We start from the raw sequence: 108729 nt of genomic DNA on the forward strand, positions 1-108729 counted from the left end.
GGAACGTAGCGTCATTGTCTCAGGTTGCGGCACCGGCGGGAACCGGAGCGGCCGAATTAATCAGCGTCTCCCTAGATGCGCAGCGCCACGCCGGGGAAGTGGCATGGTTAAAGTTTGTGGGCGTAAAGTTGCGGCTGGCAGACAACACGTTCTATACACCCGACTCCGCCGTGATGCTGTGCGATGGCACGCTTGAGATACACGAAGTAAAGGGCTCCCGCCAGGATGACGCAAGAGTGGAGATCAAAATCGCTGCCGACATGTATCCGATGTGCTTTATCGCGGTTCAGGCGAGAACGCGTAGTGAGAGTGGTGGGTGGACGTTAGAAGTCTTTTAGCTTGGAGTTTACCCTGTGAAACGACCTGTGCAGATAATTTAATCCCCGGCTTTAATTCACATGCATAGAAATTGTCGAAGAATTTTTCATTAGCGATCGTTGGCGGTATGTGTAATGCATTAGTTTTTCTTAATAGGTTGATTCCGAAAAGAATTTCTTGCTCTCCCGGCCCCTGGTATGTTTTTTGCTTTAGAAATTTCTGCGCTTACTCTATAAATTTTTAAAGGTACTTACATGAGGAATTATCTGAAGGCGGTTCCCCACTTTATGCTTGCAGCATTTTTGCTAGGTGGGTGCTATGGAAATACGAGTATGCCAGAGGAGGCTGCAATAGCTTCCCTACCTGTTGTTGGGGTGCAGCCTGGGGCTGTAGGGCCTACTGAACTTCCTTCTGTAAGTCCTGCGCATATCGTGAAACTCGATCTTAGTGAACTAGGGTTTCCCGATGGCGTCGATAGCATAAATTTTCAAGGTCCTATAGCTGATTATCTAATCAAGAGTGGAAAGCTCATTTTTGCCACGCCGGTAGATTCAGGCGTTAACGAGAAGATCGCCATCGAGATCAAAAAAGGGGATAAGCAAAAAGCTCTTGTTATGTATATCGATAGTAGGCGGTTAAGGGAGCCGGTACTAAACGAATGGGGAGATGCGGAGGGTAATAAGACGTCAAGTCAGCCTAAGCTTATTACATCAGGATTCGGTCCTGACAACTCTCTAAATGGAGCTCCATTGACGTTTAGGATCGAAGGTGTTCCTGCGTATGAATTTGGCAAAGAAAGTGATGGCCTCATCTATGGGGATAGCGTGGGGAGAGTGGCCGCGCTAAAAAAGTACTGGACTTATGATCATGCAACCAACAGCTTTACCATTTCTCAAGCTAAAATGAATGATCTTATGGCTATCCTGCCCTCTGGATTGCTGACTATTGAAATAAACTTGGTCGCGTCGGACGCTGATTTCGCTGCTAATTTTGATCTTGCTGTTGTTTCTAAAGGAGCAATTTTACATGGAAATGTAATCAACGGAGACGGCACTCGGGCATTAGATTTAGTCGGGCGTAAGATATTGTTGAGCGGAAAAGACTTTGCAACCGATAAAGTTGCGATGATTGACAGCAGCGCAGCATTTGTTTTTGAGAATATCGTTCCTGGGAGCTACGAAATTGAGCTGCAAGATCTAAGCAATCCAAAGCAGATCTCAATGCAATTTGAGATTGGGAAGGGCGCAACACGAGCCGATGTGACATTAGTAAATGAATCGAGTTCCGACGCAGGAAACGACGAAGATAATGATGATTCGTTAACGCAAAAAACAAAGGCAAGGGGCCAGTTCAGTCAGAATGGCAAGATAGCTTACGACTCAAAGCAGGCTCAGGCTGGTTATTTAAATCGTGAGATGCCCGTGACGCCCACAGATTTTTATATTGCAGCTTTTGAGGCGACATCTGCTGGCGCAGGCGCTTTAGTCTCTAAGGACATTGTTTATACTGTTCCACAGTATATGACGTCAGTTCGAGTTGTAACATGGGTCGCAACTAGTGAGTGGCCGTATGATAGCGAGAGCTCCAATGCTAGTTGGTCATACATTGTCAAAGGTCTGCCAGGAGGGGACATACGCGATGAAGGTCTTATTTTTGCAACACATGTAGACGACGGTATATTGCGAACCGAACGCTGCATCGATGTGCGAAGTTTAACTAAAGATGGCGCACTAAAAATTAGTGGGAAGGTTACTGCAATGACCATGGGTGAATTACAAAAAAACCACGGTATCGCGCGTCGAATTATCGGTTCATTGTGAAGAAGATATTTATTCTGCGGGAGGGCGATTCTTTTCGCCTAATAGTAATAAAAATCCAGTATTGCGGCCTATTTCTGGAGGTGGGGGTTCTGGGCCTTATATCTCTATACCTCTCAGGCCGCCTCTTGCAGTTCATACTATTCCTTTTGAATTTAAGTTTAATCCGAGTAACGCCAATATTTCTTCTGTAGAGCTTTTGATTGTGGATGGGCCTTATACCTATCCAAGCGGGGTTAATCTATTAAATCAGCCTCATAAGAGAAATGGAAACAAAATAAAATTTGATGGTTTGGTCATTCCTTCTTTTCCAAATATGTTGTTGGATAAAAAAATTCAGTTCAAAGTTAAACTATTTGGTACGATCAACGGTGTTCCAGCACAGTCGAATCCTACTGCTGATAGTCCTATTACCTTTAAAAAAGAGTCAAAGTTTGTACCCATGTACCTTGCTGGTGAACAAGGGTCTCTAGGAAGTCAGCGTTACGGGAGCCGCGATCAGGGAGGAGACTCATGGGCGACGGCAAGGTTTATAGACTGGTTAAAAGGAACGCGATACCGTTTCGATGACATTAGCGGGCAGCATGTTGTTCAGGAGCCCGGAGGAAGATCTCTTCTTGATCATAATGGACACAATAATGGTCAACAAGTCGACTTGCGGTACGCTGATGGCCAAGGTGGATACAGTGAGAGACTGGGAGGGATGACAAATGGTACATATATAAAAAAATTGTTAAATGACGCAAGGCTTGAAGTTGAAACTGAACAACGAGAGAAGCCTAATCTGTTATTGCTGCAGTCATGGATTCGGGAAAATAGAGCGATAATTTCACAAACTCTCGCGGAATCAGACACAGTAAAAGTACACATTGGGACGGATTTTATCAAAGATGCTTTGCTTAATGCTAAATTCCCTCGTCCTAGCAAGCTGCTAATTCCCGACGTTAAGCCAATGGAGGCGCCTGATGGACTGAGTCCTCAATCGAGTCACCTGCATCACTGGCATGTCAGTAAGAACCGGCAACCATGATTGCGCTACACTTATCTATATTACGAGAATGCGACTAGATAGATATGCTCTCTTAGGTTATATGTCTGAACGTTGTAAATTGGAAAAGTTCTATTGGAGTGGTTTTTGCCGAGTTCGGTGGCATTCTCGGGAGAATATTCCTTGGAGAAACTACTGTGATGCTTGCAGCGGTTCTTAGTACTAGTGCATGATCCGAAAGTAATGGAGTACGCCGGGCGATACCGCCAGTGCCTGCTTTTTACAAGCCCGACCGATACGGACTGCTTATGAACTGCTGTGTTGCGTTCATGCACACGAGCGACCGCGACTTGAGCACACGCGGAATAAAGCTAGCAGGCGAGGGCGCAGCGGAGCGTGACATTCACGAGGCACAGCGCCGGGCCGACATCAAGACGGGCGAGGCCGTGACTGCTACGGTCGACAGCCTGTCGATCCAACACCGCTGGGCCATCTACAAAAGCCGCGGCATCTCGCGCGCCTGGCGCTTCGCCAACGCCAACTAGGAAGAGGTCCTGTCCGACGCGCGCGACGAGCTCGAAAAAAAGCTGCGTAACAATGTTACAACTCGACTGTACTTCTTGTAAGCTACGGACATAGGGCAACTTCGCACACCTTTATAAAAGCTCGAACCGTCAAACGTCCGGGCTTTTTTCGTTGACGGCCCACTTTGCAGATAGCTTTGGGGCTCGTAAAGTTCAGACATGAGCTGGCATCGGCCAGACCAGACGGGCGCAACTTAAGCGCGCAACGTCGCCGGACGCGGTAACCGGCAACCTAACAACGAAAGGACGCGCATGCGCTATCAGGACGCTGGAGCAACAGAGCCTGGAAGACCTTCGACCGCGAACGCTTCGCCGACATCGATATCCGCGGCAGCCAGAAGTTCGCTAAAGAAAAGGTGGCCATCGCGAACGCGGCGCGCCGCTAGTAGGTCGAGCACTGGCACGAGCCAGTGTCCACACAAAGCCTAGGCCTGACGACCACGCTTGATGCGTGCGAGGTAGATGTCCCAGGGTCTTGTGTGGTGTAGCTCAGCGGATAGAGCACGGCTGCAGCTCGGGATTGAACAACAGCCAAGCAGAAAGCCCACGTCGCAGGTTCAAATCCTGCCGCCGCAAAGAGTCTCCTCCAGCTCTCTCGCTGGATTTCGCCGTCGTAGCATTAGCGCTGCTGGCGGCCTTTTTATTCTAGCCAAGGAGCATCTTTGACCAATTCGTAGAGGTCAGCGGCCGTGGCATAAGTCAGATGTATCATCCGCGCCACCGCCTCGACAGCCTGGATGCGCTTCACGTGGCGCCAAATGGTTTTGATGTTGAGGTTCATGAGTTCTTTCGAGGTGTTGATCCTAATGTGGTTCTGATTGTCCAGTTGGTGGATGGCGTTTCCTCTGGTCGGTTTTCCTGCGGCCCTTTCATGATGTGTGACTCTATTGACCTGAGCCTCTGGTGGTTTTTCCAGCGCCGCACAATGTCGCGCAGTTATTCGAGGAGGTGCGCCATGGAGCGACCAATCCCAAGCCTGCGGGTTCAGATCGCAGCGAGATCGTGCCGCGCCTCGCCGAGGTGCATGTGCTTCAGCGCGACCTGACCGGCCGCGCTCCTGTCGTTTACAGGCGGCCGCATCTGTGATCGGGCGAGATCCTGTGCGAACGTGCTGGCGAGATCTCGCTCGTCGTCACCGATTCCGGCTGGCTCTTCCCGACTACGTCGGCAGAGACCATGGACTTCGATGCGCGGATGCGTCATCGCACCGAGCTGGCTCACGCCGTATACATGACCCGCACCGCTCGTCAGCTCTGGTGCGACTGGCGCGGATGCTCACTGGCCGAGAGCACGAGGATCTACGGTATGCCTTCGTCAGAGGTGACGCCGTGACGCCGCTCGCTGAGCACTACCAGGACCACATCATTCGCAGCGCGGTCGCGGACCGGCCAGCGATGTTCTACCTAGTGAATAAACCGGAAGCACTGCGCAACCTGTGCAAACTGCTTGCGGGCGGTGGAGATTGCCCAGCTGCTGCCGTGCTCATCTCATCGCTCGGTTCGCGAGAGGAAGGGCAGACGCTGATGCTGAAACTGCGCATCCTCCAATCGCGGATTCAGCCCGCCAAGGTCACGGGCCTGGCTCCGGCCCCGGCCGCCTCGGTCAAGCGTAAGCGCGGCAGCGCCGGCGTTGCTGACCGCGAGCGAATCCGGCACCGTGACTGGGCTGTGCCAAGGATGCCTGGCCAAAGGCGTCACAGCTCTTGGTGCTCCCGTCGATTACAAGGTTCTTATGTGGGCTGCTGGTGGCGGCGACGACTCAAACGAATGGCTGCTCTGCACGCCCTGCCACGCTGTCGAGACGGCGGAGGAGGCGCGGCAGCGCGTCGCTGGCGGCGTCGTGGCGCGCTAGGGGAGGGGCGGTGTCAATCTCTAGGCCCCTTGACTCTCGGACACCACCCTGTTCCCCGCGCGCAAAAAACAGTCCCTTGGAGGAGAGTGTTAATGGCTTTAACAGACATAAGTCGAGCCTTCGCCGATGCTGTTTTGGGCGGTTCTCGAATAAGGGATTAAAGCTCGCCTCGACCAGACGCGCCAAGTGCACGCTGGGAGTTGCGGCCAGCGGCACCGCCAGCTGGCGAGCCGCCAGTCGACGCGATTGAATCCCTTCGACTACCGGTCCTGTCGAATTCATCACTAAAGTGATGAATGAGCCGGCGGCCGACCTCCGGATTCGAGTCCATACCGCTAAGGCAATGCGGCTGTTCAACCACAAGAAGCTAGGCGAGGGCGGCAGGAAAGAACACGCCGGCAAGAAAGCGGAGGGCGTCGCAAGCCGCTTCGGTAAAGCTACTGCACCGAGCCTCGCCGCTGCCGGCGATAAGAAAATTCGACGATAGGTACAACTTCAGCTCGGACAACTGTCTGCCCCCATTAGGCACAGCGACTGGTCAATGGTGTATCCCTCATCCCCACCTGGATCTCCTCCGACCAGGCCGAATAGGCGCTCCCGGTTTCAAGCAGCTGCAGGTTACCGACCTGCCAATGACGGTATGGGATGAAGGGCTAAGCGAGTATCGAAGCCCAAATTTCGGTGAATGCAGCGAACAGTGGGTGTTCGACTTCGTGGCGGCAATCTTCGGCAGCGATGACGCTGCGACCGGCAACCAGCTGATCCGCAAGTATTACCTTCTGATCAGCAAGACAATGCAGGGTCGACTATCACGGCGGGCATCATGCTCACCGCGGCCATCCTGCGTCAGCGCGGCCTGGCACGATGCGGTCTGCCTGCCGATCAACCGCGACGTGCGCGTCAACGAAATGGCGCCGCTCGACCTGCGCGCCTTGCTGGACGGGACGCCGCCGCCCGGCTGTGGCGGCAGCGGCGACTGGCGCCGCGTGTCGGAATCGTGCCGGCCGTCGACCGCGCCCGCGCCCTGAGTTTGCCGCGGCCTACAGCCGTTCCCAGCGCACGCCTTTCGGGCAGCTCACGTCGCCGGCCGAGCTGCCGCCGCCGGCGCGCCCCGGCCGAACACCACGGCGCCGCTCATGCGGCAGGTCTGCTTGCCGGCGTGCGTGGTGCGGTAGATGACGACGCCGTCCGGCGATTCGTATTTTTCCAGGCGCATGCTGAGCGAATCGTCGATGTGGGCGGCAAGGCCTGCGCGGAAACGCGATCACGGGGGGCGGCCTCCAGCGGCACGCCGCTTTTTCCCTTGCGCTGCTCGCGGTCGAAGGCGGCGGCGCTGCGCTTGCCGGCGGCCAGCAGGTCTTGGCCTTCGAGCGTCAACGGGGCGTCGCTCGCGGGCTGGGCCGGGGCCGGCGGCGCCTGCGCAACGATGGGCTGCCCGGCGGGCGCGGTCTCGACCGGAGCCTGCGCTGGCGGCGGCGCGGCGGGCGCCGCGATGGGCTTGCGTCGCGCAGGAATCGGTGTCGGAGGCGGTGGCGCAGGTGCGGGCCGGGAGGGCGGCGGCGGGCGCACCGGCACCAGTTCGATCAGGCGTTCGGGCAGTGCTGCAATAGGCGTCGCCTGCACTCCCCAGCGCCAGGCCAGCACCAGCACCAGCAGCAGGTGCAGGCCGAACGCCAGCGCAAGCGGCGTCCAGTCCGGGCGGCGCGGGGCATGCGTGGCGCCGAAGTGCATGCCGTCCTCAGAGCCGGTTCCAGCGTACGCCGGTCGGGCAGGGCACGTTGCCGGCGCTCTGGCCATCGGCAGGGCCGATGCCGCCGACGCTGCCGCTGCGGTAGCAGCGCACGCGCAGGCCGACTGTCTTGCGGTAGGTGACGACGCCGTCGCCGGGGGTATGGCTGTCCAGGGTGCCGGCCATGCTGCCGCTCCTGCGTGCCGCGCCAACGGTATCCGCGAAGCGTTCCCATTTGCGCTCGGGTTCGGCGCCGATGGGGCTGCCGCCCTGGTCCGGTTCGGCGCCGATGCGGCGGGCCATGCTTTTTGACGCGGCCAACGAGTCTCCGGGAGTGGCGGCCGGCGCCGGGGCGCTCTGGACGAGTTCGGATTCCACCGGAACGGCGGCGACGGGCTGCTCGGGAGCTGGCTGCGGTACGACCGGCGGCCTTGTCGGCTGCATCAGCGGCCGCGCCGCCTTTGGCACAGATTGGCGGAACACGGGGCGAGGCGGCGCGGGCGTGCGCGGTGCCGGCGGCGCTACCATCACCAGCACGGTTTCGCGCTCAAGCGCCGCCGGCATGACGAACGGCGCGCCGGGCCGCAGCAGCCAGGCCAGCACCAGCAGCAGGTGCAGGCCCAGCGTGAGCGCGAGCGGCGTCCAAGACACAGTTGCGGAACTTGCCGGGACGCCGATCCGCATGACGGCTTACTTCGCCGTCATGGCTTGCCTGATACGCACGCAGCGCTCGTCTTCCTGCAGCGTGTCGAGCAGGGCCCGGCGGGTGCCGGCCGACAGCCCGGTGTACTTGCCGGCTGCCGCTTCCAGGCGCTTGACGCTGGCCGGGGTGCAGGTGGCCGGGATCAGCGTGCCGGCGTACGCGCGCATGTAGACCGGGCCGGCATCCTTGTCGACCTGCGGCAGCCTGGCCAGGCGCGCCGCGGCGGTCTGCTCGGACAGGGCGCCCTGCTCGGCCGGATACAGGCTGCCCATCGCGGTGCGGATCTTCGAGAACGGCTGTTTGGTCTGCAGGTCTTCGACAGTGGCCAGCCACTGCGCCTTGACCTGCGCATCCGGACGCACGACGGTGGCGGCAATCGCGGCGGCCTGGCCGGTGTCCGACTTGTCGCGCGCGGCTTCGCTTTCCACCAGCGCGGCGGCGCCGGCCACGTTGTAGCGGTTCAGGCGGCGGATGATGGACCAGCGCAGGTCCTGGCTCACGTTCAGGCCTTCGACCGTGGTGCTGCCGGCCAGGATGCCTTGCTGGCGATCGAGTGCGGCCGGGCTGGAGGCGAGGTTCAGCCACGTGCCGAACCAGGCGCGCTGGAAGTTCTCGTTGCCCTTGTTCGCCTGCACCCCGTTCCAGGCCATGTCTTCGAGCCCGATGCGGGTCTGCTTGGCCCAGGACGAGTCCAGGTTCATCGCATCCAGGTACTGGCTGGACGCGGCCACCTTGCCCAGCACGTCGTTGAGCAGCGTGTAGTCCTGTTCCAGCGGCGCGTTGGTCAGCGCGGTCTGAATGAAGTCGTTCAGCGGCAGCTGGCCGTCGCGCACGCCGTCCCACAGGCTTTGCCACAGCATCGAGCGCAGCAGGGCGTCGTCGACTTTCGCCAGGTTGCCGCGCGCGGTGTCGAACGAACGCTTGTCCAGCTGGACCTTCACGAAGCCCCAGTCCTGGTAATTCGGGTAGACCAGGTCCGGGCAAGCCGTACCGACCAGGCCGGGCACCTTGGTGGTGGCGCCGGAGTAGGTGACGGCCACGTTTTGGGCCAGGGCCAGCTTGCCGCCCTCGGCCTTGAAGGTCGCGACCTGCACGCGCTGTTCGCGCAGGGTCGGCAGCGCACGGCTGGCGGCGCTCTGCTTCAGCGTGAAGGTGCTGATCTTGCCGGCCTTGCAGCTGAAGTCAGCGGCCACCGTGTTCACGCCCGCTTCGTACAGCCATTGGCGGGTCCAGCCAGACAGGTCGCGGCCGGCGGCCTGGCCCAGGCTGCCGATGAAGTCTTCCAGCTTCGCGTTCTGGTACGAATACTTGGCCAGGTAGTTGTGCACGCCCTTGCGGAAGGTCTCCGCGCCCAGCAGGTGGCGCAGCTGGGCCAGGGTCGAGGCGCCCTTCGAATAGGTGATCGCATCGATGTTGTCGAAGGCGTTTGCGGTCGACGCCACCGGCACCTCGATCGGGTGGGTGGTGACCTTCTGGTCCTGGGCGTACGCCGCCTGCTTGCCGCCGGAGTAGAAGGCCTGCCAGGCATCCTTGAATTCGGTCGCTTCGGCGGTGGCCAGGGTACCCATGAAGGAGGCGAAGCTTTCGTTCAGCCACAGGCCGTTCCACCACTGCATGGTGACCAGGTCGCCGAACCACTGGTGCGCCATTTCGTGCATGATCACCGAGGCCAGCGACTGGCGCTGGGCATCGGTCATCTTCGCCTTGTGCAGGAAGCGGCCTTCGGCAAAGGTGATGGCGCCGGCGTTTTCCATGGCGCCATACAGGAAGTCGGGCACCAGCAGCTGGTCGTATTTCTCGAACTGGTAAGGGATGCCGAAGTACTGGTCGAAGAAGGCCAGGCCATCCTTGGTGTAGCGGAACCAGTCTTCCGGCGTCACCTGGGCGGCGACCGACTGGCGCGCGAACAGGCGCATCGGGTACTTGCCGCTCTTGTCTTCCCAGACTTTATATGGACCCGCATGCAGCGAGAAGTTGTAGGGGCTGAGCTTTTTCGTGGTCGGGAAGGTCCAGCGGCGCAGGGCGCCCAGGTCTTCGATTTTCGTTTCGCGGGTGGTCGAGACCACGTGCCAGTCGGCCGGCGCGGTGGCGGTCACCTGGTAGGTGGCTTTCAGGTCGGGCTGGTCGAACACGGCGAACATCTGGTGCGCGGCGGCCGGCTCGAAGTGGGAATAGGTGTAGACGCGGCCGTCGACCGGGTCGACCATGCGGTGCAGGCCTTCGCCGTTGGTGCTGTGCAGGCGTTCGTAGGCGATGACGACGGTGTTGCGGCCCTTGGCCAGGTCGGCGGCGGCGATGGTGACGAACCAGTTGTTGTACTTCGCGTCGACCTGCTTGCCGTTGACGGTGACCGATTTCACGGTTGCCTTGTCGAGGTCGATCGTCAGCGGCGCGGCGTTGTCAGCCAGGTCGAAGCTGGCGCTGGTGACACCGCTGAAGGTCTCTTTGCCGGTCAACGCGAATTCCAGGGCGTAGGCGACGTTCGACACGCGCGCCGAGCGGGCGGCGGCATCCTGTTGCGAGAGGAAGGCGTTTTCGGCGCGGACCGGCGTGGAAGGTGCCGCGTGGGCGGCGCTGAAGACAAAGGCGGATGCGACGGCAAGCGCGATGGCGCGTGGTGCGAAGATAGTCAATGCGGTTCCTTGAGAACGTGCCATGAGCGGCACGGATGCGAATCGCGCAAGAATATCATGAGTGCAATTAAGGATGCACCCCGAACTTATATATGCATAGCGCCCGTATTGACGGGCGCTATGCGTTTTACTCATGTACTGCAAAAGGCGACGCTGAGCCGCCGGAGGTGCTTACGCCGACAGCGCCGGATAGTCCGTATACCCCTCGCTGCCCTGGCCGTAGATGACTTCCGCGCGCAGCGGATTGAGCTCGGCGCCTTGCTGCAGGCGTTGCGGCAGGTCGGGGTTGGCGATGAACCAGAGGCCGAAAGCGATCGCGTCGGCCTTGCCTTCGGTGAGCAGCTTCTCGGCGGTTTCGACCGACATCTTTTCGTTGGCGATGAAGGGGCCGCCGAATTCCTGCTTCAGCAGCGGGCCGAGACTGTCTTCACCAACGGCTTCGCGCGCGAAGATGAAGGCGATGCCGCGCTTGCCCAGCTCGCGCGCCACGTAGCCAAACGTTTCGGCCGGGGTCGAATCGCCCATGTCGTGCGAGTCGCGGCGCGGCGCCAGGTGCATGCCGACGCGGTCGGCGCCCCAGACGTCGATGCAGGCATCGGCGACTTCCAGCAGCAGGCGGGCGCGGTTCTCGATCGAACCGCCGTATTCGTCGGTGCGTTGATTGGTGCTGTCTTGAAGGAACTGGTCGAGCAGGTAGCCGTTGGCGCCGTGTACTTCCACGCCGTCGAAGCCGGCCAGCTTGGCGTTCTCGGCGCCCTTGCGGTAGGCGGCCACGACCTCGGCGATTTCCGCCGTTTCCAGCGCGCGCGGGGTGGTGTACTCGCGCTTCGGACGCACCAGGCTCACGGTGCCGGCAGGCTTGATGGCGCTCGGCGCGACCGGGGCGGCGCCGTCCAGGAACACCGGATCGGAAATACGGCCGACGTGCCACAGCTGCAGCACGATGCGCCCGCCGGCGGCGTGCACGGCATCGGTGACTTTCTTCCAGCCCGCTACCTGCTCGTCAGACCAGATGCCCGGCGTATCGGCGTAACCGACGCCCATCGGGGTCACCGAGGTGGCTTCGGACAGGATCAGGCCGGCGCTGGCGCGCTGCACATAATATTCGGCCATCAGCTCGTTCGGGACGCGGCCTTCGCCAACGGCGCGGGCGCGGGTCAGCGGCGCCATGATGATGCGGTTCGGCAGCTCCAGGGCGCCAATCTTGATCGGGTCAAACAGGGTCGTCATTCTTGCTCCTTGTGCAATAGGGTGTGCAAATTCAGCTGGCGGCCATCTTAAAGGATGCGCGAAATTCCTGCCGAGACCGGTCCATTTTTACCGGCGCGCTATACTGCGCCGGATTTTTCGACACGCGGACGACCGCGAAAGGGTGAGGGATGAGCTGGTTCTACTTGGTGATCGCGGGACTGCTGGAAGTGGCCTGGGCAGTGGGTTTGAAATACACGGAGGGGTTCACGCGGCCGGTGATCTCCGGCTTCACGCTGCTGGCGATGCTGGGCAGCGTCGGCATGCTGGGCCTGGCGCTGAAGGAGCTGCCGCTGGGAACGGCGTACGCGGTGTGGACGGGGATTGGCACCATCGGCACGGCCGTGTTCGGGATGTGGATGCTGGGCGAGCCGGCGGGGGCGGTGCGGCTCGGATCGATCGGCCTGATCGCGCTGGGGATCATCGGGCTGAAGCTGGTCGCGCATGCTTGATCGGGAACGTGTCGGCGTCATGTAGGGTGGGCATTCGTAGTGCTGGCATTTAGCCAGCCCTACTGCCCACGCGGTGAGGCGCTCGCGTGGTTGCGGCTTCGTTCACACGGCGGCCGATGGGCGTCGAAACGGCAAGAAGAGATCAGTCGAGACAGCGATGCTCTTCAATGCACGTGTTGGATGACGGCGCAGCACGTGGCCGAATGGATGCGTGCGTACCGCGTGGGCACGGAGTGCCCACCGTACGGTCGAGGCCGCGTCATCAGGCACGCACCATGCCATCGAAAACGGACGAAAAAAAGGCGCCTCATGAGGCGCCTCGGTTGTCCACGACAGGATCGATCAGCGGTAAAACGCCTCGACCTTGCCCTTCAGCTTGATCAGCATCGGCTTGCCCTTGCGGTCCAGGGTCTTGCCGGCGGCGACTTTGATCCAGCCTTCGCTCAGGCAGTATTCTTCGACGTCGAAACGGTCCTTGTCGTTGAAGCGGATGCCGATTTCCTGCTGGAAGACGTCGCGGTTATGGAAAGGGCTGCTCGGGTCGATCGAGAGCCGGTCTGGGAGTGGGGGGAGGGTGGCGGTATCGTTCATGGGCCGAATTATCCAACATAACCGCGCGCCGTACAACGGCGCACGCAAGTGGAACCGTCAAACCCGCTGCCCGGCTCCCTCTTACGCCCCCTCAGCCCGCGCACGGCGCGCGCGCGCCAGCAGCAAGGCCTGTTCCAGGTCCGCCAGCCCGGCCGGTTTGGTGAGATGGGTGTCGAAGCCGGCGCTGGCGGAGCGGTTGCGGTCGAGCTCGCCGCCCCAGCCGGTCAGGGCCACCAGCACCATCGCCTCCATGCCCGGCGCGGCGCGGATGCGCTCGGCCACTTCGTAGCCGTTCAGTCCTGGCATGCCGATGTCGAGGATCGCCAGGTCGGGCCGCAGGGCCAGGATGCGCCCCAGGGCCTGTGCGCCGTTGTGCACCGCTTCGGCCGCATGCCCGGATGCCTCCAGCAGGCTGGACAGGAGACTGGCCGCGTCGACATTGTCGTCGGCAACCACGATGCGCAGACCCGCCGGTTGTGGCGATGCCGCCGGCGCCGCGGCGCCGTCCGTGTGCCGTTCTCCGCCGGCGTCCGTCACCGGCAACCGGATCGTGAAGGTCGTGCCCTGGCCAGGCCCCGCGCTGTCGACCGCCACGCTGCCGCCATGCATCTCGACCAGGCTGCGCACCAGCGACAGGCCGATGCCGAGGCCGCCCTGCGCGCGTCCCATGTTGCGCGACACCTGGCTGAACAGCTCGAACACGTGCGCCTGTTCCTCGCGTGGGATGCCCATGCCGGTGTCCGCCACCGCGATCGCCACCATGCCGTCCTCGAGCCGCGCCGACAGACGGATGCTGCCGCCCGGCGGCGTGTACTTCACCGCGTTCGTCAGCAGGTTGCCGAGGATCTGGGCCAGCCGGGTCGGATCGGCGTGCAGGCGCACGGCCTGGTCGGGCAGCGCGACGTCGAAGGCGTGACGGGCCGCCTCGATCGACGGCAGCGCCGCTTCGACCGCATTCGTCACCGCGTCCTGCAGGTCGAGGATCCGGCGCTGCAGGACGATCTTGCCGCTGTTGATGCGCGACACATCCATCAGGTCGTCGATCAGGTGCACCATCTGGCGCAGCTGGCGGTCCATCATCTCGTGCACCCTGGCGCCGGCCTGGGTGCCGGGCGGGGCCAGGCGCATCAGGTCGAGGCCGGTGCGCAGCGGCGCCAGCGGGTTGCGCAGTTCGTGGGCGAGGGTGGCCAGGAACTCGGTCTTGCGCCGGTTCGCTTCCGACAGATCGGCGGCCAGCTGGCGCAGCGCTTCCTCGGCCTGGCGGCGCGCGGTGACGTCGGTGAACAGGATGCCGATGCGCAGCTCTTCCGGCTCGCCGATCGGCATCGCGTACACGTCCCACCAGTAGCCCATGGCGGCGGAGTGTTCGGTGAAGCGGATCGCCTGGCGCGACAGGGCAACCTGGCCGTAGCGCGCTATCCATTTCGGCTCGATGTCCGGCACCATTTCGCGGATGGTCTTGCCGGCGGCATCGACCAGGCCTGACTGCTTCTGCATGGAGGCGTTGACTTCTTCGAAGCGGTAGTCGCACGGCTCGCCCTGTTCGTCCACCAGGACCTGGACAATGCCGAAGGCTTCGTCGATCGACGTGATCAGGGTGCGGTAGCGCTCCTCGGTCACGCGCAGCTGGTCTTGCATTTCCTTTTGCTGGGTGATGTCGATGGTGACCCCGGCCAGCAGGGTCGGTTCGCCATGTTCGTCGAAGTCGACCCGTCCGCGCGCATTGATCCAGCGGTAGCCGTGCACCGAATCGGTCACGCGGTAGGTGGCGCGGTAGGGTTGCTTCGCATCGATGGCCAGCCGGATCTGGCGCGAGACCTCGTCCAGGTCGTCGGGGTGGATCGAGGCGGTGAAGCGTTCCAGCGGCGCGTCGGTCGCCAGGTTGGGCGGCACGCCGAACAGGCTGGCCAGGTTGCGGTCGGCCGTCAGCCGGTCGCGGCGGATGTCCCAGATCCAGCTGGCCACTTCGCCGGCCGACAGCGTGGCTTCGATGCGGATGCGGGCGTCGCGCAAGGCTTCCTCGTCCTGCTTGCGCGCGGTGACGTCGGCCGCGGTGCCGATCATGATGGTGCTGCCGGCGTCGTCGCGTTGCGCGATGCCGCTCAGTTCCAGCCAATGCACGTCGCGCGCCGGCAGGCGGTGGAAGCGGCCGGTGAAATGGAAGCGGGTGCCGTTGCGCACGGCATCGTCGGCCGCCTGGCGGAAGGCGGGCGCATCGTCGGGATGCAGGTAATCGCGCAGCAGTACCTCGGCCGTGACGATCGGGTTGCCGGGCGCGATATTGAAGATGTCGTACATGCGTGCGTTTTCCCAGGTGCCCTGGTCGCGCGTCACGTCCCAGGTCCAGATGCCGAGCTGGGCCGCTTCGGCGGCCAGGTGCAGCTGGGCTTGGGTCTTGCGCACGCGGTCTTCCGACGCTTCGGCCGCGATGCGCTTGCCCTGTTCGCGCGTGGTCTCATCGCGCGCGTCGCTGGCGCTGCGCAGCGCGCTGACGTCGTTCATCGAGATCACGGCGCCGAGGACCTGGCCAACGCCGTCGAGCAGGGCGCGGCCGCTGACCTGGACATCGCGCCGCTCGCCGCCCGGGGTCATGACGACGATCTGGGCGCCTTCGACACGCTCGCCGCGCAGGGCGCGGTACAAAGGAATCTCGTCGACGCCGAGCGGGGTGCGCGCATCGGCATGGTAGAGGTGGTAGTGCTGCGCCCATTGGTCGAAGGGGAGCGGCAGTTCGTCGAGGCCGTGGATGGCGCGCGCCGCCTCGTTGAAGAAGGTCAGCCTGCCCGCGGGGTCGCAGGCGACGATGCCGTTCTCCATGCTTTCCAGCACCGCGGCAAGGAAGGAGCGCCCCTCCGAGCCGGCATGGTGCCGGCCGTTCCGCTTCTCCTTGCGCATGCTGAACGCTTCGCGCATCACCTTGCCGAAACCGATCACCGTGACACCGTCCGCGTCGAGGATGGCGTTCACGATGCCGTCGCAGAACACGGTGCTGCCGTCCTTGCGCAGGTGCCAGCGCACGTCCGAGGAGCGTCCCAGCGCCAGGGCCGTGCCCAGCTCCGTCTTCGGCGCGTCGGTGGCCCGGTCTTCCGGCGTGAAGATCATGCTGGCCGGCTGGCCGATCGCCTCCTGCGCGCTCCAGCCCAGCAGCAGCTCGGCGCCACGCGACCATTCCACGATCTCGCCCGCGGCATCGAGCAGGATCATGGCGTGTTCGACGGCATGGTTGGCGAGGAGACGGTAACGCTGATCGGAAGAAAGCTGGTGCATGGAGAGCTTGGGCGGGGTGCGAGCGGCCTGGTGCTCGCAGTTTATTGGTATCAATACAATTATAGCCCTGTGCGGTGCGCTTTTCCTCGCGCATTTCCCTGCCGGCTTGCAAGAGCTTTCCTACAAGTATGCAGACGCTGCGGGCCTCCGGCCAGCATGCTAGGATGCCGCTTCGACCGCATTTTCGCCAGGACCGTGCAAGCTCCCGTCTCCCTCTCCGTCGATCTCGCCATCCGCAGCTATGGCGCCACCTCGGGCGATCGCCACGATTTCGCCCAGCTGGTATTGCCGCTGGCGGGCGAGGTGCAGATCGACATCGAAGGCCGGGCAGGGCGCCTCGATCCGCTGCACGGCGCGTTCGTCCCGCCCAGCGCATGGCACGCGCAAAGCGGCGCGCACGGCAACCGCTCGCTGATCGTCGACATCGCGCGCGGCGCCCTGGCGCACGACGCCTTCGCGCGCCTGGCGGACCAGCCCTTCACCCCGCTCGGCGCCGGCGCGCGCAAGCTGGTCGAGTACATGGGCGTGATGCATGCATCGGAGACGATGCCGCAGCCGGCCCGCACCACCCTGCTGCAAGGCTGGATTCCGCTCCTGCTCGACACCCTGGCCTTCGAGACGCCGCAGCCGCGTTCGCGCCTGGCGGCCCTGCTGGCTCAGGTCCAGGCCCAGCCCGGCCTGGCCTGGAGTACCGCATCGATGGCGGACGCGGCGCGCATGAGCGTGAGCCGCCTGCACGCGCTGTTCCGCGAGGAACTCGACACCAGCCCACACGCCTGGCTGCTGCAGCAGCGCATCGAAGCGGCCTGCCGCGAGCTCGCCGGCGGCAACCGGCCCATCGCCGAGGTCGCCCTGCGCGCGGGCTTTTCGGACCAGAGCGCCCTGAACCGCGCCTTGCGCCGCCACCGCGACACCACGCCCGCCGCCTGGCGCCGCGGCGCCCGTGCGCACGACTGACACGGCGTGCTTGTCGGGCAGGAAACTAGCCCGTACACTGCGTGCCGGGCCGCGGATTCGTCCATTTCTCTTCCAACCAAAGCTTCGCTGGCTCGCAAGAGATCATGACATTGCCACCATCCTTATTCGAGTCGGTATTCAATAACGCCTTCGACGGCCAGTACCTGCTGTCGCCTACGCCGGAAGCGGTCATCCTGGCCGTCAACGATGCCTTCCTGGCCGCCTCCGGGCGTACCCGCGAAGAGCTGGTCGGCACCAGCCTGTTCGTGGCCTTTCCCGGCAACCCCGACGATCCGCTGGACACCAGCGAAACCGAACTGCGCGCCTCGCTGGCGCGCGCGGTTGCCAGCGGCAAGCGCGACAGCCTGCCCGGCGTGCGCTACCCGATCGCCGTCACCCTGCCGGACGGGACGGTGCGCTACGAAGACCGTTACTGGACCGCGATCAGCACCCCGATCCTCGATGCCGACGGCCGCGTGCTGTGTATCGCGCATTCCACCAGCGACATCACCGCGCAGGTGCAGGGGGCGGCGGCGCTGCGCGAGAGCGAGAAGCGCTTCCGCGCGCTGGTGAACGCGGCGGCCGACGTCATCTACAGCATGACGCCGGACTGGAGCCAGATGCAGCAGCTCGACGGACGCGGCTTCCTGGCCGACACGGTGGATGCCGACGCGTTCTGGCTCGACAAGTACATTCCCGAGTCGGACCGCGCGCGCGTGCATGCGGCCATTTCCACTGCGATCCGCGACAAGGCAGTGTTCGAACTCGAACACCGGGTGCTGCGCGCCGACGGCAGCTGCGGCTGGACCTATTCGCGCGCGGTGCCGATGCTCGACGCCGAGGGCAACATCCACGAGTGGATCGGCGCCGCCACCGACGTCAGCGAGCGCCGCGAAGCCGAGGAAAAGCTGCGCCAGACCGACCGCCACAAGGACGAGTTCCTGGCGATGCTGGCGCACGAGCTGCGCAATCCGCTGGCGCCGCTGGGCGCGGCGGCCGAGCTGCTGCAGATGCCCGGGCTCGACGTGGCGCGTGTGCGCCAGACCAGCCAGGTCATCGGCCGCCAGGTGCTGCACATGACCCACCTGATCGACGACCTGCTGGACGTCTCGCGCGTGACCAACGGCCTGGTGGCCCTCGACAAGGCGCCCGCCGACCTGAACCGCATCGCGATGGAGGCCGTGGAGCAGGTCATGCCGCTGATGCGCGCGCGCCGCCACGACTTCTCGTGCCGCCTGGTTGCGGGCCCGGTGATGGTGGACGGCGATGCCAAGCGCCTGGTCCAGGTGCTGTCGAATATCCTGAGCAACGCAGCGAAGTACACGCCCCCGGGCGGCAGCGTCGCCTTGACGGCCGAGGCCGACGCCCAGTGGGTGCGCATCGCCGTGACCGACAACGGCATCGGCATGGCGCCCGAGCTGGCCGAACGCGCCTTCGACCTGTTCGCCCAGGCCGAACGCAGTCCGGACCGCTCGTCCGGCGGCCTCGGCCTCGGCCTGGCGCTGGTCAAGAGCCTGGTCGAGCTGCACGGCGGCGCGGTGGCCTGCGAGAGCGCCGGGCCCGGCCTGGGCAGCCGCTTCACGGTGATGCTGCCGCGCCTGACCGACACGGCCGCCGGCGCACAGGCCGATACCGGAGCGCAGGGTGCGGCGGCCGGCGAGGCGCCGCTGCATATCCTGGTGGTGGACGACAACGTGGATGCGGCGGCCATGCTGGCCATGCTGCTCGAGGCGGGTGGCCACCGGGTGGCGGTGCAGAACCAGTCGCGTGCGGCGCTGGACAGCGCGCGCCAGGCGCCGCCCGAGGTATGCCTGCTCGACATCGGTCTGCCCGACATGGACGGCAAGGAACTGGCCCGGCGCCTGCGCGCCCAGCCCGAGACCGCCGGCTGCCTGTTGGTGGCCGTCACGGGCTATGGCCAGGATGGCGACCGGGCCGAGGCCATGGCGGCCGGTTTCGACCACTACTTGGTCAAGCCGATCGACATGGCCAGGCTCGGTGCGATCCTGGCGGAAGCGGGCGGGCGCTGATGGCCGGCCGGCGCCAGGATTTGCCAAAAGCGCGGTAGTCCTGGCCAAGATGTCCGTGCGGGTTGCGTGCAGACTCTCCCGGCAAAGGAGAATCGACCATGCATGACAAACCAGCCTGGCCCGGCATCGCGGCCGGCATCGCCGCGGGCGCGCTCTGGGGACTGGTGTTCCTGGCGCCCGAACTCACCCACGGTTTTACATCGATGCAGCTGTCCGCCGGCCGCTACCTCGCCTACGGCCTGGTGGCGGCGCTGCTGATCGCCCCGAGCTGGAGCCGCATCAAGGCGCGCCTGACGCGCCGCGAATGGTGGACCCTGGCCTGGCTCAGCCCGGCCGGCAACGTGGTCTATTACATTTTTCTCGCGAACGCGGTGCGCAGCGGCGGCGTGGCCATGGCCTCGCTGGTGATCGGCCTGTCGCCGCTGGCCGTGACCCTGCTCGGCAGCCGTGATCGGCATGCGGTGCCCTTGCGCGCGCTGCTGCCGTCGCTGCTGCTCGGGCTGGCCGGGCTGCTGTGCATCAGCTGGGAGTCACTGGCGCGGTCCGGGCCGGGATCGGCGTTCGGCCTGCTGTGCGCGCTCGGCGCGCTGGCGGCGTGGACGTTCTACGCGGTGTGCAACAGCCGCGTGCTGGCGCGCCTGACGACCGTGTCCGCGCACGAGTGGAGCCTGCTCACCGGCGTCATGACCGGCGCCCAGGCCCTGCTGCTGGCGGTGCCGGCCTTCCTGTTCGCACCGGCGATGCATGCGCCTGCCGACTGGCTGCGGTTCGCCGGCGTGGTGACCGGCGTTGCCATCCTCTGTTCCGTCATCGGCAATGGGCTATGGAATGTCGCCAGCCGCAGGTTGCCGCTGAGTTTGATGGGCCAGATGATCATTTTCGAGACCGTGTTCGCGGCCTTGTACGGCTGGCTGTACGATGCGCGCTGGCCGAGCGTGCCCGAATGCGCGGCGATGCTGCTGCTGGTCGGCGGCGTGCTGTCGTGCGCTTCGGCGCACCGGAACGCGGCGCGAAAAGAGCGGTCGGCGCCGGCGGAAAATGCGGTATGCTGAGCGGCGCACCAGCCTGTTGATCGACGTATTTCCTCAACCTTGGGAGAGATAAAGTGACCAGCAAAAATACGGTATGCCTGTGGTTCGACGGCACGGCCCTGGAAGCGGCGCAGTTCTATGCCGAGACCTTTCCGGACAGTGCGGTAAGCGAGGTATTTCGTGCGCCCAGCGACTACCCGGCAGGGAAGGCGGGCGATGTCCTGACGGTGTTGTTCACGGTGGCCGGCATTCCCTGCCTGGGCCTGAACGGCGGCCCGATCTTCAAGCACAGCGAGGCGTTTTCCTTCCAGATCGCGACTGACGACCAGGAAGAAACCGACCGCCTGTGGAATGCGATTGTTGGCAATGGCGGGCAGGAAAGCGAGTGCGGCTGGTGCAAGGACAAGTGGGGCCTGTCCTGGCAGATCACGCCGCGCGTGCTGACCGATGCATTGGCCCACCCCGACCCGGAAGTGGGCCGGCGCGCCTTCGAGGCGATGATGACGATGCGCAAGATCGACGTGGCGAAGATCGAGGCAGCAGTGCGCGGCTGAAAAAGCGCGGCGTAGGGTGGTCGGCTACACCCGACGGCGTGCAGGCCCGCAGCGTGTGCGCCGCCCACGCGTTCAGGCGGCAGGCGAGCAGTCGCGCAGGTTCATCGGCCGGTTGAACGCGTGGACGGCGCACACGCTGCAGGCCGGGATACGTACCAGGCGGAGCCGTCCACCCTACGCATGCAGGCAGCGCCGCCACGCATACAAGCTGTCAGTCCAGGTCGGACGCATCGTGGCGTTCCGCCACCTGCTCTTCCGGCTTGCCGCGCACGCGGTTGACCTTGCGGCCGCGGATCACGGCCGGACGCGCCGCCACTTCCTTCGCCCAGCGGTTCACGTGCTGGTACTCGTGCACCGCCAGGAACTCGGCGGCGTCGTAGATCTCGCCCTGCACCAGGCCGCCGTACCAGGGCCAGATCGCCATGTCGGCAATCGTGTATTCGTCGCCGGCGATGAAGCGGTTCGCGGCCAGCTGGCGGTCCAGCACGTCGAGCTGGCGCTTGGCTTCCATCGCGTAGCGGTTGATCGCGTACTCGATCTTTTCCGGCGCATAGGCATAGAAGTGGCCGAAGCCGCCGCCCAGCAGCGGGCCGGCGCCCATCTGCCAGAACAACCAGTTCAGGGTTTCGGTGCGCCTGGCCGGGTCTTGCGGCAGGAAGGCGCCGAATTTCTCGGCCAGGTACAGCAGGATGGAACCGGATTCGAACACGCGCACCGGCGTGTCGCCGCTGCGATCAAACAGGGCCGGGATCTTCGAATTCGGGTTGACGTCGACGAAGCCGCTGCCGAACTGGTCGCCCTCGTTGATCTTGATGAGCCAGGCGTCGTATTCGGCGCCCTTGTGGCCGGCGGCCAGCAGCTCTTCGAGCATGACGGTGACCTTCACGCCGTTCGGCGTGGCCAGCGAATACAGCTGCAGCGGGTGCTTGCCGACCGGGAGTTCCTTCTCGTGGGTCGGCCCGGCGGTCGGGCGGTTGATGCTGGCGAAGGGACCGCCATTGGCGGCGGGAACCCAGACCCTGGGCGGTTGGTACTCTGTTTTTTGATGCGACTGGTCAGTCATCCTGTTCTCCTGTGTGAGGTGGACTTGTATGCCTGACCAGATTCTAGCCGCACTCGCCGGATGGCGCTGGCGGCGGACAAATGTGTACGGATCAGCGGCCGGCTCAGCGGCCGAACTCCGGATTCGGGCGGGTCAGGTAGTACCACTCCGAATTCGCGTTGGCCTTGGCGTCCGGGAACAGGATGCGGCCGCCGAACTCGGCCACCACCGGCGTGCCGTCGGCGCGCGTGCCGATCTGCTCGCCCTCGATCACCGGATCGAAGCTGGCCCAGGAACGGATGAACTGGTCGCCCGCGTCCTGTTTGTCGTGCACCACCACCATCTGCAGTGCTTCCATTTCGTCGAACGGGACCGGTTCCGGTTCCGGCGCGTCGATCAGCTTCAAAAAGGCGAGGGTGTTCATGATGGCGCGGTAGGCCACTTCCGGGGCCTGCGGGTCGACGTGCTGGCCGCATTCCAGGGTCAGCGCATAGCCGCCGGTGGTGCGCATGTATTCGGTGGTGCCGACGCCATAGCGCAGCACGGTTTCGAGCTCGGCCGCATTCCCGCGCGAACGGCGCTTGACGCCGCCGCCATAGGCCGCCATCCAGCCGGTCACGAAACGGCGCACGCCCAGGCGCCGCGCCAGTGCGCGTTCCTTCTCGGCGTGCTGGAAGGGTTCGAGTTCGCCGTCGTTGTTCGGCGGGCCGACCATCACGAATGGCTCGCCATGGGCGGCGTTGAACGAGTGCAGGTCGAGCAGCACGTCATGCTGGGCCAGCAGCGGGCACAGCCAGTTGGCGACCTGGTCTTCGAAATCCTGCGGGTCTTCCTTCGGGAATAGGTTGCGATTCAGGTTGCGGTCGCCGTTGCGCTCGTTCTTCTGGTAGGCGAGGGGATTCACGATCGGGACAAAGGTTACGCTGCCGGCGGCGATGCGCAGGCCGCCGCTGTCGAGCTCCGCCATCACGCGTTTGATCGCCTCGGTGCCGCAGATTTCGTTGCCATGGGTGGCGCCCATGATGATGACGCGCGGACCCTGGCCGAGGCCGGTATAGGTGAGGGATTTGAACTGGAAAGGACGGTCGGAACGCATGCGATGGTGATCCAAAGAAATATCGGTGGCGTCATTTTATCGGTAAATGCTGGCTGCCGTGGGGGAGAGCGTGGCATCATGCGCCACCTTTGCAAGCTTGCCCTGACCGATGAACTTTCCCCGCAGCGCCCGTGTGCACGGGCTCGACACCCTGCGCGCGCTGGCCGTGACGCTGGTGGTCCTGCACCACTACACCCTGTTCGTGTCGAACGACGACCATACCTTCGGCTGGGTCGGGCGTATCGGCTGGACCGGCGTCGATTTGTTCTTCGCCCTGTCGGGCTACCTGATCGGCAACCAGATCTTCAAGGCCCTGCGTAGCGAACATGGCCTGTCGCTGAAGCATTTCTACGCCCGGCGCCTGCTGCGCACATTGCCCAACTTCTGGGTAGTGCTGGCGCTGTACTTCCTGTGGCCGGCCTGGCGCGAGCACGCCGAGCTGCTGCCGCTGTGGCGCTACCTCAGCTTTACCCAGAACCTCGGCCTGCCGCCGGGGACCGGCTTCTCGCACAGCTGGTCGCTCGCCATCGAGGAGCAGTTCTACCTGCTGCTGCCGGCGCTGGCCATGATCGCCGCCGCACTGCGCTGGCGCATCGCCGTGGCCTGGATCGCGATCGCACTGGTGGTCGTGGGCGGGATGCTGTTGCGCGCCGACTTGTGGAGCACCCACGTCGATGGCAACAAGTATGGGACTTACTTCTATTACAAGCTGATTTATTACGCGAGCTTATGCAGGCTCGACGAACTGGTGGCCGGCGTGGCGCTGGCGCTGCTGAAGAACCGCCATGCTCGCGCCTGGTCCGTGCTCACGCGCCACGGAAATGCCGCGCTGGCGGCCGGCATCGCCATCATCGGCGTGACGTTCTGGTGCTTCCTCGACGAGCGCTACGGCTTCGGCGTGACGGTGTTCGGCCTGCCTGCGCTGGGCCTGGGTTTCGGCTTGCTGATCCTGTCCGCGCTGTCGCAGCGTTCGCTGCTGCGCGACCTGCGCGTGCCCGGCGCGGCCAGCCTGGCCCTGTGGTCGTATGCGATCTACCTGACCCACCGCGGCGTCAGCGCGCTCGGCGCCGCATGGCTGGCCGGCCTTGGTTACGGGCCGGAGTCGACGGTGGCCATCGTCGTCTTGCTGGCCTTGTCGGTGCTGGGCGGCTGGCTGCTGTACGTGCTGGTCGAGACGCCCTTCATGCGCCTGCGCGAGCGCTACGTCCCCAGCAACCTGGCCAAGCCCGCTTTCAGTCCTGTGCTTCGATGACGTCGAAGGCGGCCGGCATGGCGCCCAGGAAGGCCAATGTCGCATGCACGCGCTCGCGCATCTCCTGGCCGCGCGTGGCGTCGATGGCGGCGCGCAGGCCGGGGCGCGCTTCCAGCGTGTAAGGGCTGGTGTAGGCTTCGACCAGCAGTGCCACCAGGTCGAGCGGCGCGTTGCAGCTGCGGCGCAGGCGGGTGTCGATCACGGCGAGCAAGGTGCGCTGCATGGCGGGCGTCGGATTGACGATGTGGGCGAAGACCGAGGGCGTGTTGGCGATCGAGTCGCACAGCGCGCGCTCGATGGCGTCGGGCTTCAGGTCGGAGGCGATGTCGAAGTAGGCCCGGTCCCAGCGCGTGCGCGCGTAGGCGTGGTGCTTGGGGAAGCGGTCGATGGTCTCGAAGCCGAGCGCGTGGCTGGCTTTGGAGAGCAGGTCGAGCACGATGGGCATCAGCGGCATGGCTGGAAGGAGTACGGGGTAGACATGCCGTGAGTGTAATCGAAAGCGCAGTGGGCGATCGAACGACCGCCCGCCCACGCACAAACCTTTATGCTGCAAATTTCCCGGAACGGAAGTCCTCGACGGCCTGGTGCAGCTCGGCCTGGGTATTCATGACGAAGGGACCGTACTGCGCGATCGGTTCCTTCAATGGCCGGCCTGCGATCAGCAGCAGGCGCGTCGGTTTCGCCGCCTTGACCACCACGCCATCGGCGCCTTCGGCATTGTCGAAGATCGCCATGCGCGTCTGCGGCACGCCTTTGCCGGCCACCACCGCTTCGCCGCGGAAGACATAGATAAAGGCGTTGTGCCCGGCGGGGATGGCCTGCTCGAAGCTGGCGCCTTCCGGCAGTTCGATGTCGAGGTATAGCGGCTCCGTGCCGTCGCGCTGCACCGCGCCCGCCACGCCGTGGCTGGAACCGGCGATCACCTGCACCGTCGCGCCGGAATCGAGCGTGAAGCGCGGCACCTGCTCGTTCGGGATGTCGCGGTACCACGGCGCCATCATCTTGTCCTTCGCCGGCAGGTTCAGCCACAGCTGGAAGCCTTCCATCAGGCCTTCGTTCTGCTCGGGCATCTCGGAGTGGATCACGCCACGTCCTGCCGTCATCCACTGCACGCCGCCGTCGGTGACCAGGCCCTCGTTGCCGGCGCTGTCGCGGTGGCGCATGCGTCCGGCCAGCATGTAGGTGACCGTCTCGAAGCCGCGGTGCGGATGCTCCGGGAAGCCGGCGATGTAGTCGCCCGCCTTGTCGCTGCCGAAGGCATCGAGCATCAGGAAGGGGTCGAGGCGGCGCTGCAGGGTGTTGGTGAGGACGCGGTTGATCTTCACGCCCGCGCCGTCCATCACGTACTGGCCGGCGATCACGCGCTCGACGCCACGCGCCTTGCTCACGCCCTGGGTTGGTATCGTTGCAGTCATCATCTTCTCCTTGCAAAAGCGCCGCCTGGGCGGCCGGGGTACTACCTGGATCGATTAAGCCAGTGCCGCTGCGACGGTGGCGTCGGCTTCGGCCTGGCCCTTGGCCGCGGCTTCCGGACCCATCGCCTGGCCGGCCGAGTAGACGAAGGTCTGGTCGCTCATGCCCAGGAAGTTCAGCAGCATGCGCACGAACGGCACCTGCGGGTCCGCATCCGCTGGGTAGACGCCGCCGCGGGCGGTGGCGATGAAGACTTTCTTACCCTTCAGCAGGCCTTCCGGGCCGTTCTCGGTGTAGCGGAAGGTCACGCCGGCGCGGGCGATGGCGTCGAACCAGCTTTTGAGCTGCACCGGGATGCCGAAGTTGTACATCGGCGCGCCGATGATGACCACGTCGGCGGCCTGCACCTGGGCGATCAGGGCGTCGTCCAGGGCCACGCGGGCGCTCTGTTCGGCAGTACGCTGCTCAGCCGGGGTGAAGAGGGCGCCCAGGGCCTGCTCGTCGAGCTGCGGGTGCGGCTGGCGTGCCAGGTCGCGGGTGACGACGGTGGCGGCCGGGTTGGCGGCGACCAGTTTGCTCACGATGCTGTTGGCAACGCGGTTCGATTCCGACTGTTCGCCGCGCAGGCTGGAGGTGATTTGCAGGATGTTCACGGTGTCTTCCTTTGTTCTGGGGTTGGTGTGTCGATGGGTCTACTTTAACCATTCCAAAAACAATCCGGAAGCCGCTAGAATGGATAACATTATTCAGTCAGTGGAACAATCCCATGGAAGTCGAACCGAATGACCTGCTGCTCTTCGCCCGCATCGTCGAGGCCGGCAGCTTCAGCCAGGCCGCCGCGCGCGTGAACCTGCCCAAGTCCACCGTCTCGCGCCGCATCTCCCTGCTGGAGGCGCGCCTGGGCGAGCGCCTGTTGCAGCGGACCACGCGCAAGCTCGTCGTCACCGAGTTCGGCGCCAGCCTGCTCGAACATGCGCGCAAGGTGGCCGAGGAAGCGGAAGCCGCCGGCGCCCTGGCCCAGCACCGCCAGGCCGCGCCCAGCGGACGCCTGCGCATCTCGCTGCCGGCCGATTTCGCCAATCTCGGCATGAGCGCCATGATCGGCCGCTTCCTGGAGCGCTACCCGGCCGTCAACGTGGAACTCGACCTGTCGCCGCGCCGGGTCGACCTGGTGGCCGAGAACTTCGACATCGCGATCCGCATGGGCGACCTGCCGGACGATGCCTCGCTCAACGCGCGCCGCGTGACCCTGCAGCGCTTCGGCCTGTACGCCTCGCCCTGCTACACGGCGCTGCGCGGCCTGCCCGAGCATCCGGACGACCTGCTCGGCCATGACCTCTTGTGCCTGCTGAGCCGCAGCGGCGGCGCCCAGCGCTGGACCCTCACGCGCGGCAAGGTGAAGTGGGAACGCGAGCTGCCGGCGCGCCTGACCGCGAACTCTCCCGACCTGCTGGCGCGCATCGCCTGCAGCGGCGCCGGCATTGCCGCCAGCTCGGAACTGTTCGCCCAGCCGCTGGTGCGCAAGGGCGAACTGGTGCGCGTGCTGCCGGAGTGGGACTTGCCGGCCGCCACCGGCTGGGCCGTGTTCCCGGGGCGGCGCTTGATGCCGGCCAAGACCCGCGCCTTTCTCGACATGATGGACGAGATGTTCTGCAGCGAAGCGGGGAAGGGTGACTGAGGGCGGATGAGCCGCGTGCTAGGATGGACGGTCCTTCACTCATCCTCCACGCAACAGTGCGGCACCGACTCTTCCTTTTCGATCTCGACGACACCCTGCTCGACTTCCGGGCATCCGAACAACTCTCCTTCACGCGCACGATGGCCGCGCTCGGCCATGTAGGGCCGCTCGACGCGGTCTTCCAGCACTACCAGGCCATCAACCTGGCGCTGTGGCGCAGTTTCGAGCTTGGCCTGGTCGCCAAGGACTTCCTGAAGGTCGAGCGCTTCCGCCAGACCTTCGCCATGGCCGGCCTCGCGCTCGACCCCGAGGCGGCCAGCCGGCTCTATCTGGAGGCCTTGCCCGAGACCGTGGTCCTGGTCGAAGGCGCGCTGGAAGTCTGCGCGGCCTTGAGCAGGCAGGGCGAAATCGGCATCGTCACCAACGGCGTCGAGCACATCCAGCAGCGCCGCATCGCCAGTTCCGGCCTCGGCCCCTTCATCTCCTTCGTCGCGACCTCGGAAGCCTGCGGCTACGCCAAGCCGGACGTGCGCATCTTCGATTACGCTGCCGGCATGGCCAGCGCCTTCCTGCCGGATGCGACCATCATCGTCGGCGACCGGCTTGATGCCGACATCCTCGGCGCGAATCGTTTCGGCATCGACAGCTGCTGGTTCAATCCCGCTGCGCTGGCGAACGGCTCGGAAGCGCGCCCCACCTTCGAGATCGCGCGCCTGCACGACCTGATTCCTGCACTAACGCAATAAAACCCGCTTGCGCGGACTGGATGCTATGCATATACTCCGTATGCGTTTCGTATATGGAGAAGAACATGGGTATCGTGAACATCGACGACGAGCTGCACGACCAGGTGCGCAAGGCCACGGTCGTGTCCTGCCGCTCGATCAATGCGCAGGCGGCGTTCTGGATCAAGGTCGGCATGCTGTGCGAAATGAATCCTTCGCTCAGCTTCAACGAGATCGTCGCGCGCGAGCTGAAGGCGGCCGGCGTGGTGCCGCAACCGGTGAAGGTGGCGGCGATATGACCAAACGGCCCGAGGAAATCGAACTGATGGCCGAGTCGGGCCGCCTGCTGGCCAGCGTCTTCGCCCATCTCGACAAGCTGGAACTGATCGGCATGTCGACGATGGCGGTGAACGACCTGGTCGAGCGCCTGATCGTCGACGACCTGCAATCGCGCCCGGCCAGCAAGGGCCAGTACGGCTATGCCTATGCGCTGAATTCCTCGCGCAATCAGGTGGTCTGCCACGGTGTGCCGTCGCCGAACGAGCTGCTGCAAAGCGGCGACATCGTGAACTTCGACATCACGCTCGAAAAGAACGGCTACATCGCCGACTCCAGCAAGACCTACCTGGTGGGCGAGGTTGCGCCGCTGGCGAAACGGCTGGTGCAGGTGACCTACGAGGCGATGTGGAAGGGCATCAAGGCGGTGCGCCCGGGTGCGCGCCTGGGCGACGTCGGCCACGCCATCGAACGCCATGCGCGCAGGAACGGCTACACGGTGGTGCGCGAGTACTGCGGCCACGGCATCGGCCGCGAAATGCACGAGCCGCCCCAGGTGCTGCATTTCGGCAAGCCACAGACCGGACTGGTGCTGCAGGAGGGTATGGTGTTCACCATCGAGCCGATGCTGAACCAGGGGCGGCGCTCGGTGGTCACCGAGGACGACGGCTGGACCGTGGTGACGCGCGACGGGCAGCTGTCGGCGCAGTTCGAGCACACGGTGGCCGTCACGCGAAATGGCGTGCGGGTGCTGACCTTGCGGGCCGACGAACGCACCCCGCACTGAGCGGGCCGGGGTGGAACCGACCCATTCGTTGCCATGACGCGCAGGGTGGATTCAGTCGGCTAGACCCTAGCGCGCCGGATCGTTCAGCTTGTCCAGCGTGATCGTGCGTCCATCCTCGATCACCTCGCCGTTGCGCAGCAGGATCTGCGACACGCCGCCGGTCTTCGGCAGTTCCAGCGCGATGGTGTCGCCGCGCTGGCGGTAGCGGCCCTGCGCGGCGCAGGTGCCGAACAAGGGCGTGTTGCTGACGCGGTCGGCGTCGACGAGCAGGAAGAAGAACAGGGTGTCGCAGCTGTTGCCGCGCCCGCCGCTGCTGGCCATCAGGATGGCTTCGCGTCCGTTCGACTGGTTGAAGCTGCGTACCGGGAATTGCCACTGTGCGTCTTCGCCCTTGAACAGCGGTGTGCCGCTGACGGTCATCCGGTAGCTGCCGTCGGCGCCTTTGGTGCGCTTGAGTATGCCGGCACTCGTGTTCAGCGCGGCGGACAGGGAGACGGCATCGCTGTTGAACTTGCCGCCCTCGAGCCGGGTGCCTGGCGTTGCCGGCAGGATGTCGTCGAAATCGTCGTAGGCCGTGCTGTCGGTAGCGGTGCTGCGCTCGTCGGCCATATGGGCGGGAACCAGGATGGCGGACGCGAGCGCGAAAACGAACACGGCCAGCACGATGCCCACGCCCCAGCGCGACCAGTTTTTCTGGACCCGGTTGAAGTGATCGAGATTCTGCCAGCCGCCGGCCCGCCATGCCATCTCGCGGCCCTTGAAGCCAAGCCAGATCGCCACCAGGAAGCCGACGTAGGGAATGATGGCCAGCAGGCCGATCCAGGTACGGTTGCCGATCGCCCAGATCCAGTTGAGCAGGAAGGCGCCCCAGCTCCAGCCCTTCACGCCGTCGGGCATCTCCTCGTCCATCTGGCCCGGGCGCCACATCGGCTGGCTGCCAGCCTTGTCGAGCGATACACCGGGCTGGGCCGCGGCGAGCGGCTTGCCGCACTGGCTGCAAAAGGCGCTGCCTGCGGCCGCCTGGGCGCCGCACGAAGTACAAAACATGTGCATTCCTGATGAGGATAGTGGGCCGGAGCCGGAGCGTCCGATTGTAGGGGATGTTGGCGCGAGGAAAACTATCGAATCCTCACCATGGCGGGATTTTCCATGAGCGGGCGATGCGGATCGCCGCGCCGCGCGGCACTTCATCTATACTGCCGCTCGAGCCCGCACAACGCCGGCAAACCACGGAGACATTACATGCTGAATCACGTCATGATCGGTTCGAACGACATCGAACGCTCGAAACGCTTTTACGATGCGGTGCTGGGCACCCTCGGCGCCGGCGAAGCCATCCGCAACGTCGCATCCTCGGGCCATACCCGGCTGTTCTACCGCCACGAGGGCAACAGCTTCGGCATCAGCGAACCCATCAATGGCGAAGCGGCGACGCCCGCGAACGGCGCCACCATCGGCTTCAAGTGCCACTCGCCGGAGCAGGTGCAGCAGTTCCACGATACCGCGGTCGCCCAGGGCGGCGTCTCGATCGAAGACCCGCCAGGCCTGCGCGAGAGCAACATGGGGTCGCTCTACCTGGCCTATGTGCGCGATCCGGACGGCAACAAGCTGTGCGCGATCTACCGTCCCAAATAAGCGAGGCCTTGTGATGCACGGCGAAGCCCTGTCCCAGCGCATCCGCGCGCTGATCCGATCATTGCCGCGCACCGGCATCACGCTCAGCGAGCTGGTGCACCGCGTCGGCAACGACGGCCTCCTGATCCTGACCGCGCTGCTGACGCTTGTCTTCCTGATTCCGATTTCGATCCCGGGTGTGAGCACGGTGTTCGGCGCGGCGATCCTGCTGATCGGCGTGGCGCGCCTGCTGGGGCGCGAACTGTGGATTCCGCCCCGCATTGCGCACCGGACCATCGGCACGCGCAAGCTGCGCCCGGTGCTGCGCAAGGCGCTGCCGCTGCTGCACAAGCTGGAACGCGTGAGCCGCCCGAACCGCATCGAATGGCTGGTGGCGAATGGCCCGGTGCAGCGCATGAACGATGCGTCGCTGATCCTGGGCGCGGTGCTGTTGATGATGCCGTTCGGGCTGATCCCGTTCAGCAATACCTTCCCGGCGGTGGCGCTGCTGTTCTTTGCCATCGGGCTGCTGCAGCGGGATGGCGTATGCGTGCTGCTGGGTTATGTCAGCAATGTGGCGACGATCGTGTATTTCGCGCTGCTGATTGGCGGCGGCGGGCTGGCGGCGCGTGAGGTGTTTGGGCGCCTGATGGCCTGAGACGGTGGCGCGGCGCGGGGATGGTGGGTTCGAGAACCCACCCAACATTTCCGGTCTGACGTGGGGGGTGGTGGGTTCGAGAACCCACCCGACATTTCCGGTCTGCCGTGGTGGGGGGTGGGTTCGAGAACCCACCCGACATTTCCGGTCTGCCGTGGTGGGGGGTGGGTTCGAGAACCCACCCGACATTTCCGGTCTGCCGTGGTGGGGGGTGGGTTCGAGAACCCACCCTACCGGCATCCCGGAAATGTAGGGTGGGTTCTCGAACCCACCACCCACCACGTCAGACCGGAAATGTAGGGTGGGTTCTCGAACCCACCACACGTCACATCAAACCGGGCGATTACCCATCAATTCGCCCAGGCGCACCGAACGCTCCGGCGCCCAGTCCTTGTTGAAGCTGATCGTCTTTTCCTTGAACAGCATCACCACGGTCGAGCCGAGCAGGAAGCGGCCCATCTCTTCGCCCTTCTTCAGCACCACCGGCTCGCTGTCGTAGGACCAGTCGCAGATGCGCGCCATGCGCGGCGGGTTCACGACGCCGTGCCACGAGGTCGCCATGCTGCCGACGATGGTCGCGCCGACCAGCACCATGACGAAGGTGCCGAATTGCTCCGACTCGAACACGCACACCACGCGCTCGTTGCGCGCGAACAGGCCGGGCACGCCGCGCGCCGTGGTCGGGTTCACCGAGAACAGGGCGCCGGGCACGTAGATCATGCGCGTCAGGCGGCCGTCGCACGGCATGTGGATGCGGTGGTAATCCTTCGGGCTCAGGTACAGGTTGGCGAAGCTGCCGTGCTGGAAGTGCGAGGCCAGCTGGGCATCGCCGCCGACCAGTTCGGTGGTGGTGAAGTTGTGGCCCTTGGCCTGCAGGATGCGGTGGTCGTCGATCGCGCCGAACTGGCTGATCGCGCCGTCCACCGGGCAGACGAAATCGGCTTGCGCCAGCGGACGCACCCCATCCTTCAACGGGCGCGTGAAGAACTCGTTGAAGCTGGCGTAGCTGGCGATGTCGGAATTGGCCGCCTCGGCCATGTTGACGCCGTACTTGCCGACGAACCAGCGGATCAGGCGGGTCGTCATCGCGCCTCCGCGCGCGCCGGCGACACGGCCGGCAAAGGAGGTCAGCGCCTGCTTGGGCAGGACATATTGTGGCAGTACTTTAAAGCGGTCGGACACGGTGGAAAACCCCAAACTGTAAGGATGGCGAATTATAAATAAGCGCCGGGCCGGTGCATATCATTCTTTTCACGGCGGTCCCGCCTGTTCAGTGTAGCGCATCGGCGCAATTCGGCATGCATGAGACGGATTCGCCCGTGCATGCATATCAAAAAAATATTCTCAGCAGCAACACAAGGCGGGGAAACTCATCGACAATACCGGCTCCTTGTCTTGTCTGCCTGATATGTCTTTTCGTCTCACTTCGATCCGCCTGACGCTGCTGGCCGCGGCACTGGCCAGCACCTTCCCGCTGCACGCACAGGAAGCCCCGCAACAGCCCATCGCCAAGGCGGACGACGCCAAGCCCCAGCCCGACCCGGCGATGCAGCGCGTCGAGGTCAAGGGTTCGGCCCAGGCCTACGATCCGCGCCGCGACGACACCGCCACCAAGATCGTCGTCAGCCAGGAAGAGATCGTCAAGTACGGCGACACCAGCGTCACCGACGTGCTCAAGCGCGTTCCCGGCATCACCGTCAACAGCAGCAATGGCCGCGGCGGCGAAATCCGCATGCGCGGCCTGGGCGCCGGCTACACGCAAATCCTGATCAACGGCGAACGCGCCCCGGCCGGCTTCTCGATCGAGTCGCTGGCGCCCGACGTAATCGAGCGCATCGAAGTGCTGCGCGCGGCCAGCGCCGAGTTCTCGACCCAGTCGGTGGCCGGCACCATCAACATCGTGCTGAAGAAAGCCATCCGCAGCGGCCAGCGCGAAGTCAAGGTCGGCATGCGCCGCACCAGCAGCGGCATGCGCGGGCCGAACGTCAACCTGCAACTGTCGGACAAGGCCGGCAAGATGTCGTACTCGATCTCGGGCAGCGGCGCGCAGGAGCGCTTCGAGCGCAGCGGCATCGTGTTCGAGGATGCCTTCGACGGCGCCGGCCTGCAGACGCAGGCGCGCAGCACGGTCGGCGCCGAGGACGGTTCCTTCACCTTCTTCAACCTGGCGCCGCGCCTGAACTGGAACCTCGAGAACGGCGACACGCTCACCTCGCAGAGCTTCCTGAATGCGGGCCGCTTCAAGACGCGCACGAACGAGACAGCCAGTACCGGTATCGGCGCACCGGCCTTTTATCCGGACCTGGCCCTGGCCAACGACATGAAGAACAGCTTCTACCGCACGGAGCTGAACTGGGTGCACAAGATGGACGCCGGCGCCAAGCTCGACATGAAGCTCGGCGTGCAGGGCGGCCGGAACGACAGCACCCAGCGCCGCATCACGCCTGCTGGCGCCGTGCGCCCGCTCGACAACCTGATCGTCTCGGAAGGCGAGGACCGCGGCGTGACCAGCACCGGCAAGTATTCGAAGACCATCTTCGCGGGGCATGCGCTGGGCGTGGGCTGGGATGGCGGCTACAACACGCGCGACGACACGCGTTACGAAACCGAAGCCGGCCTGCCGGTGTTCCCGGGCCTGCCGAACGGCGAAGCATTCGAGGCGCAGGTATCGCGCCTGGCGCTGTACGCCCAGGACGAATGGAGCCTCACGCCGCGCCTGTCGGTGTATCTCGGCGCGCGCTGGGAAGGCATTCGCACCCGCACCTCGGGCAATACCTTCGACACCGGCCGCTCGCGCTCGAGCGTCTGGAGCCCGGTGCTGCAAACGCTGTGGAAGATCCCGGAGACCAAGGGCGACCAGGTGCGCTTTGCCGTCACCCGCACGTATAAGGCGCCGAACGTCTCGAGCCTGATCCCGCGCCGCCAGACTTCGGTCGACAACCGCTCGACCGATCCCGACTACCAGGGCAATCCGAACCTGCAGCCGGAACTGGCGCTCGGCTTCGACGCCTCGTATGAACACTACTGGGCGGAAGGCGCGCTGCTCTCGGCCAGCGCCTCGATGCGCCGCATCGACGGCTACACCCGTTACCTGATCGACTTCGACGGCGCACGCTGGGTGGCGATGCCGATGAACGCCGGCCAGGCCGTTACCAAAAGCCTGGAGCTGGAAGCCAAGTTCCCGCTGAAGGCCGTGTTCGAGGGCGCGCCGGCGATCGACCTGCGCGCCAGCGTGAGCCGCAACTGGTCGGAAGTCGATGGCGTGCCGGGTCCGGACAACCGTCTCGATGGCCAGACACCGCTGTCGGCCAACTTCGGCATCGACTACAAGGTCGGCGCGGTGAGTACCGGGGCCAGCTTCGCCTACAAGCAAGGCGGCACGGTGCGCCTGTCCGAGCGCCAGACCTCGATCATCGAGACGCGGCGCGACCTGGAAGCGTATGTGCTCTATAAATTCTCGCCCAAGCTGCAGTTGCGCGTGGCGGGGCAGAACCTGTTGAACCAGGACTTCCGCTCGCGCAGCAGCTATCTGGAAGAGGGGCGTGGACTGGTGCTGCGCAGCGGGTCGTATCCGGTGGGGGTGACGCTGCGGGCGACGGTGGAGGCGAAGTTCTGATCCCGCGAAGTCTGAACCGGCCTGGCCTCCACAATTACCTTGCGCATCGCAGTGCCGCTATCCCTGGTCATGGCGGTGGCGGCAATCCATCTTCGATGCAAGCATTTACACAACTGCCGCTGTTCAACAGAGAAGCCAGAGGGCGGTCCTTCCTGGCCGTTACACGTCCTTGCTGATATATCAGGAAATCCCCACTCCATTCCTGCACCGCGACGCTGGCTTCGGTGTACATTCTGTGTTGATTGATATACCTGAACAGCTCGCGTTTTCCCCACTCCCCGAGTTTCGTCATGCCGCTTTCGAAATTCGCTACATTTTTCGTTTCTGCGAGCGAGTCGATCAGTCCGAACAATCGGTCGAGGAACCCCATGATGACGCCGGCAGTCTTGCTGCTGGCAGGAATGACGGAGACCGGTTTGTTGAATCCGATATACGTCGCGCCGTATGCTGCTGCGAAAGGGCCGAGGTGGCAGCCGGTCCAGCAAGCCAGCGCAAACATGGTACGACCCTCGAACAGGGCGGGCGGCGTGGTGGAACTGCACACCACTGGCAGTTTGTCCGTTCCTCGCCAGAAACCGGGGCGGCCATGCCCGGTAAAGAAAGCCGGCCGGCCCGGATGCGTTTCCAGGACGGCGAGCACGCGGGAACGCACCGCTTGGTTATCGAAACACTGGATGTTCGACTTGCTGGTTACTTGACGTACGAGCTCGGCGCCGTTCAGGGTGACATCATCGCTGCTGGCTGCGACCACGATCAGGTTACTCATCGATGGCACCCGGCTGTTCGTCATCATCTTCTGCCTGGAAGGCGAGAAAATCCCGCGCTAACCGCAGGATGTTTTCCATATACGCGATCCCTAGTTCGTCGCCGAAGAGAATGGCGTTCTTGATGTCTCCGGCCGTGTGCTTGTGTCCATCAGCCGTCTTGTAGACAATCTTCGTCACCGGCTGGAGCTCCGCCACCAGGTTTGCGAAGATCGCATTCGGCAGGCGCGCAACCATTTCGCGTTGACGGCCGCGTGCCGTAGGCGCTCTCGAGTAAATCTTGACTGTTTCGACAAAGTGCCCGAAAGAGGGCGACAGCGACTCGGCAACGCCGACATTGAAGTGGTCGACAAGACGGCGTTCGAAATCCAGAGGACGGTGCCTGATTTCTTTTTTTGCCCAGTCCCTCATCATGATCGCAACCGCCGATGTCTTGCCGCTCTCGAAAGCGCGCAGGATGTCTTGTGTCGGACAACTCAGCATGCTCGCCGCCCAATTGGGGTCCGCGAGCAACCACGCTTCTAGCGTAGGAATCGCCGGAACGTACACAAATTTTGATGCAGCCGTACGATGCGGCAGCTCATCTGGAATCATGCCTTCCTCAAGGTCGTAGACCACTACGGTGCCTGGCACAAGATTCTCGAGGTACGATGCGGTGCGAGGCAATGCAGGATTCAGGGCATTGCCGGCGACAGAGATAGACGGATCGACGTCAGGCGCTATTTTCTTGATCAGCGATTGGATGAGAAATGCGTCGGTACTTCCCTCCACCGCAATTCTCAATCGTTCCACGGCAGTATCCATCACGTCTCCTCCAGTTGCAAAGTGTGGTCCTGACAAAACATTATTGTATGCCGAAGAACGATGTCTGCAGCAGGAATGTAAGCCGATTTCTGTTGGCAGAAAGCCTCAACTAGTACAGCCGCATCGCCGCCGCCCCGCCGGCGATCAAGGCAGCCCCGAACAGGCGTAACGGACCGACACGCTCATGCAGGATGAGTACCGCAATCGCGGTGGCAAACAAGATCGAGGTCTCGCGCAGCGCTGCCACCGTGGCCACCGGCGCCTGCGTCATCGCCCACAAGGCCACGCCATACGACCCGACGGTCATCGCGCCGCCGCCCAGCAGCACGGGATGGCGGCGCACGAACGGCAGCAATTCGCCACGCCGCCGGCGCGCCAGCAGCAGCACGCCCAGCGCGGTCAGCAGGAAGATCCACAGCGTGTACGCCGCCGGCGCGCCGGACTTGCGCACGCCGATGCCGTCGATCAGCGTGTAGGCCGCGATCACGCAAGCTGTCGCCAGCGCCAGCAGCGTGGTGCGGCGCGCGCTCAAGGCGGTGCCGCGCACGGCCGCAACCATGGTCAGCACCCCGCCGCAAATCAGGCCGATGGCCAGCCACTGCAGCGCCGCCAGTCGCTCGCCGGTGAAGGGCAGGCCGAGCACCGCCACGATCAAGGGCGCGCAGCCGCGCATCAGCGGGTAGGCATGGCTGATGTCGCCCTCGCGGTAGGTTTCCATCAGCAGCGCGTAGTAGAGCACCTGCGTCAGGCTCGAGGCGAGGATGAAGGGCCAGCTGGCCTGTGCCGGCTGCGGCAGGAAGGGCAAGGCCAGTGCGCACAGGATGCCGGCGCTGGCCGCCACGGTGACGGTGGAGAGAAAGGCGTCGCCCCTGGCCTTGACCATGGCGTTCCAGCCGGCGTGCATCAGCGCCGCGCACAACACCGCCGCGAGGACGGCGCCGCTCATGACGTCATGTGACGTTGGCGGAACCAGCGCACCGCCACCAGCACGGCGATCGCCTGCATCGCCGCCGACAGGAAGAAGCTCGAACCGATGCGCCAGTCGTTGGCCGGCAGGTGGCTGACGGCGCCCAGGATCGAGGTGCCGATCAGCGGCGTGACGACCACCGCGAGGCTGCTGATCGACTGCAGGGAACCCATCAGTTCTCCCTGTTCCCCGGGTCCGGCTTCGCGCGAGACGATGCCCTGCAGGGCCGGGCCGGCGGCAAAGGCCAGCAGGTTGCAGCAGATGAAGACGTACATCATCCAGCCTTCGGTGGCGAGACCGTACAGAACGAAGGTGATCGCGCCCGAGGCCAGGCCCATGACCGACAGCCGTACTTCGCCGAAGCGGCGGATCAGGAGCGAGATCAGGCCGCCCTGCACCACGGCCGCCGCCAGGCCGACGCAGAACATGGCGATGCCGTTGTCGCGCGGCGTCCAGCCGAAGCGGAAGGTGGTGTACAGTACCCAGGTGGTCTGGGTCATGATCTGGCCGAAGGTGGTCAGCGCGAACACGATTACCAGGCCGCGGATGGCGCGCCGCGCCAGCAGCTTGCGCAGCGCGTAGAAGGGATTTACCTTCTGCCAGCTGAAGGGCTCGCGCGTCGCCGCGGGCAGCGACTCGGGCACGAAGAAGTAACCGTAGACGAGGTTCACGCCGGCCAGCAGCGCTGCCGCGTAGAAGGGCAGGGCGAGGCTGATTTCGCCGAGCAGGCCGCCCAGCATCGGCCCGCAAATGAAGCCGACCCCGAAGGCAGCGCCGATCTTGCCGAAGCTTTTCGCGCGGTTCTCGGGCGTGGAGACGTCGGAGGCATAGGCCATCGCCACCGACATGCTGGCCGCCGACACGCCGCCGATCACGCGCCCGAGGAAGAGCCAGGCCAGGCTCGGGGCCATGGCGGTGACGAGGAAGTTCAGGCACATGCCGCCCATCGAGTACAGCAGCACCGGGCGGCGCCCGACGCGGTCGCTGATCGCGCCCAGCATCGGCATGAAGACGAATTGCAGCAGGCCGAAGACGGTGGCCAGGATGCCGTACCACAGTGCCTGCTCGTCGCGGCCCTGCACGAACTGGCCGACCAGCGGCGGCATCACCGGGACGATCAGGCCGATGCCGATGACGTCGATGAAGACGCTGACGAGAACGAAGTTCAGGTTGCCGGTCGTGGCCCGGTGCGACGCAGCCTTCTGCAGCATGGGATGATCCCGCCAAAAAGACCCATCTTACACCGATCTTGCCAAACGATCATCGCCTGGGGTGGGCGGCTCAGTCGTCCGTTCCCAGCCATTCGGCGGCAAACTCCTCGCGGAATACCAGCAGCTTGCCCAAGCGCGCATTGGCCATGGCGCGCCCGGCTTCGGTCTGCATCATCTCCGGCAGTTTCGCCAGCTTCACCACGATGTGGTCGAGCGAATAGGCCCCGTCGTCGAGCGCGCGGTCCAGCGCCAGCGGGTCCGAGGGATGCGCCAGCGCGCGGCCCAGGCGGCCCGACACATAGAACATGCGCGCCAGGCCGACCGCGCCGAGCGCGTCGAGGCGGTCGGCGTCCTGCACGATCCGCGCTTCGATCGTGGTGGGCGCGATCGCCGCCGAAAAGCTGTGCGCCTCGATGGCGTGGGCCACGGCATCCAACCGGGCCTGGGGAAAGCCGCGCCGGGCCAGCTGTTCGCGCGCCAGCAGCGCCGAACGGCGCGAGGACTGGGCGCGCGCCGGGTCGTCCTTCGGCAGGTTGACCAGGTCGTGCAGGTAGCTGGCGGCCATCACCACCAGCGGATCGGCCTCGGGGTGATGGGCGAGCAGGGCTTCGGCGCTGCGCCAGACCCGCTCCAGGTGGCCGGCGTCGTGGGCGCCGTCGTTGTCGGCGGCGGCAGCGGCCATGGCGGCAAACTGGGGGCGCCAGGCGGCGAGCTCAGGACGTGGTGGCGTCATTGCATTCTTCGGTCATGGCGGAGGTGGCGCGCTGCGACAGCGCATCCGCCTCCAGGTTCTTGTGGCGCGGGATCCAGCGCAGCGTGGTCGCCGGCAGCCGGGCCAGCAGTGCCTGCACTTGCGCGCGCAAGGGGCGCAGCACGAAGGCGCTGTCCGCGCAGGGGCCATTCACGTCGTCGATCACCACCTGGCTGTCGCCGTACACGGTGAGCGGGCCGGCGCCATGGGCAAGGGCGGTCTCCAGCAGCAGGATCAGGGCGCGGTATTCGGCTTCGCTGCTGTTGCCATAGCCGGCCGCCTGCGACAGCTCGACGGTTTCGCCGTTCGGCCCGAGCAGGCGCGCGCCGATGCCGCAGCGGCCTGGATTCGGCTTGGCGGATCCGTCGAACCAGCCGCGCCAGGCGGTCGGCAAGCCTTCCTGGCGCACCCGGCGCAAGGCGAGGGCGGCGAGGCGCGCCGCTTCCCTGGCCGCGTCGCGGGCCGTGCGGCGTGCGAGGGCACGCGCCGCTTCGGCTGCGCGCAGGGCGGCACGCTCGGTCACGAGACGGTCGAGACCGGCGTCGCCCGCGCTCTGTTCAAGCGTGGCGCGCAGGGCATCTTCGAGGGGAATCTTGTTGCGCAGGGCCAGTTTGCGGCTGGCGGCAAGTTCGGTCTTGCTGGCGGCGCCTTGCAGGCGGTCGAGGTCGTTCATGGCGTGAGCATAACCGCTTTTACGAGCGTTGACATGGCATGCAAAGCTTGCAACACTTACTTAGCGTAATTTTTCTATGCCGTTACCCTGGAGGAGAGCCCATGCGTTTGTTCCACAAGGTCGTCCGTGTTTCCCTGCTTGCCGCCTGCGTTGCGGCAGCCCTGTCCCCGGCCCAGGCGGCTGCCCCGGTCCCAGCTGCCAAGGCCGCGCACAAGGCGCAGAAGCAGCCCAAGCGCTATACCATCGAGCAGTTCATGGCCACCACCTCGGTCAGCGGCGCTTCCTTCAGCCGCGACGAGAAGCAGGTCCTGTTCAGCAGCAACGCCTCGGGCATCTTCAATGCCTACGTGCTGCCGGTCGGCGGCGGTACGCCGCGCGCGCTCACCAACTCGACCACCGACAGTACCTATGCAGTCGGCTTCTTCTACAACGACGACCGCATCCTGTTCACGCGCGACCAGGGCGGCAACGAGCAGAACCACCTGTACGTTCGCGAGCTCGACGGCTCCGAGCGCGACCTGACGCCGGGCACCAAACTGAAGGCCAGTTTTGCCGGCTGGGAGCCGGACGGCAACGCCTTCTACGTCAGCACCAACGAGCGCGACCCGAAATACTTCGACCTCTACCGCTACGACGCCAAGAGCTACGCCCGGACCCTGGTCTACCAGAACGAGACCGGCCGCACGGTGTCGGCCATCAGCCGCGACGGCCGCTGGCTGGCACTCGACAAGCCGAACACGACCTCCGACAGCGACGTCTACCTGTACAACGTGCAGACGCGCGAGACCAAGCACATCTCGCAGCATGGGGGCACAGCCAGCTACAGCGCCGAAGACTTCGACCCCGAATCGAAGCGCCTGCTGTTCGCCACCAACGACGGCGGCGAGTTCACGCGCATCCGCGCCTACGACCTGGCGACCGGTAACGTGAGCGATGTCGAACAGGCCGACTGGGACATCGCCGGCACCGGCTACTCGCGTAACGGCAGGCACCGCATCAGCTACGTCAACGAGGACGGCAGCATCCGCATGCGCGTGGTCGACAGCGCCAGCGAAAAGCCGGTGACGCTCCCGAAAACGAGCGGCGGCGAGATGCGCGGCGCGGTGTTCTCGCCGAGCGGTTCACTGGTGGCCTTCTACGTGAACGGCGACCGCTCGCCGAACAATCTGTACGTGCACGACTTCCGCAGCAAGAAGACGACGCAACTGACGCGCAGCCTGAGCCCCGAGATCGACCCGAACGACCTGGTCGAGGCCGAGGTGGTGCGTTTCAAGTCCTTCGACGGCACGGTGATCCCGTCGATCTTCTACAAGCCGAAGGGCGCGTCGAACGCGAACAAGGTGCCGGCCGTGGTCTACGTGCACGGCGGGCCGGGCGGCCAGACCATGCGCGGCTACAGTGCCCAGATCCAGTACCTGGTCAATCACGGCTACGCGGTCCTGGGCATCAACAACCGAGGCAGCTCGGGCTACGGCAAGACCTTCTTCACCGCCGACGACCGCAAGCACGGGCACGAACCGCTGTGGGACTGCGTCGAGGCCAAGACCTGGCTCGCCAGCCTGGGCTGGGTCGACCCGGAACGCATCGGCATCATGGGCGGCAGCTATGGCGGCTACATGACGCTGGCGGCGATGGCCTTCCGTCCGGAAGCCTTCAAGGTCGGCATCGACATCTTCGGCGTCAGCAACTGGATTCGCACGCTGGAAAGCATCCCGCCCTACTGGGAATCGCAGCGCAAGGCTTTATATGACGAGATCGGCGACCCGGTGAAGGACAAGGCCTTCCTGACCGCGACCTCGCCGCTGTTCCACGCTGCGAACATCCGCAAGCCGCTGATGGTGATCCAGGGCGCCAACGACCCGCGCGTGATCAAGCCGGAAAGCGACGAAATCGTCGAGGCGGTGCGCAACAACAAGGTCGAGGTGGAGTACGTGGTGTTTGCGGACGAGGGACATGGGTTCTCGAAGAAGAAGAACCAGGCCGGGGCGAGTGCGAAGATATTGGCGTTTCTCGACAAGCACCTGAAAAAGTAATTGCAGCTGTCCGACTGATCGGCTGCCGTACCGCGTGGGCACAAGTGCCCACCCTACCACGGCACCGTAGGGTGGGCTCTCGAGCCCACGCGGTCTCATCGAACGATCATCGGCGAACTGGAAAAACACCCGAACCAACAAAAAAAAAGCGCCTCCCCACGAGGCGCTTCTCCCATCCACTCCCGCCACCAGCTCAACGGCGATACGGGTTATCCGGATTCCGGTCGCGGCGGTTACCCACGCCATCGCCGTCACGGTCGCGGTCGTAGCGGTTTGCCACGCCATCGTTGTCGCGGTCGCGGTCATAGCGGTTCGGCACGCCGTCGCGGTCGTAGTCGCGCCGGCCTTCGTTGCGGCCGTAGTTACCGCCACGGTGATCGCGATAATCGCGGCGGTCGCGGTCGTTCCAGCCACGCCCAGGTCCGTAACCGCGGTCCGGTCCATAGTAGCGATCGTTGTTCGCATAGTAACGGTCACGCGGCGACCAGTTGCCCTGGCTCATGTACCAGCGCCCGCCGCGCTGGTGCCAGGCTGGCGGCGCGTACACATAGCCCGGACGCTCGACCACATAGCTGCCCGGCACCCAGAAGTGGCGATGGCCGCGCCACTCCCAGTAACCCGGCGCCCAGACATAGCCGTGGCGTGCCGCAGGGATGCGTTCGTAGACAGGCGCCGGCGGCGCGGTGCCGATATAGACTTCCAGGCCCTGCGCCATCGAAGGCAGCGGTGCGTACGCGGCAGCGCCAAGGGCGATCAGGGCAGCGAGAGTGAGGCGTTTCATGTTCGTTCTCCAAATCCAAAGCGGATGATTCACTATAGCGCTCGCTTTGGCGAAAAGGGGCGTTTGACGCATGTGCTTACATCTGATACGTGCCGCGTTACACCCATTTTCATAGGTAAATCAACAGGATAAGGTCGAAAATCATGGTCCGCGATACCCACCATTTTCGACCTTTTCACCCTTTTATAATCAGATACTTACAAGGGTATTTCTGTAACGATTGGGCCGGTTTCTGTGTTCGCTTGCGGTACAGTCGACGGCGACGGAATCTGCACCGTGCGCCCATCCTCGCTGCTGAACAGATACACGTCGCCGGTCGGGGTTGCGAGGTGGAAGTCCATCACGGCACCAGCCCATTCTCGCGCAGGAAGGCCTGGCACGCGCGCCCGGTGGCCAGGTCTTCCTCGACGGCCAGCTTCAGCGCGACAAGATCTCGCTCAGCGTCTTCTCGAACCAGCCGGCCTGGTGGATCGGCGCTGTCGCCGCCGGCGGAGCTTTCGGCGTCGGGCGCGGCGGCAGGTCCACAGATTGCGGCGCCGACGCGCACGCGCTCAACAACAATACGCTCGCGCACAGGAGCAAGTTCTTCATGTTTGGCCTCGGTGATCTTCAGGTTGGTTTCGCCCTGGCGCTGGGCCAGGACGGCGTTTTCTTGGGTGCGGAGCAGCACGGCGCGGGCATCAGCCGCGGCGCGCTCCTCGATGGCTGCGGTGCGGCCGGCCTGGTACTGATGGGTGCCGTACCAGCGTGCGCCGAGGGCGCCGACCACCAGCAGGCCCGCCAGCACGATCAGCCCCGCCAGGATGCGTTCGACGCGGCTCATGACTTCACCGTCGGAAGGATGTCGTACTGGGCCATGTTCCGGCCGCGCATCACCGCGATCAGGCTCTTCGCATAGCTCGGGTCGGTGGCGTAGCCGGCCTCGGCCACGGCGTGCGCCCAGGCCTCGCCGCCGCGCTGCTTGAAGCAGTCCTTGTAGCGCGGGTTCTTCAGGAAGAAGTCCGCGCGGTCGGCCACGCTGGCGGAGAGGGTCGGATACGCGCGGAATTTGCAGACCATCGGCACGCGCTTACCCTTGATCACTTCGTGCGTGGGCACGTCGACGGCCGGGCCCTTCCAGGCGCGGTCGGCTTTCACGCCGAACAGGTTGTTCCCCGGCGCGCGCTCACCCCAGCCCGACTCAAGCGCGGCCTGGGCCAGGGTGAACGATGCCGGGATGCCGTGGGCGCGCTGGCATGCCTGGGCGGCCGGCAGCAGCAGGGCGATGAAGGCGCTAGGCGGCATTGTCGTCTCCTTTCGATGCGGGGAATTTAGCGTCGAGCAGGCCTTCCAGCTTGAACAGCGCGCGGCTGCCCATGTGGGCGCCGATGCCGGTGAGGGCATAGGTCAGCGACATCGGAAATTCGCGCCACTGGCACAGGTGAGCGATCACCAGCCCAGCCAGGCCGGAAATCACGATCTCGCCGATCAGCTCGGTGAAGTTCCAGACGCGCACGTGGTTGGCGCGCATTTTGCGCACGAACGCGGCCAGGCCGCCGAGCACGGACAGGACGACGATCCAAATCCACGGCAGTACGCCGGCCCAGTCGCCGACGACGCCGGGTTGATGCGGGGGTTTTTCGAACATGGTTTTCCTTGAGAGGGGCCGAGCGGCCATAAAAAAACCGCCCGGAGGCGGCTGCTTGTGCTGCTTGCTACTGGTTTCCGTCCCAGGCAAGGTCTGCGATGACCCCTGAGACGGTCGCTTTCTGGCCGATGCTGTCGGTGAGCGTGTACTTCAACAGCGCCCGGAACGAGCCGTTCGAGTTCTTCGTGTACGCCTTCGACACGGTCGGCGACGTGGCAGTCGGGTTCGACAACGTGAAGCCGCCGGGATTGCTGGTGAACTCCCAGAAGTTCGTATAGGGCGGCACACCACCACGGCGGACCGCAACCGGGTAGCAGGAGACAACGCCATCGCCCGTGCTGCTATTCGCGCGTGCCGTGTCGCCATACGCCTCGGCGACGGGCACCGGACTGGTCGGCGGCGTCACGCTCTTGCCCCAGAAATCGTCCGGAATCTTTACCGACTGCCCAGCGGACTTGCCAGCCAGGGCCAGCACGTCGGCGTCTGTAGTGCTAAGCGGGTAATTACGGCCGGGAGTGGCGATGCGCAATTCGTTGAGGATCTGGTCGGTGCTGATCGGGCCGGAGGTGGGCAGGGTCATTTGCCCTCCAGCTTCGCCAGGCGCTTGTCGGTCTTGGCCACGTAGGCGAAGAAGGCGCGCGTCAGCTCGACGGCGATCACGAATGCGGCGGCGCCGTAGTTCACAGACTTGTACCCGCGCGCGTCCGTGTGCACGGCTTCGGGCCAGATGGCCTCCAGCTGCTGCGCAGCGACACCGATTCCCGGCGTGCCGTCCTTCTTCCACAGGAAATCGCCGAGCTTGCGGATGCTGGCAACGCGCTGGAGGAAGTCGGCCGGGCGGCGGCGCCACTTCTTCTTCAGGCGCTCGTCCGAGTTTCCAGTGTAGGTCTTCGACGTGAGGTTGCCGACGTTGTCCAGTCGCATGATCTCGGTGTCGAAGGCCTGGTTCAGCCAGCGCGTGTAGTTGCCGCCCGCGTTCGTGAAGGTGATGCCGTTGTCGCCGCCCATGGCCACGAACTGCCGGGAAACACCGCTAGCGTCTTTCATCGAAATCTGTACGCCGTTGTTCAGCGTCAGCGTGCCCGCAAGCGTCCCGCCGGTCAGGGCCAGGTATGCAGCCGCCACCGCCGCCGGCGTCATCCTGCTGTTGAACGAGTTCCAGTCGCCGGTGGTCAGGTAGCCGTCCGTCGTCATGCTGGCGGCCACCGGGCCGGTGCCGCTGATGCGCTGGTAGGCCATGCACTTCCAGTTGCCAGCGCCCAGGCTCTTGAACACGGCCACGTCGCCGGCGCGCGTGACGATGTCGGCGGCGCCCGGCAGCTGCATGCTGGCCGCGTTGTACTTCAGGGTGAGCGCACCAGTGAACGTGATCCAGCGCGTGGTGCCCTCGTTGGCCACGTCGAAGGCGCTGATCTGCGTGGTGCCGGTGATGACGATGTTCACCGACGCGGCGAAGCCGATGTTGACGGTCGCGGCCGAGGGCAGGGTGACGCTCGGGCCGAGCAGTTGGTCCCACATTTGCCTGCTGAACGCGAAGCCTGCGCGCAGGTAGTCGTCCATGGTGCCGCGCACGGTTTCCGTGCCCTGCGGGCTGTTCTCGGACGCGACCTTGCTCAAGTCGGTAATGCTGGATGGTACGGGCATTCTTTCTCCAGGAAATAAAAAACCCGCCGCAGTTGCCTGGGGCGGGTTGGGTTGAAAGGTGAGAATCTAGTTCAGGAGCGACGGCTGAATCTGCGAGTGAAGCTCTGCAAGCTGATCACGGAACCGGGGTAGCTCGCGCTTTCGGGCCAGCAGCAAGCGGGAGCCGAACGACGCCTTTACGGCCGATTCTGCTTCCTGCGCGATGACGGCTTGCAGGCGCTGCCACAGGTTTTGCTCGCCGCGCGCCAGTGCTTCGGCCATCACGTTGAACTCCTTGATGAACGCCTCCTTAAAGGCGGCCGCTTTGGGGCCGGTAAATCCCATGGCTAGCATCGCAAACCCGTCCTTCGTCATAGTGATGCTGCGCTGCAACTTGCCACGCGCATCCAGAAATTCTGACGGCTCAAAATTGAGCCGCCGAAATTCGTCCGAGCACTGAAGGCCGTCGAATGCCCGAAGCACATTCTTGTGCCGCTTGCCGAAGGTTTTGGCCAACGTCTGCGAATCCGTGACGATTCGGTCGTGGGTAATGGTTACCAAAGTCGTCATGCCTCGATCCTTTCCATTTTTTTGCGGTAATCCTCGCGCTCGCTGTAGCCTCCCTCCCATGGGTAGGTTTCTGCATAAGCGTGGTTCGATTTGAAGCCGAACGCCCGAACGAGGGAGCGGGACGTGCTCGCGGCCGAAACGAAGTTGTCGTGCACGTTCCCGGCGGCCTTGCGGTTCAACACACGAATACCATCCCCGAAGCGCTCCCACCAGCTGCGCAGGAACTCGGCTTGCGTGCACAGGCGCTCAATGTCGTGCATGGTGAACTCGCTCAGCTTCGCGCCGCGCGCCGCGTCGGCGGTCAGCCCGTCGATTTGACGATCCAGGATATCGAGCACCCAGCGGCGGAAGGCCTTGGCAACCGGGGTGCGCGCGAACATGGCAATCAGGTGGGCGCCGCGCAGGCTGAACACTCGCACGTCCTTGCTGCTATTCCCGGCGCCAAACCCCTTGACCCTCAATTTGAGGTTCAAGGTCATGGCCGAACTGAATTCGTCCTTGTTGCGCTCGTAAATCTGAGTGACCTTGTCGGCACGGCTGTATCCGAGTGCTTGGGCGATCTCGGCGGCACGGAGCCAGATTTGGCCCTTGCGCTGCACGGTGTCAAAGTTGGTTCCTTCAAATGCCAGTGCTGGTGTGTTAGAGTTCACGTGATTTCTCCTTGGGGGGATTTCAAATCGGTGCTCCAGCTGTTGACGCAGCTGGGGCACTTTCTTTTTGAGCCTGCAGACTTGCCAGGCCCTGCCGAACAAGCTCATTCAGCATCCAGTTAATACTGCGATCTTGCGCGCCCGCGAGACGACGGGCTTGCTCTTCTATCTCCGGCTTTAAGCGGAGCGGGAATGGCGTTGGCCTTGGTGCTTTTGCTTGCTGGGTTGCGGTATGCATCTTGACTCCTATTAGGCAAAGGCCAGTTCGCGAACCAGTCCAGCGTGGCGCGCCGAGGCGGCAGCTTTTGCGACGGCGGCAGCGGCCAGGCGCTCGGCGTGCTGCTTGCCAGCCTCGACCATCACGCGCGCTTCAGCGGCGGTGATCTTGGCCAGGCCCTTGTGCGGCACGAACGAGTAGAACTGCTCCTTGCGCGACAGGACATAGGCGTCTGGTGCGTAATCACCGGGAGTTGCCACTGGTGCGACTACTTCCAGGCCGGCCACGAAGCCAACCTTGACGAGCTGGCCTACCGTCCAATGCTGTTTGCTGTTGCTGATCATGTTGGACTCCAATTAAGTTACAGTGACTCCATATTAAGCATGGATTCCAAATGAGTCAATAGGATTTATTGAAATGATTCCAATTGAGTCTCACAATAGCGTCATGAATGATCGACCCAGCCCTTACCCTATCCGCCCGTCCGCCGAGCTGCGGGCCAAGCTTGAGGCAGCCGCGCGGCTTGGTGGCCGCACGCTCCACGCCGAAATAATTGCCCGACTCGAACAGAGCTTTGAGGTTGACCGCACAGGCGTCGCTGATCTTCGGATTGTTGATACTGCTGTGCTCATCGAAGAATTGGTAAAGCGGTTCCCGCCGGGCATGTTCGAAATGCAGATCGGGGACAAGCGCAGATCGGGTACGGCCTCGACCAAAGAGGCAGTCGAGGCCGCCGAATGAGTGCCCTCATCACGTACAAGTTGTGGAAGCTCGCATTGATCGGTTTGGGTGCGTTTATCTACGGATTCATCAACGCTCGGAGGAAACGTAGGCAGTCCCAGCGTTCCGAAGAGCAGGATTAGACAGTCCGCTCTGGAGTGCTGGCGCGGCTCGTCCTGCTGTTTTCGCCACCGGCCCATTAACCATCCGGGCAGCCAATGATTTAAACAACGCGCTTTTATCGATCATGAAGGCGGCCCAGGAGGCCGGGCTGTGGGCCAGCCCAGCAAGACCCATCGGGTTTTTGTTCAACTCGATCAGTGCGCGTCGCTCGGCCACCCCGAGTGTGGCAATCAACTTAGACTCTGCCGCGTTCAGGCCGGCCACTTCCGGCACGGCCGTTGCGATTTCGTTCTTCAGCCCGCGCGCCAGTGCTTTTTGCGCTTCCACCTCTGCGCTACCCAGCTGGCCGTACTTTTTCTTCAACACCTGGTAGGTTCCCTGTTTCATCTTCTGCGCCGCAGAGACTGGGATCGCATCCCCTACAATCTCAGGATGCGCCATGAAGTCGTCGGCCACGCTTTCGATTGCCTTCCTGTCGGCAGTAGGGCTGACTTGCATCGCGAACTTCTTCTTCACCTCTTCCAGCGGCAGAATGACTCGCTGCTTGCTCACCGTCGCACTGGAGTTTGAGATCATGCCCTCGATGTGTTGATTCAAGTCGTCGATCATGCCCTTCAGACGGTCGGCGCCTTTCATGGTCGGATTGATCCCGTATTTGAGCAACGTTTCAATTGCAGTTTGAGCCTCGCCGGTTTGCAGTTGCTTTATGGTCGGCTTCAGTGCGCTTTGCATTAGGCGCTCTGCGTTGGACCGTGCAAACTGCTCCGCTTTCCCTCCGGCTGCCCCTAAAACCTTGACGAATCCGGGAAGTATCGCGCCCACCACCGCGCCAGCCCCAGCATCTTCTGGCCGCACCAGCGCCGTTGAAGCGGCGCCGGTGATGGCGCCACCAGCCGTGCGGGTGGCGACGTCCGCCGCCCGCGCTGCGGCTGGCGACGAGCGCGTAACACCCGCACCGGTGCGCATGCCGCCTGAAGCCGTTGCGTTCGCCAGTCGGGTGAGGGCGGGTGCAGCGCCGGCCAGGCGGGGCACAGAGGCCAGCGAACGAATGCCCTGAGCAGCGACGCCGCCGGCGGGCAGAGTCGCGGCCACGTTGCCACCCACGCGCCCCACGTTGAACGCGGTCGAGTCCTTGTTTTGCTCAGTCAGGTATTCGAAATCCGCGTTCCGGGTCTTGTTCCACTGGTCGATGGCGGGCGAGACCTTGCTCGGCAGGTAGGCAGCCAGGTTCAGCGCCGTGTTGCCGAGATCAGCAACCCCCAGCGCGGCGCCGATCAGGCTGCGTTTCGTCGTGCTGTCGCCGCCGCTGGGTGCGCCCCGGTCAAACTTCAGCGGCCCGGCTGGCGCGTCGAATTGGTCGAACACGTTGGCTTCAGCCGCCGGGGCGTCGAATTGGTCAAACGGATTTTCCATTTATTTCCCCAGGATGGATGATGCTGCGCCGGCGCCGTACTTGGCATCGAACTGAGCGCGCAGCGCCGGATTGCTGCGAAGCATGGCAGCAGCGGCAGGCGGGATAGGCTTCGAACCTCCGTCCTCGGTCCTTGCAGCGTCAGATAGGAACCGGTTGAAGTCGGTGCGCCCCGTGCTTTCGCGGTATTGCTGCTCAAGGCCATGCAACTGCCCGCGCATCAGTTCCTTGTATGTGTGAATCACACCTTTCAGCTGTGCCGGGCTATTCATGGCTGCGATGGTTTTCGCAGTTTCCTCGCGGTCAGCGAGCGCGCCGCCGGTGCCGACGATGGCCTTCACTACCTCGTCCGCGACTACCTTCTTGGCCGCTTCGAAGTTCGTCGGCGCCGGGTTGCCAGTTTGCGTTTTGAAGTAATTGGCTGCCTTATTGACCGCCTGCATATCATTGTTCTGCAACGCGTCGGTGAGCTGATCGAGGGTCTGAAGGTGCGACAGCGAGACATTAAACGAGCGAACGTTGCTGCCGAGTCGACCGCTTGAGAAGTCCCTAAGTGCAGCATTGCGCGCCGCCGCATCCCCCTTATTCCCCAGCTGGTCGCGGCGCTGCTGCTCCGGGTCGGTCCCGTATTTCAGCTCCGCAGCCTTGTTCAGAATCGCGGAGCGGCCAGCAGCGGCGTTCTTGCCCATGCCCATCGGCGGTAGCGTGCCGTCGAAGTTGTAGCGCGCGGCGGCGTTCAGGATCGCGTCTGCGCTCATTGGCTCCTGCTGATCCGCTCGCTCGCGCTCCTGGCGCTCCAGCAGGGCGCGCCGGTCGGCGGCTTTGCTGTCTGGGCTCTGGGTCTTGAAGAACTGCTTGCCGTCTTGAGGGATGTTCTCGTCGATCACGATTTGCGATCCGCCCATATCGACAACGCGATTGTTTGGCAGGGCGCCGTAGGCGGATGGGGCCTCCTCGCCGTCTTCGTACGTGAGCACGCTTACCGGCTTGTTGTCCTTCCCGAGCAGCGTCTCTCGCTTCGAAATCTTACGCTTCGCTTTTTCGGCGTAGCCCAAGAACTTGTCCATCAGCTCCATTTCGCCATCCTCCGCATAGTCGAAGGCCTTCTGGCGGTAGAAGGCTTCGAGCTTAGCGGGCTCCATAACCGGCGGAAGGGTGAATGGTGCGGGCTGATCGGACTTTGCCTGGTCGAGTCGGGGCAGCTGCTCAATCGTCTTCGACTGATAGCCTTCCGGGGTGAGGTTTGGCGCGCTCCGCCCGTTCATTGGCGGCGGGGTAGGCACAAAGCCCCCCTCGGCGCCAGTCTGCGCGTTCTTGATAATTGCCGGATCAGGGCGCGGAGTCCTGGCCCACGTTGCAGCCAGCTTTCCCGGTCTCGCCAACTCTGCCATCGAAATCTTATTCTGGAGCGCATAGTGCTGCTGCTGGGCCTGACGCACAGCGGCCTCTTGCTGCTGCTCCAGCGCGCCCCCGTAGGCCTTCGATGCAGCGCCCATGCCTTCGCCGACAGTGCCAAGGAAGTTTTGCCCTTTCGTCGACATCATGGCGCCACCAGCGGCGAGCAACGCTTGCTTGGCCGCTGCGCGTTGGCCTGGATCGTCCGGCAAATAGTCGGGGATGTAGTCGGCCAGCATCCCTTTGAAACCATCGAACATTCCCATGCTTTCTCCTTAAAAACCGCGTTGCCGGCGACGCGCGATTGCAGCCAGCACAGCGTTGTTGTTGCTGGCTGCGGGGGCGGTCGGCGCAATCGGCGCGGCTTCGCCCTGGAAGATCGGTCGGCCCTGAGGTGCCCTACGTTGCGGCTGCTCTCCGCCCATCGCCTTGTTGACGGTGCTGTACGTCGATGCAGCCTTTCCGGCGGACTTGAGATAGCCCGTCATCGGGGATGCCTTGTTCGCCATGGCGAACTTCTCGCCGGCCACGTCGCTGTATGCCCCCGGAAGCATGCCCTCACCGACCGGCGCTTCTCCGAGGATCGGGGCAGAAGCTTCGCCGCCGCCCAGAACACCGGTTGCCCCGCCTCCTGCGCCTCCTGCGCCTGCGGCACTGCCGGCGCCCGCCCCAGCTCCGGCCAGCGCGCCACCTTCAGTAACTGCCGGGGTAACGAAAGTCATTGCGCCGGGCACGGCCGCGCCTTCAGCCGCCAACATGCCGCCGCCATACGCGGCGAGGGCGGCGTCCGCAGCGGCGGCGCCGGTGCCAGCCATCGCGCCAGAGAGCGCGCCTCCGGCCGTCCCGGCGCCCATCATTCCGATCCCGGTCGCGCCTGCGCCTGCCGCAGCATTTGCGCCGAGGGCGCCCGCTCCGAGGCCAGCGCCCGCCGCGCCAGCGCCGGCGGCGCCGGCTCCAGCCGCCCCGGCTCCCGCTGCACCTGCTGCGCCAGCTCCCGCCGCCGCACCGCCAGCCGCTGCGCCACCTGCGGCCGCGCCGCTACCTGCTGCTGCCGACCCGAGGGCAGCTGCCGTTTCAAATCCTGACATTGGTTTCTCCTTGTGTTAACCGAGCATGCCGGCAAGTGCGGCGCCGCCGCCGATTACTTGGCCCCACGGGTTTGCGCCTGGGGCCGATTCGCTGACATTGGACCCGCCGCCGACTGCCGCGCGGATCGAGTTGCCCAGCACGTCGAGCTGCTTGTATGGCGACTGCGCCTTCTCGTTGAAGTAGTCCATCTGGTCGGTCAGCTTCTGCTGGTCGGCGCCGTACTGGATTTCGCCGATGCCTTGCAGCTGCGCGGCGTCGGTATAGGCCTGGTTGCCGTACTGGAGCGCCTGCGATGCGGCGCCAAGCTGGTTCGCGCGCTCGGCCTGGAACGCCGTCTGGTTGCGGTTTAGCTGGTTCTCGGCCAGCGTCGCGCTCTGGTTGTAGTTCTGCATGCGCAGGCTGTTCGCCGAATCGGCCAGGCTGGTGGCCAAGTTGCGCGAGTTCGCGTCCTGCGACTGCTGCCAGGCCGAGCCGCCGAATGCGCCGGCGCGCGCCATGGTGGCGTCGGTGCCGGCCACCGCGGCGTTGTAGTTGCGCGTGATGTCGCCGGCCGCCTTGTCGATGGAGCCTTGCAGGTAGGGGTTGTCGCCCATGTAGGCATTTGTCCCGGTGTCGCGGCCCAGGTACTGGCCGTTCAGCGTGTTCTGCAAATTGGCGCTGCCGGCGTTGATCTCGGCCGAGCCGTTCAAGGCCCGGTTCTGCACCATATTCATGCCTTGCGTCTGGTAGCCATTCAGGTTCGCCGACCGCTGGCCGTCGTAGACCGGCATTTCCTGCTGGGACAGTTGCTGGCCGCGCTGCAGGAGCGATTTTGCCGCTGGCTGCGCCCAGGTGGGCAATTCGGTGGTCGTTTTGCTGGTGGTGTTCGATGGAGTGCTGCTGCCCATGGAAGCTCCTAAAGTGGGTAGTGGTAGGTGGTCTTGGCCTTGTGGAAGCCCAGGTGTCGGGCGCCGGCCTCCCATTCGTCGCGCGCCGATGCGAACGAAATCAGGGTTGCGCCGACGTTGCGGGCCACGGCCTGGACGTGCGGGAAGAAGCGGCGCATGAGGGGCCGCTTGCTGGCCGAGTACGCGCACCAGACCTCGACCGCCTTGCTGTGGAAGGTCGGAACCAACCGCAGCACCAGGAAGCCGACGTACTCGCCGCCAGCGCCGGTGCCGATGTACAGCGTGGAGTGCCCCTGGCGCAGCGACATATAGACGTCCTCGGGCAGCCAGTCGTCCGTGGTCGCCTTCTTCACTTCGAGCAGGCCGGCGCGCACGCGCTCCCACTCGGCGGCCAGGTGCTGCGGTTCGATTGCGCGGAGCATGTCAGTTCCCTGTCAAAAAGCGTTTCTGGACGAAGCCGGTTGCCAGGTAGGTCCAGCCTTCCACGACATACTTGGAGCCAGCCGAGCCCAGCTCGACCGGGTTCGAGTTCTTCACGAAGTCGCCCGGGGTGAAGTTGCCGGTGGCCGGCGGTGCCGTTGCGGCATTCGTGCACGCGCTGGCCTTGTTCTCGGAAACCGCATTCAGCTGGTTCACGATGTCGCGCACCAGCTCGTACAGCCGCTTCTTTAGCCCGCGCACGTCGTCAGCCATCGGCAGCCGTGCATCGTTGGAAATCCTCATTCGTATCCGTCCGGGGTGAGGGCCGGCGTGAAGCCGACCAGTTCGAAATCGCCCTGCAGCTCGATGCGCAGGCGGTGGTAGCGGCCCGAGCCCAGCGGGTCGTAGTGGGCGCCGGAAAGCGCGCTGTCGCCACGGTTCTCCAGGTCGCCGCCGTCGACGTCGCGCGTGTAGTGCGTCAGGTTCGACGCGCCCGGCCGCTTCGTGAAGCGCGGCGTCACGCGGGTGAGCGTCGAGAACTGCTCGTCGTCGCCGAAATCGCCGGTCGTCAGCGAGGCGGCGCCGCACGGCCCGGTCAGGGTCCGAATCTTGTGGTCCAGGCCCACTACGCCCATCGCCGAGCTACTGGTGTCCAGCGACGGCGAGTCGAAGGGAACGTCCGGCAGCGTGTCGAACGTGAGCGACGCGTCAGCCGGCCAGCTGTCGTAGTTCGTCTCGGCGCCCTGGTACTGCAGCACCGTCTCGATAGGCAGCGTGACCTTGCCCCATCGGTCCATGGTCAGGTTGTAGACCAGCGCGTTCGTCAGCGCGCCGCCGGACCCTGGCGTTGGATAGAACCACCAGCACAGGTTCTTCGCCTGGTCGAAGTGGCTCCGGATGCGGTAGCGGTAGGTCGCGTCGCAGTGGGCGAAGAACCACTCCTTCGGCGCGCTCTTGATCGGTACCGGCCGCGCGCCGTCGAACAGCCAGAAGTTGTCGCGGCCGATGAACAGGTGCGCGGTACCGACGTCGATCACGGCTTCCGCGCTCACGGCGCCCACGTTCGATGACAGCAAATCCCATTGCCAGATGATCGGCTTGCCGACGAAGCGCCCCAGGTACAGCGAGTTTTCCTTGTAGGCCACCACGTCGTTACCCAGGCGCTTGGCGGCGCGGATATCGCCCGGCGTGTTCAGCAGGTAGCCGAATGCGGCCTGGTTGCTGTCGCTGGGCGTCCACGTCAGGTGGTCGTACAGGCCCGAGCATGCCCAGGCATCCGGCCGGTCGCCGCCCACGTAGGTGGCGTTCAGGCCGAAGCCCAGGACGAAGCCCGAGGCGGTGACGATGATGCGCGCGCGCGGCGACTGCGGGATATCGGCGAATGCCGTGCCGCTGCCGGTGGACACCTGGATTTGCTCAGTTTCGTTGCAAGCCAGCGAGGCGTTGCCGAACTGCTCGAACCGCCAGCGATTTTCCTGGCTTCCGGTGTAGCCGCCGCTGCGCGACTGGTTCACGAAGGCGGCGCCGGACAGCTCGTACAGCGCCGTGCGGGTACCGGCGAACACGCGGCTCAGCTTGTCCAGGCGGGTCAGCACAGCGCCGCCACGGCATTCCGCAGGCAGGGCGGGCACACCCGCATCCATCGGCGTCGGCGCGCCGGCCATGCCGCGCAGGGTGGGCAGCAGGTTCGTGCAGTCGGTCAGCGCGCCGGCCGTGGTGCTGTCCGCGTCCGGCATGAAGCCAGCGAGCGGGATCATCGCGCGCTCCCGATGGTCAGCGTCGAGCCGCTGTGGCGCTCGGCCTGGTCGGCGGCGATCAGGGCGTTGGCGGCAGCCGCGTACATGCGCGCGGCGGTCGGGATGCGCGCATCGTCCTTCAGGTGCGCGTAGGCCTCGATCAGCGCCGAGTAGAGGTAGACGCTGGGCGCGGTCTCGAGCAGCCAATTCGTGTCCGAATCGGCCACCAGGGCAGGGAAGCGACGGTAGTAGGACAGCGCGAACGCCGCCGGCGCGCCGCCCTCGATGGCAATGCCGCCGTCCTGGTGCGTGAAGTAGCGCGGGCAACTGGTCGGCGCCAGGCTGGCGAACCGTTCCGGCGTCACGTAGGTGAGCGCGTCCGGAGCGCCCGGCACGGTCAGGCGATCGACAGCCAGGAAGCGGTCGGGCAGGGCGGCCAGCGACGCGGTCTCGCGCGCTAACATCGAGCGAACGCGCAGCGGGTCGACCTGCACTTCGATGTCCTTGAAGCCGTTGTACAGCCGCGCCTCGCCGAGTTCGACGAAATCGGGGATCACGGCGGTCAGGTTGGTGCGGCCAAGCCGATTGGCGATGGCCTGTTTCAGTTGGCCGTAGTTCATCAGTTCCGTCCTTGGTGGATGCGGCAGACCGTGTTCTCAGCCAGGAATTCGTCCAGCTTGGCATTGTCGGCCGCGATGATTTCCCAGCCGACGCCGTACTTGCGCAGACCCCAGGCATTCAGCAGGTCCAGCGGGATCGACGCCATGTAGTGGTCGCCGCCGGCGGTCTTGGTCATGCCAGCGCGGCGCAGCGCCTCGTTTCGCGCCAGCGCGGCGGAGACGTCGGTGGATTGAACGATCACGCCCGAGCCGTCGCCGTGCTCGTGCATCGTCAGGCGGCTGGTGGGGGTGGCTTCGATAATCGAGTGCATGAGGTATCCGGAAAAGAAAAAGGGCCAGCGGTGAGGCTGGCCCTTGAGGGTGCTACGAAAGCGATCAGTTCAGATCGAGGATGGCGCCGTGCGCTTTCGGGTTGTAGTCGCGCAGGGTAAATTCGCAGTTCACCATCACGTCCTTGGTGTCGCCAGTGACGCCCAGCGGGGTGTCCTTCATCGGACGCAGCACGGCCAGTTCCAGGAACTCGGGGTTGATGATCGCGATCTCACGCTGACGCATGTGGCGGGCGTTGACCGCTTTGACGCGGCCGAACGGACCCACGTAGACGTCGAGCGTCGCGGTCAGCGTCTTGTCCTCGGCCTTGTCGAAGCGGGTCTGGCCACCCAGCATTGCATCGAATTTCGTGCGCTGGCTCGACGGCAGCAGGATGTAGCTTTCTTCCATATCTGCGCCATTGTCGAACATCTTCTGGAGCACGTCCTTGAGCAGGTCTTCGGTGAACGTGCGAAGCGTGCCGTCGACAGCTGCAGTGTTGGTCAGCGGGTTCGCGGCGACGCCGTTGACGCCCAGGGACACGTTGTGGCTCATGAAGCCAAACAGGCCGCGCGCTTGCGGAGCGACGCCAGCGGCCGCCGCGATGGCGGTGGTGTTCTGCAGGCAGGCGAACTCGATGTCCTTCTTCAGCTCGACCATGGTCTTGGCCAGTTGACGGCTGTATTCCGACTTGCCACCGGCTTTTTCGACCGCTTCCTGGGTGCCGGTGACGCCGAAGGTGTCGTCGACGATCTGCGTGCGGTTGCCGTAGCGCAGCGGCGGGGTGCGCTGGGTGCGGGTGGCGTTGTTGCCCTGCTCGACTTTGTTCTGCTTGGCCGCGCGGTATTCGTCGGTGCTCCATTCATCGAAGGCGCCATCGGCTTTGCCCTTGCCGATCAGCTTGACGAACGGAGTGTCTTTGACGGACACGTTCCAGATTTTGTCCATCAACTGCTCGCGGTTGATGGGGCTGTTGAAGGTTGCGTAGGTGTTGGCGGTCTGAGCCATGGTGTTTTCCTTTTAACGAGGGGCCATCGAGAGCAGGGCAGCCAGGTCTTTGACGCTGCCGGTCTGATCCAGACGACGGGTTTGTTTTTCGATGTGCAGCTGAGCTGCGGGTTTGGCGGCCGGCGCGGCCTTGGCTGCCTTGGTAGGCAAGGCCGAGACCTTCTTGATGGCCTGCTGCTTGGTGTTTTGCTGCTTGTCGAACTGCGACGCCTTCCAGAGCACTTCCAGCATGCGTTTGTCGGTCACGCCTGCCAGCTCGGCGTCGGTGAAGCCCGCCTTCTGGCCGATGGCCTTCATCTCGGTGATGTGCTCTTTGCCGAAGCCAGGTACCAGGGCCGCCATGTGCGCCTGGGCTTCCTGTGCCTGCTGCGCGCGGGCCTGCGCCTGGGCCTGCTGCTGCTGGGCGGTCAGCGATTGCTGCTTCTGCACGATGCCGTGCTCGACGTCGCCGCGGCGAATGCGCAGCTCCTGGAAGTCGGCCATGTGCGCGGCGTAGGACACAGGGTCTTCCGCGCGCAGCTGTTCCCAGTCGATCTGCCCGTACTGCTTCAGGCTGGCGTCGATGCTTTGCAGCTGCCCGATCTCCTGGGCGTACTGCTGCACCTCGGCCACCTGGGCGGCGACGTGGGCGTCCCACTGCTGACGGTCCTGGGCCAGGCGCTGGGCCTTCTGCGTGTAGTCCTGCTGACGCAGGTAGCCGTTTTTCGCCTCGTCCTTCGACACCTGGACTTTTTCGCCATTGATTTCCAGTTCCAGGAACGCTTCGGGCGGGTTCGTTTCCGATTGTCCGTCCTGACCTTCTTCGCTGGCCTCGCCGCTGTCGTCGTCGCCGTCCTGCGCGTCTTCGCCAGCTTCATTGCCGTCTTGTTGGTCGGTTCCTTCGCTGTTTTCCTGCTCGGTTTCGGCGCTTTGCGAGTCCGATTGCTCGGTTTGCTCGTTGTCGCCGGGGCCGGCCAGCATTTCCGCGAAACTGTCGGTGCTGAGGGTTTGGTCTTCGTCCATGTGGTATGTGCTCCGTGAGGTGTGAGTTCAGAAATGAAAAGGCCACCTCAACGGGTGGCCTTCTGATTGTTCCTAACTCGACGGGCAGCGTTCAGGGGCACGCTGCCAGCCCGGGGATTAGATGGTGGTGCCGTCCGACAGCAGGGCGGCGGGGGTGTCGCCGTGCACCAGGCGGATGCCGGCGTACTTGCCGACGTGGATGGCGCCGTCTTTGGCGTCGGGGTGCGTGATCTGGCAGACCGGCAGCGGCTGCGCGGCTTCTTCGATGCGCGCGGCGTAGGTGGCCAGCGGCTCGACCTCGGCGGGCGGCTGCACCGGCTCGGGCGGCACCGCCGGCGGATCAGCAGCAGGCACGACCGGCTCGGGTGCCGGTGCCTGTTCCTGCTCGGGTTGCACGACCGGCTCGGGTGCCGGTGCGCCTGGTGCTTTCTTAGCCATTGATCCTCCGTGTGACGGCTTCCGCCTTGATTTGCATGTTGGTGTCCTGCAGCAGTTCGCTGCGGGCGATGGTTGCGCCGCCGACCTGGGCGACGAAGAAGGCCTCGAATTGCTTCGTGGCCCACAGCAGGTGCTTCAGCTTCTCGGCCTGGGCCGTGTTCTCGACCGGCAGCGCGGCCCAGCTCTCCATGACGGCCTGCTTCATTTCGACCAGCGCTTCCTTAAGCAGCGGATCGTCCAGCAGGCGCTTGGCGTGCTCGCCGCGTGCGATGTGTTCTTCAGGGGTCATGGTCAGCCTATGGCGATGATGGAATCGATTGCCGCGTTCACCTGGAACTGAATGTCGGCGTCGGGCGCGCCTGCACCGGCCGCCGCGATCTGCGGATTGCGCAGCACCTGCATGGCCAGCACGTGCGGCTTGATCGTTACCGCGTCCTGCAGCACGCGCTTCGCCCACTCGACGCGGGTAGCGTGGTCGGGGGTGTCCTCGGCCTCGGCCGCGATGTCCTGTGCCGCCAGCCACATCGCCACCTTGCAGCGGCTCTGGAACGCGGCGTCGTAGGCGGCGCCGTAAATTGCAAGTAAGTCCATGTCATCCCAGCAGTAAAAGTTCAACTTCGAAATCGTCTTCCAGCTCGTCCAGCAGCGCCTGGTGTGCCTGCTCGGCCAACCATGCGGCCACGCGGGCGTGCACGTCATCGACGACAGCAGGCGGCAGCACCACAGGGCGCGGGCCGTACACTGGCGCCCAGGTCGCCGGCGGCAGGGTGCGCGCCACCATCTGCGCGATCACCGGCGCGGCCTGCTCGGCGGCCGGAACGTCCGGCAGCAGTTCCAGCACGGCGGTCTCGATGGCCTGGCGCCGCCGTTTCTTCTCGGCCCGGGTGGGCTTGTGCGCGCGGTCCAGTTCCTCGGCGAACGCGCGCACCTCGCGGATGCTGCCGCCACCACCGCCACCACCAGGTGCAGGGCCGATTTCCGGGTCCGGCTGCTTGCCGGTCTGCGTGATCGTGGGCGCCCAGCCTTGCACGACCAGGCCAGCAGGCGCCGGCGAGACCGTGAGGCGCTGCGTTTGCGAGATCGTCGGGGCGAAGCCCTGGATCACCAGCGCGGCCGGAGTCGGGCTGATCGCGCTGCTGCTGGTTTGCGTCACGGTTGGCGCGTAGCCTGTGACAGTCAGCGCGGCCGGCGCCGGCGACACGTCCTGATTCGCCGTCTGCGCGATGCTCGGCGCGTAGCCGGTCACCACCAGCGCGGCGGGGTCGGGCGTCACGGTCGTCGTGCTGCCGCTGGCCAGGAGGTCGTCGGCCACCAGGTTGTCGATCTGCAGGATGCCAGTGGCGGCGCTGCCAAGGCGCAGGCCCGGGTTGCCGGCTGCCGTGATCGTGGTGTTCGTGACCGAAATGACCGGCGCCGGGTCGTTGTTCAGGTACACCTTCAGCGCCGTGCCGATCATCTCCAACTTGATGTTGAAGACGTCGCCCACGGCAGGGGAGAAAGCGTAGGTGCCCAGCGTCGTCGCCGAGCCGTTGAGCACGTAGCGCAGCAGCTGGATGCCGGTACCCGACAGATAGCGCGCGTGGTACAGCGTCTGCTCGGTACCCGAGACGCGACCACATACACCAGCTGCGGCGCCGGCCGTGCCAGCTACGACGTAGATATCGGCCGAGACCGAGTAATCGGCATTCGGCGGTACCGCATCGCTGCGCCGGTAGCCGACCGTGCCGCCTGCCTGCTGGACGCGCCCGTTCGACAGCGTGCCGGGTCCGCTCAGACCGCTGATCTTGACCCAGCCAGCGTTGTACGCCTCCAGGGTCTGGCCATTCGCCCCGGTAAATTGGTCGTTCAGGAACTGGCTCAAAGCAGCACCTCAATCAACGTATCCAGGGCGATCACAGTATGCTGCAACGCGGTCGCCTCGACCTCGACGACCACCTTGGCGGTGCCTGGGTTGAAGTTGCTGGGCACGACCCAGGACGAGCACGGGTATTTCGAAAGGCTCGGCCGGAATTCGTCACCGCTGGAGCCGGTGCCGATGACCGGACAGCGGTACGTCTTCTTGGCCATGATTACGCTGCCTTGCTGATGGTGCAGATGCCGTTGGCGTTCGGGGTGAAGGACAGCTTGTTGCCGACCGTGGTGGCAGGCACGTCCGCCGGGGTAGCGTCGCCCAGGAAGTAGCCCACGACAGGGTCGACCTTGCCATTGATCGTGCCGACAGCGCGCACCACGCCGTAGCGCCAGGCCGGGATCGAGCCGCCGGCGGCAGTCAGTTCGGCCGCGTCGCCGGTGAACTTCACCGTGCTGCCCGAGATCGTCAGCGCGTCGTTGCCCAGCGTGATGCCGCCTGAGCTGTAGCCGCCAGCCGCGGCGATCTCGCTGCTCACATCGGCGAACACTTCCAGCGTGGCCGGGTTCGGTGCCCAGGCGCTGGTGTGGTACGACAGCTTGAACGTGTTCGCCGAGTTCAGCAGGCCGAGCGCGATGTTCAGCACTGCCTTGTCGGGGATGATGAATGGGCCAGCGGCCATGGTTTATCCTTCGTATTGTTGTTGCGGCAGCACCTTGACGGTGTGCGATGCCTTGCCGTCCGGGCCGCGCACGATGTGCGTCTCGGCCGATGCCAGTTCTTCCAGCTTGTGGTGCAGGTCGACGATCAGCTGCATCGCGTTCGGCATGCTGCCATCCACCTGCGCGGTACCAGCCTCGGCCATGCGCATTTGCAGCTCGGTGTTCTTGAGGCCCAGTTCGATTTCCTTGATCCGGACTTCCTTCTCCTTCAGCTGCAGGTCGATCAGCTTCAGCTTCGTGCTCGCCTCGAGTTCGGCCAGGTCGGTCTCGCGCTTGTACTCGGCGTCGCGCGCCTTGCCCTGCTGACGTTTGTCTTCCAGCTCCAGTTCCATCTTGGCCAGCACCTGCTCGGGCGTTTCCTGCGGCGGCTGCGGCGGCGTCGTGGCCGGATCTGTCAGCAGGCGGTCAGCGCCCTGGATGTTCCCGGCCTTCAGCAGCATCTTGCCCAGCTGGTAGACGTTCTCCGGCGTGACCACGCCCAGCGGCGCGGCCTGCTGGAAGTAGGCGCCCATCATGTTCAGGAACTGGATCGTCTGCGACTTGTCGCCGGTGCCGAGGCCCACGTTCACCGTGACGCCCATGTCCGGAGACCAGTTGCGCGGGTCGTATTCCACCCAGGTATCGCGCAGGCGGATCGTGCCGGGCTTGTCCTGGTATTCGCAGGTCAGGCGCAGCAGGCGCTTGCACAGGTCCTTGCATCCTGTCTCGCCGAAGATGCGCAGCATCATCAGCAGGCGGCGCTGGTCGCGCGCGTCTGCGATGCGGGCGCCGGCAGCAGTCTTGTTCAGGCTGTCGGCATCGAGGCCCTGGTTCAGCCGGCTGATGCCCACGCGCTCCTCGCGGACGGTGTTCGTCAGCTCGATACCCTGCAGCGATTCGTTGGCCACCAGCGTGGTTGCCAGCGGGCCGGCCGCAGCCTGCGACTTCATGCGCACAACCTTACCGATGCGCGTGGACAGCAGATCGTCGAGGTTCACCTGGCCGTCGATCGCATAGGTGGCCGGGTTGTTCGCCAGGTACAGCGAGTCCAAGTACTGCCGTTGCAGCGAGGTCTTGGTGTCCTGGATCGAAACGATCGGGTCGGCCAGGGCCATGCCGATGATGCGATGCGGCAGCAGGATCGGGGACCACAGGCTGTATTCGTGGTCATCGACTTCCTCGTTTTCGAGAATGTCGTTGCCGGCCATGAACACGCGGCGCCATTCGGCGATGCCGTCGCCGTCGAAGTCCACCTTGACGAAGCCGAAGAACAGGGTCAGCTGCTGATTCGCGCCTTCGCCGTGGTCAGCCTGCATCAGGCGGTCGGGATCGATGGCGAAGTCGGCGTGCGCGGCCTGGTAATCCGACAGCGCATCCACGCGCGCGCGATCGAAGTCCATGCCCACCAGGTCGGAGCGCGTGTAGGTGCGCAGCTCGCCGATCGCGGTCACGTCAGCCATGCGCTTGGCGTGGCGCGACAGGACGAACGAATCCGGCTCGACGTTCTCGATTCGGATGCCAACCGGACCACGGTCCACTTCTAGCTCCACGTCGTGCAGGCTCTGGCCCGGCGCGCTCGGGTCGTCCTTCGCGTCGTGGGTCAGCATGGTGACGGCTGGATTCTCGACCAGGCCGGCCAACTGCATGTCGGTCAGGCCCTGGTAGCGCTCGCGCTTCTTGATGCGCGTGGAGTCCTGCCAGGAGCGCACGATCCCGACCTTCGACAGCAAGCCATCCTTGATCCAGGTGTTGAACACCAGGAAGCCGTCGTTCTTCTCCTTGATCAGATGGTTGATGACGTCGGTGGCCTGGTCACAGTACGCTTCGTCGCCGATGGTCGTCGGTTTGAACTCGCAGATGTCGTCACCGGCGAAGAACGGCTCCAGCAGCGAGGGTAGGGCGCTCTCGACCACCTCGAACACGTCCCAGCTCACGACCTGGCTGCGGCCGGCCACCTCGTTGCCCATCGGCTGGCCGTGGTAGTAGGCGAGGTTGCGCTCGCGCTCAGCAGCCAGCGCCGAGCCAGTCCAGGCGGCGCTTTCGCTCACCTCGTGGTCGACCGCGCTGCGCAGCTCGTCGTCGGTCATTTTGGTCATACGATTCCCAGTGATTGATAGTTGAGGCTGCCGCCCCACGGCTTTTCGATGTCGCCATACGCAATCGCGTGGCGCCGCATCATGTAGGCGTAGCGCACCGCGTCGAGCACGTCGTCGCGGGTCTTGTTGATCTTGCCTTTGTCGTCCCGGTGGTACTGCAGGAACTCGTCGAAGAGGTCGCGCAGGCCGGCGAACACCTTGAACCGGCCGCTCATCATCAGATCGCGGATTTCGAACAGCCCGGCCTCAACGCCGTTGCCACCGTCCGGCCAAGTGGCCCGATCCATCAGCATGTTGAACCCGGCTTCCTCGTAGTACGCCTTCTGCTGCTCGCCGCTGCTCTTCTCGGTTTGCAGGCCATCGGACGGCCAGGCGGTGGGCACACCCTTGGCCCAAGACTTCACAGCGCCCCAGGCCTCGATTGGCTTGGTCTGCGCCTTCTTCCACGCCTTCGTGACGTAGAACATGTCGCCTTCGGGATCGAACACCAGCTGCACGTGCGCCTGCGGGTGGTCCCAGCCGAAGTCCATACCGTCGATGACGCGGAAGTGCTTCGGGATTGCGAACGGCTCGCAGGTGATGGCGTCTTCGGCCAGGTCGTAAATTCGTCCGTGTCCCAGCATCGGAACTCCTTTCGTTCGCATGTCACGCTGGTGCGCCGGGTAGCTGGCCAGCAGGCCTTCTTTCGCCTGAGCGCTCAGGTGAGGCGCGTCGTTCCAGCCCTTTTGCATGCATATCTGCGCCGTCGAAGGTGTGTCCATGAACTGAATCACCAGGTCCGTGCGGCCGTTCTCAGGCGTGAAGGTAAGAATCCCGCGACCGCCGCGCTTTTGGTCGCCAGTCGCGGTACGCGTCAGCACCTGAGGGAAGATGTTCGGGTCACGCGGCTCTTCGTCGATGTGGAACCAATCGACGCTGTCGCCCATCAGTGCGTGCTGGCCCTGCGAGTAGGACCAGAACTGGATGACCGCATCGTCGGCCTGCACGTCGCCGCCGCCGATCTGGCGGATGTACACGGTGCGCAGCGCATTCGGCGTGCCGGACATTGCCTCGTAGCCCATGATGTGCTCGGGCGGGATCAGGCCGCCGGAAAACGCGCTGCCGTCCTTGCGGCCGATAATCGGCTCTTGCAGCAGATCGCGCGTCTTCTCGCCCGAATAGCCTAGACACCAGATCAGCGGCGCGTGCTCGAAGGTGTGGCCCTCCCAGGCGTCCGGGTAGTCACCCAGGGCGTGGATCGCGTCGAGGTACGTGCCGGTGTAGGTCTTGCCGATCCGGTTGGCCGCGATCAGGCACACTTGGGTATAGGTCGCGGTATTGGCGTTGAACTCACGTTGCCAGGCGTACAGCTGGCGGTGCATCGTGCGGTAGCGGTAGACCCGAGCGCGGCGCCTCTTTTCCTCTAGCAGCGCGAGCAGCTGTTCCTTCTCGGCCCTACTCGTGGTTGCCATTCGCCGCCGCTGCGGCCTTGGCAATCGCAGCGTCCAGTTCTTCGTCGGTCATGGTCTTGATCGGCGGCAGGTCGTCCGCGCCGCCGATGGCGAGCTTGTCGCCATACACGCGCGGGCGCAGCTTGGCGGCCATCCACTTGCGTGCGTCAACGCGCAGCTTCGAACGCGCGATCACGTCGTAATCGGTGCGAGCTACGCCTTCGTCGTCGACATAGCGGTCGTTCCGGCCGTCGTCGGCAATCTCCAGGATGTCGTCGAAGAGGCAGTCAGCCTGCGCCTCGCGTGCGCGTGCGTATTGGTCGCTGAATTCCTTATTGGCGGCGAGCCAGCGGAAGACAGTCCCTTTGTTGGGCATATCGTCAGCGGCGCAGATCGAGCGCAGGCTGTGGCCCTCCATGAGGGATTCACAGATGAAGTCCGCAATCTCTTGCGTGAACGTGCTGGGCCGCCCTGGCGACTTGGCCGGCGCCGCATCGCGGGTCTGGTCTTTGGTGTCGTCGCTCATGGTGGTGGAATAAAAAGGCCCGGCACGTGGCCGGGCGAAGGGGTCTGCGGTCCAGGCAGACCCAGGAGACAGGGGGTGGTGAGACGCAACGCATGGGCGCCACTTGGGCGGGGTTGGTTGGTCGTGCGTTCACCACAAGGAAGCCTCAGCGCGCGGCCTGGCTTTCGTGTGGTCACCGGTTACGCCGGTGAGGCGCGCTGCGTTATATCGCCGCGAAGTCGCCGTGATACTTTTTGGCGGCGGCTCGGTAGGCCGCGGAAGCGTCCTCAAGCGTTCCAAACGACCCGAGCCCGATCTTCACGCCGTCGACGCGGATTTGCGCTCGGTATGGATTACGGCGCTTCCGTGAATCCATGTAGACGCCCTTCGCACCGCATTGGTTGTTCTCATGCATTTTGCGATTGCGCATGTTCTCCGCATGCGTGCATGACCGGAGGTTTGATCTGCGATTGTCGAGCTTATCGCCATTCACATGGTCGACAACTTGCTCAACACCTGGCTTCATGACAATCCGGTGCATCCGGACGATCTGGTCTCCGGTATGCGCGACCACATAGCCGCGGCTGTCTGCGTGCCAGCGATACCGAGATAAGACCTCCACCATGTCGTCATCGACAAGTGCTACTTCGCCATGCAATAGCTGGATTTCAGCCATATTCCACCTCCGTCAAAGGTCGTCAAAATGGGGCGCGCAGCCAGCCGATGACGAGTCGGCGTTCGGGAGCTAACCTAGGCTGCGCAGAAAGCAAAAAGCCCCGCGTCATTGCTGATCGCGGGGCTTCGGTTTCCGCCAGAGACGCCGCAGGCTCCCATCAGGGAACCGTGCGCGTCGAATTTCTGGACGGGATTAAGTTGTAGCTTGGAATTTACTGCTGAGTTTGCCGTGAGTCAAGAAGATTCTGTACGGCAGCTTGTGCTTGTCGGAACTGCTCCACAAACACGGTCGCCGGCCGGTGCGCGATGCTCATCTTGCGACAGACCACCTCGGGCTGGGCCTGCTTGATGTAGCACCAGTACAGCAGCATGCGGGTGCGGTTGTCGACGTGGCGCATGGCGCGCTCGATAAGCAGGGCGTCGGCCTCGTCCACCTGGCGGCGGTCGCCTTGCTTCGGTTCGTCGCCCAGGGCTTCGCGGCGCAGGCGGTCGCAGTAGGCGCCGGTGGGGCTGACGCCGATCGTGCGGGTTCCGGCCGTCGCCCACCTCGACCAGTTCTCCAGGCGCAGGCCGATGTCGCGGCGTTCGTGGTCGGTCAAGGCGCGTCTCCGAAAAGGGCCGCTACCAGCGGATCGCGGCGCGGCGCGTCCTCGGGTTCCGGCTTCGCATCGGGCAGCACCCACACCAGCGACGGCGCGTCGGCGGTCCGGCGCCGGTCGGCGAAGCTCTTGACCTTGCCGGCCTGCTCCAGACCCACCAGCGCGCGGTAGACGACCTGGCGTTCGACGCCCAGCTGCACGGCCAGGGTGAGAGTAGAGCGCGGCTTGTCCTTCAGGGCGTCCAGCAGGTTGGCGCGCAGGGCGGCGGCCACTTCGGGGGCGGTGTGCTTCGTCATGGCTGCGCCCCGGTGCGGACCGTGATCTCGTGCTTCTGGCTCACGGCCACGTTGTAGGTCACCCACTCGTCGCCGCGCTTTACCAAGCAACCGGTGCCGGCGCTGTAGAAGACTGGTTGGCCGGTCAGCTCGCCGTACTGCGTGCAGCCGCTTCGGTCGATGGCGATGGCGATGAAGCAGCAGGTTGCAACGACGGCCGCAGTCACCGCGATGATGCCGGCCAGCCCGGCGAGGAATTCGAGGTTGTCTTTCATGCTGTCTCCAGTGCGATCTCGCGGTGTACGCTGGTCGAGTTGATCCGGTGGCGCACGCGGCGCTCCACTTCCCGGCACGCGCGCTCGACGTCGATGGCGCGCACGTTCTCGAGCTGGGCGTCGTGGCACAGCAGGCCCTCGCGGATGGCGTTCAGCTCGTCGCCCTTGAGGATGACGCGCTCGGTCTTGACGATCCGCTTGCCGACTTCGAGCAGGGCGTCGCGCGCGGCGATGGTGATGGCGCGGTATTCGTTGCCGATTCCCTGCTCGCACATCACGTTGGCCATGTTGGCGGCGCCGACCAGTTCATCCCACTGCTCGCGGGTGCCGCGGCCCTGTGCCATCTCGGCCAGCGCGCGGTGGTTGCGGATCTGGATGGTGCGCAGGTGCTCGGCGTGGTCGCCGCTCATGCCGCCGAAGATGGTCGACAGCACGTTGCGAGCGACGTACTTCGGGCGGTACTTCTTGTTGCGTGGCTTTTTCATGCTGTCTCCTTCTTCATTTTTGCGAGCTGAGCGCGGAAGTCCGCCTTCATCGCCAGCAGTTCGGGAATGGTCCAGTTGCCGCCGGCCTGGTCGCACTCCAGGGCCTCGACGGCGGCCAGGCCGATGCGCGCGATCAGGCCAATGCGGTAGTCGGCTGCATTGCCGGCGCGGTAGCGGTTGCACTTCTTGCACTGACCGTGGGCGTTGCGCAGGTCGAAGCGCAGGTGAGGCGCGCTGCCCCGGCTGCGGTAGTGGCCGCAGTCGAAGCCGCCGCCGGGCTGGTCGGCCAGGGTCGGCAGGTGCGTCGGGCAGCTGATGCAGTGCTGATCCCGGTCCCGGTAGCGCACCAGTGCGTTGAACGCCACCTGCACGTCGGCGATGTGCTCGCTGCGGGTCTTGACCTTCTGCTTGCGCTCGCGGGTCTGCTTGGCATCCAGGCGCTTGCGCTCGGCCGCGGCGTGCACGGCTGCGCAGTCGGCGCCGCACACCTTGTGGCTGATGTTCCGCGGCTGGAAGCGGTTGGCACAGCCTTTGACGGCGCACTTGCGGGTGCGCGCGGGCTTCAGGGTGCCGGTTCGGGCGATGGGGGAGCGGATCATGCGGCCTCCAGTAGGTCGGCCTGAACGTACTTGCGCTTCCAGATCGGCGAGCATTGGATCGCGTCCCAGGTGTCGGCCATCTCCCGCGGGTTGTTCTTCCGGTTGTGGTTGCGGGCGATGTCCGTACTGTCCACGCTGGCGAATGGGTAGCCCCAGCGCGCGGCGTTCATACCACGCAGCATGTGGAGCCAGGTGGGCACGCGGCCGGTCCTGCAGATCGAGTTCATGGCCAGAGTCATGCGCGAGTGCCAGGCATCGGAGCCGACGACGCGGTACTGCGCCGACGAGCCGATGCAGACCCGCTCCCACTCGTCGCACAGGCGCATCAGGCGCTCGATGGGCTCATGCATGTGCCACACTGGGGCGCCGCGTTGGCCGTGCGGCCACTGCTTCATCAGGGCGTCGTTTGCCTCCGCATCGCCCATGATCACGTCCGGGATCACGGCCCAGGTGGTGCGGTACGCCAGCCATTTGTCGCAGAACTCGTAGAAGTCATTCCAGTTCGTACGAGGGGCGCGGTCGTCACGTATAGCGCGCTGCCAGTCGGTGAAGGCACCATTGTCGAGCATGACGCTCTGGCCGAAGCGATGGCACCACTCAACATCGTCCGGGCGCTCGAACGAAACGCAGAAGCAGCGGCCGGCGAGCTGGACGATCACCACGCGCGGCGTGATCGGCGTGCCGTGGTAGTGCATCGTCATGCATCCTCCCGGATCGTCTCGATGTCGACGCCATGGTGATGGGCGCGCAAGACCTGGCGGCCACCGAAGCGGCGGTGCAGCTCGTCGGCGATCTGCTCGTGGTAGCCCTGTTTGATGAGCGCAGTCGCGGTGACGATGTGCTCGACCTGGATCATCCGGTCTGCTACCTCGATGCGCAGGGTGTAGATGATCGGCTGACTGTTGTTCGGGCATGCGGCCACGAACTGGCGGGTGTAAATGTTCATGCTGTCTCCGTTTCAGATTTTTGTTGTTCGCCCTCGTGCTGCGCCAGAAACGCCTTCCTCTCGCCGATCTGCCCGGCCGGCGCGGGCTTGAACAGCACGGTCGGCGGGTTGTCGGCGCGGACGTAGACCTCGTAGCCGGTGCAGTAGCCGAGGCCGTGGGCGGCCTGCTGCTCGTGGCCCTGGCGGGTGAAACGGGCGCACAGGGCGCAGGGCTGGCGCGCTTCGTTCTTCATGCCATGGCCTCTTGGGCGAACTTGATCTGGATCGGCAGCAAGGTCTTGTCGCCCCGCGCGGCGCGCTCCAGGATTGCTTTCGCCCAGCGCTTCGCATCGCGGCCGGCCCCGTCCTTGACGATGGTGGTGGCGCCGAGCTGGCGCAGACGCTTGGCCGCTTCCTCGCGGCTCAGTTGCGTTTTCCCAGGTGCCGGCAGTGCCACCATCGGCTGCGGGATTTCCGGCCATTCGCCCTTGTCGAGCTGCTCGTTCAACGCCGCCTCCCAACGTGGCTTGATCTGGCTGAAGGTCTGGTTGGCCAGGTCGAACGACAGCGGCATGGCGGCCCAGTAGATCGCCGGATGCGACCACTTGCCGTACTCTCCGGCGGTGCGCGCCTGGGCGCCGGCCACGGCCTCGTAGTACGCCTTCATCGGGTCGATAGGGGCGCGGCACAGCTTCTTGAACTCGGGCAGGGTGGGCGGCCAGTCGCGCGTTTCCAGCGCCTTCAGCCCGCGTGCGATCTCCAGCGGCTGGTAGCCGGCCAGCTCTTGACCCCAGTGCTCGATCAGCTCGTCGGTGCTGGTGGCGCCCCACTGGTCGGTGAACTTCTTGCCGTAGCTGAGCAGCATCTTGTGCAGCAGCTTTTCAACCCAGCTTGCGGGCAGGGGCGTCGTTGAGGTCGATGATGGTGCGGTGGTCAGGTTCATGGCTTCGGTTCTTTCCGGTGAGGCTGTCGGCCCAGGCTTTGGCTTTGTCGTTGGCGGTCTGGTAGCCAGGCGATGCGCGCGGCTGTGCGGCGCCGCCGGCCTGGACCTTCGCAGCGTCGGCAGCCCAGCGGGTCAGGATGGCCAGCACGTAGCCCAGGCCGATGCTTTCGTTCGGCTTCGCGGCCCGAGCTTCAGCGCAGGCGGCGGCCACGGTCTGCGGCGTAACACCCTGCTCGGCAAGGGTGAGCAGGCGAGGGTCGGCAGGCTGGGTGCGGATGCCGGCGGCGTTGAACTCGATGCTCAGCAGCGTTGCCGGGGCCGGGTCAGGGCGCGCGTTTTGCTCGTCCTCGCGCAACTCCGGTTGAGTAGCTGCGCTGTAACCCGTCGAGGTATCAGGAATCGGAGAATCAGGAATCGGAGAATCAGCCGGATTGCCACCGTGTTCGCATGGTGCTTGCACAGTGCTTGCACCATGCCCATCCATTGCAGGTATAGAAGAAGCCTTCTCATCCCTGTGTGGGTTCTGGTGCTTCCTGAATGCGAGCACCTGGATATACCGTGCTCCGTCGATCTCGTAGCGCTTGAGGAAGCCCGATGCCTGGAGTTCGCACAGTGCTTCGTCGACGTTGATGTCGTCGGCCGGGAACAGGTTCATCTTGATCCGCTTGGGCTTGTCTTCCATGCGGCCCTCGCGGTCGGCCAGGGTCCACAGGCCGATGAACAGCAGGCGGGTGGAGAAGGGGAGTTCGACCAGCTCCTCGTTGGTGAAGAAGCCAGGTTTAATGTTGCGTGCGCGTGCCACGTCAGTGCCCCTTCTCGATCAGCGGCATCTGGCGCGGGTCGGACTTGTCGAGCACGTAGATGACGGAGCGGCGGTCGGGCAGAACCTGATCGCAGTCAGGATCGCCGGCGGCCATGGCGATAGCATTGGCGCGGTTGCAGACGGCCGAGCGTTGGCCGATGAACAGGCAGCCGTCGCATTCGCCGAATACCGGCGCCTGGACGGCCTTGATGCGGATGGTGTCGGGGTCGATGGGAGAGGCGGTGTCGCCCTCCCAGTTGGGGGAGAGGATATTCGTGGTCATGGCTGGCCGCTCCGCGAATCGTCAATGACGCGGCGCAGTTCGCGGCGTGCGTGCCGTTCGGCTTCCTGCTTGAGGGGATCGCCGCGGTTGACGATCGCATCCTTATCGACGACGCGCCAGATGCGCGCGGCGACTTCGATCTTGCTGCTCTCCTGCTTTTTTGGTCGTGGGCTTGTCATGGTGCTCTCGGGTTGATCGGTTGGATGTCCCACTGTCCGGCCTTAAAGGCGCATGCGCAGTTGCGGGCGTGCTGCGCGGCCGGGCAGCAACATGGCCATGTTCTGGCCGTAGGTTGGCCGTTCCGCGTGCTGGTTCCGGCGCGTATCCTTCCGGTCAGCAAGCCAGCCTTTCGCCAGGTTGCGCAGCAAGGTGCTGTGCTTGACGTCGGCTGCGGCGCATTCCTGTTGCAGCTCGACGAACTCGTCAGCGTTGAACAGGGTTTTCACTTCGATGTTGCGTGGTGCCATGTGTTTCTCCGGGTGGGGTGATTCGGGGTAGGGGCGCTTCGATACTTCGGTACTGCTGGTAAATGGACTACAGGCAACTTTTCGGGCAAACGAAAAGCCGCCGGATCAGGGGGCTTGCGCTGCGGTCTTCTTCGTTTCGAACACGTCCGGGCGTACGACACGGATGTACTTAAGCTGAGCGCGGGGGATGCCGTTGTGCAGCCATTGCGACACGGCCTGTGCCGTTACTTCGCAAAGGGCAGCGGTCTTCGTAGTGCCGCCCAGACGCTGGATGATCTCGGTTGGATTCGGGTCCATAAGTTTTCTCAAGTTGACTTTAGTTGCATCGTAAGTCAGCTTGAGAAATTAGTCAAGCCATCTTGATTTTTGCTTTGGTAAGCTAGCTTTATGAATTTATTATCAGAAAGACTCCTGTGGGCGATGCAGCAGGAGCAAAAGCGCCGGAATGGCAAACGGGTAACGAAGGCTGAGCTAGCTCGTGCGGCCGGTGTTTCCGATACTGCTGCCGGTAATTGGCTGAAGGGTGATCACGGCATAGATGCGCCGAGGGCCAGGGCCTTGGCTGCACACCTGAACGTCGATCCTTTGTGGCTGGAGACCGGGGAGGGGCCGAGGACCCCTGAGCTGCAAGCGGTAGCCACGCTGGACTCGCCATTTGTCGAGCTGCCAGGCCAGGTGCCTGACGCGCGCCCCGTACGCACGGGCGAGAAGAGCGATACCGTCGCAGTCCCGCGCGTGAAGCTGAAATTGCGTGCGGGTGTAGCGAATTACGACACCGAGCCTGATATGGATGGCGACGGGCATGAGTTGGTGCCGCGCGAACTTCTGGCAACGCTCGGCATTAAGGCGGCCAATCTGCTTGCCGTCCGTGTTCGCGGCACAAGTATGGAACCGATGCTGTTTGAGGATGATGTGGTCATCATCGACAAATCAGACACGAAACCAATTAGCCGCGAGGTCTACGCAGTAAATTTTGACGGCGACGCCTGCGTAAAACAGCTGCTTTTTAAAGGCGGTCAGTGGTATTTGCATTCACTTAATTCGGATCACAAACCAGTGAATGTCAAAAGCGGGCAGTGCAGTATTGTGGGGCGCGTGGTTATTCAGCCGACGCGGGTGTTGACTGGCAGGCTCTAAAAATTATGAAAATACTCTTTGCTTTTATTGCAGGTGTCTTTTGTGTCTCGGCTCAAGCAGCTCAAATGTTCGGCAATTGGGAAGTGTCCGAGCTGAAGGATTTGCGCGTTGCCCGCGTTGGCGGCGCGGCAGGATCAACGGCTGGCGTGATGTGCACTCCTTCCGAGAAGACATGTAGCGCGTTTATAAGCATTGATTTTAGCTGCGAAGATGGAGCGAGTTACCCGGTTATGCTCAATTCAAATGTTGGCGCATATTCCAGCACAGGGGTTTGCGCCTCCAGTGGGGATTCGTATTACCTGCTGATCGACGACTTCAATGCAACTATTTCTGCATTTGAAAGCGGCGGAGAAGTCGGGTTCGCCTTTCCATTGAAGAGTGGGCAATTCCGTGTTTTACGTTTTAACTGTCAGGGCGCAACTGCTGCAATTAAACTTGCGCGCACATTGCCCAAAACGGCTACTACGCCTAGAAACCCAGCTAGTCAGGTATTGTAAATAATCCCCGCCCATGGTGGCGCGGGGAGTACGGAGTAGGGAAGAAATGCCCAGGCAATAATCCGGCTCGCGACAGCTGGAACTGACCTGCCATTTCAACCCCGGCGCAGTGGCAACTGCGTCGACAGGGCAGCCAATGAGCCTCGAGGTCTCACCGTCGCGGGTGAGCAAATCTCGACGACCTTAGTAACTGCCCAAAGCGCGACCCATTAACGTGCGGTCGAGCAGCGCTGCGAGACTGCCTATTCATGGAGCAACCATGAAAAAGCGCCTTGCAAAGGTGAGCTGGCTTGCTGACGTGGCCAAAGTAATCGGGGCAGTTGCCCTGTTGCTGCGGACCCTCCACGACATCGGCCTGTTGTGACCTGAGTACGCGGGCCGGTTAGGGCCGGCCCGCTGCCCGAACTCTACACCCGATCCCGACCGTTTACAACATACGTCACCTAGCGCATACTTGGTCACGTTCCTGCGCTGCCTCCGCATCAGGCTCAAGTCCTCGCAAGAGGCCGCTACGCTCCTGGTTCCGTCCGGCGTAGCGTCAGCTTCAGCGCCTAGGCGCCAGCCGGCCCCGCTGCCGGCGAAGCAAAGCAACTAAAACGGTTCGCACCCGTACAGCCCGCCACGAGCGGGCTTTTTTTCGTCCATTCTCCACGCCCCGCCAGCCGGGGCTTTTTTCGTCGTAACGCACGACGCGGCGCCGCACTGCGACCGCATGCAGCCTGCCAGGTGTAAGGTTCAGCAGCGCCAAAAGTAAAGTTCACTTGAAAAATAGTCTAAAGATAGCTTGACTATGAATTCAAGCTGACTTAAGATTCTCTCCAACGAAACGAGCTCAGCACCTGAGCGAACTGGAGAGAAGCGATGTCGAAGACCCTTACCCCTGAAGAAGCACGCGACGCCGAGATTTCGGAGATCGGCGCCACGCTGTTGGGCGCTTGGCGCGAGAAGCTGCTGGCCGGCGACACCCGCGCGATCAGCGACCTGCACAACTGCGTACTCGATGCCCTGAGCGTTGACGCTTCTAAGCAGTTGTTCATTGACGCCGCGACCGGGCAGGGCGGCAATGGCTTTAACGCGTTGGCCGCCAAGGCCATGGCCGACGCTTGCGAGATCGACGCGATCAAGCAAGTGGAGCGCAAAGAGGCTCGCCGCAAGGAATCGGAGCGCGAGGCGCGCATCGAACGCCGCGTCTTCGACCGCCTGTTCGCTGGAGCGATGGCATGAACTGCCCGCACTGCAACGACACCGGCAGCCTGTCGAAGGACCTGGACGGCTATCTGGACTGCACGCACTGCGATGTGGCCGAGCAACGCGCAGCGCTCGATGCCTGGGCCGGCAAGGCCTGCCAGCACGCGCCGAACGCATCGGCTGAGCGCTGGCTGATCTACCAGCACGGCAAGAATGCAGCCGCGTCGCCGTGATCCACACCGCCTGGCTGGCGTAACCAGCCACTACAGCAGAGCGGCCCAACTGGACATTCATTCAACCAGTGTTTCGGGGGGAAACCGGGCTGCTCTGCTGTGGGACACAACACAACGACAAGGAGAGCAGGGATGAAGGATTACAGCAAGCCGGCGTTCCCCAGCACGGGGCCAGTGGCGGAAAGAGGGATGTCGCTGCGCGACTACTTCGCAGTGCGCGCGCCGAAAGCGCCGGACTGGTTCAGGTATCAGCCGACCACGCCGCAGCCTCAACTGCCAAGCCCAATTTGCCTCACCGAGCCGCAACGCGATCAGTTCAGTGGCTTGGGAGAGTGCTTTACCGCGGATGAGGTCGATCGCGAGGTAGTGGAGTTTGCAGCCCTCTATGGGAAAGCAGAGGAGGCGCGCGCCGCATGGCGAGACGAGCAGCGCAAGGCGAAATTCTTTGCCTGGGCCTGGTACTACGCCGACGCCATGCTGGCCGCCCGGAGCGCCAAATGACCGCCCTGACCCTCTACCGCATCCCGCGCCGCTGGCTGCGCAAGTTCCTGAAGCCTGCGGCCCTGTGGTTCAACGCCCGCGCCATGGCGTCGTCCGAGATCGAGATCGACTTGCTGAACGCGGAGATCGAACTGGACCGCGAGCTGATCTGCCTGGAGCACCGCCGCCAGGTGAAGCTGATGCAGCAGCGCCGCACGATCGGAGGCTGGTGATGCTCCGCCGCTTCCGCCAGCACTACCAGACCCAGTACCGCCTGTCGCTGCTTGCAGGCTTCGGCCCGCGCAAGGCGCAGCGCCGCGCGGTGCGCACCTTCTTCTTCGGTTTTTAATCCACGCCGGCAGAGTCCCGGCAGAAAGGTTCCACGATGTCCACCGCTCTCGTCGTCCAGCAGGCCTCCAAGCTCGCCGGCATCTTCAACATCCCTGAATCGGATGACCTGATCAACGTGCTCAAGGGCACGGCGTTCAAGGGCCAGGTCTCCGACGCGCAGATGACTGCGCTGCTGATCGTCGCCAACCAGTACCGCCTGAACCCCTGGACGAAGGAAATCTATGCCTTCCCGGACAAGAACAACGGCATCGTGCCGGTGGTCGGCGTCGACGGCTGGGCGCGCATCATCAACGAGAACCCGCAGTTCGACGGCATGGAGTTCCAGCAGGATGAAGAGGGCTGCACCTGCATCATCTTCCGCAAGGACCGCACCCACCCGATCAAGGTCACCGAGTACCTGAGCGAGTGCAAGCGCGGCACCCAGCCCTGGCAGTCGCACCCGAAGCGCATGCTGCGCCACAAAGCCATGATCCAGTGCGCACGCCTGGCCTTCGGCTACGTGGGCATCTACGACCAGGATGAGGCCGAGCGCATCGTCGACGTCAACGACCGGCCGGCGCCGGCGCGCCAGAACGCCGCGGCTGTGGCCGAGCAGGCGATGACCGTCGAATTCACCGAGGCCGACGAGAAGTTGCTGGCCGACCTGGAGGCAATCGCCGACACCGGCACCGCCGCGCTGGAAGACATCTGGGGCAAGCTGACGAAGGACCAGCGCCGCGCGCTCGCCGCGCACCTGCCCGCGCTGAAGAAGCGCGCCGCCAACGTGATCGAGGAGGCCGGCCATGCTTGAACGCCAATCCAACCAGGGCGGCGCCGACTGGAAACTTGATCGCTGCGGCCACGCGACCGCCAGCTGCTTTGCCGACATCCTGGCCACCGGCCGGAACGGGCAGCCGCTGAAGGCCCGCGAGGACTATTTGATGCGCCTGGTGGTAGAGCGCATCACCGGCGAGCCTGTACAGACCCCGAGCAGCTTCGCCATGCAGTGGGGAACGGACGCCGAGCCGTACGCGCGCGCCGCCTACGAGGAAGAGACCGGCAGCATCGTGCGCGAGGTCGGCTTCGTGAAGCACCCGGCGCACGCTTGGATCGGCGCCTCGTCCGATGGCCTGGTGGGCGCCAAGGGCGGCATTGAGATCAAGTGTCCGCACAACAGCGCGATCCACCTGCTGACCTGGGAAACCGGCATGCCCGAGCACCACAAGCCGCAGGTGCAGGGCCAAATGTGGGTGCTGGGCCTGGACTGGATCGACTTCTGCAGTTACGACCCGCGAATGCACGCCGGCGCCGAGCACCTGAAGCTGTACCGCGAGCGGATCGCGCGCGATGAGGCGTACATCGCCCAGCTTGAGAAGGACGTTCTCGCCTTCCTGGCGCAAGTGCAGGCAAAGGTCGACCTGTTCAACTCGTTCAAGGAGGCTGCATGAACTCCATCGTGCCATGGGCGCGCCTGGTTGACTTGGCCGACGCCGTGCAGCCCGAGCCATCCGACCTGGAGATCGTCACCGCCGTCTCCGAGCACTTCGACATGCCGCTGGGCGCGGTGATCGAGCGCCTGATCTGCGTGGACTTTGTGGGCGTGCGCAAGCAGGTGACGCCTTGAGCGCCCGCCGCACCTTCGTGCTGGCCCACGACCAGGCCCGCAACAACGCCGCGCGCTGCGTGATGGACGCGCCGCCGGGCTTCATGGTGGTGATCTCCGAGCCGGCCAAGAAGCGTATCCAGGAAGAGAAATACCACGCCATGATCGGCGACATCGCGCGCCAGGTGGAGCACATCGGCCGGAAGTGGGATGCCGACGACATGAAGCGCCTACTGATCGACGAGTTCGCCGACGAGATGCGCGCCGCCGGCACGCCGCTGCACCACGACGCGCGCGTGGTCCCGAGCTTCGACGGGCGCCGGATCGTTCAGCTGGGCGTCCAGTCCCGTGAGTTCTACGTGAAGGAGGCCGCGGCCTTCATCGAGTTCCTGTATGCCTTCGGTGCCGCGCGTGAAGTGCGCTGGAGCGAACCATTCAGCCACAAAAACTAAACCAGAGAGAGACCATGAACGACCACCAACAAATCACCGCCGAGCGCGGCCGCCGTGCCGCAGACCTGCGCGCCGCCGCCGTCGCGCTGCTCGAACAGCAGGCCATCGCCGCTGGCGTCATGCTGGACCTCGACAGCGATCAGGTCGTCGCGGCCGGGCCGAAAGCGGCGATCCTGTACCTGCTGAGCAACGGCGCTCCTGCCGCTACCTCGGGCGATGCCCCGGACCTGCAACAGCTCAAGGCGCTGGCAGTGGCGACGAGCGAAGGGCCGTGGTCCGCGGCGGAAGAATATGCCGACAATGGAGCGCAAAGCGGCCATCGGATTGTGGACGCCCACGGCCGGATCATAATCGGGGAAGACGTCGCCCCAAGCGCCGACGAGGTCGCCTACATCGCTGCTGCCAACCCTGCCGTTGTTCTCGGCCTGATCGCCCGCATCGAGCGCGCCACCGCCGCAGCTCCTGCCTCGGTAGCGTGGGAGTACTGCCCCGAATGCGGAAGTATGGAAACAGTACCGCCGGATGAGAATGTCGAGAACCAGTACGTCTGCGCCGCGTGCGGCCAGGAATGGCACTCGGACATCGACTACACCGATGTCGTGCGCGACCACCTCGGCAATCGCGCCGCCTCTGGTGCTACCGCATCGGGCGATGAGCTGGCCAAATGGCACGAGCCTTCGTGGCAGAAAGGGTACAGCGCCGGATACAACGATGCGGTTGGCGATGTCCGCGCACCATCTACGTCCACATCGCCAGCTGAACGCGCTGCGTCTTCCGCTGGTGGACCAGGCGATGGAGCCCCAAAATTTCCTGAGCCTGGCTACAGCAATAGCTTGGCCGACCGAGTGTTCAACCTGCCATGCAACTGGAAGGGTGACCAGGCGCTGCACTCGGCAATCCTGATGGGTCACACGATGGCCTGCGAGCAGGCATACAACCTCGTCATGGCCGACGAGCAGGCCCGCGCCGCAGTATCTGCCGCCACTAAAGAAGCTTCGTCAGAAGGTTCCACCAAGCCGACCGCCGACCTGAGCAAGCTGACGCGGTACGACATCGCTTTCACCGAGAGCAGCGCCTACATGGCTGACTGCGCCTTTGGCGACTACTACCGTGTGGACGACGTTCAATCCCTTCTCGCCACCAAGCCAGCGGCAGTGCCGGAAGGCTGGACGGTCGAGTTCGACAAATACACCCCGCCCGGCACGATCCGGCTGCACAGCGCGAAATGGGGCGGCGCATTCGTGAGTAAGCCCGCAGCTGACGACATCGGCTTGGCAGCAATTACCTACCGCTTCCTGTCCGACGTAATCGCCGCTGCCCCTGCCGCCTCCACTCCAGCAGCGCCGGTCGAGCAGCAGTCGGATTCGTCGCACGTAACGCCGCCCTTCGCGGCACCCGCAAGCCAACACGGCGCGAATCCATTGGTGATGGCCGAGCTTCGCCGCTGGGCTGGCAATGATCCCGGTTACGCCGCGATGCTGGTTCGTGCCGCCGTGAAAGAAATCGAAGAACTGGAAGAGGTGTTGGCCAGCCGGTGCCGCGCTCAGGGCGGCGTTACGAACAACACCGACAGCGGAAATTCTTCCGCCTCCACTACTGGAGCGGCACAGACTGCCGACGATACCAAGCTGCTAGATGCGCTGGGCCATGCATCGTGGGGCCTGGAAGCGTTCAACATGCCGACTGGTGGCGACGATAACGAGATCGGCTGGCGCGTCATTGAGTACCACATGGCCGCGCCCCACCGCCGCACCGTGGCCGAGGTCTACGAGGACAGCCCGCGCGCTGCGATCAAGGCAGCAATCGAGAGCCCAACCCCTACCCATAGCTCGGAGGCAGGCGATGCGTGACTGCTACATCGTCAGCGTGAAACACACGAACCGCGAGCACGCCTATATCACGGTGTGGCGCCCCGACGACAAGGGCTATGCGTGGCCGCTCTCGTGGGCGGGGAAGTACCGTGAGGACGATGTGATGGCGCTCCGCGATTACTACCACCGGGGCGATGACACCCTGGCCGTTCCGTGCGAACTGCTCGACGCGCTGGCCGTGCCGCCAGCGAAGGGCACGGTCGACAACGACGCCGGCCCTGTCGTGCTGAACAACCGGACGAACTGGAAGTGCATCCTGGAATTCGCGCTGCCGGACCCGCTGTACCCATCGCACCCACAATACCCAGGCGCGCGGCGCCGGAAAGGCTGACCCCATGACCACTACTACCCCCACCCCGGCACTGGCCGACCTCGACAACACCGCGAAAGAAGCATTGCGCGATCTCTCGCATATCGAAAACCATCTGCAAGAGTCGAGCGCGCCGACGACGGTTATGAACCGCGCCCTTGACGTGCGAATGGGCATTAAGGAATTGCGCGCCGCCCTTGCCCGTCGCGCAGCCCAGCCTGTCGCGCCTGTGCAGGACGAGTGGCGCAACTTGTGCGATCAGATGATCGACATTTGGGATGACCACAAGATGCCCGAAGAGGATCGCACTTACGTCGAAGGCGCGTGGCCGGACTTGCTCGCCGAAATCCGCGCAAAGCTTGCCACCCCATCCCCGCAGATAGCAGAGGTGGCGGAACTGCCGAAGCCCTACGGCTACGCTGTCGAGCAAAAGGACGGTCACGTCACGTTTTTCAAAGAAGACCCCAAGGGCTTTCGAGGCAAGGTGTCGGGCGAAAGTCTTACCTGGGCTGAACTTGGCATCAATGTGCATGACCTGTTCACCTGGGACGCTATCGCCGCATCCCGCCGTATGCAGAAGGATTCAGATCAATGACCCTCCCATCAATCGAACAACTGCGGGATTACTATCGCTACGACCCGGATACTGGCGACATTTATTTGAGGAAGCCGGTAGGGAAAATCGCCGACATAACGAAGCCGATCGGATCGACAAAGAACGACAGTGGCTACCTGCACGTTTCCGTCGTTGGCAAGAACCTACGTGCTCATCGACTAGCTTGGGCGCTGCATTACGGCGCGTGGCCTGATGGTCATATCGACCATGCCGACCGCGACCGGCTAAATAACAGGATCGGCAACCTGCGACTCGCTACGAAATCCCAGAACACCGCAAATTCCGCGGCGCGCTCTCGCACAGGCCTCAAGGGTGTCCGCATCGGTAATAAAAGCAAGCGGTATTGCGCACATATCAAGGTGAACTACGTGGCTAAGCATCTCGGCACATTTGACAGCATTGATGAGGCCGCGCACGCCTACAACAAAGCAGCAATCAAGTATTTTGGCGAATTTGCTGTGTTAAACCCTATCGGCCAGGACAAAGCATGACCCGCCTCGGCTTCGCCCTGTGGCTGCTGGCGGTGATCGGCCTGGCCCTCGTCGCCACCCACGCCCACCGCCACGCCCAGCAGCCTCGCCAGTATCCGTGCCCACCCGAGTGCTCCGACTGCGGACACTCCTGGGCGAGCAGCAAGCCTGTGTGCACACCGAAGAATATGAAAGGAATGAGATGAGCGAAGAATTGAAGCCGTGCCCGTTCTGTGGCAGCAAGAACTTGAGCACGTCGGCTTACGATGTGCAGCCTGACAACTTTCACAACGCATATGTGACATGCGGTGATTGCGAAGCTCAGGGCGCGCAGGCGTTCACGTTGGATGGCTGGCTTTCCAGCAAGGACGAGGCCATCAGCGAAGCCGCAACGGCATGGAACCGCCGCACCCCAGCAGAGCAGCCAGCACCGGCCAGCACCGGGCGGGAGCACGACGACGGCTGCGATTACTCGACCAGCCAGTTACCGACCCGCTGCACCTGCAAGCCTCGATCTGCCCCTGTCGCCGCTCGCGAGCTGGACGTAGAGGCCGAGCGCCGGGAGTTCCTTCGCGTCTACATGCGTGAATACCCGACCAGAACCGAGCGTGATGCCTATAAAGCATTCGAGGTTGATGCCGGAACTATGTGGCTCGCCGCTCGTAGCGCAGCCCAAGGCACCGCACCAGTACCGGCGGACGCCTTCTGCGATGCAAATTGCGTTTGGACGGACCACCACAAGGACTGCCCGCTCGGAACCCAGGCTGCGCCAGTGAGCACCGAGCAGGCCGGGGATGCGTGGATCAGCGTCGAGGATCAGCTGCCGGAAGCGGGCAAGTGGGTAATCGTGTCGCACCGCACCGAATACGTGAACGCGCCGCCGCAACAAAGCGTAAGCACCGCTCTATTCGACGGCGCGTACTGGTGGAATCATGGGCATCATATCTACACGCCAACACACTGGCAGTCGATGCCGGCCGCCCCATCCCCTAACAATTCGCCGGTAGGCGCAGACAGGAGAGAATGATGTCAGCAACAAAACAAACGATCCAGTCGCGGTACGTCACCTTGCAGGAATGGGCGGCGACGATGTTTTCAAAGGTGCCGCACGAGAACACGCTGCGCCGCTGGGTCCATGATGGGCACATCCAGCCGCAGCCGCAGAAAGTCGGCAAATCGTGGCAGGTGAAGCGCGACGCGCGATACGTGAGCTGATATGGGGCGAGCAAGGCAAGCAAAGAACCGGGCACTTCCGCCCAATCTGTACGTGAACACGGCGGGATACTACTCCTACCGTGATCCGGAGAAGAAGACGCAGAAGGGGATAGGCCGGGACCGGGCGAAGGCCATCCAGGCGGCGCGTGCGGCAAACGCGGCGCTTGCCACTCGCGAGCCTTCGTCGCTGGTCGACTGGGTGCTGGGCCGTACCGATTACACCCTGGCCGGTTGGCTGCCGGTGTATCGGCAGCTGTGGGAAGAAAAGACCGCGCCGACGGCGAACACCCTGAACGGTGCCAACCATCTGCTCAGCAGGCTGGAAAAATCCGACATCGGGACGATGCGAATGAAGGCCATCGAGACTGTTCATGTTGCAACATACCTGGCCGAATTTGCGAAAGCGAGCGGCCCGGCCATGGCGCGCAACATGCGGTCGAAGCTCAGCGACATCTTCAGGTGGGCGGAGACCCAGGGGGTGATCGAGGTCGGAAAGAACCCGGTTGCGGCGACGTTCAACCCCGAATACAGGGTCAAGCGGGAGAGGCTTAGCCTGGAACAGTTCTGGGCTATTCATGCGCAGGCGTCGACGTGGGCGAAGAACGCGATGATGCTGGCCCTGGTGACCGGCCAACGGCGCGACGACATCGCCAACATGAAGTTCGCCGACTACAAGGACGGCTTCCTACACGTCGCACAGGGCAAGTCGGGTGGCGAGACGAAGCTGCAGATCGATGGCGCGATCAGGCTGGCGAAGGTGGGCGCATCGGTGGGGGAGGTTGTGGCCGCGTGCCGCGACCTGATCGTGAGCCGCCACCTGGTGCACTACACCGAGCGATCGGTTGTAGCCAAGCCGGGCGACAAGGTGCAGGGACCACGCATAGCCGTCGCGTTCCAGAAGGCGCGCGAGAAGGCTGGCATCGAGGCGGAGGAGGGGCGCACGCCACCTTCGTTCCATGAGATCCGCAGCCTGTCGGAACGGCTCTACCGTGACGAGTTCGGGGCCGACTTCGCACAAGCGATGCTGGGCCACAAAAGTGCCCAGATGACGCTGAAATACGACGATTTGCGAGGTGGCTGGAAGGCCATCAAGGCGAAGTGATTTCGTGAAATTTTGAACGGATTTCTGTAAAAATCCGAGATCGCCTTTAGATACGGGCGCGCTTTGAGGTGCAAATACTTACATCTGAAACAGATTGCTGCTTCAGTGTGACAAGCTGGAGAAGAACAGGAGGGAAAAGGCGAGGGGAAGGAAAGACTTTACAGCGAAACCGCTGCCGGGCATGCCCCGATCAAGGCAGTGCCCGGCGCGCGCGGGACATCAAATCGTGCTCCCTGGAGCGCGGCGATCGGCCAGCAGCATTTGCTGTTTCTCGGCGGCGCTCGGACGCTTGCCCTTCACGACCACGACAGCCATCCTGGTTTCGGTGGCGATGCTCGAATCCTGGATGGCGGCGGGGCGGGCTTGCGCCGGCTTCACGCCATCGGCGAAGTAGCTGAACGAGCCGGCGGCGGCGAGTGCAACGACGAAAACGACTTCCATGTGCTTGGCGATCTTCACGGTGTTCTCCTTGCGGGTGGGGTTTCGATGGATGCACTGTATCCGAGGGCCGTCCGGGGTGACAGCGGATTGCGACGAGCCGCACAAAAGGCGGGATGACCTGCATAAAACAGCCTTCAACGTGCAGCTACTCGGCCGTATCTGCATGCTTTTCTCCTTCCCTCCGCTAGACCTGCGCGATAAGCGGCCACGGCGGCGCCGCGCGGAAGGAATGTCGATGCAGGGAATGATTGCCACGGTATTGGGCGGGCTGGCCTCCAGCCACCGGGCGCGGCGGCGCGCGCGCAACCTGCGGGCGGGCGGCCGCACTGTGCAGGGCCGCGCGGCTGCCGTCGAGGCGAGCGGACAGGCGCGTCCGCATGCCGGTCCCGGACTCTGGCTCGGCGTCGGCGCGCTGGCGCTGGCTATCGGCGGCGGCATCCTGATTGCCCACCACGCGCGCACACTGGCCGCGGCCGCCGACGGAAATGGCGCAAGTTCGGGCCTGGTGCGCGAGCTCGACGCCTTCCAGCCGGCGCTGCCCGGCCTGGCCTTCAGCGTGCCGGCCGGGGCCGGCGTCAGCCTGAATCCGCATGGCGACGGCGCGCTGCTGGTGGTCTCAGGCATGCGCGCCGAGCGCCCCGTGGTGATCGATTTGTGCGAGCAGATGCTGGACAGGACCAGCGGCCGCATCTCGCCGGTGCGCATCGGCTACCCGTTTGCCGACGTCGCGCGCTGGGCCGCCCGCAACGAGAGCGCCGCCAGCCCGGTCACCCTCCGCAACGTCGTGCTCGCGGGGCAGGCCATGCCCCAGCTCGACATCGCAGGCAGCGCCAGGGGCGGCGCGCCGTTGCGGGTGAGCTGGAGCGGCACGCCGGCCGCGCGCTGGATCGGCGACGCCAGCAGCGGTGCGATCGCGAAAGGCGGCGATGCGCTGCTGGGCCGCCAGGGCTGGCTGGTCTGGGGCGACACCGGTGCGCTGCGCGTGATGCGGCGCGCCAGCGCGGCCTGTCCGGCGGCCGGGGAGCTGGTGCTGCAGCGCTGGCAGCCGGCGGCGGGTGCTGTCCCGCAGGCCGAGGTAGCGGCTTTCCCGGTGCATGGCGCGATGCGCACGGCCACCCTGGCGCCGGGCGAATACCGTGTACCGCTTGCGGCCACGCCGCGGCTGGAAGACGGCGCGCTGTTCGACAGCCTGTATGCACATGGTTTCATCCGCTTGTCGCCGTCCGGCCTGGTCGAGGCGGCGCCGCGCGACCTGGCACGCTGGCGCGCCGCCGATCCGGGACAGCGCAGCGCCGACCTGCGTAGCTGGGACGGCGTCCAGCTCGATGCGGCCGGGCTGAAACTGCTCGAACGTTTGCACTACCGCGCGGATGGCGCCTATGTGCTGGAACAGATCCGCGTCTTCAACAGCGAGCGCCGCCTGCTGGCCTGGCGTCTGCGCCCGAACGCACTGGGAGGCGCCTGGCGGGCCAGCGCCGGGCCGGTGGCAGTGAGTGCCACTAGCGCGATGCCGCTGGTCGCCGCGCGTCTGTTCGACCGCCTGCCGCAGGGCTGGGCGCCGTGGAGCCGGATCGCCGACTGGCCCGCGAATGCGAACACCGCCCGCCTGGCGCTGGCGCTGCCGCGTCCGGCCCAAGGCGGCGAGCGGGTCGACGTGATGCTGGCCGGGCGCGTGGGGCGCATCGAAGGCGCGCAACCCATCGATACGCATGCTGTTTGCGGCGGACGTGCCTGTACCCGGCCCGATGACGTGCGCGAGTTGACGCTGACCCTGTTACCCGGCGCGCGCCAGGTGGTGCTGGAAGCGGCGCCGCTCGACATGGCGACGCTCGGGAGCGGCGGCGATGCCGCCTACCGCCACCTGGTGCTGAACGGACGCGCATTGCGCTGGCAGGCGCTGCCCGACGCCGGACGCGTGGGTGCGCCGGCCGCCGCGCCGGTCATGCTGGCCGACCGCCAGGGCGAGCCGCTGTGGCAGGGCGGACGGCCGCTCGACGCGGCAAACGCTGCGGGGCTCGCGACACTGCTCGGCGTGCGCGAGGGCCATGCGAACAGCATCGCCGGCATGCTGGGCCGCTTGCCGGCGCCGAACGGCCGCCCGCACCAGGCCACACTCACCCTCGACCTGGCGCTGCAGTCCGCGGCCCAGGGCGCGCTCGACTGCATCGGCCTGCGCCGCGGACAGTGGGACGGCGCGCGTTGCAGCGGCGGCGTGGCGCCGCCAGGCGGGCGCCAGGCCGGGCTGGTGCTGCTCGACACCGGCAGTGGCGATATCCTGGCCGCCGCCAGTGCGCGCGCGGACGCCGCAGTCGTCGACGCCCCGTGGAACGAACTGCGCGACTTCGACCGTGTCGACCCGGCGCGCAGCCCGCTGCGCCAGGCGGCCCTGCAGCACGATGGCGGCGCCGAGCGCAGCCCGGGCTCGACCTATAAAATCGTCAGCGCGCTCGGCCTGGAGCTGGCGGCGCAATCGAATCCGCGCCTGGACGCACTGCTCGACGGGATGCCGCTGTCCGCCATCAACGCCACGGCGGCAAGCGGCGGCTATGCCTTCCGTACCGATGCCGCGACGTATCCGGTGCAGACGGGTGGCGCTTATATCACCAACTTCCGCGACCAGCACCTCGACCGCCGCGCCCAGGACGGCAAGCTGGGCCTGTCACAGGCGCTGACCTACAGCCTGAACACCTGGTTCGCCTGGACCGCCGAGCTGGGCGACCGCAGCCTGCTCGGCAAGCCGCAGGGCGGGGCGCCCAGCCTGCGCGCGCTGGATGCCGGTGCGCTCGACGCGGTGCGACCGAGCGTCGCCATGGCGCGCCGGCTCGGCTTCGAGCGGCCGCTGCACCTCGATGGCGGCCTGCTGCCGGCCGATTACGGCTGGCGCAACTGGGACGCGCTGCAAGCCAGCATCGCCGCCAGCGACCCGGTCGGCTCGCGCCACGAACTGCGCCAGATGGCCATCGGTTTGCGCATGCAGGCCACGCCGCTGCACATGGCACTGGCTGCTGGCGCGGTCGGCGAAGGACGCGCCATCACCCCGCGCCTGTTGCTGGCGCTGGACGGGAAGAAGGCGCAGCAACAGGCCGGCGACAAGCTCGGCGTACGCCTGGACCGCATCCGCGCCGGCCTGCGCGGCGTGGTGGCCCACGGCACGGCGGCGGGCGCTTTCCGCGGCGCCGAATTCGACGGCCTGCGCCCCGGCCTGTACGGCAAGACCGGCACGGCGCCGGTTGGCGACGGCGACCAGGCCACGGTCTGGTTCACCGGCTGGCTGGAGCCGGGCAGCATTCCCGGGCAAGACCGGCGCCTGGCGTTTGCCGTGTTCGTCAGCCGCTCCGGGGAGACGGGCGGGGCGCATGCGGCGCCGGTCGTGGCCGGGCTATTGCGTTCAATGCTGGCGCAAAAGGCTGAACAGAAGGGCAATTGAGCTTCTCCAGCGCGCCTGAATTTCGTGTTTGTGTGGCATGATTTATAAAGTTCGTTATCTGGGGGACACACATAGCGTGTGAAAAAGCCTTCAGGGCAAGGCGCGGCGTCGAAGACAGTACGCTAGTACGGCGAGACGACGCAACGCAGCCATGAAGGAGTTTTTCGCATGCGTACACAAGAGGAAGGTATGCGTTTGCCGGGAACCCGATACCAGGAACCGGGTTGGGAGCAGGTCAGAAAACTGCTGGGCGCTTGTTCGCTCGACGCCTTTGCGCGCGTCGATCCGAGCGAGTTGCTGGCGCCCGCGCCGAGCGACGGAGCGCTGGCACTGTACGTCGACCTGCTCGCAGAAGCGCTGCACGCGGCCGGCCGCACGGCGCGCGCCCAGGCAAGCGGCAACAGCTACGGCGAGACCGTCGGCGAGCTGGCCCTGTCGCTGGCCTACGAACTGGCCGCGCGCCCTGGCGACTGGGATGCCTTCCGCACGGCCCTGGGCGCCGAGCATGCACGCGCACCGGCGTTCTGGCGCCAGCCCGGCGGCGAAGCGCTGCTGCGCAAGAAGGTCAACGACATGTTCGCCGTCCTGCGCGACAAGGTCGACGCCGACAATTACCAGATCGCTTGCGGCCGCCCCTGCAGCCCGAACCGCATTTACGCCTACCGCATGCTCGACACGGCCTATGGCGAGATAGCGCGCCTGTTCGCCGGCTGGCGCGAGCACACGGCGCAGGTAGGCGCGATCCTCGGGCGTCCGGTCGCGTTTTCGGTGCCGATCGAGGTACGCCAGCTGCAGACGGTCGGCGGCTGCCGCCCCGAGTGGATCATGCGCTGGAGCGAAACCCTGGAACGCTTCACCGGCTCGCCCGGACCGCTGCACACGAAATCGAAGCGTTTCGAGGCCCTCAAGAACAGCCCGGCGAAGATCGCCGAGATGCTGTCCGAGATCGGCGAATACGAAGCCATCTCCAGCAACCGCGACCAGGACTGGCTGCACGACCAGGACACGGCCGGCGCCTGGATCGAGGATTACTGGCGCGTGCTGGACGCGTCGCAGGAAGCCACGACACCGGGGCCGGACCTGATCCTGGAAGCGCGCGAGGATGAGCTGGATGCGCCCGCGCCCGCGTCTGCTCCCTACGTGCCGCCGCAAGCATCCGCGCCCGACGACGACCCGGCGGAAAGCGGGCGGGCGGAGTCTGTTTCACTTCCCCCCGGCTTTCTGTCTGCGGCACGCGCGGCCGAAGATCCGGGCAGCTGGACCGGCCGTCTGCTGGCGCAGGATTCGCTGCCGGTGCGCCTGGCCGTGTACCTGAAGCTGCTGGGCGGCGAGGACGACACCTACCCCGACGCCTGGCGCGACCCCGCCACCGGCGCGCTGCCGACCATGCAGCAACTGGCGGCGCTGGACGGCGTTTCGCTGCCGACGCTGCGCAAGCGGCGCGACGCGGCCATTGCCAGGCTGGAAGCGGCACCACGAACGGGAGGATGAGAATGACGACGAGCGAAATCGACCGCAAGCTGCAGGAACGCCTGTTGTTGACGCGGCGTGTACAGGGCGACCGCCTGATGCTGGCCGATGCCGTGCTGCTGGCGGCGCTGGATGGCAGCCGCCCGTTGACGCAGGGCGAACGCGCGGCACTGGAAGGCTCGCCGCTGACGGTGCGGCGCCTGCGCACGCTGGCACTGGCGCGCAAGGGTGCGCAGGCCGCGAACGACGACGATTGGCGGGGCAGCCACGGCATGCTGCGCGCGGCCGACAGCGGCGCGGCGCTGGGCCAGCTGGCCACCGACGATGGCTACTGGCGCCTGCATTTCGTGGCGGGACGGGTGATCCTGCAGCTCTCGCCCGAGGCCCCGTTTGCCGCGCGCCTGTTGCGCGAGGCGGCGCTGCTGCGCGTGCTCGACGGCGCCGGCGCCGAAGTGCTGCAGGGCCGCCTCGACCCGGATGGCGAATGCGAATGCGCCTGGCCGTTTGCGGACGCGCCCGGCGAACACTTCCAGCAGCATGGCGCCGCCTTCAGCGTGCTGCCGGCCCCGCTGGCATGATGTTCGACCTGTTCAAGCGCATGGCGCGCGCGCCGGCCTTCGATGCCGCGGGACTGGGCGTCGAGGCGATCGCGCGGCCGATCGCCTCGGGCTGCGCCTTGCCGGCGTCGAGCGTCGGCGTGGCCGTCGACCGCGCCGGCCACACGCGCCGCATCAGCGCCGGCGGGCGCATCAACCTGCTCGAAGGCGAAAGCGGCTGGTGCTTCCATCCGGGGCCTTACGGCTGCGACCTGCTGCCCTTCGCCGCCGCGCCGGAAATCGGGCTGCGCCTGCATTTCGCCATCGACAGCCCCGACCCGCGCGTGAGCCAGCAGCGCTTCGATTTGTTCCTGGCCAGCGAAGGCGCCGGCGAACTGCTGCTTGCCGATTTCTCGGCGCGCGTCGAGGACGCCCTGCAACGCGAACTCGCGCAAGGCAACCTTGACCTGCCACCCTGCACCACGCTCGACGAGTGGAATGCCTTCCGCGCCGGCCTGAACCAGCTGCTGTACACGCGCTTCGGCGTCACGGTCGACGATTGCGTGCCGGTCGACCTGCGCGCCAGCCGCGACTTCGCGCAAGAACTGCGGACGCGCGCCATCCATGGCGCGGACGAACCTTTCCTCGGCACGGCGCCGGCAACGCCGCCCGTCCTTCAGCCCAGCGGGCAGAAACAGCCGTTCGATCCGGCGGTGGCAGACGCGCGCGCGCTGCGCCGCCTCTTCCTCGAACTGCCTTGCCTGATGTGCCGCGTGCGCCAGGCGGCGCTGCCGAGCGGCCAGGCCCTGTTCCGCCAGCAGCAGTCGCTGTTGCAGCGGTTCGACCTGGTGTGCCTGGCGGCGAGCACGATGCCGTCGCTGGCGCTGGCCGCACCGGGCCAGCCGCTGGCCATGGACCAGCAGTTGCGCCGCGCCCGCAACAGCGTGGAGGCGGCCGCTGCGCTCGACGAAGCCTGGGCCTTGCTGGCGCGCTTTGAACTGGCCGAGGACCAGGGACTCGAAGCCCTGTTCGATGAAGCCGACCGCATCGTCGCCAATCTCGAACAGGCAAGCCATGAGCGCAAGCTGGTGGCGCCGCAGGAGGCCGCATGAGCGAACACCAGAATGAACCGATGGGCGAAGCGGTGTGCCGCAGCCTGCTGGCCGACGGCGGCATCGTCACCATCACGGCCACGCGGCGGCCGCGTGGCGGGCGCGCCGACATCAAGTGCAGCGCGCCGGGTGCGCCGGCAATTGCCGCGCGCATGCAGGAAGTGGCGCGCCTGGCGCGGCACACCGAGGCGCGCCACGACAGCCGCGACCAGGTCGTGATCAGCGTGGACCGCGCACCCGGCGCCCAGGAACGCGACTGGGAGCTGGCGGTGGTGCTGGCTGACCGCGCCGTGCGCGGCCTGCTTCCGCTGCGTCCGCACACGCTGGCGCTGGGCTGGTCGGCGCAATGGCAGCGCGGCCGCATCGACGGGCACGACACGAAGAACGCGCCGAACGGCGCGCTGCTCGGTGGCCCGCAAGGCCTGCGCCACCTTGGCGCCCTGACAGGGCAGCCCGACGTGGCCGATGCGGTCTCAAACGCGCGCGCCTGGTTCCCGCTGCACAGCGGCGGCATCAACGACAGCCTGTGCTGGGTCGAGGTCAGCGTGTATCCGCTCGACGCGGGCACGGCGGACGACGAAGCCATTGCCGTGCCCGGCCTTGACAGCGCGCGCCAGCACGCGGTGCGCCAGGCCCTGGCTGGGGCGCGCCACTTCGACGGCGAGTCGGCCCCGCGCTGGCGCACCACGGTGCGTTTCGGCCAGGATGGCTTGCACGGTAATTCGTATGAGCTGGCGCTGGTGCTGGCCGACCGCCTGGCGCGCGGGCGCGAATTCGTGCCGCGCGGGCGCATCATCGCCAGCGGCTGCTCAAGCGCCTGGCACGCCGGCCAGGTGGACAGCGTGGAAGGGCTGGCGCCGAAATGCGCGCTGATCGAGCGCGAGGCGGCAGCTGGCGACCGCGTCCTGCTGCCGCGTGCCTGGGAGGCGGGGCTGCCGGCCGGCCTGCGCGACGCTCTGCGGGCCAGGGGCGCGAGCCTGGCCTGCGTCGAGCGGATCGGCATTATCTGAGGGAGAAGCACGCAATACCCCGTGTGCGCAGGGTATTGCCGGGCTCCCGGCTGCTAGAATCGCCGGGCTTGGGGTTAGACAAAAGGATGGAGTCGGATCATGTTCCAGATGTTCGGTTTTGGCGGCACGCGGTGCCCGCGCTGTGAGCACAAGAATGCGGGCGGCGCGGGCTATTGCGCGGCCTGCGGCATCACGCTGGGCGCGCCGCGCAACAAGCCGGTGCTGGTCGAGAACCGCTGGGTCGCCGGTCCCGACGAACTGGCGGTGTTCTTCGGTGTGAACGCGCTTTCCGGCCTGTTCGTGAAGACCCTGCGCGTGCCGGCCACGGCGCGCGCCTACATCCTGCAGGGCGAACAGTCCACGGAAGTGCCGCATGGCGAATACGAGATCGAAGGCTTCTTCACGCGCCTGAACCACCTGCTGCGTGACAGCCACGCCGAGATCCTGATCACGCGCACCAATGCGCTGCCGGTCGAATTCGCGTTCGACGACCTGGAAACCGTCGAGCATTTGACAGTGGCGGCGCGCTTCACCGTCAGCCTGCGCGTGGAAAACGTGCCGGCCTTTGCGCGCCACTTCATGACCATGCCGGGCGTGATCAAGAGCGCCCAGCTGCGCGAACTGCTGGCCCCGGCCGTGCGCCAGCTGGCGGCGGAATTCGTCGGCGCCCAGTCGCTGCGCGAGATGGCCGACAACCGCGACCTGCGCCCGCAATTCGACGAGCGCCTGCAGGGCGCGCTGCGCCTGCTGCTGGCGTCCTACGGCCTGGGCGTGGCCGGCGTCGAGACCCTGGCGCTACGCCACGACAAATTCGATGCCAACCGCGCGCGCATCGGCACGCTGTGGCTGGCCGCCGACGAGCGCCGCGTGCAGATGGAGCATGCGCGCCAGCTCGACGAACTCTACGACGAACAGGAATGGAAGCGCCTGCGCCACGAAGAGCATGAAGCGCGCCTGCGCCTGCGCCGCCTGGAACTGCGCCAGACCGAGTCGCTCGACCGCGCCGAAGGCACGCTGGCCAACGCCGAGCGCGCGCAAGCGCTGCGCGCCCGCGAGATCGATTTGTATGCGCGCGTGGCCGAATCGAAGTCGCGCCGCGAAGCCATTGCCCGCGGCGCCGGCGAAGTGCTGGCCGAGGTGGAGCACGATTTCGCCAAGCGGCGCGGCGAGCGCGCCGTTGAAGCCGCCGAATGGCGCGAGCTGCAGGCCCTGGCCGCGATCCGCATGCGCGGCGCGCTCGAGGTGGCGAAGCAGGAAGCGCTGCAATCGCGCCAGCTGGCGCAGCAGCGTTTTTCGCAAACCCTGCTGCTCCAGCAGATCCGTAACAAGGTCGAGCAGGCCAGGGAGATCGAGGACGCCTCACGCCAGCGCGACGAGCTGGCGCGCCTGCGTGTGGCAGAAGATCTCGCCGCGCAGCGCGCCCGCGCCATCGACGAGGAAGAGCACGCGGCCCAGCTGGCGCTGGTGGTGCTGGCGAACGCCGCGCGCCGCCGCGCCGCCGAGCGCGAACAGGAGTGGGAAGAGCTGGCCGGCGGGCAGCGCCTGCGCGAACTGCAGCGCGCGGAAAGCCTGGAAGCCGAGCGCATGGCGCAAAAGATCGATGCCTTGAAACGCGAGGGCGGCCAGCAGGAGGCCATCGCCCAGCACGAAAAGCTGCTCCGCACCATCGAGGCCGAGCACCGCCAGGCCCAGCGGGCGAAAGAGGTCGAGCTGATGGCGCAGGAACGCGAGCATGCGCAGCGCCGCGCCGAGCAGGAAGCGGCCTGGCAGCAGGAATTGCGCCGCCTCGGCCACGAGCGCGCCGAACGCGCGGCACAGCTGGAACACGCGCTGGAACTGGCGCGCATCGAGATCGCGCGCAACGAATCGATCAGCCGCATGGACGACAGCGCCAAGCTGGCCGTGGCCGCCGCGCCGAACGCCGCCGTGCTGGCCGATTACATGAAGACCCGCGTGCACGCGACCATGGACGCGGCCCAGCTGGCGGCGCTGGCTGGCGTGGTGCAAGCCGGCGGCGCGCTGAGTGCGCTCGATGCGGCGAGCCTGGCCCAGGACGCCGTGCGCCAGGAACAGGCGCGCCGCGACACCGAGGTCGACAAGGACCGGCGGCATCAGGTCGACCTGCTGACCCTGCAGAACGACGTCAACAAGGCGGCCCTGCACGCGCAGGCCCAGGTGGCGGGCGCGGTGGCGGACACCCGGCGCTGCGCCAATGGCCACTCGGCGCGCGACGGCGACCGCTTTTGCGCGGCCTGCGGCGCGGGCTTGCAGGACTGAACACCGATGCAGACTGCCATCGACAAGATCCGCGAACTGCGCGCGCTGCACGATGACGGCTTGCTGAGCCGCCAGGAGTTCGACCAGCGCAAGAACGCGATCCTCGATGCGGCGCACGCGCTGCCGGAGGCGGCGCCCGCCGCCGAATCGCGCACGCCCGCGCCGCGCGGCACCGAGCTGGGATTGATGCAGGGGCAGCAGGTCGGCCCGGCCAACCGCCGCTACCGGCTCGAACGCCTGATCGCGCACGGCGGCATGGGCCAGGTGTGGCAGGCAACCGACCTGGCCACGCACGCGGAACTGGGCCACAGCGCCCAGGTCGCGCTGAAGATCCTGTCGCCGGAACTGACCGAAAGCGCGGGCCACGCCAAGCTGCTGGTGCAGGAAGCCACGCGCGCGCGCCGCCTGGCGCACGAGCACATCGTGCGCGTGTATGACTGGGCCCAGGACCCGGCCACGTCCAGTTATTTCGTGATCATGGAATGCCTGGAGGGCGAAGACCTCGACGCCTTGCTGGCGCGCGACGCGCCGCTGGCCCTGGACCGCGCGCTGGCGCTGCTGCGGCCGGTGGCGGACGCACTGGACTACGCGTGGGACCGGCACCGCCTGGTCCACCGCGACATCAAGCCGGCCAACGTGTTCGTCACGGCCAGGGGCGAGGTCAAGCTGCTCGACTTCGGCATCGCGGCGCGCGCGCGCCAGGGCGCGGTGTCGCCGCTGGAGGCGCCGGCCATTTCCGGGACGCCCGGCTACCGCGCGCCGGAAGCGGCCACGCCCGGCCTGACGCCGGCGCGCACGCTGGACGTGTACGCGGTCGCGGCGATGATCTACCAGATGGTTGGCGGTGCGCTGCCGGCCGCTGTGCCGGCGCAGCCCGAAACCTTGGACGAGGCCCGCTGGCAGGCACTGCGCGCCGGCCTGGCAAGCGATCCGGCCGACCGCCCCGAGAGCGTGTCGGTGCTGCTGACGCGCCTGGAGGCAGCCGGTGCGGTTGCGGAGGAGCCGGCCGCAGCCGAGGCGCCTGTCACCCCCGCCGAGGAACCGGCGGCGATGCCCGCGCCGGCTGAGGCGCTGCCCAGCCAGCCTGCCGAAGCGCCACGGCCGCCGCGCCCCCTGAGCGAACGCGCGCGCGCCGACGCCGCTGCGGCCGTCGCCGCCCAGGCCGCGGCCGAACGCGCGCGCCGCGAACAGCAGCGCCGCGAGCGCCAGGAAGCGGAAGAGGCCCGACGTACGCGGCGCGAAGCCCTGCGCGAACAGCTGCGCGTGCGCCAGGCCGAGGAAGTGGCCAAGGCGCGCCAGGCCCAGGACGACGCCCAGCGCAAGGTCTTGCAGGCCAAGGCAGCGGCGGCTTACCTGGCCGAACAGGAAAAGCTGCGCGCCAAGGCCGCCGAAGCCAGGGATGCCCCGGCAGCGGAGGCGGCGCAAGCGCCGCCCCAAGCGATCCTGATGCGCGACCGCTTCCTCGACGGCAGCGCGCAGGGACCGGAACTGGTGGTGCTGCGTGCGGGCCGCTTCCAGATGGGTTCACCCGAACACGAACGCAGGATCGCCATGGCCGCCGGCGCCCAGAAGAACTGGCTGGCGCGCGAGACGCCCCAGCACTGGGTCGGCATCGCGCGCCCGTTCGCACTGGGCCGCTATCCGGTGACGGTGGGCGAGTGGCGCGCCTTTGTCGAGGCCACCGATTGGCAGCCGGATGGCGACGTCAACTGGGCCGCGCCGGGCTTTCCGCAGAGCGAGATGCACCCGGTGGTGGGCGTGTCCTGGCTGGACGCCGGGCGCTATCTCGCCTGGCTGTCGGAACGCACCGGCCAGCGTTACCGCCTGCCGAGCGAAGCCGAGTGGGAATATGCCTGCCGCGCCGGCACCAGGACGGCTTTCAGCTTCGGCGACAGCATCAGCACCGAGCTGGCGAACTACGACGGCAACTTCACCTACAACGGCGGCGCGCGCGGCGCGTATCGGCGCGGCACGACGGCGGTGACGCATTTCGCGCCGAATCCCTGGGGCCTGCACGACATGCATGGCAACGTCTGGGAATGGGTGCAGGACGTGATGCACGACAGCTACGAGGGCGCGCCGCTGGACGGCAGCGCCTGGGAAGAGGGCGGCGACCGGGCACGGCGAATCCTGCGCGGCGGGTCCTGGCTGTACAACCCGCGCTACCTGCGCTCGGCGCTGCGCAACGGCTTCTCGGCGGTGATGGCGAACGATATCGTGGGGTTCAGGGTGGTGCGGGAATTGCCGGCGAACGAGGCCGAGACGAAGGTTTCCTGAGTACGATTGATCATGGGCTAGCGTGCGCCGGTGCTGCGCGGGCGGCGTAGGCTGAAGGCTCCAAGGGTCCTGTCATTCCTTTTGGAGGCTTGTCATGAAAATCCCGGAAGAGCTACGCATTCCCGCGATCGTGTTCGGGTTGCAGGCGGCATTGCTGGCCGGTTGTGCGCTGATCTTTTTGGTGTTGTTGCCGCAGGGGCATTGAGCCTGCCGGTAACGTTGATCGTACGGTGGGCACCCCGTGCCCACGCGGATGCGTGCGTCTTGTTGGCTGGTTTCTGTGCTGCGCTACTGGGTGGTTGACAGCGCTTCCAAATGATCATTTGCGATCGTCAACAATAGGCGTTTGCTTCGTTTGAAGTAGCGCTAACATGGCGCGAACATTCGCGTGGGCACGGGGTGCCCACCGTACGGTCCGGGTCTACGACTCGCGGTGAACGGCGCTCTGTGCCGATGTCGAGCGCCCGTTCCGCATTTCCGGATACGCACTCGCCGCAAACGCCGCATCGCGCGGCCAGCCGGCCAGCCGGTGAAATGCCACTGTAGGCGTCAGCGGCGTCTGTTCGCCACTGGCCGCGTCTATATGCCAGAACCCGCCATCCCGATGACACAGCAGCGGCAGCCCGGCCACACCCGCACGCGCCGCCCCAGCCGGCGCGCGCTCCGGATCGAGCAGGTAAAACGCCTCGTGCGCCAGGCCCGCGTCGACCCGGTGCAGCACGATCGCATGCGCCAGCACCGCCGTCACTTCCAGCACCACGATCCCGGGAATGCTGGCCGTCAGTTCGATGCGCATGCCCGGATGCAGCCGCAGCGCCTTGTGCTTGCCCGGCCAGGTGCCGTCGACCAGCACGCCATAGCGCGACACGTCCTCGATCTCGAAACCTTCGCGCCCGCGCCGGATCACGGCATGGCGCGCCGACAGGCGCCGCGTCAGGCCTTCGGCCACCGGCCCGGCATCGTCATGATGGGCCAGCAGCACGTCGCCCTCGCCATCGACCCGCCCCAGCACGCATTCGTCGAGCGCGAACAGGCGCAGGTAGCGCGGTCGGCCGGCACTGCCGCCGGCGAGTTCCAGGCAAGCCATGCTGGCCGGGCAGGGATGGCCGGCGGCCTGCGCCGGCAGGTCGATTTCGAGCAGGTCTTCGTCCCAGGCGATGCTGGAAAAGCCGAGGTCGATCTTGCCCTGGGGTGCGTTCAGGCCATCCAGGTCGAGGTGGGCGATGCCGGCATTGCTGGCCTTGACATCGATGTCGACGCGGCCGCCGCCGAGGCGCGCATTCACCCGAGCGATGGAGGCGTCGTCGGCATGCACGCGCACGTTCTTGTGCGTGGCGAGGAAAGTCTGGTGGATGTCGTGCAGGCTGGCGTCGGCGCGCGGCGCCAGGATCAGCAGGGTGGCAACCCAGGTGCGGGCCGCCAGTGCACGGCTGTGCAGTTCGAGCTCGACGCGGTACTGGCCATGCTCCAGCCCGCGCGAGGAAAATTCGAGGAAGACCGGCAGCCATTCGCCGCGCAGGGTGCGCGTAAAGCTGTGGCGCTCGCCGCCTTCGAGTCGCAGGCGCGAACTGGCCAGCAGGGTCACCTGCGGCGCGCAATCGGGCGGCATGCCGCGCAGTTCCAGTTTCAGCACTTGCCGGCCGCCGGCGGCGCGCGGGTCGAAACCGCTGACGTGCAGGTGCGGGCGCTGCGACGGCGCGGCAATCGGCATGGCGATCGGTGCGCTCGCCGGCATGGCGGGCACATGCGCGATCAGCGCATCGTCGGAAGATTGTGCGGCATCGGAGGAAGCGGGCTGGGCATGACCGTGCGCGCAGGCGGCATCCCCTGGCATCACCCAGACGGTGCAATGCGGATGCGCGGGATTGCTGCAACGGTTCATGGAATTAGCCTGACGAAAGAGGTCTCAGCTTACGCGTTCTGGCCCAACAGTGGCGCGCGCCAAGCGCGGCGATTATTGATTCTGCGCACTATTTCCTATTTTAAATCAATTGCTTGCCGGCAGCGCCGTTTCATCGCGTCGATGTGGGCGAAAGCGCAACACAATCGCCGTGAGATTGTCTGGCTGCAGCCCAACCGGGGGGCGCTCGGCCATTTCGTCGAACAGCGCGCCGAGTCCCGCCTGCGCATCGCGGCCGGACAGCAGGCGCGGCCAGCGCGCGATGAATTCGGCCGGATCGGCGCAGGACCAGAAGCCGTCCGAAGCCAGCAGGTAGCTGCAGTCCGCGCGCAGCGTCACGGCACGCCGGTCGGGCAGGGCGCGCAGCCAGGGCGGCAGCTTGTCGGGCGTGAGCGCAAACAGCCCGTCGTCCAGGCGCAGCGGATCGGCAAAGGTATTCCCCAGGATGAAAGCCTGGGCGATCTGCGGCGCGTGCTCGCCGTGCACCTGGCGCCGCCAGTCGGCCTCGTTCAGCAGGCCCTGCATCGCGTAGGCCGTGGCCGGCACGTGGTCGACCGTCAGCGGCGCGACGCTGCCGGCGCCGATTTCCAGCAGGCGCGAATCGCCCGCGTGCCACAGCAGCGGCGCGTCCAGCGCCGGGATCTCGAGCAGGGTCAGCGTGGTGCCGGGGCGCGGCCCGCGTTCGCCGAGGGCGTCGAAGCGGCGCTGCAGGTCGGCGTGCAGGGCGTCGAGATGGGCGGACAACAGATCGATATCGCTGCAGGCGGGAATCGCGAGCAGGCCTTCGGCGGCGGCTTCAGCCGCTTCGCGCCCGTGGCCATGGCCGCCCATGCCGTCGAGTACCGCCAGGCGCAGGTGGCCGGCGGGCCAGCCGGGCACGCGCTGGGCAACCGGCACGCCGCCGCGCAGCAGCCCGGCATTGCCATCGGCGTCGATGAGGACGCAGTTGTCCTGGTTTTCGGCGCGCGTCACCGGCCCGAGGCCGATGCTGCTGCGTGCGGCGACCTCGAAGCGCGGGCCGAAATGCAGTCCTTCGAACATGCGTGCTGCCTCTTGCGGTGGGAGAAAATTTTCAGGCCAGGCCAGCGCCCGTGGAGTTGTGCTCATGGTAAGCTATGTTGAACTTTTGGCAAAGGCGCGCACAGTTCACCGTGCGGCGCGTTGCACCACTTATCGTACCGCTTGCAGCACGCCCCATGCTCATCCGACCGCTCGTCGACACCGACCTTCCCGGCGCCGCCCGCCTGCTGCGCGCTGCCGCCAGCGAATTCATCGTCCACGAATCGACGCCGGAAGGCGCCTCGACCTTCCTGCGCGAGAACGACGAGGACGGCCTGCGCAATTACGTGCGCAGCGGCCATGTCTACCATGTGGCCGAGATCGACGGAACGCTGGCCGGCTTCATCGGCATCCGCGCCAACAACCACCTGTTCCACCTGTTCGTCGACAAGCGCTGGCATGGACAGGGCCTGGCGCGGCGCTTGTGGCAGGTGGCGCGGCGCGCGGCCATCGAGCGCGGCGGCGACGGCGCCTTCCTGGTGAATGCCTCGAACCATGCGGCGCCGGTGTACGAGGCCTTCGGCTTCGTGCGCATGGCGCCGACCCAGTGCCTGAAGGGGCTGTACTTCAACCCGATGCGCTATACGCCGGCATGAAACCGATCAGCGCCGGTGCTCGTCGGCGCGGCGCAGCCACAGGCTGCTGGCCCAGCCTTCCTCCCTCACGCCGCCGACGTCGGCCCGCACCCGCCACCAGTCGCCATCCTGCTCGCCGGTCGCGGTGACGATGGCGCCGGCCGGCAGCACGGTCACGCGCGGCGAACCGACACCGCCGGCCGCACGCAAATTCAGCGCATCGGCCACGCGGTAGCTGCGGCCGGGCAGCGGGGCATCCTGATGAAAGGCGAGGGCGGGCTGCGTCGGCAGGTCCGCCTGCGCCTGCGCCGGCAGAGGATCGGCAAACCACCAGAGGGCGCTGCCGATGGCGCCGGTGCCCAGCACCAGCACCGCCAGGGCCCGGGCATTCGCGCGCTTCCACCAGATGCGCGGCGTCATCCAAGCCGCGGCAACCAGCGTCAGGACCAGCGCCGCGCCGAAGCAGGCGAACGCGGTCAGTAGCGGCGACATCGCTCAGCCCTCGACGCGCAGCACGTAATGGCCGGCGACGATGTGGTGCCCGTTCGGCACCAGGTAAGGCGCGTCCGGCGAATTGTTCTCGATGGCGGCGACAAACCCAAGCCGCTCGTCGAGGTGGAACAGGGCCTGGGTCGGCGCCAGGCGCGCAACGCGGAAACCGTCCGGCCCGGCCTCGATGCTGGCGGCATGGCGCGACAGGCCGAGACGGTCGGCGCTGCCGGCATCGATGCCGTCCTGGCCGCGCAGGCAGCCGGCGGCGTCCAGCACGCGCAGCGCGGCCAGGGCCGGGGCGCCGCGCCCAAAGGCGATGCGCGCACCGCCCGGCACCGGCATCGACGGCGCCTGCGGCAGGCAGATCAGGGCGCTGTAGCGGTCGGCCATCTGCGGCGCCGGCGCCAGCACGCGCAGGTCGACCCCATCGATCGGCGCGAAGCGGTTCGGCACGGCGATGCGCTGGCGGCCATCGGAACCGATGGCGTACACCTCGTCGGCCTCGTCGACCGCGAAGCCGATCAGGTTCTCCTTGCCCGGCGCGCCCGCTGCCAGGCTGTGCTGGATGCCGAATTCGAGCAGGCCGGCGCCGGTGTCACGGTAGCGGCTCAGGCGAGGCAGGGCCAGCGCGGCCAGGGCGATGCGCTGGCGCGCCACCGGCGCATAGGTCGCTTCCTCGGCGGCCGGGCGGGCGCGGTGCAGGACCGGGGTGGCGGTCAGTTCGGCGTCGTCGAGGGTGCGGGCGCGGGTCTTCCAGACGGCCGGCGCACGGGAAGGAGTGGGCGGGGCGCTGAGCGGACGTGCCGGCGCGGGAGCGGACGTGCCGATCGCATGCGCACTGCGCGCGATTTTCAGGAGCAGGCGGCCGGCATTGCCCGGCGTCTCGCCATGGCGCGCGCGGATCGTGTAGTAGCCGGCGGCGGCGTCGAAGCCGCACTCGAAGGCTTCTTTTGGGCGCACGTGCACTTCCATCGGCGTGTCCGGCCCGTCGTTGATCAGGAGGATGGCGCCGTCGAGTGCGAACGGCCAGCCGGGCACGGCGTGGGTGGCGCTGGCGGCGTCGTGGCCGAGCACCGTCAGGCGCTGGCCCGGATACACCGGGCAGACGGTCTGCCAGATGGCGCTGTCGCGCGAGACGCTGACCGTATATTGCACCTGTTCGCCGGGCGCCGGCAGGTAGACGGCGTGGCCGAACTTGACCTCGACCTGGCCCGGCTCCAGCTGTTCCGAGCCGACCACGTGGTAGCGCACCTCGTCGGCGCCGAGCAGGTCGCCGAAGTCCTTCTGGTGCAGCGACTGCAGGGTGTGCGCCAGGTCGCGCACGCGCGCGCCGCGGGTCAGGTGGCGGTCGTCGTCGACCTCGTCCTGCGGCAGCACCAGCGTGACGTGCGAGAAGCAGCGGGTGGCGGCGCGGCCGCGCTGCTCGCGCGGCGAGCGCTCCAGCAGGTCGCGTAGCAGCGGGCGGCGCGCAAACAGCGCCAGGCCCGGCGCCTGCCACAGCGCTTCGGCATTGAACACATCGTTCACCTTGCCCAGGGATTCGTGTTGGACGTAGACCGGCATGATTAACTCTCCTTTGAAGATGGGGCTGCGGCGCCAAACGCTAGCAGGGGGAAGATGAAAAACAGGAGGTGCGAACCGCCCGCCGACAGGAAGCTCATCGGCTGCCCCATGATCGGGAAGAAGGACAAGTTCGTCCCCCACGACAGCAGGAAGTGGCCGAACACGAAGGCAGCGCCGCCGCACAGCACGAAGCAGCGAAAGCGCGCCTGCCAGGCGTGGCGGAAGTCGCGCGCACCCGCCGCGCCGGACCAGGCGCGCAGGGCAGCCCCCAGCAGGGCGCACAGGAACAGGGCTTGCAGGGTCCACAGGCCGAGCGCGGCGAGCAGGCCGTGGCGGTTCAGGAAGAACGAAGGCGCGAAGTCGTCCTGCACCGCCGGAATCGCGAGTGCGTCGGGCGCGCTGGCGCCGAGCGCGGCCAGGCCGAAGACGCCATCGGCGCCCATCCAGCCGCCCGCCAGGATGGCGCGCGCGCCCAGCAGCAGTTGCTGGCCGGTGTGCGGGTGGGCAGCCGGGTCGAGCCAGACCAGGAAGCGCTCGCCATAGAAATTCCAGTGCGCGATGTCGTCGGGGCTGGTGGCGCGCAGCAGGCCGACGGCGCCGATCACGCCGACGGCGAGCAGGCAGAGCGCCACGGTCGCGGCGCGCTGGCGCGCGGCCAGCGACCAGGCCAGCAGCATCGCCGCGCCCCAGACCAGCAGCAGGATCAGCGGCGAATAATCGTCGACCTGGACCAGGGCCACGGCCAGCAGCACGATAAACAGCAGCGCGGGCGAGGCCAGGCGCAGCCAGCGCAGCAGGCCGGCCTTGCGCGCGCTGCTCCCGGTATCGCCAGCACCCAGGCCGAGTGCGATGCAGTGCGCCGTCAGCACGGTCAGCGCGAGCTTGGCGAATTCCACCGGCTGCAGGTCGAAGACGCCGGTCTCGCTGCCCCAGCCGACCTGCACCAGCAGGGCGACCACGGCGCAGCAGGCCAGTGCCAGCAAGGTCCATTCGACCTGGGCCTGCGAGGCCGGGCGGCGCGCCTTGAGCAAGCCGGCGAGACCGGTCAGCCCCAGGCCCAGCGTGGTGGCGGCGGCGGTTTTCTGGAAGTGGCGCATCCACGAGGTGTCGGTGGCAGCCGTGCCCAGTTCCAGTTGCAGCAGCAGGCCGCCGGCCAGCAGCAGGACGCCGGTCGTCAAGACCGCGTTCGGACGGCGCAGCTGCAGTCCGTACCAGAGCGCGGCCCAGGCCAGCAGCAGGGTCGGCGCGGCGCCGGGCGCCTGGCCGGCGCGCACGGCCAGCAGCAGCGCGAAGCCGGCGATCGCCAGCGCGACGCCGGCGCCAAGGCGCAGGGCCAGCGCCGGCTGCTTGCGGAAGACCGTGCGCCATGCCAGCAAGCCGGCAAGCAGGCCGCTGGCCAAAGCGAAGGCGCCGGCCCAGGGCGTGCTGGCGGGCAGCAGCCAGGAATTGCGTGGCGCCCAGCGCCAGCTCACGCCCTCGGGCAGTTCGGCGCGGGTGTCGGGGAAGAGGGCGACGCGGCTGACGGGTTGCAGGCGCAAGGTGTCGCCATCGATCGCCGCCAGCAGGCGGGTGCGGCCGACGCCCAAGGCGCTGACGTCATCGAGCGGCAGTTCGCGCAGGGCCAGATCGGCGGGCAAGCCATCGACCTCGGCCAGCAGCGGTACGCGGCCGCTGCCGCTGGCCGCGAACACGGTCGGCACGCCGTCGACGAAGGCGATGCTGGCGCTGCCAGGCGCGGCGTCCGGGTTGCCGATCGTGGTGGCGCAGGACAGGTTGCCGCCGAAGCCCAGGGGCCGTTCGAAGCCGAGGAAGGCGGGCAGGATGCGGTTCCAGAATCCGAGCAGGCGCGCGCCGAGCGAGGACTGTGGGCAGGCGCTTTGCGCGCTGCCGTCCTGGCGCAGCAGGGCGCCGTCGTATTCCCAGGTATGCGCGCCGTCCTGCAGGCGCAGCAGGCCATCGTGCGCCGTCTCGACGGTGTACTGTGCGGCGCCGAGCTGGAAGCGCTGGCCGGCCTGCAGCGCGAGCGCGCCGCTGCGCGTCTTGGTGCCGTCGGCGCCGTGTTCGATGCGCAGGCCCTGCATGCCGCTGGCGCTGGCGACGAACCAGCGGCCGGCGCTGTCGCGGCGCAGGCGCAGGTGGCGCGGGTCGGCCTGGGGCGCGGCGAGTTCGGCGCGTCCGAGTTCGATGGTGTGGCCGGGGGCCAGTGTTATCGTGATGTCGCTGGGCGAAAAGGCGGACGGCATGCGCAGCACGGCCAGCGCCTGCAGCGCGCACAGCAAGGCGAGTGCGGCGGCGGCCAGCATGCCGAGGCCGAACCCAGGACGTGGTGCGCCCATCATGCGGCCCTCCGCACCGGGTGGATGCTGCCGGAGGCCGCCGCGATCATGCGGCTGATCTCGAGCGCATGGCGCGGCCGGTCCTGGCGCCGTGCGGCGAGCAGGGCGCGCAGCAGGGCCAGGGCGGCGGCCGGGTCTGCGTGATCGTTCGCGGCGCGGGCGCATTCCAGGAAGCGTTCGGCCTCGTCGTCGGCCAGCGGCGGCGGGGCGGCGCCGTTCCAGGCTGCCTGCAGTTGGACGGCGCCGTCGCGTCCGTGCGCGCGCCAGGCATCGGCGCAGGCGCCGCTGTAGCGCAGCGTGGCGCCGTCGGTGACGAGGTAAAAGAAGATCGCGCCGAGCGCGAAATAATCGGTGCGCGCATCGGTCAGGTGGCCGGCGCCTTCGCCAGGGAAGAACTGCTCCGGCGCCTGCCAGCTGGCGGTGCCGGCATAGGAATGGGCGGTGGTGTCGAGCAGGCTGCGGTTGGTGCCGAAGTCGGCCAGTTTGAGGGTGCCCGTGGCGGCATCGACCAGCAGGTTACCCGGCTTCAGGTCGAGGTAGCGCCAGCCGTACTGGTGGACCTTGGCCAGCGCACTGTTGATCTGCGCGAGCCAGGCCAGCGCCTGGGCCAGGCCGGTGCGGCGGGCGGCCGCGTTCTGCGCCGCCATGTGGGCGGCGAGGTCGCCGTCGAGCAGTTCGAGGGCGATGGCCGGCAGGCCGTCGTGCAGGCCATGGTCGAGCAGGCGCACGATGTGGCGCGCGTCCCAGGGCGCGAGGCTGGTGAGGAAGGCGATTTCGCGCGCGGCGCATTCGGCCCAGCGCGCCTGCACGGCGGGCTCGGCGCGCGTCATCTGTTCGCGGTTGACCAGCTTGATGGCGACGTCGCCGGCCGCACCGCCCTCGGCGCGCCAGACCACGCCGTAGGCCGAGCCGGCCAGCTGTTCGCGCAGCCGGTAGTGGCCGGCCGCGAGTGTCACGATGTCGCCGCTGTGGTACATGCATTCCTCCGCTCGTTTCTATCGGCGGCAGGCGCCGCCGCGGGGTATGAGCGGAGGGGAGGGGAAAGATTGCCGGCGTTAGGCACGACGGGCGAAAAAAAAGCCGCGTCATCGATGCGGCCTTCTTCACTTCAAGCCCGGATCAGCGGCGGTAGCCGTCGCGGTCCCAGCCGCGGCCACCGCGGTCATGGCCACGGTCCCAGTCGCGGCGGTCGTGGTCGCGGCCACGGTCCCAGCCGCGGTCATGGCCACGGCGCGGTTCCACGTACACCACTTCCGGCTGGCGGTAGTAGCGTGGCGCTTCGTAGTAGACCGGACGCGGCTGGGCATATACCGGGGCCGGCTGGTAATAGCCCACCGAGCCGTAGCCGCCACGGTAGCCGCGATCGCCGTAATAGCGGCGGTCGTCGTGGGTGTTGATCGAGTTGCCGACGGCCGCGCCGAGCACGCCGCCGACCAGGGCGCCGCCGCTGCCGCCAGCGCTACCGCCAATTGCCGCACCGAGCACCGCGCCGACCGCCGTATTGACGCCGCGGTCGCCAGCGAATGCCGAGGGCGAGACGGCGACAGCGGCCAGGATCACCGCACCAAAGCATTTTTTGTTCAACATGGCTTTTCCTTTTTACCGCAGCGCGGATCGGAGTGATCGCGGTTACGCCGGGTATGGACACACTATAGTCCCGACTGCCGGTGGCCTCATCTCCTAATACAGAATATTACAAGTGCCGAGACCTCCGTAACATTCTTTTGACAAGCCCCGCGAGCCGGCCTTGCAGACCGGGCAGCCCGCCCCATCTAACCCGCACGACCCATTTTTCCTTGCCTTTATGTCAGCCCGCCGCAACCTGTCCGTCGTCCTCTCCCTGCTCATCCTCCTGCATGTGTACATCGGTGCGCGCCTGATGCCCGACATGGGGCTCGGCTTCCTCGGCATTGCCGCCGGCATCGTGCTGCTGGTCCTGTCGACCGTGCTGGTGCCGGTCGGTTTGCTGTCCTCGTCGCTGCGGCGACGCCGCTGGTCAGAGCAATTGGCCTGGGTCGGCCTGCTGGCAATGGGACTGTTCTCGTCGCTGATCGTCATCACCTTCCTGCGCGACATCGTGCTGCTTGCCTTGTTGGCAGTCGGGCAGGGCAATGCCGGCTTTACCCACTGGAGCGCGGTCGGCGTGCCCTCCCTGGCGCTGGCGGTCACCCTCATCGGCTTCGTGAATGCGCGCCGCCTGGCGCGGGTAAAACGGGTCGACGTGCCGATCGCCAACCTGCCGGAAGAGCTGCACGGCTATTCGATCGCCCAGATTTCCGACATCCACGTCGGCCCGACCATCCGCCGGCCCTACCTGAACGCCATCGTCAACCGCGTGAACGCGCTGAAGGCCGACGCGATTGCCGTCACAGGCGACCTGGTCGACGGCAGCGTGCAGCGCCTGGCCCTGCATACCCAGCCGCTGGCGCGGCTGTCGGCGCCGGACGGTGCGTTTTTCGTGACCGGCAACCACGAATATTACTCGGGCGCCGAAGAGTGGATCGCCGAGGTGCGCAGGCTGGGATTGACGGTGCTGCTGAACCAGCACGTGGTGCGCCAGCGCGGCGCGGCGACCGTCCTGATCGCCGGCGTGCCCGACTTCACCGCCCACCATTTCGTGCCCAGCCACCGCAGCAGTCCGCGGGCCGCGGCGGCCGGCGCACCGGACGAAGTGGACGTGAAGATCCTGCTGGCGCACCAGCCGCGCACCGCGCCCGCCGCCGCCGACGCCGGCTTCGACCTGCAATTGTCGGGGCACACCCATGGCGGCCAGTTCTTCCCGTGGAACCTGTTCGTGCCGCTGCAGCAGCCTTTCGTGGCCGGCCTGCACCGCGTGCGCGATTTGTGGGTGTACACCAGCCGTGGCACCGGCTACTGGGGGCCGCCGAAACGCTTCGGTGCGCCGTCCGAGATCACCCTGGTGCGCCTGGTGCCGGCATAGGCGCCGTCCGGGAGCCGCGATAGCCTCCCGTCCTCTTGCTGCGCATTCGTAAAGACAGCGCAAACTTGTCATATGCGCTAACCTTCGATTTTGTAAAAAACTTGATCGAAGGAATTCCTGCATGAATCGCCGCACCCGCCTTCCCGCACTTGGCCTGATGGCCGCCGCCCTGTTCGCCACCTCGTTCGCCGGCTCGGCCCTGGCCGCCAGCCCGGGTAACGACCCTGCCGCCCTGGCCAGGATCCGCGATGCCGCGATGACGAGCGACTACGCCTGGGAGCGCACCGCCGACATGACCGACCTGATCGGCCCGCGCCTGTCGGGCTCGGCCGGCGCGGCGGCGGCCGTGACCCAGGTGGCGGACGCGATGCGCAAGCTGGGCGCGAAGGTCACGCTGCAGCCGGTCAAGGTGCCGCATTGGGTGCGTGGCGCGGAAACGGGCGAACTGGTCGAGTACACGGGCCGTCCGGCCGGCATCACCCAGCGCGTGGTGCTGACGGCGCTGGGCGGATCGAGCGCGACGCCGGCCGAGGGCTTGAAGGCCCAGGTGATCGTGGTGAACAGCTTCGACGAACTGAAGGCGCGTGCGAGCGAGGTGAAGGGCCGCATCGTGCTGTTCGACGTGCCGTTCGACCAGCACATGGCCGACCGCGGCCTGGCCGGCCCGGCCTACGGGCAGGGTTCGAACTACCGCACCAACGGCCCGCGCATCGCGGCCGAGATGGGCGCGGCGGCGGCGCTGGTGCGCTCGGTGGGCGGCGCCGACTACCGCCTGCCGCACACCGGCAACACCGGCATGCAGGATGGCGCGCGCATCCCGGCCGCGGCCGTGAGCGTGGAAGACGCGATGCTGATGAGCCGCCTGGCCAAGCGCGGCCCCTTGAGCATGCGCCTGGTGCTGACCCCGAAGATCCTGCCGGATGCCGACAGCTTCAATGTGATCGCCGACCTGCCGGGGACCGACAAGGCCGATGAGGTCGTGATCGTGTCCGGCCACCTCGATTCCTGGGACCTGGCGACCGGCGCCCACGACGATGCAGCCGGCGTGGCCAGCGCGATGGCGGTGTTCGACCTCCTGAAGAAACTCGACTACCGGCCGCGCCGCACGATCCGTTTGATTGCCTGGATGAACGAGGAGAACGGCACCCGCGGCGCCCGCGCCTACCTCGAGGCGCAGCAGGCGAACGCCGGCACCCACATCGGCGCCATCGAGAGCGACAACGGCGTCGGGCGGCCGTTCGGCATGCGCACCAGCGTGCCGGCGGCGTCGACCAGGTTGTTCGCCCCGCTGCAGGCGGCATTGCTGCCGATCGGCGCCGGCGTGTTCCAGCGCCAGGATGCGCTGTCGACCGGCGACTTGTCGGGCCTGGAGCGCGCGGGCGTGCCGAGCTTTGCGCCGCTGGTCGATACCTCGGCCTATTTCGACTACCACCACACGGCGGCCGATACCCTGGACAAGGTCGATCCGGACAACCTGCGCCGCAACGTGGCGGTGATGGCGGCCACGGCCTGGTTCCTGGCGAATGTCGAGGAACCGATCGGCCGCGCCAGCGTGCCGGCAAAGTAAGCGCGCTGCATGCCGTCGCCCGGATAGCGCCGGCTGCGGTGCACGCCAGATAGTCCGTACGCTGCCATTTCGACCATTCCGGTAGACTCCTTCGCACATTATCTCAACGGAGGACACCATGACTGGACGGAAGAAACTGGCAGGGCAGCGTATTGCCGTGCTCGCGGCAGACGGCTTCGAGAAAGTGGAACTGACGGCGCCGGTGGCGGCGCTGCGCGGCGCCGGCGCCGAGGTCGACATCATCTCGCTGAAGTCGGGCAAGATTCGCGGCATGAACCTGCACATGCCGGCCGACCTGATTGCCGTCGACTGGACCATCGGCGACGTCAGCGCACGCGACTACGACGGCCTGTTGATACCAGGCGGTTTCATGAACCCGGACGCGCTGCGCCAGTCGAGCGAGGCGCGCGACTTCGTGCGCGCCTTCGACCTGCTCGACAAGCCGATCGCCACGCTCTGCCACGGCCCCTGGGTGCTGGCCTCGGCGGGCCTGCTGTCGGGCCGCACCCTGACCTCGTGGCCGGGCGTGCGCGACGACATGGTGAACGCCGGCGCCACCTGGCTCGACCAGGAAGTGGTGCGCGACGGTAACCT

The 108729-nt window shown here is 65.6% G+C and carries 123 protein-coding genes and 2 pseudogenes (1 of these 125 only partly in view); 50 read left to right on the top strand and 75 right to left on the bottom strand.

All coding sequences use genetic code 11. The annotated features are described in order from the left end of the window. From QPK31_RS22975 to QPK31_RS22995, 5 genes and pseudogenes are all read left to right on the top strand, one after another. Positions 1-338, top strand: a pseudogene (locus QPK31_RS22975) (hypothetical protein); the annotation flags it as partial. Between the two features lie 234 nt (positions 339-572). Further along, on the top strand, positions 573-2138 hold the full coding sequence (locus QPK31_RS22980) for a hypothetical protein (RefSeq protein WP_290425215.1): 1566 nt from the start codon (positions 573-575) through the stop codon (positions 2136-2138). Continuing rightward, the gene (locus QPK31_RS22985) at positions 2086-3165 is read left to right on the top strand and encodes a hypothetical protein (RefSeq protein WP_290425216.1); all 1080 of its coding nucleotides are present in this window, start codon (positions 2086-2088) and stop codon (positions 3163-3165) included. Before QPK31_RS22980 ends, QPK31_RS22985 begins: the two co-directional genes overlap by 53 nt. Positions 3166-3452: 287 nt before the next feature. After that, entirely contained in the window at positions 3453-3668 is a 216-nt protein-coding gene (locus tag QPK31_RS22990; protein WP_290425217.1) for a hypothetical protein, read from the top strand. 517 nt (positions 3669-4185) lie between these two features. Continuing rightward, positions 4186-4283: pseudogene (locus QPK31_RS22995) on the top strand. Between the two features lie 64 nt (positions 4284-4347). On the opposite strand, the gene QPK31_RS23000 reads toward QPK31_RS22995, so the two are convergent. Beyond that, on the bottom strand, positions 4348-4488 hold the full coding sequence (locus QPK31_RS23000; protein ID WP_290425218.1) for a hypothetical protein: 141 nt from the start codon (positions 4486-4488) through the stop codon (positions 4348-4350). Positions 4489-4691: 203 nt separating this feature from the next. After that, on the bottom strand, positions 4692-4928 hold the full coding sequence (locus QPK31_RS23005) for a hypothetical protein (protein ID WP_290425219.1): 237 nt from the start codon (positions 4926-4928) through the stop codon (positions 4692-4694). Positions 4929-5850: 922 nt separating this feature from the next. On the opposite strand from QPK31_RS23005, the gene QPK31_RS23010 reads away from it, so the two are divergent. Both QPK31_RS23010 and QPK31_RS23015 read left to right on the top strand, forming a co-directional pair. After that, positions 5851-6045, top strand: a complete 195-nt coding sequence (locus QPK31_RS23010; protein ID WP_290425220.1) for a hypothetical protein — start codon at positions 5851-5853, stop codon at positions 6043-6045. 145 nt (positions 6046-6190) lie between these two features. Next, positions 6191-6586 carry a hypothetical protein gene (locus QPK31_RS23015; RefSeq protein WP_290425221.1) on the top strand — a complete coding sequence of 132 codons (396 nt, stop codon included), beginning with the start codon at positions 6191-6193 and terminating at the stop codon, positions 6584-6586. Between the two features lie 106 nt (positions 6587-6692). Here the strand turns inward: QPK31_RS23015 and QPK31_RS23020 are convergent, their stop codons facing one another. The 4 genes from QPK31_RS23020 to QPK31_RS23035 all read right to left on the bottom strand — a co-directional run bounded on the left by QPK31_RS23020 (position 6693) and on the right by QPK31_RS23035 (position 11853). Beyond that, entirely contained in the window at positions 6693-7289 is a 597-nt protein-coding gene (locus QPK31_RS23020; RefSeq protein ID WP_290425222.1) for a hypothetical protein, read from the bottom strand. Positions 7290-7296: 7 nt separating this feature from the next. Further along, complete coding sequence (locus QPK31_RS23025; RefSeq protein ID WP_290425223.1) at positions 7297-7938, bottom strand: hypothetical protein; 642 nt, start codon at positions 7936-7938, stop codon at positions 7297-7299. A gap of 39 nt (positions 7939-7977) precedes the next feature. Continuing rightward, positions 7978-10623, bottom strand: a complete 2646-nt coding sequence (pepN, locus tag QPK31_RS23030) for an aminopeptidase N (RefSeq protein WP_290425224.1) — start codon at positions 10621-10623, stop codon at positions 7978-7980. Positions 10624-10794: 171 nt separating this feature from the next. Beyond that, positions 10795-11853: an alkene reductase gene (locus tag QPK31_RS23035; protein ID WP_290425225.1), complete on the bottom strand. Its 1059-nt coding sequence runs from the start codon at positions 11851-11853 to the stop codon at positions 10795-10797. A gap of 149 nt (positions 11854-12002) precedes the next feature. On the opposite strand from QPK31_RS23035, the gene sugE reads away from it, so the two are divergent. Continuing rightward, complete coding sequence (gene sugE / locus QPK31_RS23040) at positions 12003-12323, top strand: quaternary ammonium compound efflux SMR transporter SugE (RefSeq protein WP_290425226.1); 321 nt, start codon at positions 12003-12005, stop codon at positions 12321-12323. Positions 12324-12665: 342 nt separating this feature from the next. Here sugE and QPK31_RS23045 read toward each other — a convergent pair whose 3' ends face one another. Together QPK31_RS23045 and QPK31_RS23050 are read right to left on the bottom strand one after the other, a co-directional pair. Continuing rightward, positions 12666-12914 (bottom strand): DUF3297 family protein, encoded by a 249-nt coding sequence (locus QPK31_RS23045; protein WP_290425227.1) that lies wholly within the window; start codon positions 12912-12914, stop codon positions 12666-12668. Between the two features lie 81 nt (positions 12915-12995). Further along, positions 12996-16181 carry a PAS domain S-box protein gene (locus QPK31_RS23050; protein WP_290425228.1) on the bottom strand — a complete coding sequence of 1062 codons (3186 nt, stop codon included), beginning with the start codon at positions 16179-16181 and terminating at the stop codon, positions 12996-12998. A gap of 195 nt (positions 16182-16376) precedes the next feature. Here QPK31_RS23050 and QPK31_RS26280 point away from each other — a divergent pair, with 195 nt between their 5' ends. The 4 genes from QPK31_RS26280 to QPK31_RS23070 all read left to right on the top strand — a co-directional run bounded on the left by QPK31_RS26280 (position 16377) and on the right by QPK31_RS23070 (position 20753). Next, positions 16377-17138 (top strand): AraC family transcriptional regulator, encoded by a 762-nt coding sequence (locus QPK31_RS26280; RefSeq protein ID WP_290425229.1) that lies wholly within the window; start codon positions 16377-16379, stop codon positions 17136-17138. A 104-nt stretch (positions 17139-17242) separates the two neighbouring features. Continuing rightward, entirely contained in the window at positions 17243-19168 is a 1926-nt protein-coding gene (locus QPK31_RS23060) for an ATP-binding protein (RefSeq protein WP_290425230.1), read from the top strand. Between the two features lie 98 nt (positions 19169-19266). After that, positions 19267-20220 (top strand): DMT family transporter, encoded by a 954-nt coding sequence (locus QPK31_RS23065; RefSeq protein WP_290425231.1) that lies wholly within the window; start codon positions 19267-19269, stop codon positions 20218-20220. Positions 20221-20273: 53 nt separating this feature from the next. Next, positions 20274-20753 (top strand): VOC family protein, encoded by a 480-nt coding sequence (locus QPK31_RS23070; RefSeq protein ID WP_290425232.1) that lies wholly within the window; start codon positions 20274-20276, stop codon positions 20751-20753. 211 nt (positions 20754-20964) lie between these two features. On the opposite strand, the gene yghU is transcribed toward QPK31_RS23070, so the two are convergent. Further along, positions 20965-21816, bottom strand: coding sequence for a glutathione-dependent disulfide-bond oxidoreductase (gene yghU / locus QPK31_RS23075; protein WP_290425233.1), 852 nt, complete (start codon positions 21814-21816; stop codon positions 20965-20967). Positions 21817-21919: 103 nt separating this feature from the next. After that, a complete protein-coding gene (locus tag QPK31_RS23080; protein WP_290425234.1) occupies positions 21920-22891 on the bottom strand; it encodes a succinylglutamate desuccinylase/aspartoacylase family protein in 972 nt (323 codons plus the stop codon). A 109-nt stretch (positions 22892-23000) separates the two neighbouring features. On the opposite strand from QPK31_RS23080, the gene QPK31_RS23085 reads away from it, so the two are divergent. Then, positions 23001-24143 carry an acyltransferase gene (locus QPK31_RS23085; RefSeq protein ID WP_290425235.1) on the top strand — a complete coding sequence of 381 codons (1143 nt, stop codon included), beginning with the start codon at positions 23001-23003 and terminating at the stop codon, positions 24141-24143. Here the strand turns inward: QPK31_RS23085 and QPK31_RS23090 are convergent. The 3 genes from QPK31_RS23090 to QPK31_RS23100 all read right to left on the bottom strand — a co-directional run bounded on the left by QPK31_RS23090 (position 24124) and on the right by QPK31_RS23100 (position 26209). After that, positions 24124-24597, bottom strand: a complete 474-nt coding sequence (locus QPK31_RS23090) for a hypothetical protein (protein WP_290425236.1) — start codon at positions 24595-24597, stop codon at positions 24124-24126. The two genes, QPK31_RS23085 and QPK31_RS23090, sit on opposite strands and share 20 nt — an antisense overlap. Positions 24598-24685: 88 nt before the next feature. Then, positions 24686-25558 carry a pirin family protein gene (locus QPK31_RS23095; protein ID WP_290425237.1) on the bottom strand — a complete coding sequence of 291 codons (873 nt, stop codon included), beginning with the start codon at positions 25556-25558 and terminating at the stop codon, positions 24686-24688. 54 nt (positions 25559-25612) lie between these two features. Further along, the gene (locus QPK31_RS23100; protein WP_290425238.1) at positions 25613-26209 is read right to left on the bottom strand and encodes an NAD(P)H-dependent oxidoreductase; all 597 of its coding nucleotides are present in this window, start codon (positions 26207-26209) and stop codon (positions 25613-25615) included. Between the two features lie 113 nt (positions 26210-26322). Here QPK31_RS23100 and QPK31_RS23105 point away from each other — a divergent pair, with 113 nt between their 5' ends. The 4 genes from QPK31_RS23105 to map all read left to right on the top strand — a co-directional run bounded on the left by QPK31_RS23105 (position 26323) and on the right by map (position 29022). Beyond that, on the top strand, positions 26323-27234 hold the full coding sequence (locus QPK31_RS23105; protein ID WP_290425239.1) for a LysR family transcriptional regulator: 912 nt from the start codon (positions 26323-26325) through the stop codon (positions 27232-27234). A 56-nt stretch (positions 27235-27290) separates the two neighbouring features. Next, positions 27291-27980 carry a YjjG family noncanonical pyrimidine nucleotidase gene (locus QPK31_RS23110; RefSeq protein WP_290425240.1) on the top strand — a complete coding sequence of 230 codons (690 nt, stop codon included), beginning with the start codon at positions 27291-27293 and terminating at the stop codon, positions 27978-27980. 65 nt (positions 27981-28045) lie between these two features. Next, complete coding sequence (locus QPK31_RS23115) at positions 28046-28258, top strand: ParD-like family protein (protein ID WP_290425241.1); 213 nt, start codon at positions 28046-28048, stop codon at positions 28256-28258. Next, positions 28255-29022 carry a type I methionyl aminopeptidase gene (map, locus tag QPK31_RS23120; protein ID WP_290425242.1) on the top strand — a complete coding sequence of 256 codons (768 nt, stop codon included), beginning with the start codon at positions 28255-28257 and terminating at the stop codon, positions 29020-29022. The genes QPK31_RS23115 and map overlap by 4 nt, the downstream gene beginning before the upstream one ends. A gap of 66 nt (positions 29023-29088) precedes the next feature. Here the strand turns inward: map and QPK31_RS23125 are convergent, their stop codons facing one another. Next, positions 29089-30069: a zinc ribbon domain-containing protein gene (locus tag QPK31_RS23125; protein WP_290425243.1), complete on the bottom strand. Its 981-nt coding sequence runs from the start codon at positions 30067-30069 to the stop codon at positions 29089-29091. A gap of 195 nt (positions 30070-30264) precedes the next feature. Here QPK31_RS23125 and QPK31_RS23130 point away from each other — a divergent pair, with 195 nt between their 5' ends. Together QPK31_RS23130 and QPK31_RS23135 are read left to right on the top strand one after the other, a co-directional pair. Then, the gene (locus QPK31_RS23130) at positions 30265-30657 is read left to right on the top strand and encodes a VOC family protein (protein ID WP_290425244.1); all 393 of its coding nucleotides are present in this window, start codon (positions 30265-30267) and stop codon (positions 30655-30657) included. A 13-nt stretch (positions 30658-30670) separates the two neighbouring features. Next, positions 30671-31294 carry an exopolysaccharide biosynthesis protein gene (locus tag QPK31_RS23135; RefSeq protein ID WP_290425245.1) on the top strand — a complete coding sequence of 208 codons (624 nt, stop codon included), beginning with the start codon at positions 30671-30673 and terminating at the stop codon, positions 31292-31294. 330 nt (positions 31295-31624) lie between these two features. Here the strand turns inward: QPK31_RS23135 and asd are convergent, their stop codons facing one another. Continuing rightward, positions 31625-32476: an archaetidylserine decarboxylase gene (asd, locus tag QPK31_RS23140; protein ID WP_290425246.1), complete on the bottom strand. Its 852-nt coding sequence runs from the start codon at positions 32474-32476 to the stop codon at positions 31625-31627. 226 nt (positions 32477-32702) lie between these two features. Here asd and QPK31_RS23145 point away from each other — a divergent pair, with 226 nt between their 5' ends. Continuing rightward, entirely contained in the window at positions 32703-34910 is a 2208-nt protein-coding gene (locus QPK31_RS23145; RefSeq protein ID WP_290425247.1) for a TonB-dependent siderophore receptor, read from the top strand. Positions 34911-34977: 67 nt separating this feature from the next. On the opposite strand, the gene QPK31_RS23150 is transcribed toward QPK31_RS23145, so the two are convergent. The 6 genes from QPK31_RS23150 to QPK31_RS23175 all read right to left on the bottom strand — a co-directional run bounded on the left by QPK31_RS23150 (position 34978) and on the right by QPK31_RS23175 (position 40080). Then, positions 34978-35676: a hypothetical protein gene (locus tag QPK31_RS23150; RefSeq protein ID WP_290425248.1), complete on the bottom strand. Its 699-nt coding sequence runs from the start codon at positions 35674-35676 to the stop codon at positions 34978-34980. Then, entirely contained in the window at positions 35669-36478 is an 810-nt protein-coding gene (locus QPK31_RS23155) for a hypothetical protein (protein WP_290425249.1), read from the bottom strand. Before QPK31_RS23155 ends, QPK31_RS23150 begins: the two co-directional genes overlap by 8 nt. A 109-nt stretch (positions 36479-36587) precedes the next feature. Next, a complete protein-coding gene (locus QPK31_RS23160; protein WP_290425250.1) occupies positions 36588-37424 on the bottom strand; it encodes an EamA family transporter in 837 nt (278 codons plus the stop codon). Further along, complete coding sequence (locus tag QPK31_RS23165; protein WP_290425251.1) at positions 37421-38656, bottom strand: TCR/Tet family MFS transporter; 1236 nt, start codon at positions 38654-38656, stop codon at positions 37421-37423. Before QPK31_RS23165 ends, QPK31_RS23160 begins: the two co-directional genes overlap by 4 nt. Before the next feature lie 70 nt (positions 38657-38726). Continuing rightward, entirely contained in the window at positions 38727-39389 is a 663-nt protein-coding gene (locus tag QPK31_RS23170) for an HD domain-containing protein (protein ID WP_290425252.1), read from the bottom strand. After that, complete coding sequence (locus tag QPK31_RS23175) at positions 39370-40080, bottom strand: ribonuclease HI family protein (protein ID WP_290425253.1); 711 nt, start codon at positions 40078-40080, stop codon at positions 39370-39372. Before QPK31_RS23175 ends, QPK31_RS23170 begins: the two co-directional genes overlap by 20 nt. A 101-nt stretch (positions 40081-40181) precedes the next feature. Between QPK31_RS23175 and QPK31_RS23180 the strand changes: the two genes are divergently transcribed. Then, on the top strand, positions 40182-42113 hold the full coding sequence (locus tag QPK31_RS23180; RefSeq protein ID WP_290425254.1) for a S9 family peptidase: 1932 nt from the start codon (positions 40182-40184) through the stop codon (positions 42111-42113). 193 nt (positions 42114-42306) lie between these two features. On the opposite strand, the gene QPK31_RS23185 is transcribed toward QPK31_RS23180, so the two are convergent. The 10 genes from QPK31_RS23185 to QPK31_RS23230 form a co-directional block, all read right to left on the bottom strand. Further along, entirely contained in the window at positions 42307-42894 is a 588-nt protein-coding gene (locus tag QPK31_RS23185) for a thrombospondin type 3 repeat-containing protein (RefSeq protein WP_290425255.1), read from the bottom strand. Positions 42895-43234: 340 nt separating this feature from the next. Next, complete coding sequence (locus QPK31_RS23190) at positions 43235-43717, bottom strand: hypothetical protein (protein ID WP_290425256.1); 483 nt, start codon at positions 43715-43717, stop codon at positions 43235-43237. Then, the gene (locus QPK31_RS23195; RefSeq protein WP_290425257.1) at positions 43714-44178 is read right to left on the bottom strand and encodes a glycoside hydrolase family 73 protein; all 465 of its coding nucleotides are present in this window, start codon (positions 44176-44178) and stop codon (positions 43714-43716) included. The genes QPK31_RS23190 and QPK31_RS23195 overlap by 4 nt, the downstream gene beginning before the upstream one ends. After that, the gene (locus tag QPK31_RS23200) at positions 44168-44521 is read right to left on the bottom strand and encodes a phage holin family protein (RefSeq protein ID WP_290425258.1); all 354 of its coding nucleotides are present in this window, start codon (positions 44519-44521) and stop codon (positions 44168-44170) included. The genes QPK31_RS23195 and QPK31_RS23200 overlap by 11 nt, the downstream gene beginning before the upstream one ends. Before the next feature lie 67 nt (positions 44522-44588). Next, positions 44589-45101: a hypothetical protein gene (locus QPK31_RS23205; protein WP_290425259.1), complete on the bottom strand. Its 513-nt coding sequence runs from the start codon at positions 45099-45101 to the stop codon at positions 44589-44591. Next, entirely contained in the window at positions 45098-46165 is a 1068-nt protein-coding gene (locus QPK31_RS23210) for a tail fiber domain-containing protein (RefSeq protein WP_290425260.1), read from the bottom strand. Before QPK31_RS23210 ends, QPK31_RS23205 begins: the two co-directional genes overlap by 4 nt. A 66-nt stretch (positions 46166-46231) precedes the next feature. Further along, a complete protein-coding gene (locus QPK31_RS23215; RefSeq protein WP_290425261.1) occupies positions 46232-46714 on the bottom strand; it encodes a Rha family transcriptional regulator in 483 nt (160 codons plus the stop codon). Continuing rightward, positions 46711-47364 carry a BRO family protein gene (locus QPK31_RS23220; RefSeq protein WP_290425262.1) on the bottom strand — a complete coding sequence of 218 codons (654 nt, stop codon included), beginning with the start codon at positions 47362-47364 and terminating at the stop codon, positions 46711-46713. The genes QPK31_RS23215 and QPK31_RS23220 overlap by 4 nt, the downstream gene beginning before the upstream one ends. A 22-nt stretch (positions 47365-47386) precedes the next feature. Continuing rightward, positions 47387-47602 carry a hypothetical protein gene (locus QPK31_RS23225; protein WP_290425263.1) on the bottom strand — a complete coding sequence of 72 codons (216 nt, stop codon included), beginning with the start codon at positions 47600-47602 and terminating at the stop codon, positions 47387-47389. 11 nt (positions 47603-47613) lie between these two features. Next, the gene (locus tag QPK31_RS23230; protein WP_290425264.1) at positions 47614-47925 is read right to left on the bottom strand and encodes a hypothetical protein; all 312 of its coding nucleotides are present in this window, start codon (positions 47923-47925) and stop codon (positions 47614-47616) included. Between the two features lie 103 nt (positions 47926-48028). Between QPK31_RS23230 and QPK31_RS23235 the strand changes: the two genes are divergently transcribed. After that, positions 48029-48322 carry an Arc family DNA-binding protein gene (locus tag QPK31_RS23235; protein WP_290425265.1) on the top strand — a complete coding sequence of 98 codons (294 nt, stop codon included), beginning with the start codon at positions 48029-48031 and terminating at the stop codon, positions 48320-48322. A gap of 69 nt (positions 48323-48391) precedes the next feature. Here QPK31_RS23235 and QPK31_RS23240 read toward each other — a convergent pair whose 3' ends face one another. From QPK31_RS23240 to QPK31_RS23415, 36 genes are all read right to left on the bottom strand, one after another. Next, on the bottom strand, positions 48392-49837 hold the full coding sequence (locus QPK31_RS23240; RefSeq protein WP_290425266.1) for a hypothetical protein: 1446 nt from the start codon (positions 49835-49837) through the stop codon (positions 48392-48394). After that, on the bottom strand, positions 49838-51496 hold the full coding sequence (locus tag QPK31_RS23245; protein ID WP_290425267.1) for a hypothetical protein: 1659 nt from the start codon (positions 51494-51496) through the stop codon (positions 49838-49840). A 9-nt stretch (positions 51497-51505) separates the two neighbouring features. Continuing rightward, positions 51506-52087, bottom strand: coding sequence for a hypothetical protein (locus QPK31_RS23250; RefSeq protein WP_290425268.1), 582 nt, complete (start codon positions 52085-52087; stop codon positions 51506-51508). Then, positions 52084-52308 carry a hypothetical protein gene (locus QPK31_RS23255; RefSeq protein WP_290425269.1) on the bottom strand — a complete coding sequence of 75 codons (225 nt, stop codon included), beginning with the start codon at positions 52306-52308 and terminating at the stop codon, positions 52084-52086. The genes QPK31_RS23250 and QPK31_RS23255 overlap by 4 nt, the downstream gene beginning before the upstream one ends. A gap of 25 nt (positions 52309-52333) precedes the next feature. Further along, the gene (locus QPK31_RS23260; protein ID WP_290425270.1) at positions 52334-53206 is read right to left on the bottom strand and encodes a hypothetical protein; all 873 of its coding nucleotides are present in this window, start codon (positions 53204-53206) and stop codon (positions 52334-52336) included. Positions 53207-53214: 8 nt separating this feature from the next. Then, entirely contained in the window at positions 53215-53628 is a 414-nt protein-coding gene (locus QPK31_RS23265; protein ID WP_290425271.1) for a hypothetical protein, read from the bottom strand. A 1-nt stretch (position 53629) separates the two neighbouring features. Then, positions 53630-53929 carry a hypothetical protein gene (locus QPK31_RS23270; protein ID WP_290425272.1) on the bottom strand — a complete coding sequence of 100 codons (300 nt, stop codon included), beginning with the start codon at positions 53927-53929 and terminating at the stop codon, positions 53630-53632. Then, positions 53926-55383, bottom strand: a complete 1458-nt coding sequence (locus QPK31_RS23275) for a hypothetical protein (RefSeq protein ID WP_290425273.1) — start codon at positions 55381-55383, stop codon at positions 53926-53928. The genes QPK31_RS23270 and QPK31_RS23275 overlap by 4 nt, the downstream gene beginning before the upstream one ends. Next, on the bottom strand, positions 55380-55982 hold the full coding sequence (locus tag QPK31_RS23280) for a hypothetical protein (protein ID WP_290425274.1): 603 nt from the start codon (positions 55980-55982) through the stop codon (positions 55380-55382). Before QPK31_RS23280 ends, QPK31_RS23275 begins: the two co-directional genes overlap by 4 nt. After that, the gene (locus QPK31_RS23285) at positions 55982-56293 is read right to left on the bottom strand and encodes a hypothetical protein (protein ID WP_290425275.1); all 312 of its coding nucleotides are present in this window, start codon (positions 56291-56293) and stop codon (positions 55982-55984) included. Before QPK31_RS23285 ends, QPK31_RS23280 begins: the two co-directional genes overlap by 1 nt. A gap of 64 nt (positions 56294-56357) precedes the next feature. Continuing rightward, the gene (locus QPK31_RS23290; RefSeq protein ID WP_290425276.1) at positions 56358-57299 is read right to left on the bottom strand and encodes a DUF5309 family protein; all 942 of its coding nucleotides are present in this window, start codon (positions 57297-57299) and stop codon (positions 56358-56360) included. Positions 57300-57311: 12 nt separating this feature from the next. Beyond that, positions 57312-58301 (bottom strand): hypothetical protein, encoded by a 990-nt coding sequence (locus tag QPK31_RS23295; protein ID WP_290425277.1) that lies wholly within the window; start codon positions 58299-58301, stop codon positions 57312-57314. A gap of 117 nt (positions 58302-58418) precedes the next feature. Next, positions 58419-58739, bottom strand: coding sequence for a hypothetical protein (locus tag QPK31_RS23300; protein ID WP_290425278.1), 321 nt, complete (start codon positions 58737-58739; stop codon positions 58419-58421). Next, positions 58732-59028 (bottom strand): hypothetical protein, encoded by a 297-nt coding sequence (locus QPK31_RS23305; RefSeq protein ID WP_290425279.1) that lies wholly within the window; start codon positions 59026-59028, stop codon positions 58732-58734. Before QPK31_RS23305 ends, QPK31_RS23300 begins: the two co-directional genes overlap by 8 nt. Before the next feature lie 2 nt (positions 59029-59030). Continuing rightward, entirely contained in the window at positions 59031-59330 is a 300-nt protein-coding gene (locus QPK31_RS23310) for a hypothetical protein (RefSeq protein ID WP_290425280.1), read from the bottom strand. A gap of 1 nt (position 59331) precedes the next feature. Continuing rightward, positions 59332-60600 (bottom strand): hypothetical protein, encoded by a 1269-nt coding sequence (locus QPK31_RS23315; RefSeq protein WP_290425281.1) that lies wholly within the window; start codon positions 60598-60600, stop codon positions 59332-59334. Further along, positions 60597-60806 carry a hypothetical protein gene (locus QPK31_RS23320; RefSeq protein WP_290425282.1) on the bottom strand — a complete coding sequence of 70 codons (210 nt, stop codon included), beginning with the start codon at positions 60804-60806 and terminating at the stop codon, positions 60597-60599. The genes QPK31_RS23315 and QPK31_RS23320 overlap by 4 nt, the downstream gene beginning before the upstream one ends. 2 nt (positions 60807-60808) lie before the next feature. Further along, positions 60809-61270 (bottom strand): hypothetical protein, encoded by a 462-nt coding sequence (locus tag QPK31_RS23325; RefSeq protein ID WP_290425283.1) that lies wholly within the window; start codon positions 61268-61270, stop codon positions 60809-60811. Positions 61271-61273: 3 nt separating this feature from the next. Further along, positions 61274-63385: a hypothetical protein gene (locus tag QPK31_RS23330; protein WP_290425284.1), complete on the bottom strand. Its 2112-nt coding sequence runs from the start codon at positions 63383-63385 to the stop codon at positions 61274-61276. Next, positions 63382-64836, bottom strand: a complete 1455-nt coding sequence (locus tag QPK31_RS23335) for a terminase large subunit domain-containing protein (RefSeq protein ID WP_290425285.1) — start codon at positions 64834-64836, stop codon at positions 63382-63384. Before QPK31_RS23335 ends, QPK31_RS23330 begins: the two co-directional genes overlap by 4 nt. Next, positions 64820-65341 carry a terminase small subunit protein gene (locus tag QPK31_RS23340; RefSeq protein ID WP_290425286.1) on the bottom strand — a complete coding sequence of 174 codons (522 nt, stop codon included), beginning with the start codon at positions 65339-65341 and terminating at the stop codon, positions 64820-64822. Before QPK31_RS23340 ends, QPK31_RS23335 begins: the two co-directional genes overlap by 17 nt. Positions 65342-65543: 202 nt before the next feature. Next, on the bottom strand, positions 65544-65996 hold the full coding sequence (locus tag QPK31_RS23345; protein WP_290425287.1) for an HNH endonuclease: 453 nt from the start codon (positions 65994-65996) through the stop codon (positions 65544-65546). 211 nt (positions 65997-66207) lie between these two features. After that, entirely contained in the window at positions 66208-66594 is a 387-nt protein-coding gene (locus tag QPK31_RS23350) for a hypothetical protein (RefSeq protein ID WP_290425288.1), read from the bottom strand. Beyond that, complete coding sequence (locus tag QPK31_RS23355; protein ID WP_290425289.1) at positions 66591-66890, bottom strand: hypothetical protein; 300 nt, start codon at positions 66888-66890, stop codon at positions 66591-66593. Before QPK31_RS23355 ends, QPK31_RS23350 begins: the two co-directional genes overlap by 4 nt. Then, positions 66887-67144, bottom strand: coding sequence for a hypothetical protein (locus QPK31_RS23360; RefSeq protein ID WP_290425290.1), 258 nt, complete (start codon positions 67142-67144; stop codon positions 66887-66889). Before QPK31_RS23360 ends, QPK31_RS23355 begins: the two co-directional genes overlap by 4 nt. After that, a complete protein-coding gene (locus QPK31_RS23365) occupies positions 67141-67629 on the bottom strand; it encodes a hypothetical protein (RefSeq protein WP_290425291.1) in 489 nt (162 codons plus the stop codon). The genes QPK31_RS23360 and QPK31_RS23365 overlap by 4 nt, the downstream gene beginning before the upstream one ends. Continuing rightward, the gene (locus QPK31_RS23370) at positions 67626-68228 is read right to left on the bottom strand and encodes a recombination protein NinG (protein WP_290425292.1); all 603 of its coding nucleotides are present in this window, start codon (positions 68226-68228) and stop codon (positions 67626-67628) included. Before QPK31_RS23370 ends, QPK31_RS23365 begins: the two co-directional genes overlap by 4 nt. Beyond that, entirely contained in the window at positions 68225-68929 is a 705-nt protein-coding gene (locus tag QPK31_RS23375) for a hypothetical protein (RefSeq protein WP_290425293.1), read from the bottom strand. The genes QPK31_RS23370 and QPK31_RS23375 overlap by 4 nt, the downstream gene beginning before the upstream one ends. Then, positions 68926-69174 (bottom strand): hypothetical protein, encoded by a 249-nt coding sequence (locus tag QPK31_RS23380; RefSeq protein WP_290425294.1) that lies wholly within the window; start codon positions 69172-69174, stop codon positions 68926-68928. Before QPK31_RS23380 ends, QPK31_RS23375 begins: the two co-directional genes overlap by 4 nt. After that, positions 69171-69407, bottom strand: a complete 237-nt coding sequence (locus tag QPK31_RS23385; protein ID WP_290425295.1) for a hypothetical protein — start codon at positions 69405-69407, stop codon at positions 69171-69173. Before QPK31_RS23385 ends, QPK31_RS23380 begins: the two co-directional genes overlap by 4 nt. Next, the gene (locus QPK31_RS23390; RefSeq protein ID WP_290425296.1) at positions 69404-70096 is read right to left on the bottom strand and encodes a hypothetical protein; all 693 of its coding nucleotides are present in this window, start codon (positions 70094-70096) and stop codon (positions 69404-69406) included. The genes QPK31_RS23385 and QPK31_RS23390 overlap by 4 nt, the downstream gene beginning before the upstream one ends. Beyond that, positions 70035-70898, bottom strand: coding sequence for a hypothetical protein (locus QPK31_RS23395; protein ID WP_290425297.1), 864 nt, complete (start codon positions 70896-70898; stop codon positions 70035-70037). Before QPK31_RS23395 ends, QPK31_RS23390 begins: the two co-directional genes overlap by 62 nt. Before the next feature lies 1 nt (position 70899). After that, complete coding sequence (locus tag QPK31_RS23400; protein ID WP_290425298.1) at positions 70900-71181, bottom strand: hypothetical protein; 282 nt, start codon at positions 71179-71181, stop codon at positions 70900-70902. Further along, positions 71178-71360, bottom strand: coding sequence for a hypothetical protein (locus QPK31_RS23405; RefSeq protein ID WP_290425299.1), 183 nt, complete (start codon positions 71358-71360; stop codon positions 71178-71180). Before QPK31_RS23405 ends, QPK31_RS23400 begins: the two co-directional genes overlap by 4 nt. 42 nt (positions 71361-71402) lie before the next feature. After that, positions 71403-71648 (bottom strand): hypothetical protein, encoded by a 246-nt coding sequence (locus QPK31_RS23410; RefSeq protein ID WP_290425300.1) that lies wholly within the window; start codon positions 71646-71648, stop codon positions 71403-71405. A gap of 105 nt (positions 71649-71753) precedes the next feature. Next, entirely contained in the window at positions 71754-71945 is a 192-nt protein-coding gene (locus tag QPK31_RS23415) for a hypothetical protein (protein ID WP_290425301.1), read from the bottom strand. A 90-nt stretch (positions 71946-72035) separates the two neighbouring features. On the opposite strand from QPK31_RS23415, the gene QPK31_RS23420 reads away from it, so the two are divergent. From QPK31_RS23420 to QPK31_RS23500, 17 genes are all read left to right on the top strand, one after another. Next, entirely contained in the window at positions 72036-72785 is a 750-nt protein-coding gene (locus QPK31_RS23420; RefSeq protein ID WP_290425302.1) for a helix-turn-helix transcriptional regulator, read from the top strand. Between the two features lie 5 nt (positions 72786-72790). Beyond that, the gene (locus QPK31_RS23425) at positions 72791-73282 is read left to right on the top strand and encodes a hypothetical protein (protein WP_290425303.1); all 492 of its coding nucleotides are present in this window, start codon (positions 72791-72793) and stop codon (positions 73280-73282) included. Positions 73283-74143: 861 nt separating this feature from the next. Further along, the gene (locus QPK31_RS23430; protein ID WP_290425304.1) at positions 74144-74506 is read left to right on the top strand and encodes a hypothetical protein; all 363 of its coding nucleotides are present in this window, start codon (positions 74144-74146) and stop codon (positions 74504-74506) included. Continuing rightward, the gene (locus QPK31_RS23435) at positions 74503-74703 is read left to right on the top strand and encodes a hypothetical protein (RefSeq protein WP_290425305.1); all 201 of its coding nucleotides are present in this window, start codon (positions 74503-74505) and stop codon (positions 74701-74703) included. Before QPK31_RS23430 ends, QPK31_RS23435 begins: the two co-directional genes overlap by 4 nt. Positions 74704-74835: 132 nt before the next feature. Further along, the gene (locus QPK31_RS23440; RefSeq protein ID WP_290425306.1) at positions 74836-75204 is read left to right on the top strand and encodes a hypothetical protein; all 369 of its coding nucleotides are present in this window, start codon (positions 74836-74838) and stop codon (positions 75202-75204) included. After that, a complete protein-coding gene (locus QPK31_RS23445; RefSeq protein ID WP_290425307.1) occupies positions 75201-75416 on the top strand; it encodes a hypothetical protein in 216 nt (71 codons plus the stop codon). Before QPK31_RS23440 ends, QPK31_RS23445 begins: the two co-directional genes overlap by 4 nt. A gap of 152 nt (positions 75417-75568) precedes the next feature. Beyond that, positions 75569-76324 carry a phage recombination protein Bet gene (bet, locus tag QPK31_RS23450; protein WP_290425308.1) on the top strand — a complete coding sequence of 252 codons (756 nt, stop codon included), beginning with the start codon at positions 75569-75571 and terminating at the stop codon, positions 76322-76324. After that, entirely contained in the window at positions 76317-76961 is a 645-nt protein-coding gene (locus QPK31_RS23455; RefSeq protein ID WP_290425309.1) for a lambda exonuclease family protein, read from the top strand. The genes bet and QPK31_RS23455 overlap by 8 nt, the downstream gene beginning before the upstream one ends. Then, the gene (locus tag QPK31_RS23460; protein ID WP_290425310.1) at positions 76958-77137 is read left to right on the top strand and encodes a hypothetical protein; all 180 of its coding nucleotides are present in this window, start codon (positions 76958-76960) and stop codon (positions 77135-77137) included. The genes QPK31_RS23455 and QPK31_RS23460 overlap by 4 nt, the downstream gene beginning before the upstream one ends. Continuing rightward, entirely contained in the window at positions 77134-77568 is a 435-nt protein-coding gene (locus QPK31_RS23465) for a recombination protein NinB (RefSeq protein WP_290425311.1), read from the top strand. Before QPK31_RS23460 ends, QPK31_RS23465 begins: the two co-directional genes overlap by 4 nt. Positions 77569-77582: 14 nt before the next feature. After that, positions 77583-79418: a hypothetical protein gene (locus QPK31_RS23470; protein WP_290425312.1), complete on the top strand. Its 1836-nt coding sequence runs from the start codon at positions 77583-77585 to the stop codon at positions 79416-79418. After that, positions 79411-79770 (top strand): hypothetical protein, encoded by a 360-nt coding sequence (locus tag QPK31_RS23475; protein ID WP_290425313.1) that lies wholly within the window; start codon positions 79411-79413, stop codon positions 79768-79770. The genes QPK31_RS23470 and QPK31_RS23475 overlap by 8 nt, the downstream gene beginning before the upstream one ends. 4 nt (positions 79771-79774) lie before the next feature. Further along, positions 79775-80344 carry a hypothetical protein gene (locus tag QPK31_RS23480; RefSeq protein WP_290425314.1) on the top strand — a complete coding sequence of 190 codons (570 nt, stop codon included), beginning with the start codon at positions 79775-79777 and terminating at the stop codon, positions 80342-80344. Beyond that, positions 80341-80856 (top strand): HNH endonuclease, encoded by a 516-nt coding sequence (locus QPK31_RS23485; RefSeq protein ID WP_290425315.1) that lies wholly within the window; start codon positions 80341-80343, stop codon positions 80854-80856. Before QPK31_RS23480 ends, QPK31_RS23485 begins: the two co-directional genes overlap by 4 nt. 181 nt (positions 80857-81037) lie before the next feature. After that, positions 81038-81862, top strand: coding sequence for a Lar family restriction alleviation protein (locus QPK31_RS23490; RefSeq protein WP_290425316.1), 825 nt, complete (start codon positions 81038-81040; stop codon positions 81860-81862). Next, a complete protein-coding gene (locus QPK31_RS23495; RefSeq protein WP_290425317.1) occupies positions 81862-82050 on the top strand; it encodes an excisionase in 189 nt (62 codons plus the stop codon). Before QPK31_RS23490 ends, QPK31_RS23495 begins: the two co-directional genes overlap by 1 nt. Before the next feature lies 1 nt (position 82051). Beyond that, positions 82052-83152, top strand: a complete 1101-nt coding sequence (locus QPK31_RS23500; RefSeq protein ID WP_290425318.1) for a tyrosine-type recombinase/integrase — start codon at positions 82052-82054, stop codon at positions 83150-83152. Positions 83153-83371: 219 nt separating this feature from the next. Here the strand turns inward: QPK31_RS23500 and QPK31_RS23505 are convergent, their stop codons facing one another. After that, positions 83372-83611, bottom strand: a complete 240-nt coding sequence (locus QPK31_RS23505) for a hypothetical protein (RefSeq protein WP_290425319.1) — start codon at positions 83609-83611, stop codon at positions 83372-83374. A gap of 217 nt (positions 83612-83828) precedes the next feature. Between QPK31_RS23505 and QPK31_RS23510 the strand changes: the two genes are divergently transcribed. From QPK31_RS23510 to QPK31_RS23540, 7 genes are all read left to right on the top strand, one after another. Continuing rightward, the gene (locus QPK31_RS23510) at positions 83829-87020 is read left to right on the top strand and encodes a penicillin-binding transpeptidase domain-containing protein (RefSeq protein ID WP_290425320.1); all 3192 of its coding nucleotides are present in this window, start codon (positions 83829-83831) and stop codon (positions 87018-87020) included. Positions 87021-87188: 168 nt separating this feature from the next. Further along, positions 87189-88511 (top strand): hypothetical protein, encoded by a 1323-nt coding sequence (locus QPK31_RS23515; RefSeq protein ID WP_290425321.1) that lies wholly within the window; start codon positions 87189-87191, stop codon positions 88509-88511. Between the two features lie 2 nt (positions 88512-88513). Further along, the gene (locus tag QPK31_RS23520; protein WP_290425322.1) at positions 88514-89068 is read left to right on the top strand and encodes a hypothetical protein; all 555 of its coding nucleotides are present in this window, start codon (positions 88514-88516) and stop codon (positions 89066-89068) included. Then, complete coding sequence (locus QPK31_RS23525; protein ID WP_290425323.1) at positions 89065-90138, top strand: hypothetical protein; 1074 nt, start codon at positions 89065-89067, stop codon at positions 90136-90138. The genes QPK31_RS23520 and QPK31_RS23525 overlap by 4 nt, the downstream gene beginning before the upstream one ends. Then, positions 90135-91148, top strand: a complete 1014-nt coding sequence (locus QPK31_RS23530; RefSeq protein ID WP_290425324.1) for a hypothetical protein — start codon at positions 90135-90137, stop codon at positions 91146-91148. The genes QPK31_RS23525 and QPK31_RS23530 overlap by 4 nt, the downstream gene beginning before the upstream one ends. Positions 91149-91247: 99 nt before the next feature. Beyond that, a complete protein-coding gene (locus QPK31_RS23535; protein WP_290425325.1) occupies positions 91248-93425 on the top strand; it encodes a hypothetical protein in 2178 nt (725 codons plus the stop codon). 6 nt (positions 93426-93431) lie between these two features. Further along, entirely contained in the window at positions 93432-95702 is a 2271-nt protein-coding gene (locus QPK31_RS23540) for an SUMF1/EgtB/PvdO family nonheme iron enzyme (protein WP_290425326.1), read from the top strand. A gap of 421 nt (positions 95703-96123) precedes the next feature. Here QPK31_RS23540 and QPK31_RS23545 read toward each other — a convergent pair whose 3' ends face one another. Both QPK31_RS23545 and QPK31_RS23550 read right to left on the bottom strand, forming a co-directional pair. After that, positions 96124-97584, bottom strand: coding sequence for an FHA domain-containing protein (locus tag QPK31_RS23545; protein ID WP_290425327.1), 1461 nt, complete (start codon positions 97582-97584; stop codon positions 96124-96126). 105 nt (positions 97585-97689) lie between these two features. Beyond that, a complete protein-coding gene (locus QPK31_RS23550; protein ID WP_290425328.1) occupies positions 97690-98643 on the bottom strand; it encodes a PP2C family serine/threonine-protein phosphatase in 954 nt (317 codons plus the stop codon). Positions 98644-98798: 155 nt separating this feature from the next. Here QPK31_RS23550 and QPK31_RS23555 point away from each other — a divergent pair, with 155 nt between their 5' ends. Then, positions 98799-99257: a GNAT family N-acetyltransferase gene (locus tag QPK31_RS23555; protein WP_290425329.1), complete on the top strand. Its 459-nt coding sequence runs from the start codon at positions 98799-98801 to the stop codon at positions 99255-99257. Between the two features lie 6 nt (positions 99258-99263). Here QPK31_RS23555 and QPK31_RS23560 read toward each other — a convergent pair whose 3' ends face one another. From QPK31_RS23560 to QPK31_RS23580, 5 genes are all read right to left on the bottom strand, one after another. Continuing rightward, positions 99264-99728, bottom strand: coding sequence for an SH3 domain-containing protein (locus tag QPK31_RS23560; protein ID WP_290425330.1), 465 nt, complete (start codon positions 99726-99728; stop codon positions 99264-99266). A 3-nt stretch (positions 99729-99731) separates the two neighbouring features. Further along, positions 99732-101291 carry a hypothetical protein gene (locus tag QPK31_RS23565; protein WP_290425331.1) on the bottom strand — a complete coding sequence of 520 codons (1560 nt, stop codon included), beginning with the start codon at positions 101289-101291 and terminating at the stop codon, positions 99732-99734. 2 nt (positions 101292-101293) lie between these two features. After that, positions 101294-103630, bottom strand: coding sequence for an FtsW/RodA/SpoVE family cell cycle protein (locus QPK31_RS23570; protein ID WP_290425332.1), 2337 nt, complete (start codon positions 103628-103630; stop codon positions 101294-101296). Then, complete coding sequence (locus tag QPK31_RS23575; RefSeq protein ID WP_290425333.1) at positions 103627-104604, bottom strand: serine/threonine protein kinase; 978 nt, start codon at positions 104602-104604, stop codon at positions 103627-103629. Before QPK31_RS23575 ends, QPK31_RS23570 begins: the two co-directional genes overlap by 4 nt. Before the next feature lie 142 nt (positions 104605-104746). After that, complete coding sequence (locus QPK31_RS23580; protein ID WP_290425334.1) at positions 104747-105214, bottom strand: glycine zipper domain-containing protein; 468 nt, start codon at positions 105212-105214, stop codon at positions 104747-104749. Positions 105215-105431: 217 nt separating this feature from the next. Between QPK31_RS23580 and QPK31_RS23585 the strand changes: the two genes are divergently transcribed. The 3 genes from QPK31_RS23585 to QPK31_RS23595 all read left to right on the top strand — a co-directional run. Continuing rightward, positions 105432-106568 (top strand): metallophosphoesterase, encoded by a 1137-nt coding sequence (locus QPK31_RS23585; RefSeq protein ID WP_290425335.1) that lies wholly within the window; start codon positions 105432-105434, stop codon positions 106566-106568. Positions 106569-106689: 121 nt separating this feature from the next. After that, entirely contained in the window at positions 106690-108135 is a 1446-nt protein-coding gene (locus QPK31_RS23590) for a M20/M25/M40 family metallo-hydrolase (RefSeq protein WP_290425336.1), read from the top strand. A 118-nt stretch (positions 108136-108253) separates the two neighbouring features. Further along, positions 108254-108729, top strand: partial view of a type 1 glutamine amidotransferase domain-containing protein gene (locus QPK31_RS23595; RefSeq protein WP_308634227.1) — the 5' portion only. 283 nt of this gene lie beyond the right edge of the window; 476 of the gene's 759 nt are visible here — the first part of the coding sequence; its start codon is at positions 108254-108256; its stop codon lies off the right edge, out of view.

This window comes from Massilia sp. YIM B02769 (assembly GCF_030411995.1).
Classification (GTDB): Bacteria; Pseudomonadota; Gammaproteobacteria; order Burkholderiales; family Burkholderiaceae_D; genus Telluria.

Excerpts from the sequence above, each read along its gene's own strand:
- QPK31_RS22980 (WP_290425215.1), top strand. The coding sequence starts at position 573 with ATGAGGAATTATCTGAAGGCGGTTCCCCACTTTATGCTTGCAGCATTT.
- QPK31_RS22990 (WP_290425217.1), top strand. The coding sequence starts at position 3,453 with ATGCACACGAGCGACCGCGACTTGAGCACACGCGGAATAAAGCTAGCA.
- QPK31_RS23000 (WP_290425218.1), bottom strand. The coding sequence starts at position 4,488 with ATGAACCTCAACATCAAAACCATTTGGCGCCACGTGAAGCGCATCCAG.
- QPK31_RS23010 (WP_290425220.1), top strand. The coding sequence starts at position 5,851 with ATGAATGAGCCGGCGGCCGACCTCCGGATTCGAGTCCATACCGCTAAG.
- QPK31_RS23015 (WP_290425221.1), top strand. The coding sequence starts at position 6,191 with ATGACGGTATGGGATGAAGGGCTAAGCGAGTATCGAAGCCCAAATTTC.
- QPK31_RS23020 (WP_290425222.1), bottom strand. The coding sequence starts at position 7,289 with ATGCACTTCGGCGCCACGCATGCCCCGCGCCGCCCGGACTGGACGCCG.
- QPK31_RS23035 (WP_290425225.1), bottom strand. The coding sequence starts at position 11,853 with ATGACGACCCTGTTTGACCCGATCAAGATTGGCGCCCTGGAGCTGCCG.
- sugE (WP_290425226.1), top strand. The coding sequence starts at position 12,003 with ATGAGCTGGTTCTACTTGGTGATCGCGGGACTGCTGGAAGTGGCCTGG.
- QPK31_RS23045 (WP_290425227.1), bottom strand. The coding sequence starts at position 12,914 with ATGAACGATACCGCCACCCTCCCCCCACTCCCAGACCGGCTCTCGATC.
- QPK31_RS23050 (WP_290425228.1), bottom strand. The coding sequence starts at position 16,181 with ATGCACCAGCTTTCTTCCGATCAGCGTTACCGTCTCCTCGCCAACCAT.
- QPK31_RS23060 (WP_290425230.1), top strand. The coding sequence starts at position 17,243 with ATGACATTGCCACCATCCTTATTCGAGTCGGTATTCAATAACGCCTTC.
- QPK31_RS23065 (WP_290425231.1), top strand. The coding sequence starts at position 19,267 with ATGCATGACAAACCAGCCTGGCCCGGCATCGCGGCCGGCATCGCCGCG.
- yghU (WP_290425233.1), bottom strand. The coding sequence starts at position 21,816 with ATGACTGACCAGTCGCATCAAAAAACAGAGTACCAACCGCCCAGGGTC.
- QPK31_RS23080 (WP_290425234.1), bottom strand. The coding sequence starts at position 22,891 with ATGCGTTCCGACCGTCCTTTCCAGTTCAAATCCCTCACCTATACCGGC.
- QPK31_RS23085 (WP_290425235.1), top strand. The coding sequence starts at position 23,001 with ATGAACTTTCCCCGCAGCGCCCGTGTGCACGGGCTCGACACCCTGCGC.
- QPK31_RS23090 (WP_290425236.1), bottom strand. The coding sequence starts at position 24,597 with ATGCCGCTGATGCCCATCGTGCTCGACCTGCTCTCCAAAGCCAGCCAC.
- QPK31_RS23095 (WP_290425237.1), bottom strand. The coding sequence starts at position 25,558 with ATGACTGCAACGATACCAACCCAGGGCGTGAGCAAGGCGCGTGGCGTC.
- QPK31_RS23105 (WP_290425239.1), top strand. The coding sequence starts at position 26,323 with ATGGAAGTCGAACCGAATGACCTGCTGCTCTTCGCCCGCATCGTCGAG.
- QPK31_RS23115 (WP_290425241.1), top strand. The coding sequence starts at position 28,046 with ATGGGTATCGTGAACATCGACGACGAGCTGCACGACCAGGTGCGCAAG.
- map (WP_290425242.1), top strand. The coding sequence starts at position 28,255 with ATGACCAAACGGCCCGAGGAAATCGAACTGATGGCCGAGTCGGGCCGC.
- QPK31_RS23125 (WP_290425243.1), bottom strand. The coding sequence starts at position 30,069 with ATGTTTTGTACTTCGTGCGGCGCCCAGGCGGCCGCAGGCAGCGCCTTT.
- QPK31_RS23130 (WP_290425244.1), top strand. The coding sequence starts at position 30,265 with ATGCTGAATCACGTCATGATCGGTTCGAACGACATCGAACGCTCGAAA.
- QPK31_RS23135 (WP_290425245.1), top strand. The coding sequence starts at position 30,671 with ATGCACGGCGAAGCCCTGTCCCAGCGCATCCGCGCGCTGATCCGATCA.
- QPK31_RS23145 (WP_290425247.1), top strand. The coding sequence starts at position 32,703 with ATGTCTTTTCGTCTCACTTCGATCCGCCTGACGCTGCTGGCCGCGGCA.
- QPK31_RS23150 (WP_290425248.1), bottom strand. The coding sequence starts at position 35,676 with ATGAGTAACCTGATCGTGGTCGCAGCCAGCAGCGATGATGTCACCCTG.
- QPK31_RS23155 (WP_290425249.1), bottom strand. The coding sequence starts at position 36,478 with ATGGATACTGCCGTGGAACGATTGAGAATTGCGGTGGAGGGAAGTACC.
- QPK31_RS23160 (WP_290425250.1), bottom strand. The coding sequence starts at position 37,424 with ATGAGCGGCGCCGTCCTCGCGGCGGTGTTGTGCGCGGCGCTGATGCAC.
- QPK31_RS23165 (WP_290425251.1), bottom strand. The coding sequence starts at position 38,656 with ATGCTGCAGAAGGCTGCGTCGCACCGGGCCACGACCGGCAACCTGAAC.
- QPK31_RS23170 (WP_290425252.1), bottom strand. The coding sequence starts at position 39,389 with ATGACGCCACCACGTCCTGAGCTCGCCGCCTGGCGCCCCCAGTTTGCC.
- QPK31_RS23175 (WP_290425253.1), bottom strand. The coding sequence starts at position 40,080 with ATGAACGACCTCGACCGCCTGCAAGGCGCCGCCAGCAAGACCGAACTT.
- QPK31_RS23180 (WP_290425254.1), top strand. The coding sequence starts at position 40,182 with ATGCGTTTGTTCCACAAGGTCGTCCGTGTTTCCCTGCTTGCCGCCTGC.
- QPK31_RS23185 (WP_290425255.1), bottom strand. The coding sequence starts at position 42,894 with ATGAAACGCCTCACTCTCGCTGCCCTGATCGCCCTTGGCGCTGCCGCG.
- QPK31_RS23190 (WP_290425256.1), bottom strand. The coding sequence starts at position 43,717 with ATGAGCCGCGTCGAACGCATCCTGGCGGGGCTGATCGTGCTGGCGGGC.
- QPK31_RS23195 (WP_290425257.1), bottom strand. The coding sequence starts at position 44,178 with ATGCCGCCTAGCGCCTTCATCGCCCTGCTGCTGCCGGCCGCCCAGGCA.
- QPK31_RS23200 (WP_290425258.1), bottom strand. The coding sequence starts at position 44,521 with ATGTTCGAAAAACCCCCGCATCAACCCGGCGTCGTCGGCGACTGGGCC.
- QPK31_RS23205 (WP_290425259.1), bottom strand. The coding sequence starts at position 45,101 with ATGACCCTGCCCACCTCCGGCCCGATCAGCACCGACCAGATCCTCAAC.
- QPK31_RS23210 (WP_290425260.1), bottom strand. The coding sequence starts at position 46,165 with ATGCCCGTACCATCCAGCATTACCGACTTGAGCAAGGTCGCGTCCGAG.
- QPK31_RS23215 (WP_290425261.1), bottom strand. The coding sequence starts at position 46,714 with ATGACGACTTTGGTAACCATTACCCACGACCGAATCGTCACGGATTCG.
- QPK31_RS23225 (WP_290425263.1), bottom strand. The coding sequence starts at position 47,602 with ATGCATACCGCAACCCAGCAAGCAAAAGCACCAAGGCCAACGCCATTC.
- QPK31_RS23230 (WP_290425264.1), bottom strand. The coding sequence starts at position 47,925 with ATGATCAGCAACAGCAAACAGCATTGGACGGTAGGCCAGCTCGTCAAG.
- QPK31_RS23235 (WP_290425265.1), top strand. The coding sequence starts at position 48,029 with ATGAATGATCGACCCAGCCCTTACCCTATCCGCCCGTCCGCCGAGCTG.
- QPK31_RS23240 (WP_290425266.1), bottom strand. The coding sequence starts at position 49,837 with ATGGAAAATCCGTTTGACCAATTCGACGCCCCGGCGGCTGAAGCCAAC.
- QPK31_RS23245 (WP_290425267.1), bottom strand. The coding sequence starts at position 51,496 with ATGGGAATGTTCGATGGTTTCAAAGGGATGCTGGCCGACTACATCCCC.
- QPK31_RS23250 (WP_290425268.1), bottom strand. The coding sequence starts at position 52,087 with ATGATGGGCGCCGGGACGGCCGGAGGCGCGCTCTCTGGCGCGATGGCT.
- QPK31_RS23260 (WP_290425270.1), bottom strand. The coding sequence starts at position 53,206 with ATGGGCAGCAGCACTCCATCGAACACCACCAGCAAAACGACCACCGAA.
- QPK31_RS23265 (WP_290425271.1), bottom strand. The coding sequence starts at position 53,628 with ATGCTCCGCGCAATCGAACCGCAGCACCTGGCCGCCGAGTGGGAGCGC.
- QPK31_RS23270 (WP_290425272.1), bottom strand. The coding sequence starts at position 53,929 with ATGAGGATTTCCAACGATGCACGGCTGCCGATGGCTGACGACGTGCGC.
- QPK31_RS23275 (WP_290425273.1), bottom strand. The coding sequence starts at position 55,383 with ATGATCCCGCTCGCTGGCTTCATGCCGGACGCGGACAGCACCACGGCC.
- QPK31_RS23280 (WP_290425274.1), bottom strand. The coding sequence starts at position 55,982 with ATGAACTACGGCCAACTGAAACAGGCCATCGCCAATCGGCTTGGCCGC.
- QPK31_RS23285 (WP_290425275.1), bottom strand. The coding sequence starts at position 56,293 with ATGCACTCGATTATCGAAGCCACCCCCACCAGCCGCCTGACGATGCAC.
- QPK31_RS23290 (WP_290425276.1), bottom strand. The coding sequence starts at position 57,299 with ATGGCTCAGACCGCCAACACCTACGCAACCTTCAACAGCCCCATCAAC.
- QPK31_RS23295 (WP_290425277.1), bottom strand. The coding sequence starts at position 58,301 with ATGGACGAAGACCAAACCCTCAGCACCGACAGTTTCGCGGAAATGCTG.
- QPK31_RS23300 (WP_290425278.1), bottom strand. The coding sequence starts at position 58,739 with ATGGCTAAGAAAGCACCAGGCGCACCGGCACCCGAGCCGGTCGTGCAA.
- QPK31_RS23305 (WP_290425279.1), bottom strand. The coding sequence starts at position 59,028 with ATGACCCCTGAAGAACACATCGCACGCGGCGAGCACGCCAAGCGCCTG.
- QPK31_RS23310 (WP_290425280.1), bottom strand. The coding sequence starts at position 59,330 with ATGGACTTACTTGCAATTTACGGCGCCGCCTACGACGCCGCGTTCCAG.
- QPK31_RS23320 (WP_290425282.1), bottom strand. The coding sequence starts at position 60,806 with ATGGCCAAGAAGACGTACCGCTGTCCGGTCATCGGCACCGGCTCCAGC.
- QPK31_RS23325 (WP_290425283.1), bottom strand. The coding sequence starts at position 61,270 with ATGGCCGCTGGCCCATTCATCATCCCCGACAAGGCAGTGCTGAACATC.
- QPK31_RS23330 (WP_290425284.1), bottom strand. The coding sequence starts at position 63,385 with ATGACCAAAATGACCGACGACGAGCTGCGCAGCGCGGTCGACCACGAG.
- QPK31_RS23335 (WP_290425285.1), bottom strand. The coding sequence starts at position 64,836 with ATGGCAACCACGAGTAGGGCCGAGAAGGAACAGCTGCTCGCGCTGCTA.
- QPK31_RS23340 (WP_290425286.1), bottom strand. The coding sequence starts at position 65,341 with ATGAGCGACGACACCAAAGACCAGACCCGCGATGCGGCGCCGGCCAAG.
- QPK31_RS23345 (WP_290425287.1), bottom strand. The coding sequence starts at position 65,996 with ATGGCTGAAATCCAGCTATTGCATGGCGAAGTAGCACTTGTCGATGAC.
- QPK31_RS23355 (WP_290425289.1), bottom strand. The coding sequence starts at position 66,890 with ATGACGAAGCACACCGCCCCCGAAGTGGCCGCCGCCCTGCGCGCCAAC.
- QPK31_RS23360 (WP_290425290.1), bottom strand. The coding sequence starts at position 67,144 with ATGAAAGACAACCTCGAATTCCTCGCCGGGCTGGCCGGCATCATCGCG.
- QPK31_RS23365 (WP_290425291.1), bottom strand. The coding sequence starts at position 67,629 with ATGAAAAAGCCACGCAACAAGAAGTACCGCCCGAAGTACGTCGCTCGC.
- QPK31_RS23370 (WP_290425292.1), bottom strand. The coding sequence starts at position 68,228 with ATGATCCGCTCCCCCATCGCCCGAACCGGCACCCTGAAGCCCGCGCGC.
- QPK31_RS23375 (WP_290425293.1), bottom strand. The coding sequence starts at position 68,929 with ATGACGATGCACTACCACGGCACGCCGATCACGCCGCGCGTGGTGATC.
- QPK31_RS23380 (WP_290425294.1), bottom strand. The coding sequence starts at position 69,174 with ATGAACATTTACACCCGCCAGTTCGTGGCCGCATGCCCGAACAACAGT.
- QPK31_RS23385 (WP_290425295.1), bottom strand. The coding sequence starts at position 69,407 with ATGAAGAACGAAGCGCGCCAGCCCTGCGCCCTGTGCGCCCGTTTCACC.
- QPK31_RS23390 (WP_290425296.1), bottom strand. The coding sequence starts at position 70,096 with ATGAACCTGACCACCGCACCATCATCGACCTCAACGACGCCCCTGCCC.
- QPK31_RS23400 (WP_290425298.1), bottom strand. The coding sequence starts at position 71,181 with ATGACCACGAATATCCTCTCCCCCAACTGGGAGGGCGACACCGCCTCT.
- QPK31_RS23405 (WP_290425299.1), bottom strand. The coding sequence starts at position 71,360 with ATGACAAGCCCACGACCAAAAAAGCAGGAGAGCAGCAAGATCGAAGTC.
- QPK31_RS23410 (WP_290425300.1), bottom strand. The coding sequence starts at position 71,648 with ATGGCACCACGCAACATCGAAGTGAAAACCCTGTTCAACGCTGACGAG.
- QPK31_RS23415 (WP_290425301.1), bottom strand. The coding sequence starts at position 71,945 with ATGGACCCGAATCCAACCGAGATCATCCAGCGTCTGGGCGGCACTACG.
- QPK31_RS23420 (WP_290425302.1), top strand. The coding sequence starts at position 72,036 with ATGAATTTATTATCAGAAAGACTCCTGTGGGCGATGCAGCAGGAGCAA.
- QPK31_RS23425 (WP_290425303.1), top strand. The coding sequence starts at position 72,791 with ATGAAAATACTCTTTGCTTTTATTGCAGGTGTCTTTTGTGTCTCGGCT.
- QPK31_RS23430 (WP_290425304.1), top strand. The coding sequence starts at position 74,144 with ATGTCGAAGACCCTTACCCCTGAAGAAGCACGCGACGCCGAGATTTCG.
- QPK31_RS23435 (WP_290425305.1), top strand. The coding sequence starts at position 74,503 with ATGAACTGCCCGCACTGCAACGACACCGGCAGCCTGTCGAAGGACCTG.
- QPK31_RS23440 (WP_290425306.1), top strand. The coding sequence starts at position 74,836 with ATGAAGGATTACAGCAAGCCGGCGTTCCCCAGCACGGGGCCAGTGGCG.
- QPK31_RS23445 (WP_290425307.1), top strand. The coding sequence starts at position 75,201 with ATGACCGCCCTGACCCTCTACCGCATCCCGCGCCGCTGGCTGCGCAAG.
- bet (WP_290425308.1), top strand. The coding sequence starts at position 75,569 with ATGTCCACCGCTCTCGTCGTCCAGCAGGCCTCCAAGCTCGCCGGCATC.
- QPK31_RS23455 (WP_290425309.1), top strand. The coding sequence starts at position 76,317 with ATGCTTGAACGCCAATCCAACCAGGGCGGCGCCGACTGGAAACTTGAT.
- QPK31_RS23460 (WP_290425310.1), top strand. The coding sequence starts at position 76,958 with ATGAACTCCATCGTGCCATGGGCGCGCCTGGTTGACTTGGCCGACGCC.
- QPK31_RS23470 (WP_290425312.1), top strand. The coding sequence starts at position 77,583 with ATGAACGACCACCAACAAATCACCGCCGAGCGCGGCCGCCGTGCCGCA.
- QPK31_RS23475 (WP_290425313.1), top strand. The coding sequence starts at position 79,411 with ATGCGTGACTGCTACATCGTCAGCGTGAAACACACGAACCGCGAGCAC.
- QPK31_RS23480 (WP_290425314.1), top strand. The coding sequence starts at position 79,775 with ATGACCACTACTACCCCCACCCCGGCACTGGCCGACCTCGACAACACC.
- QPK31_RS23485 (WP_290425315.1), top strand. The coding sequence starts at position 80,341 with ATGACCCTCCCATCAATCGAACAACTGCGGGATTACTATCGCTACGAC.
- QPK31_RS23490 (WP_290425316.1), top strand. The coding sequence starts at position 81,038 with ATGAGCGAAGAATTGAAGCCGTGCCCGTTCTGTGGCAGCAAGAACTTG.
- QPK31_RS23495 (WP_290425317.1), top strand. The coding sequence starts at position 81,862 with ATGTCAGCAACAAAACAAACGATCCAGTCGCGGTACGTCACCTTGCAG.
- QPK31_RS23500 (WP_290425318.1), top strand. The coding sequence starts at position 82,052 with ATGGGGCGAGCAAGGCAAGCAAAGAACCGGGCACTTCCGCCCAATCTG.
- QPK31_RS23510 (WP_290425320.1), top strand. The coding sequence starts at position 83,829 with ATGCAGGGAATGATTGCCACGGTATTGGGCGGGCTGGCCTCCAGCCAC.
- QPK31_RS23515 (WP_290425321.1), top strand. The coding sequence starts at position 87,189 with ATGCGTACACAAGAGGAAGGTATGCGTTTGCCGGGAACCCGATACCAG.
- QPK31_RS23520 (WP_290425322.1), top strand. The coding sequence starts at position 88,514 with ATGACGACGAGCGAAATCGACCGCAAGCTGCAGGAACGCCTGTTGTTG.
- QPK31_RS23525 (WP_290425323.1), top strand. The coding sequence starts at position 89,065 with ATGATGTTCGACCTGTTCAAGCGCATGGCGCGCGCGCCGGCCTTCGAT.
- QPK31_RS23530 (WP_290425324.1), top strand. The coding sequence starts at position 90,135 with ATGAGCGAACACCAGAATGAACCGATGGGCGAAGCGGTGTGCCGCAGC.
- QPK31_RS23535 (WP_290425325.1), top strand. The coding sequence starts at position 91,248 with ATGTTCCAGATGTTCGGTTTTGGCGGCACGCGGTGCCCGCGCTGTGAG.
- QPK31_RS23540 (WP_290425326.1), top strand. The coding sequence starts at position 93,432 with ATGCAGACTGCCATCGACAAGATCCGCGAACTGCGCGCGCTGCACGAT.
- QPK31_RS23545 (WP_290425327.1), bottom strand. The coding sequence starts at position 97,584 with ATGAACCGTTGCAGCAATCCCGCGCATCCGCATTGCACCGTCTGGGTG.
- QPK31_RS23550 (WP_290425328.1), bottom strand. The coding sequence starts at position 98,643 with ATGTTCGAAGGACTGCATTTCGGCCCGCGCTTCGAGGTCGCCGCACGC.
- QPK31_RS23555 (WP_290425329.1), top strand. The coding sequence starts at position 98,799 with ATGCTCATCCGACCGCTCGTCGACACCGACCTTCCCGGCGCCGCCCGC.
- QPK31_RS23560 (WP_290425330.1), bottom strand. The coding sequence starts at position 99,728 with ATGTCGCCGCTACTGACCGCGTTCGCCTGCTTCGGCGCGGCGCTGGTC.
- QPK31_RS23565 (WP_290425331.1), bottom strand. The coding sequence starts at position 101,291 with ATGCCGGTCTACGTCCAACACGAATCCCTGGGCAAGGTGAACGATGTG.
- QPK31_RS23570 (WP_290425332.1), bottom strand. The coding sequence starts at position 103,630 with ATGATGGGCGCACCACGTCCTGGGTTCGGCCTCGGCATGCTGGCCGCC.
- QPK31_RS23575 (WP_290425333.1), bottom strand. The coding sequence starts at position 104,604 with ATGTACCACAGCGGCGACATCGTGACACTCGCGGCCGGCCACTACCGG.
- QPK31_RS23580 (WP_290425334.1), bottom strand. The coding sequence starts at position 105,214 with ATGTTGAACAAAAAATGCTTTGGTGCGGTGATCCTGGCCGCTGTCGCC.
- QPK31_RS23585 (WP_290425335.1), top strand. The coding sequence starts at position 105,432 with ATGTCAGCCCGCCGCAACCTGTCCGTCGTCCTCTCCCTGCTCATCCTC.
- QPK31_RS23590 (WP_290425336.1), top strand. The coding sequence starts at position 106,690 with ATGAATCGCCGCACCCGCCTTCCCGCACTTGGCCTGATGGCCGCCGCC.